Here is a 115,343-nt window from a genome sequence, read left to right as displayed (position 1 = left end):
GTGAACAAGTTCTCTAAATATGAGTTGCTTGCCCTATATCGAACCGTTATTATCGCAGAAGTTAGATAACAGTTGGGTTACAAAGAGTTTCGTTGGCAGGGAGATTGAAGTGACGTTTTTCAATGCTCGTCGCGGAGGCGGAAAGCACCGCAAGGTAGAGGTTTCCGCAACTTCTCGCGCAGCACTGGTCGCGCTGTCCGCATCGACGATTGCTTCTTCCAACGCGGTCGCCCACGCAGCTGAGACCGAGAATAAGGCTCCGGAGAACTCAGCTTCGACTCAGACCCGCGCTGCTCAGCCGAAGAACAATGCTCCGATGGTGCTGGCCTCCAGCTCCTTCAATCCGAGCACTAACCTCAGCGACCACCTCGCTACGGCGTTGCAGTACAACCAGGAGCGCGTTGCTCGCGACCAGGCTGCCCGCGCTCCGAAGCTCTCCATCCCGACCGTGGGGCTGCTGACCTCACCGTTCGGTTCGCGCTGGGGCACTTTCCACTATGGTGTCGACCTGGCTAACGTCACCAACACCCCAATCATGTCCGTCATGGACGGCACTGTTATCGATGCAGGCCCGGCTCAGGGCTACGGTCAGTGGATCCGCGTTCGCCATGACGACGGCTCTGTTTCCGTCTACGGCCACATTGAGTCCATCTACGTTGCTGTCGGCGAAGCTGTCCGAGCTGGCCAGGTCATTGCTGGTATGGGTAACCGTGGCTTCTCCACCGGTACGCATCTCCACTTCGAGATTCACCCGGATGGCACCACCCCGGTCGACCCGGTGACCTGGTTCATCGAGCGTGGTCTGAACCTGAACTAATCAGGTATCGGCACAAATACGAGCAGGCCTGGCCGCTCTGCGAGGGCTCTACTTGTGCACTGTCCCCCTGTTTGACTGCGGCTGCAAGCCTCGTCTGATTAATTTTTCAGAAACCGACATCACCGCCGGTACTGGGGCTTTACTCTTGACACATGGCAGAGACTCAAACATTCCGCATGTGGAAGAAGTTGGCTGCGACTCCGGTCGTCGGCAAGCGTTTGTTTTCCTTAGCCGCCGCATTGACGGCGCCATATTTCCGCACGATCTGCCCCAAGTTAGAGACGATGCAGCCTGGACTGGCGGTAGCGCATATGCCCGCTTGGTGGGGCGTGCGTAATCACATTAAGTCCGTGCATGCGATTGCTGCGTGTAACCTCGCTGAGTTCGCGATGGGCATGCTCTGTGAGGCCAGCGTACCGACAACGCATCGCTGGGTTCCAAAGGGCATGACGACGAACTACAAGCGCATCTCCGTTGGTGGTCTGACGGCTGTGGCCAAGGCTGAGTTGCCGGACTTCTCCACCATCACACCGGAGACTGGCGGGGTAGATTTTCCCGTCCACATCGTGCTGACCGATGCCAACGGCACCGAAGTGCAAGATGCCACCATCAACTGCTGGGTGACGGCGAAGAAGCCTAAGTAGCCTCCACGCGATAGTGGCACGTGCACGGCCGCAGGTAGGGACGGCCAATCGGGCGGTGGTTGTTCTTTTACAACTTCTCCATGGGCACGCCGCCGATAAGCATCATGCGGACCTTACCTGCGGATCCAAAGTCAATCATCACAGTTGCCCGGGGCGCGGCCCCTTGGACCTCAAGCACAGTGCCTAAGCCGTACTTGTCGTGAACAACCTTGTCACCGGGCTCTAGGTGCAAGACCTGATTCTTCTTTCGGGATGACGCACCAGAGTTAGAGGATCCACCAGAGCCGAAGCCCGAGCTGGAACCGAAGCCCGACGAGGCACCATGGCCACGACCAAACGCGCTGCCTGCGCCGTAGCCACCAGAGCCGAAACCACCAGAACCGGAGCCCCAGCTTCGAGCCGGAGCCTCGCGCAGCCAATCGATCAGGTCGCTTGGGACTTCCCCCAGGAAACGTGAAGGCGGATTATTCTGCGGCGACCCCCACGAGGACCGAGTCACAGCGCGCGTGAGATACAGCTGCTTGCGAGCTCGGGTAATACCCACATAGGCCAGACGTCGCTCTTCAGCCAGCTCCTTCGGATCGCCCAGGGCGCGCAGGTGCGGGAACAGTCCGTCTTCCCAGCCAATGAGAAATACCACCGGAAACTCCAGGCCCTTGGCCGTATGTAACGTCATCAGTGTCACTACACCCGTGTCATCATCCGGAATCTGGTCCGCATCGGCGACCAGAGAAACTCGCTCGAGGAATGCCTGCAGACTTCCCGGTACCGCTTCCCCATCGTTGTCGAAGTCGGCCGCGAAATCACGCGCGAGGTCATTCGCGATTCCAGATTCCACCTCGGACTCGCCACTAGTATCAGTACCGCTTTCAGCATCAGCTGCAGCGCCAGAGCCTTCATTTACATCAGCGCTAATATCCACCGATGACATCATCCGCGCCTCTGCAGAGAACTCCCGCGCAACGCTGACGAGCTCATTGAGGTTGTCCAGGCGCGTGGCATCTTGCGGATCATTGGAGCGCTCGAGCTCCGACTTGTACCCACTGCGATCAATAATCGCGTTGACCAGATCACCGATATCGGCCAGTTCACCGGATGCCATATCCGCCGCCAAGCCATCAATCATCTCGACGAACGCCGCCATCGCGTTTCGACTCCGCGCCGCCACCGCCGGAACCTTGCCCTCCGCTACGGCACGTAGCGCCGTGCCGAACGAGCATCTCTCGTCCTCGGCATAGAGAGACACATGCGCCACCGCACGGTCACCGATTCCGCGGCGCGGCGTATTGATAATGCGACGCAGCGAAACATCATCGTCGAAGTTCTCGATAACGCGCAGGTAGGCGACAATATCGCGTACTTCCTTACGCTCATAAAACCTGGTGCCACCAACCACCGTGTACGGCACGCCCATACGAATGAAGACATCCTCTAGCGCACGAGAGGAATTATTGGTGCGGTAGAAAATCGCCACATCCGAATACGAGTACGGCCCGTAGTCGACCAATTGCTCAATCTCGTTAGCGATAAACCGAGCTTCATCGTGCTCATTGTCCGCTACGTAGCCCTTGATCTTGCCGCCCTCACCGAGATCGGTCCACAGCTTCTTCTCCCGGCGATTCTCATTCCGCGCAATCAACGCATTGGCCGCCGACAGAATCGTCTGCGTCGAGCGATAGTTTTGCTCCAGCAGAATCGACGTGGCCTCGGGATAGTCCTTTTCAAACTCTTCAATATTTCGAATAGTCGCACCACGGAAGGCATAAATGGACTGGTCCGAATCGCCCACCACACACAGCTCACTCGGAGGCACATCTCCACCGGGTTTGCCGACGAGCGTCGAGACCAAAACATACTGCGCATGGTTGGTGTCCTGGTACTCATCCACCAACACATGCCGGAAGCGGCGACGGTAATACTCTGCAACCTGCGGGTGATTGGTGAAAATCCGAACGACCTCACCGATTAGATCGTCAAAGTCCACGGCATTAGCCGCCCGCAGCCTGGTCTGGTACTCCAGGTAAACCCGTGCAACAACATCATCAAAAGGATTGCGCGTCGTCGAGGCATCCGCGAGGGCCTTCTCCGGGTCAATCAACTCATTCTTGAGATTGGAGATACGCGACGAGAGCACGCGGCCCGTGAACTTCTTGGCATCCAGGTCCATGTCCTTAGCGATCATGGACAGCAAACGCCGGGAGTCGTCCGAATCATAAATAGAGAAATTGGAATTAAGCCCCGGTACTAGCGCATGCTGCATGCGCAGTATGCGCACACACATGGAGTGGAACGTGGACACCCACATACGCTGCGCCTGGTCACCGACCAGACCGGCCACACGCTCGCGCATCTCGGCAGCGGCCTTATTGGTAAAGGTAATAGCCAAAATTTGGCTTGGCAGCACTCCACGCGCACCGATTAGGTATGCAACCCTGCGCGTCAGCACAGACGTCTTTCCCGAACCAGCTCCAGCCACAATCAACAGTGGTGAACCAATGTGCTCCACTGCTTGGCGCTGCTGCGGATTAAGCCCCTCTAGCAGCGACTCTGAATCAAAACTGGGCTCGAAGCCGCCGCCAAAACCGCCGCCAAAGCTGGCAGCGCCACTCGGCGCGCTATTGCTACCAGCGCCGGCGAAGTGGCCGAAACCACCGCGGCCAGGCGTAGCACCGCCCGACTCACCGTGGTTCGAACCAGCATGGCTATCGCCACTGCGGCCATCGTCAGCATTGAAGGACCCGAACAGCATTCCAGTTTCATTTCCCATGATGGCTACTACAGTAGCCGAGCCCCCGGATTGGACTGTTCGAATCCTTTGGCACAATAAGAACTATGAGCGAAAACCCTGCGGACACTCCCGCCGCACACACCGATAACACCGACGGCGCTGAGCACAGCCAGCAAGCTGCGGCAGTATCCCCTTTTGAAGTCCGCACCCCCACCGGCACCGATGACCCATTGAGCTCCGCGGAGATCGAACAGTACCGCAAGGAAATCAACCGCCTTGACGGGCTGATTATCGATGCCATTCAACGCCGCACCGCAATCAGTAAGGCCGTCGGCAAAACCCGCCTGGGATCTGGCGGCACACGTCTCGTGCACGGCCGAGAGGTGCAGATCATCAACGAGTTCCGCGACGCACTTGGCCCAGAGGGCCCGGCGATCGCGTCGGCGCTGCTGCGCATGGGACGCGGTCGCCTGGGCTAACCCTCGCCAGCTACTCGCCCGTCTAGCCTTCCAGGGAAATCAGCTTTTCCTCTAGGAACTCATCGATACCGGTGAAGCCACCCTCGCGTCCAAGGCCGGACTGCTTGACACCACCGAACGGCGCCGACGGGTCCGACAGCGATCCCTTATTGACCGCAACCATGCCGGACTCCAACGCCTCTGCCGCACTAAGCGCCTTGGTCAGGTTCTCACTGAACACATACGCAGCCAGGCCAAAGATGGTGTCATTTGCCTGCTCAATCGCACGGTCGTTGTCCGTGAAGGTCGTCACCGCAACCACTGGACCGAAAATCTCTTCGCGGACAATATCCGCATCCTCGGGCACATCGGTCAGAACTGTGGGCTCGAAGAAGTAGCCGTCGGAAAGCGCGCCGCCGAGATCTGGGATCTTGCCGCCGCACTCGACCTTCGCACCGCGCTTGATCGCATCATCAACCAGATCACGAACCTTTTCCTGCTGATCGCGCAGCGCGAGTGGCCCAAGGTCCGTCGCAGGGTCGGTACCCTCGCCCAACTTCAGTTCCGCAAAACGCTTGACGACGCCCTCGACGAACGCATCCTTCTTGGCTTCATGAACAATAAAGCGATTCGGGGCGATGCACACCTGGCCGCCATTGCGGAGCTTGGCGTCACTGACTGCCTGCACAGCCTTTTCGACATCGCCATCAGAGAGAATGACAAACGGAGCATTTCCGCCGAGTTCAAGGGAGACTTTCATCGAGGTCTCCGCGGCCTTCGCAGCGAGCATCTGGCCAACTTCGGTGGAACCGGTGAAAGTGAACTTGCGCAGGCGGTCATCGGAAAGCAGGGCCGAAACGTTGGCTGAGTGTCCTGTTGGCAGCACGGAGATCACGCCTGCGGGGACACCGGCCTCGATAAGCAGTTTGCCCAGGTAGAGCATGGTCAGCGGAGTTTTGGACGCGGGCTTAATAATGACCGGGCAGCCGGCGGCGAGTGCCGGGGCGATCTTGCGGGCACCCATAGCCAGCGGGAAATTCCACGGCGTAATAGCCAAAACCGGGCCGACCGGCTGCTTAATCACCGCGACGCGCGAGGTTCCGCTCGGAGCAATCCGGTAATCGCCGGAGATACGCACGGCCTCCTCAGCGAACCAACGGAAAAACTCGCCACCGTAGCCGACCTCGGCCTTGGAATCCGGCAGCGCACGGCCCATCTCCAGGGACTGCAGCTGGGCCAACTTGTCTGCATCCCGACGGATGAGTTCAAATGCGCGGTAAAGAATCTCGCTGCGCTTGCGGGGCGGGGTTGCCTTCCACTCCTTCTGGGCGGCGACGGCGTCGTCAAGCGCCCGCTTCGCGTCCTCTTCAGTGGCAGAAGCGACCTTGACCAGCGGATTATCTGTGGCGGGATTAATTACGTCGAAGGTCTCGCCATTCGACGCAGGACGGAACTCACCGCCGAGGAGAAGACCCGTGGGGACGTCTTTGAGGATGTTGTCGTAATCGGGAGTGAAATCAGTCATATTTTCCAGGGTAGGTGCCTTTGCTGAAGCGGGCTAGGGGCTCGTAGGTGGCGGATGGGGCGACGCATAAGCACAGCGGACTCGAGTTGCTGGCAGATTGTGGTCACGCCTGGTCGAATCCAGCCGCCCGGCGAGAGCGCCAAAACGCAACTAGTCTGGGGATGTATAAAGTGCATTTCGTCAAAAATTACCTGGGAGCAGGAATGACTGTAGATATCACTGGAACCGAGCAGTGGGCTCAGCTGGCTAAGCGCGTGGACAACGTCTGCGGCACCTCGCTGCGTGAGCTCTTCGCAACTGAAGAAGGCCGCGCTGAGAAGCTGACTTTCGATGCTGGCACTCTCCACGTTGACCTCTCCAAGAACTTGATGTGCCTCGACGGTTTTGCCGAGCTGGTTGAGCTCGCTCGTGCAGCTGGAATCGAAGAAGCACGCGAGAAGATGTTCCGCGGTGACAAGATCAACACCACTGAAAACCGCTCCGTGCTGCACACAGCGCTGCGCCTGCCAGCAGAGGAAAATCTGACCGTCGGCGGCCAGGATGTCGCTGCCGACGTGCATGAGGTGCTCGGCCGCATGCGCGATTTCGCTCGCAGCCTCCGCAGTGGAGACTGGCTGGGATACACGGGTCACACTATTAAGACTGTGGTCAACATCGGCATCGGTGGCTCCGACTTGGGCCCGGCAATGGTGACCAAGGCGCTGCGCACCTATGCCACTGCCGGCATTGATGCCCGCTTTGTCTCTAATGTTGACCCATCTGACCTGCAGGCGGTTCTGGATGAGGTCGATCCGGAGTCCACGCTGTTTATTGTCGCTTCCAAGACCTTCACCACGCAGGAGACGCTCTCCAACGCTCACGCAGCTCGCCGCTGGCTTATCCAGCAACTGGGTAGCGAAGAAGCCGTCGCCAAGCACTTCGTTGCCGTTTCCACGAATGCCGAAAAGGTCGCCGAATTCGGCATCGACACTGAGAACATGTTTGGCTTCTGGGACTGGGTCGGCGGCCGCTACTCCGTCGACTCCGCCATCGGCCTGTCCATCATGGCCGTCGTTGGCCCGATGGACTTCATGCGCTTCCTGCAGGGCTTCCGAGCAATGGATGAGCACTTCCTCAACGCTCCGCTGGAGCAGAACGTGCCGGTACTGATGGGCATGCTGAATGTCTGGTACTCAAACTTCCTCGACGCCCAGTCGCATGCCGTACTGCCCTACTCCGAGGATCTCTCTCGCTTCCCGGCGTACCTTCAGCAGCTCACCATGGAATCGAACGGTAAGTCCGTGCGTACCGACGGCAAGAGGGTGGACTACAACACCGGAGAAATCTTCTGGGGTGAGCCGGGAACGAACGGCCAGCACGCTTTCTTCCAGCTTCTTCACCAGGGAACTCGCCTGGTTCCGGCTGACTTCATCGGCTTTGCCCGCCCACGCCAGGATCTGCCGACGGCATCTGGCGAAGGTTCCATGCACGACCTGCTGATGAGTAACTTCTTCGCACAGACCAAGGTGCTGGCCTTCGGTAAGACCGCAGAAGAAATTCGCGCAGAGGGCATTGCAGAGGAGCTCGTGGAGCACAAGGTCATGCCGGGTAACCGTCCGACTACGACCATCATGGCTGAGGAACTGACCCCGGACGCTGTCGGTGCGCTGATTGCACTTTACGAGCACATTACTTTTGTCGAGGGCATTGTCTGGGGCCTGAACTCCTTCGACCAGTGGGGCGTCGAGCTGGGCAAGCAGCAGGCTGGTGACCTGTTGCCTGCAGTTACCGGTGAAGTGGCGCCTGATTCTGGCGACGCTTCTACCGATGCGCTGCTGACGTGGTACCGCGACAAGCGCTAACGTCTTCTGGCCAATTGGCCTAGATAGCTAAGAGTCCGCCTTCGGCTTGAACTGATTCTCGCTGCGGGCGGACTTTTGTTATTTATATGACCATTCGGTTGCGGTGAGGATGGGGCGCGGCATCCCGTCGTAAAGCAGGGTCGGGAAAAAGCGAATAGTATCTAAGTCATGTCTGCCTACATTGAAGATGATGTTCTTGCCTATCGACTTGCCGTGGGCGCCAGTGAAATTCTCAAGGGTGTCCGCAACGTAGGCCTGCTGCGTGGCCGCATTCTGGGAGATGCCGGCGACGCACTGGCACAGGAGTGGATTGCCCGCGTACTAGAGCAGCACCGTCCGGACGACGGACTGCTGTCGGAGGAAGCCGCGGATAACCGTGAGCGCCTGGACTCAAAGCGGGTGTGGATTATTGACCCACTCGATGGCACGCGTGAGTTCGCTTCGGGGCGCCAGGACTGGGCAGTTCATGTCGCTCTAGTAGAGGACGGTCAGCCGACCCACGCTGCTGTTGGTCTGCCGGATCACGGCCAGGTTTTCCACACGGGTGAGGCCAAGGCTGTCCAGGGGCCGCGTGCGGGCAAGATTGTCGTATCGCGTACTCGCCCACCGGCTGTGTCGAAGTACGTCGCTGACAAGCTAGGCATGGAGCTGGTGGAGATGGGCTCCGCTGGTGCGAAGGCAATGCACGTGCTGCTCGGTGACTACGACGCCTACATCCACGACGGTGGTCAGTACGAGTGGGACTCGGCAGCGCCGGTTGGTGTCGCTAAGTCCGCAGGACTTTTTGTCAGCCGCCTAGACGGCTCCGCGCCGACCTACAATAATGTCGATACTTTCCTGCCGGATATGCTGTTCTGCCGACCGGACCTGTCGGAGGAGATTCTGGCACTGGTGAAGGAATTCAAGGATCAAGAGCAGAAGTAGGTAAGCTAGGGCGGCTATGACCGACTCCACTGACATCACGACACAGGCTCATCAGGGCATTAAGACTCCGTACGAGGATTTGCTGCGCGAAATTCTCGCTGACGGAGCAGCTAAATCAGACCGCACTGGCACGGGCACTCGCTCAGTGTTCGGCCGCCAGCTACGCTTTGATCTGAGCGAGGGCTTCCCACTGATCACCACTAAGAAGGTGCACCTGAAGTCCATCGTGTACGAGCTGTTGTGGTTCCTCCGCGGCGATTCGAACGTCCGGTGGCTCCAGGATCATGGGGTGACTATTTGGGATGAGTGGGCAGACGACAACGGCGACCTCGGCCCGGTCTATGGCGTGCAGTGGCGCTCCTGGCCCACTCCAGATGGGCACCACATCGACCAGATTGCACAGGCGCTGGAGACACTGAAGTCCAACCCGGATAGCCGCCGCAACATCGTCAGCGCCTGGAATGTTTCCGAGATTTCCAATATGGCGCTGCCGCCGTGCCATCTGCTGTTCCAGTTCTACGTCGCGGATGGCAAGCTCAGCTGCCAGCTCTACCAGCGCAGCGCGGACATGTTCCTGGGCGTGCCGTTTAACATCGCTTCCTATGCACTGTTGACGCACATGATGGCGCAGCAGGCGGGCTTGGATGTTGGTGAGTTCATCTGGACCGGTGGTGATTGCCACATCTACGACAACCACATTGAACAGTGCGAACTGCAGGTCTCCCGTGAGCCACGCCCCTACCCCACGCTGAAGCTTCGGAAGGCCGACAGCATTTTCGACTACGCTTACGAGGACATTGAGGTCATCGGCTACGACCCGCATCCTCTGATTCGCGGTCAGGTGGCTGTCTAAGTCAGCGAAAGGTGAGTGTCGACATGAACGAGTCCACCGCTTCCACCAGCGCAAGGCCCCCATTTGTAGGGATGATTTGGGCGCAGTCTCGGGCCGGCATTATCGGCGACGGTGCGACTATGCCCTGGCATCTGCCTGAAGATCTTCAGCATTTCAAAACAACAACGATGGGCGCACCGGTCATCATGGGGCGTCGCACGTGGGACTCGCTGAATCCCAAGTTCCGACCACTCCCCGGTCGTCGAAACATCGTCCTTTCACGCTCCGTGTCCGATTTCCCCGGCGCCGAGTCCGCAACCAGCCTCGAAGCCGCGCTCGCAGCCGTCGCCGACGCGCCCGCGGCTTGGATTATCGGAGGCGGGCGTGTCTATCGCGATGCACTTTCGCTTGCCGACGAATGCGTGGTCACCGACATTGATACTGATGTCAGCGTCCCGGTACCAGTCATGGCTCCCGACCTCTACGACTGGGTTCGCGTCGAGGATGGCCCGTGGCAGACGTCAACGACCGGCCTACGCTACCGCTTCTGCACGTGGCGGCGTCTAGAGGATTAGCGCTTGGAAGCCTGTCCAGCAAAGCTCTGAGGCGTGACTACTGCCCGGCGAAAGTATTGCGCAATGGAATATCGGCCTTGGTCCGCGCGTTGACCTAAGTATGACTGATGTGAAGACTCCACAGACCACCGAACACGTGACCATTTACGCTGCAGCCTGGTGTCCTTTCTGCCAGAACCTTATTGCTGGCCTGAAGGAAAACGGCACTCCGTTTGAGGCCTGGGATGTCGAAAAGCACGACGACCTTTCGAAGTGGGTTGAGTCCGTCAATGATGGCAACCGCGTTGTTCCGACCGTGCTGTACTCCGATGGTGTGCACGCCACGAATCCGTCGGTTGAGGAAGTCACCGCTAAGTACGCTGAACTCTCCGGCAAGTAGTTAAAAGCTAAGTAATTAAAAAGCCGAACCCCACTTTCGGGTTCGGCTTTTTACGTTCACGCGCGACCGGTCATGCTGCCAGTCGCGATACCAGCATTAGTCCAGATCGTCGTGTGCCATCAGCTGACGAGCAGCCTCAGTAATCGAGCCAGACAGTGACGGGTAGACAGAGAAGGAGCTTGCCAGGTCATCGACGGTGAGCTGGTTGGAAACACATACCGCAATTGGCAGAATCAGCTCCGAGGCGGTGGGAGCGACCACCACACCACCGATAATCATGCCGGAGTTCTTACGGCAGAACAGCTTGACAAAACCGTGGCGCAGCGAGCGCATCTTCGCACGCGGGTTACCTGCCAGTGGGAAAACCTCAACGCGAGCGGAGACCTCACCGGACTCAATCTGAGCCTGGGAAACACCGACAGTCGCAATCTCCGGGCGGGTGAACACTGCCGATGAAACAGTGCGCAGGCGAATCGGAGATACGCCTTCACCGAGGGCGTGGTACATCGCAATACGGCCCTGCATAGCTGCAACGGAAGCCAGCGGGAACAAGTCAGTGCAGTCACCGGCAGCGTAGATACCCGGCACGTTGGTACGGGAAACACGGTCAACGTGAATATGGCCAGACGGAGTCAGTTTTACGCCGCTGGCTTCCAGTCCCATATCCGCGGTGTTCGGAATCGAACCGACGGTCATCAACGCGTGGGAACCGAAGACCTCACGGCCGTCGGAAGTGACGACGCGAACGCCGCCGTCCTCCGTGCGTTCGACAAGATCACAGCGGGCGTTCTTAACAACGTCCACACCGCGCTCCAGTAGGACTTCCTCTAGGGCATCTGCAGCGTCGGCATCCTCGTGCGGCAGGATGCGATCACGCGAGGCGACCATGGTGACCTTCACACCCAGCTCGGTGAACGAGGATACGAACTCAGCACCAGTCACACCGGAACCGACCACAATGAGGTGCTCCGGCAGCTCCTCCAGTTCGTAGACCTGACGCCAGGTCAGAATACGGTCACCATCAGGAATCGCACCCGGCAGAATGCGCGGGGACGCACCGGTGCTGACCAGCACCAGGTCGGCTTCAAGAGTGACCTCGCCGCCCTCGAGCAAGTCAACGGTGACGTAGTGAGTTACACGGCCCGGGTCGTGGTCATCGAGACGACCACGGCCCTGCAGCATCTTGATGCCCTCACGCTCCATCTGCGCGCGAACATCGTCGGACTGCTGCTGTGCCAGGCGCTTAACGCGCTCGTTGACCGCAGTGAAGTCGATTTTGCGCTGGGAGAAGTCCGGACGCAGACCCATCTCGTCCGCACGGCGCATATCGGTACGAACGCCCGTCGCCGCGATGAAGGCCTTAGAGGGAACGCAATCCCACAGGACGGAAGAACCGCCCATCCCGGCATCCTCAACCACAGTGACTTCAGCACCGTACTTGGCACCAACCAGCGCTGCTTCGTAGCCGGCTGGGCCGCCGCCAATGATTACGATCCTCTGTGCCACAAATCCTCCAAAGTTGCCGTGGATATCACAATGTAATTACCGCGGGAGGCATTTTCCCCGCTTTGCCCCCATAGTCTAACGGACAGTCATGGTTGACTGCGCGCCGTCCTCGTAGCGAGCAACAATGCCAGCGAAGAGTTTCACACCAACGCCCAGGCAACGCTCGTCCACGATTAGGTCATCTCGGTGCAAATCGTGCTTGTCTCCGCGACCGGACCAGCAGCCCAAGCGGGCCATCGCGCCCGGGACGTGCTCGAGATACCAACCGAAATCCTCGCCACCGGACGACTGTGGGGCCTGAATGACAGCATTCTCGTCCACTCGTCGCACTGCTTCCGCAATCAGGGCGGTGCAGTATTCGTCGTTAAGCACAGGCGGCACGCCACGCTCGTAATTGATGGTGCACTCGGCGCCGGTCGGAGCGAGGACTTGTTCAATGAGTTCGCGGACCAGTGGATCGATGTCGCGCCAGGTCTTGATGTCCGCGGTGCGCAGGGTGCCGCTGACGCTGCCTTCCGACGGAATCGCGTTGTGCGCATACCCGGAGTGCACGGAACCGAACGTGAGCACGGTGCCGGTGCGCGGGTCGACGCGTCGCGACAGTAATCCGGGCAAATCGACAATCAATTTGCCCAGTGCATAGACAACATCGGCTGTCATCTGCGGACGGGAGGTATGCCCGCCCGGGCCATGCACCTGAATCTCCAGCGTGTCGGCCGCAGAGGTGATGGCACCTGTTCGAACGCCGACGTGACCTACGCGCAGCTTCGGCTCACAATGGACGGCAAAAATACGCTCAACGCCATTGAGCGCACCGGCAGCGATAACCTCGGGTGCACCGCCAACCATGACCTCCTCGGCGGGTTGGAAAATGAAACGCAGCGGCGTCGGCAACGTGTGCTTTTCGTGGTACTCAGCCATAGCCAGTGCCGTCGCGAGCGTGATCGCGGTGTGGAAATCATGCCCGCAGGCATGCATGACGCCGTCATTGGTGCTGGCAAACTCCAGCCCCGTGCTCTCTGTAATTGGAAGCGCGTCGATATCACCGCGGAAAGCGAGACGTCCCGGGAGTTCACCTCCGGCTTCGCTACCGGCGAGTTCGTCTTCACCAATGTCGACCATCAGGCCGGTGTTGGGAAACAGCACTGGTTTCAGCCCTGCAGCACGCAGCTTCTCCTCCACAAAAGCCGTGGTGGCGTGCTCCATGTGAGATAGCTCTGGGTGCGCATGAAGATGCCGCCGCCACTCGAGAATCTCGTTCGCGTGCTCGGCCCACCAGTGCTTAATAAACTCCTCAATCACAACTCTCCAGTGTAAGCGCTCCATCGACAGGCCGTAACAAGAGGCCTACCGACGACTGCGCCAGCGACAGCAGTGGCCGGCAAGCGCTTGAATGTCAGCGCCAGACGTACGCATGACCAGGAGTCACTTCTTTAACTTTGGCCTCTTCAATTATCAGATGTTTCACATTTTGAGGAAGTCTGCGATGATAATAGGCATGTCCGGCAATGGCACACCTAAGTCTCTCAGCATCCCCATCATCATCGTGGCCACCGCACTCGTGGTCGTCATCGGCATCGCCATCGGCCTGTCGCTGAACAATAGTGATGAGCCCCAGCGTCCGGAGGTCCCCTCCTCCTCGCAGCCGACGTCGCCCAGTTCGACACCGCCGTCCTCGACGAGTTCGACTTCTACGAGCAAGACGACCACCACGACCACAACTACGTCGAAGTCCTCCGAGACGTCGTCAAGCACGCCGAGCACTTCGACATCGTCCTCGTCGTCGACGCCGAGCACCACGTCTTCGCCATCCACGACGACGAGCTCAGAGCCGACATCAGCTCCGGAGGGGCAGGACTTCGGCACTGGCCGCTCCGACCTAGACGGCCTGGGCTTCGTGGGCAGCTCCGCACGCTGCGACAACGGTGACCGCGCCTTTGCTGTTATCGCCGCTGAACAGGGAATTAAGGCTGCTGCTTGTGAGACGCGCTCCGGCGAGAAGTACTACCGCTCGGATACACCACAGGGTTCCGGATCGATGGACATCATCGTCGATGAGGGCGACCGCGTTGTTGCACAAAACGGCTCGTACAAGTACCAGATGTCCCCCGACGGAGTTCTTGTGACCAAGGACAACGAGGTCGTCAAGAAGTACGCGGCAGAAGCCTGGGGAACTGCCTAAGAGATCAATTTAAAGATCAATGTTGCGGGGACCGTAGAGGCGGTCGCCCGCATCTCCCAACCCCGGCACGATGTAGGCATCCTCGTTAAGATCCGGGTCCACCACTGTGATGACAAGACGCACCGGGAAACCGGATTCCTTCAAGGCGTCGACACCCTGCTGTGCGGAAATGATGCACACGGCCGTGATGTTGTCCGCGCCGCGATCCACCAACAGCTTCAGGGCATGCAGCAGTGAACCGCCGGTTGCCAGCATTGGGTCGACCAGGAAGACAGTGCGCCCGGACAGATCCTCCGGTAGCGCCTCGAGGTACGGCACCGGCTCATGGGTTTCCTCATTACGAGCCAAGCCAATAAAGCCCACCTGCGCATCCGGAATCATCGACAGCGACGGATCAATCATGCCAAGACCCGCACGAATGACGGGAACAATAATCGGCGGATCCTGCAGACGGTAACCCGGCGCGGTAGTGATTGGGGTCTGAACATCGAAGTTATCGACGGGCAGCTCCCGGCTTGCCTCGTAAATCAGCATTGCGCCCAGATCGGCGAGTGCCGCACGGAAGCCCGCGTTATCAGTGCGCGCGTCGCGCAGAATGGTCAAACGTGACTGTGCCAAGGGATGGTTGACAACGGTAATCTCCATGCCTTCCAAAATACATTGCTTTGCTTTTGCTGCTCTGGTGCCGGCAAAAGCAAATTTCTGAAAACGCGTTCCCCAAAAAATATGGAACCGAATCGGCCTTTTTCGCGCCTAACAATACGAGGGCTATTTACTGCGCCCTATTTGCACAAGTCCGCCTACTACCAAACCACTTGCCACTCAGTCGCCGTCCGAACCCCGCTAGCCGTTCTGCCACAGCACTGAGTGTTGAACCACACGCGAATTTCCTAGAGAGGCCGTCAACATTGTCCCGTCCATCACCACACAGTTCCCACAGCCAATCGTTTCTCTCTCCGACCACTAGCGGGAATGACTCAGTCTTTACGCTGGTGCCAGAGCTGATTTCTGCCGATGCCACGCGCCTTGACGCGTTGTCGCAGCAGGTCAGCGGCGCTGACTTGGGCATCAGCGCACTGCTCTCGCTTGGCGACGTCCCGTTTGCTGGGCCCTTCTGTCACGCTGCAGCCACTGCTCTACAGCACCAACACGAGCATGTAGCTGAGCTGAATGAGTACGGCACCAGCGCTGCTCGTGCACTGAACGCTCTTGTCTCTGCGGTGTCCACTGCTGAAGATGCCGGCGCATATGCGCTGCAGTCCATCTCACCGAAAATGGGAGCCGTTGCAACTCGCGGAATGGGCGGTGCGTGATGCTTCCCACCAATCTACTTACGGAGGTCCCCACCGCGATTGCACAACAGCTAAGTCCTGCCATCGCACCCGCACTGGCAGGACTTGCTGGGGCCGCAATACCCGCCGCGAGTACCGCCTGGCGCTCAGTGGCAGATTCCGTTGACCGCAACTGGGGCGATGGTGCTGGTTCCGGAGCAGGGGCCGCGGGAACAAGTCTCAAACGGGCTGCAAATGCGGCAGCCGACTTGGAAACTCGCGCCGGAACCATTGACAGTGACATTGCCAAGGGGCTGGCCGCAGTAATGTCAGCGGCCACTGATTTGGCCCGGATTGCCATGGATTTTGTCACTTCCGCCATGGGCTCGTTGACTGCGACGGCTGCGGGGCCCGCTGGTCTCGCCGCGACCGGCGCCAGCCTAGCCTCAGCGGCCAGTTCCGCGATCTCCCAGGCCATTGCGCGGCTCATGAAACTCGAGCAAGAACTGCGACCTCTGGTGCAGTCGCTGATACAGCAAGCGAGTACCGCGGTGGACACCCCTACCCCACCTCACTCGGCACAGTTGGAGGCCCCAGGTATCACTCAAGCCGCCCTCGCTTCTACGTCTACGAACACCCCAGGTTCGGCTAGCGCTACCGACGCTGCAGATGGTTCGGAGGCGTCGTCCGATTCGGGCAGCGCGCCGGTACCTGCGGATGCTGGAGCTGGCGCGCCCACACCAGAGGCCCAAGCTGCGGTGAAGGCTGCACTCAGTGCCGTCGGAACGCCCTATGGTTGGGGCGGAAATACTCCGGGGCAGGCGCTCGATTGTTCAGGCTTAACGCACTGGGCCTACGGGCAAGCTGGTGTTGATATTCCCCGCACGGCAGAAGCACAGGCCGTCGGCAGACAGGTGAGCCAGGATGAACTGCTACCTGGCGATCTTGCAGTGTGGGACGGCCATGTCGCCATGGTTATCGGTGACGGAAAGATGGTCGAAGCGGGCGATCCGGTGCAGGTAAACCCCGTGCGTACGACCAACATCGGCATGCCGTTTAAGGGGTTCTACCGTCCGACCGGATAGTGCGGTGGGTATCTGCGTCGTAAAACTTCTAAGATAGGAATACGCAAACTTGCCACCCGTGGGGGCGCTGCAGGTATGACAATTTTTGAGTTTTAATAATCACCGACAAGCAGAAGGGCTGCGACGAAAACTATGGCCAGGAAAGGCATCGTTCCTATCGAACTCGAGCTGACCTCGGGCACCTTTTACACGTTGTGGGCTCCAAGCTGGCGTGAGGGTGGCTCCGAGTGGCAGGCTCTGCTCGGCCGCGGTGATGACATCTATTTGTTCTCATCGGCGGCAAAGCTCCTGGCTTTCCTACAGTCGGATGCTCCTCACGACTTCACGCAGCACCCCAGCTGGCGCAACTTCAACCAGCAGCTACCGGGAGCTGCCATCGCGGCGCCACGCCACCGCTATGACCTGATTGGGCTGCCAGAGATTCTGGCCGGCCGGGCCGACTACGACCATGTTTCGCGCGCTGATCGCATTCTTGCCATCACTCGCTCGATTGGTGCGATCGCGGATCTCACTCCGATCAACCAGATGTTCGCCTCTCACTCTGTCCTGGCTGCCACGCAAAATGGTGCTGATCACTTCCAGGGCAGTGGCGCCGCTCAGTGGTCGGCTATCGGTAATGTCATCTTGACCAACTGGGACAATTGCATTGACGCTATCGACGCCATCGGCGCAAATACTCCGAGCATCGATGAAGAGTCTGAAACCGCTGCTGCAGCCGCATTAAAGGAGGCGGAGGCCGCGGAGCGTGAGCGTCGTGAAGCGGCGGAGAAGAAGCGCGAAGAGGAAAAGAAGTCCGCAGAGGAGACCGCCGGCGATCCGTACGATCAGACGGTGTGGGCCAACGCTGGCATCGACCCGATCAAGATCTCCATCGCTGGCCGCACGCTCTACACCTTGCGTTGTTACATGGGACGTCGCCCGCTATTCCTGGGCAGCGCCGGTGAGATTCACACGTTCTCACAGCCCCGCACGATGGTGCGTTGGCTGCTGGAGCACAAGCATCACGACATGTCGGCGCTGACGACGTGGGATGAAATCATCACCGCGGCCAACGCAGGTGAACTGGAGGCCGTAGTGCACGAGGACAATGAGTACTCGTTTACCGGTCTGGCCGAGGACATTGAAAAGGGCCCGAACGCCGTGGACACCGCCCAGCTCGCCCGCGCGTACGAGCTACTCGCAGACGCCGCTGACTGGGCTGGAGATGATGCCGTGAACGAGGTACTGGCGGGCAACCAGCAGCTGCAGTGGCTGCTGAACTTCCTGCTGGACACCGGAGAAATGTCCGAGCCAGTTCCGCCTTACGACGATGAGGCCGAGGGCTGGAGGCAGCTGGAGAAGGACTTGGCCGCTCGGTTCACGACCAAGATCTAGCTCCTCCCAGCAAAGCTGGCCGGCGCTGGCTAGTCCAGCGTCAGGTTCAGCTCATCTTCGGCACCGAAACCCGCACCGTTGACATCAGTTTCGATGTCCTCGTCGCTGTTGTCGATAAGCTGCAGGTAAGCGGGGTAAATAATGGTGTCCATGATGTGCTCGCGGGTCGGCAGATCCACGAATGCATTGTTTAGCGCATTCGAGGTCAGTTCGAACAGCTCGCTGTAGCCGTAACCGAAGTTCTCCACCAACTCCATGCACTCCCGGGTCATGGAAGTCGCACCAATCAGACGGTTATCCGTGTTGACCGTGCAGGCGAAACTCATATCGTCGAGAAGCGAGAACGGGTGATCCGCAACGCTGTCACAGACACCAGTCTGAACGTTGGAGGTCGGGCAGATTTCCAGCGGAATCTGGCGGTCACGAATAGCGGAGGCAACCTCCTGGCATTCGATGCCCTCGAGGGAAGCACCGAAGTCCTCGTAGATGCGCACGCCGTGACCCAGGCGGCGAGCACCTTGCACGACAGCGTCCTGCAACGAATCCACACCGGCGTCTTCACCTGCGTGAATGGTGACCGGAATGAGGTTTTCCCGCAGCATGGTGAATGCTTCGGCATGGTTAGCCGGTGGGAAGCCGTTTTCCGGTCCAGCGATGTCAAAACCGACAACGTACCCGTCGGAGTTCTTCCCGTAGTTGTCGATGACCAGCTGTGCGACTTCCTTGGAATTGTCATTCTGGCGCATCGCACAGACCAGCAGACGTGCGGTGATGTGCTTTCCCTCAGCGGCGGCATGGGCTTCACCCTGCGCCAGGCCTTCGACCAGCGCGTCGATGACAGCCTGCATATCCAGGCCCTTTTCCAAATGGTTTTCCGGAGCCAGGCGCAGCTCAGCGTAGACGACGTTGTCGGCGGCCAGATCCTCGACGGCCTCACGCGCCACGCGCGTCAGCGACTCAGCGGTCTGCATGACGGCGCAGGTGTGCGCGAAGGCGGTCAGGTAGCTCGGCAACGAGCCAGAGTTGCCGGTATCAATGAACCACTTCTCCAGTTCATCCACGTCGGTGGTGGGCAACTGATCGGTGTAACCGCAGTCCGCGGCCAGGTCGATAACGGTCTGCGGGCGCAGGCCGCCATCGAGGTGATCGTGAAGCAGTACCTTGGGCAGGCTGGCGACAACCTTGCGCATCTCATCGAGATTCGATGCCGAAGACTGTGTGTCCAGAGACTGAGCATCACTGTGCAAAGAATTAGTCATAATGGCCAGACTATCGGTATTGTGCCCTCCGCTTCTACTTCACTGCCGGTGAATCGTAATTCTGCTTTGTACAAAGGCTTCCGCTCCCCCGTTTTCCCCCATCCACACACGACGAATACGTCATTTCGGGTGACGTTTTACTACCCTTATCTCATCATGTTTCCCTCTCGCCGCTTCTCATCTGCCGTTACGCTGCTAGCTACCAGCGCTCTGCTTCTGCCGAGCACCGCCCCCGCAGCCATGGCGCAGAGCACCTCGCTTACCGACGACGCCCCGATTGTCGGTCCCGCACCTGATATCCGTGACACGGAGGGCTGCCCCTACAAGACCTTTCCACCAGCACCAGTGGATTCCTCTGAGGTTCCGGCTCCCGGCGAAACATCTCCCGCTCCACTTCCGGTTCCTCAAAAGCCGGCTGGAGGTAGCAAGATGTCCGCCTGCGGCATTGTCAGCGGTGAGGGGTTTGACGTTCCGAAGGACCTCTCCGCCTCTGCATGGACGGTGTTCGATTTGAAATCCGGCGATGTCCTTGCGGCGAAGGACCCGCACGGCCGCTACCGTCCGGCATCGATTATTAAGGTGCTGCTGGCGATGGAGGCAATCGAGAATTTGAAGCTCGACACCCCAGTCAAGGCGACCTTCGAGGACGCGAACATGGAGGGCTCTCGTGTCGGCATCGTCGAGGACGTGAACTACTCGGTAGAAACGCTCCTGACTGGTCTGTTGCTTAACTCCGGCAACGACACCGGCCACGCCTTGGCTCGCGAACTTGGTGGCATGGATAAGACCACAGAGAAGGTCAATGCCCTGGCAAAGAAGTTGGGGGCGACGGATACGCGAGTGGTCAACCCGACTGGTCTCGATGCTCCGGGACAGATGACGTCGGCATACGACATGTCACTGTTCTTCCAGCACGCATTCAACAATGAGACCTATCGCAAGCTCTCGGCCACCCGCCTGGCCACCATCCCCGGAGACAAGGCTCTCGAGGTCGATGACTTCGAAATCGCCAACGACAATCAGCTGATTGCCCAGGACTACCCCGGCGCCCTTGGAGGCAAGACTGGTTTTACCGACGATGCCCGTCACACCTTCGCTGGGGTGGCTGAGCGCGATGGCCGTCGTCTCGGCGTCATCGTTCTCGACGTCACTGTGGAGGATTCACCGCGCCCCTGGGAGCAGGCGGCATCGCTTCTCGACGCCGGCTTCGCGGCACCGCAGGACAGCTCTGTCGGTGTCCTCGAAGCGGAAGCGACTGAGGATAAGTTGGTAGAAAAATTGCCCGATATCCTGGACAACGAGTCAACAGGAACCGGGCTAAAAATTACTGTCAGCGCTGCCATCGTAGGTGTCATCGCATTGATTGCGATGGTCACCTACCGCTTCGGCAGACGCGATCGCGGCTAATTATTTCGAACCGAGCAGGCGGTTCAATCCGGACGGGTTGGCCGCTTCCGCACGGACGTTAATGACAGCAGGAGCAGGTGCATCCAGCTCCTCGTCGGCAAGCGCTTCTTCGGTCGTCGCCGTCCAGGCGGTGGCGTACATAGTGATGCGCCAGATGAGGTAGAAAACGACCATCAAACCGATGACCGGACCGAAAACTGCACCGGCCGGGTTCGACAGGGCGTTGGAGAAGAAAACGCTACCGAGCTGCTTGACAACCTCAAGGCCAATCGCACCGATAATCGCACCCTTTGCCGCAGAGCGGAACGGGGCGCCCCCGCGCGGCAGGAAAGCGAGCATCCAGAAGAACAGCAGCCAGTTGGCAACGAGACCAATGGCGATGGCAATCAATCCCGCAATAATTGTGATTCCCGGGACATGAGCCAGACCAATCTTGTCCAGCAGGGACTGGGTCAGTCCGGAAGAGCCGGCTGCGGTGACAGCGAAGGTCAGCAGGATCATAACCAGCATGCCCAGCAGACGCAGCAGGTCGCGAACCTTTCCCACCACGAAGTTGCTAGCGCCCAGCGGGCGCTTCCACAGCTGTGTCACTGCGTTGGAGAGGTTGCCCATCCAACCAAGACCCGACCACAGGGTGGCAATGAAACCGACGGTGAAGACGCCACCTGCCTGATCGATCGCGCCTTCGATAATTGCGTTGATGGTGTCGCCCATCGACCCATCGATGGAGTCGGTGATAGCGGACTGGATTTGCTCAAGCAGCTGCTCATTGCCACGCAGCACAAGCGCGAGGATGGCAAATGCCGTCATGATTAGGGGGAAAATCGACAGCACGGAGAAGTACGTGACAGCGGCGGCAAAAAAGTTACCGCCCTGCTCGGAGTAGCGCTCCTGCATCCGCATAACGTGATCGAACCACGCCCACTTTTCGCGGAGGCGGTCGATTGCGCTCGGTTCATCGGCGTGTACACGCTCGATGCCATAGCGGTCCGTTCTCTTCGGATCTTTTTGAGTAGAGGTTGCCATGTCCCCTACCTTAACGTGCCAGCTTTCGGTACGGAGACTGAAGCGCAGAGTCTACAGCTGAATTAACGGTTGGCGGCCTTCAGGAACCCGACTCGCTCGTACACATCTGCAAGTGTCTTGGCGGCAACTTCACGGGCACGGTCAGCGCCTTCGGCCAGGATCCGTTCCAACTCACCACGATCGGCCATGAGCTCCTCATAGCGTGCACGCAGTGGCGTGGTGAATGCCTCCAGCGCATCTGCGGTATCAGCCTTCAGCTGGCCGTAGCCAGCGCCTTCGTAGCCGGCAACGAGCTCGTCGACAGGCTTGTCGGTCAACGCCGACTGAATGACCAGCAGGTTGGAAACGCCCGGCTTGTTCTCACGGTCGAAGCGGATCTCTCCGTCATTGTCGGTAACGGCCGAGCGAATGCGCTTGGCGGAGACCTTCGGGTCGTCCAAGAGGTTAATAATGCCCTTCGGATTTGCACCCGACTTGCTCATCTTCGAGGTCGGATCCTGCAAGTCGTAAATTTTCGCGGAGCCTTCCATGATGTGTGGATCCGGCACCACGAAGGTCTTCTTGTAGCGGGAGTTGAAGCGCTGCGCCAGGTTACGCGTCAGTTCGAGGTGCTGGCGCTGATCCTCCCCCACCGGCACCAGCTGTGGGCGGTAGAGCAAGATGTCGGCAGCCATCAACATGGGGTACGCGAACAAACCAGCGGAGGTATGTTCCGCGCCCTGACGAGAGGACTTGTCCTTGAACTGCGTCATACGGCTGGCTTCACCAAAGCCAGTCAAGCAGGTCAACACCCATCCGAGCTCCGCGTGCTCGGGCACATGCGACTGCACGAAGAGCACCGACTTCTCCGGATCAATACCGAGTGCAATCAGCTGTGCGGCACCTGCGATAGTGCGCTGACGCAGCTCCTTCGGATTCTGCTCGACAGTGATGGCGTGCAGGTCTGGAATGAAGTAGTAAGCGTCGAAGTCATCCTGCAGATTAATCCAGTTCTTCAATGCACCCAGGTAGTTGCCCAGGTGGTAGGAATCTGCGGTCGGCTGAATGCCGGACAGAACGCGCTGCTTACGAGCACTCGGTGCAGGATTAGTTGCCTCAGGACCCTTGCTTTCACTCATAGCCAATAAGTCTAGCGCGAGGCCCGCAGTTGAGAGTCGACGACGTACCCGTTTCGACAACACCACGGGCTTTTGCAGGAAACCGACTGCCAAAAGCTAGCCCCGACGCCCCTCGTCCCCCTGCTCCACAAGCATTCGATCGGATAGCAATTTGACGGTGCGCGCCGCAGCGGCTGGCGATTCCTCGGGGTACAGTGCGCGCACCAACGTGATCGCTGGGCGAATGCCGTGTTCAGAGAGAACACGGCGAACACGCTCACGCTCCCCCTGGGTCAACTCGAGCGGGGCTACGGGTGGCCTACGGGTGTAGGACACGACCATCACGGCTCCCAGCAGAACAATGAGTCCGAGGGAAATCCACAGTGGCCACGCGTAGGCAAAAGACAGCACGATAAACGCAACAATGACACCGGAAGTCACGACCACTGGGACATTGACAGCAGTGCCAGGGTCGTTCTGCAGACTCCGTGCGATGGCTTCCAAATCGGCCATCTGGTGCCGCTTGTTATCGCTCTCGCCGTTTTTCACTGGGGATGTCCTCTCCTTTCCTGGTCCGCACCGAGCTCGCTTCAAGTCCCGCGCAGATTCGCGCTTGGGTTTTACAGCGGCTGAAGTCCCATCAGTCCTTCTTCAAATCTTAGGCGCTCGCGTCCCAAGTGCCGAACTAACCCACAGGTATTATTGGACTAATTCAATTCTCTTATCCGTCAGGAGTCCCATGCTCGCTGCCATTGCGGTTGCCGTCTTCATCCTGCTGGTCCCAGGCGCAGTTCTCGGTTGGGCCAGTGGGCTACGTCCCACGCTCGCGTTGGCATCTGCCGGCCCATTAATGCTGGGTGTGACCGGTTTTTCCGCATGGTTGTCTCACGCGCTCGGGCTGGATTACACCTGGCTCTTCGTGGCCGGCATGTGGGCATGGTTCTGTGCTATTGGCTATCTGGTGCGCAGATTCGTCCCCCGAGCAACGCCCGAAGACGGCTTCGATTCCGGCGTTGTCACCGCGATGATTGTCGTCGGAGTTACGGTAGTCGGCTCGATGCGCGCCATGCTCGTGCTTAACGACGTCCCTGGCGGCCCCGGCGCTATCCGCGAAGCCTGGGACATGCTCTGGCATACCAACTTCCTCCGGTTCATTGACGAGCATGCAATAGCCTCGCCCACCGCGGCCGGTGACCTGATGAATCAGGAGACCGGGGCCGAAATGTTCTACCCCACCGGCTGGCATGCCATGGCGGGGCTGCTGCCCGGCTCGGTCTTCCTCGATTCCAACGTGTTTGCGTTCTTGGCCCCGGCGCTGCTTGTTCCCGCAGCAACTGCGGTGCTAGCCCGCACCGCAGTTGGTCCTAAGTGGGCGGCCTATGCCGGTCCCGCAGCTGCCGTCGCGACGCTGATGCTTCCGGAGATTTGGGTGGCCCTTTGGCGCACCTCCTCCATGCCGTATCTGCTCGCGGTGGCCGCTTTGCCGATTGCTGCGGCTTTGACCATGCGGGGCTATATTGTCCCCGCTGCGCTTGCCCTGGTCGGCACGTTTATCACCCACCCGGCCGGCGCAATTGCTGCCGTGCTCTTTGTTGGCTTGTGGTTGATTACCCAACCGAGCGTCAGTGGCCTAGTTCGCACGCTAATTATCGGCGCGCTCGCCCTGGTGATGACTCTCCCGGCAGCTTTGTCCGCGAGGGGGCAAGGCGAATCCGTTGCGGGCTTTACCGGCCAAATTGAGATTTCCCGCTCCGAATCACTGTGGCGAACTCTGATTGGGTTTTCCCGCTATGCTGACGAGCCCATCTTTTCCCGGACTGTTCTGGTTCTTGTGCTCATCGGCCTGGTGGTGGCGCTTGTCTCTCGCCTGCCAGACAGCCCATGGGCTCCGTGGCCGGCACTGGTTTTCGGGCTGCTCTTTGTGGTGTCCGATAGTGCGCAGTCCCGTTGGTCTGAGCCGTTCGGCACCTATCTGAAGTTTATTGGCACTTTCTTCTACGACATGCCGTACCGCATGCAGGCGGTTATGGGAATTCTGCGCGCAGTGCTGGTCGGCTACGCAGTCGCGGCTGCCGTTGTCGGGATTGTGGCTGCGGCGCAGTGGATCGTCGCAAAGCGAGATCAGCCGACCAAGTCGTGGAATCCCGCGCTGGCGATGGGGCTCGTAGCGGCACTGGCGATTGTGCCTGCGACCTGGGCGAGTGGGCCTGCTCAGCGCGAGGCAATTCGCCAGAGTTTCGGAAGCACGTTTGTGACCGCTGCGGACATGGAAGCTATTGATTGGCTGTCCGCACAGCCGCATGCGTTTGAGGGGCATATTCTCAATGACCGTCGTGACGGTTCTGCGTGGATGTATGCCATCGCCGGACTGCCGACCCTGTTCCGCCATTTCTCCTTCTCCGACAAAACTGCCGAGGCGAGCAACAAGCTGCCGATAAACGTTGACCTGCTGGGCTCACATCCAGAGTTCGATGCCATGGCGAAGAAATTGGGAGTGCACTACATCATTAGTTCCCCGCCGGGTGTGAACACGGATGGCACGGAGGCGCTGTCGATGCGTTCCTGGGCATGGCACGCGCCGGGGCTCACGCCTGTGTATCACGACAGTTCGGTGATGATTTTCGCGGTCAACAAGATGTTTTCACCTGAAGAGTTGCACGCTGTTGTCAACAGTTCCCCACACCGCCCGGCGCGCCCCAATCCGCTGTGGATGCCTCCGCGCCAGCCAATCGTCCCCTCCCCCGACGAGGCTGTCGATCCGCTCGCCGGCGCGCGCATCACCGTCGACTCTCGCCGCGAGGCCATCGAGGCTATCAACGCCGACCTGCCTCGCGCGCTGCGTTTGAGTGGGGATACTTCCGCTCACATCGACAGCATCGTGCAACGCGCCAGCGACAAGCTCCGTCAGCGCGGCGCAATCGTTGGCGCGCATTCGCTTGCCGACGACACGGCGAGCGCAGCCACCGTAATCGTCGGTCGCTCATCAGAGGGCCAGACTCTTTCTGGGGATAACATCGGCGATCGTGGCTTTTCGGTATCCGCTGTGGTGAAGTCTCTCGAACCTGAGGACGATGCTCCTGCCGATTGGCAGTTGGCGGCGGGTGTGCGCGACGGAATGGTGTACCGAGGTTTCAATCCGCACAGCAGTTACAGCACAAACGGGGTGCCAACCGAGTTTCGCACCGGCCTGGCGCCGGCAGTGGCGGTGAACCAGAGTTCGCGGCCACATGCGCCGACAATTGCGCTATCGCTGGGAGCGGTGGGCGCTGAAAAACTCACCCGCGATTTGGCCGACCCCGCTATGCAGGACAAATGGGCCGACGCCATCGTTGACGGCATCGCCTCGATGTTGCGGCAGAACCGGCATCTCGTAACTGCTCCCGAGCCTGAGATAATCCCAGAGTTCGCTGACGTCGGAGCACACTAGTCCACTCGGGGTTAGGCGTATGCCGGGTTTAGGCGTACTCCACGATCACCGGCGCGTGGTCCGTCCAGCGAAGGTCGTAGGCGGCAGGCTTATCCACTACCGAGCTGACGGCACGCTTGAGCATTGGTTCGGTTACCGCCTGGTAGTCGATGCGCCAGCCGGCATCGGTATCGAACGCCTTACCGCGGTAGGTCCACCAGGACCAGGGGCCGTCGGCCTCTGGGTGCAGACGGCGAGTGACATCAAACCACACCGGATCTGCATTGAGCTTCGGGGCCTCCCACACAGAACCATCGGAGAAGGCACCGGATTCCAGCTCCTTGTCGCTGGCCTGAACCTGCGAATCCTGGGGAACCTCATCGGGCCAGCAGCCGAAGACCGAGTCCATCCAGGCACGCTCCTGCGGTAGGAAACCGCTCTTGCGGCGGTTGGTCTTCCAGTTCTTCAAATCCTGTTCGCGGTGGCAGATGTTCCAATCGCCGCCGATAACTGCGTGGTGACCGTCGCGCCCCTTGGCACCCAGTTCGGCCAGGTAGTCGGAGAAGGCATCGAGGAAGCGGTACTTCTCATCCTGCTTCTCGCTCAGGGCAGCACCAGAGGGCAGGTAGAGGCTGGCAATCTGGACATCCACATCCAGGCCGGTGTCCGCTGCCGGGGCAACACCACTGATAAACCGACCGGATTCTTCGAACTCCTCGGAGCCGATGCCCACCTGGACGTCGTTAAGCGGAAAGCGCGAGAGAATGCCCACGCCGGCGCGCCCCTTTGCACCCAGGTTTTCAGCGCCGACCCAATGCCATCCGGCATCGAAAGCGGGCGCGAGGGCCTTGCGTGCCTGGTCGTCGGTGGCGCGGACTTCCTGCAGCAAAACGACATCGGAACTGGTGTGCTTCAGCCACTCCAGCAATCCCAGATTGGTTTCGCTGCGCTCCTTGACGGCGGCGCGGATGCCGTTGACATTGATTGTCGCGATTGTAAGGCTCATGCCCTCATACGTTACCTATGCGTGCACTACGCCTTGAAGACCCCTAGCGCAGTTCGATGCGCTCGGCCTTCTTCGCCTGTGAGCGGCGGTAAAGAACAATGGTCGGCAGAGCGATGAAGATAGCCAACATCGCCAACGTCGCGCCGCCCAAAGCCGGTGCGCGGTAGCCATAACCGGACGCAATGACCCAACCACCGAGCGCCGCTCCGAATGCGTTGGCCATGTTCAATGCGGCCTGGTTGAGTGCTGCCGCCAGCGTCTGTGCGCGACCGGCGACATCCATCAGACGGGTCTGCAGATTAGGCACCAATACCGATCCCAGCAGACCGATAAGGAGGAAGTTGATCGTGCCCAGCACAGCATTCTGTGAGGTGAAGTAGAAGACGCTGAGCATGATTACCATCAGCACCAGCGCAACCATGATGCCCCACTCCCCGATGCGGTCGGAGAGCCAGCCACCGATGTAAGTACCGACAACCATGCCGATGCCGTAGGCCATCAGCACAATCCAGATGTGGTTTTCGCTCATGCCCGCTTCGCGAGTCATAGTCCAGGTGATGTAGGTGTAAACCGCGAACATGCCGCCGAAACCAACGGTGCCAATCGCGACGGTCAGCAGCACCTGCGGTGTCACCAGAGCCGAGAGCTCATCCATCGGACGTGTCTTCGGCATGCGGTTCATATGCGGCACGGCGAACCACAGCGAAACAAATGCAATCAGCCCGATGACCGCGACAAACGCGAAGGCGCTGCGCCAACCGTAAATCTGTCCCAGCACCTGCGCGGCCGGCACACCAATCACAGTCGCCACCGACAACCCCACGCCCGACAGAGCCACCATCTTGCCGCGCTGTCCCGGCTTAGCCAGGGAGGCCGCCACCAGCGCCGCCACCGAGAAATACGCGCCGTGCGGCAGACCGGCAATGAAGCGCGAGACCATGACCGCTTCGAAAGAGCCCAGTGTGCCTGCCCAAACCGTGGCACCATTGCCGATGGTAAATGCCGCCATCAGCAGCAGGAGCATGCGCCTGCGCGGAATCGAGCCGGTCAGCACGGTAATTAGGGGTGCGCCCACGACAACACCGAGTGCGTACATCGAAATCATGCGCCCTGCGGCATCCTCATCACGTCCGAAGGCATCAGCGATGTAAGGCAGCAGGCCCATGGCCACAAACTCGGTAACGCCGATGCCGAATGCACCGACCGACAGAGCCACAATCACCAAGATTCGGCGTAGATCAGAGATGTCGTCCTGCACCGGAACAGGACGGCGATGCGAGCTAAACGCTCCCGCACGACGCGCACGCGGTTTGTGGTCGTCGTTGTGGGTTGTTACTTCGCTTGACGACGTCATTGCGACCGTCTCCTTTTCTCTTCTTACGCCAGTTGGTGGACTCTCAGTTCCCCTCGACTTTCGACCCAAGACGGGCTCGCAAAACCGTGAGGGGAGCCGCAAGGGAAAAATGAGACTCTACTCCGCAACACAAAAATTTCGCTATTTAATCCGCCTGTTCCCCGGGTATTTGTGCGCGGAATAACATCTGCGGCCATTAGTGGAAGTCGCTCACTCAAGTTCTTCCCAATGCATTTTGTAATCGGCATTGTTTGCCGAGGACTACGAATTCCCTTCGAGCGTGACGGACTTCCTACCATCGAGCGCTCCGGGTCTTCGATGCTGCCGTACTAGCTACCGGGTAAATTGTTTTAAAAGATATTTCGAACTGCAATACCGATAGGATCTTGATCCACTATGGGCGACCGCTATAACCTCTACGAGTCTCTGACGCTGGATAGCGAAGCCAGCACCGAAGAGCTCCATGCAAATCTTTCTAATCAACTCTCCGAACTGCGAGATGCTGGCGTCTCGGAGTACTCCGGCGAGTTCCAGGAGAAGCTCACTGCGCTGCAAGTGCTTGGCGATGAGGGACGTCGTCGCGAATACGACGCTTTGCTGGCCGATGAGAACGCCACCATCACCATTGCGACGCTGCGCGGGCTGGCAAATCGCCCGGCACCCACTGCGCAGGAATCCTCGTTCCAGACGCAAACCCAACAAGCACAGTGGTCCGCCCCAACTCAAACCAGTCCTGCGACAGTAACCACCACGGTGACCACGGATGTACCACCGCTGCCTGCAAACGCCACACTGCAGAACATGTGGCAGCGCATGCCACTCATCCCCCGAATCACTACCGGCTTGGTCGGTTTTTCAACTCTGATTGGCATCATCGCAGTTCTGTACGCAATCACGCTCGGCATCCAGGGCGCCAACGATCTCGGCAGCCTAGAGTCATCGTTGGGTGATTCTTGGGATGACATCGGCTACATTATGGGCGCTGCAGCCGCCCTCGTTCTTGTTCCAGTCCTCTTACTGATGGGAATGATGCTTGTCACCTTGACCGCATACTGGATTCACTCCATCCTCCGCGGTGAAGACTCGACGGCACCAATCTTTTTCTGCGTCACCGTGGCACCACTGGCGTTGGCTATGACCATCATCCCCCTCCTGTTCTTGAGCTCCTGGGTGGATGTAGTCCTCTTCCTCGCAGGTGCCATGCTGATCGCGGCTTGCGTTCTTATGTTCCTCAAGGACATGCGCGCATGGTTCCGCGGCCAGAAACTGGTCAGGACTACCCAGTCGGCCCCGGGGCAGGGCTATGCTCCGCAGTACCCACAGTCTCAGAACACTCAGGGCTACCAGTTCGGCCAGAACAATCCTCCGAACAATACACAGAACTAAATAGGCTGCCCTGAACAACCGCGCCGGCGTGCACGACACCCCAGCGCGGTTTTTCGTATTTGAAGGGTTTGAGCGCGGGGGCCGTCGTAAAGCGAAAAATGGAATGAAAAGCGGCGAATAAGCGACAAATAATTGCGCATTTCGTGACTTACCTCACATAATTGCGTTATTCATATCACTATCACTGTTTTTGCGCTATGCCCCGACACAACCCAAGATTCAAAACTGGGTTATCGTGGAACAAAACAGATAGGAGACATGAATTATGGCGACAATTATTTGGACCCGTACTGACGAAGCCCCTCTGCTGGCGAGCTACTCGCTGAAGCCAATCGTGGAGGCATTTGCAAGCCAGGCTGGTGTCAATGTTGAAACCCGCGACATCTCCCTCGCAGGCCGCATTCTGGCTCAGTTCCCGGAGCGTCTTTCGGACGAACAGAAGGTAGAGGATGCGCTGGCAGCCCTGGGCAAGCTGGTCAAGGAGCCGGACGCCAACATCATCAAGCTGCCGAATATCTCTGCATCCGTCCCGCAGATTAAGCGCGCTGTCGCAGAGCTGCAGGAAAAGGGCTATGACATTCCGAAGTACAAGTCGCAGCCGGAAGGCGAGGAAGAGACCGCCGACCGCGCCAAGTTCGACAAGGTCAAGGGCTCTGCCGTTAACCCGGTACTGCGTGAGGGCAACTCCGACCGCCGCGCTCCGGAGCCGGTGAAGAACTACGCCCGCAAGCACCCGCACCGCATGGGCGCTTGGTCTGCAGACTCCAAGACCAACGTCGCCACCATGGCCTCCAACGACTTCCGCCACAACGAGAAGTCCGTTGTCATGCCGGAAGATGACAAGCTGACCTACCAGCTCGAGGCTAACGACGGCCAGATCATCACCCTGAAGAAGGACATGCCGGTCCTCAAGGGCGAGATTATTGACGGCACGGGCATGAACGTCCACATCCTGGACAACTTCCTCCGTGCTCAGATCCGTCGCGCAAAGCGCGAGAACATCCTGTTCTCCGTCCACCTGAAGGCCACCATGATGAAGGTCTCCGACCCGCTGATTTTCGGCGAGGTTGTCAAGGCCTTCCTGCCATCTGTTTTCCCGAAGTTCGAGTCCAAGCTGGCTGCCGCCAACCTGACTCCGGACAACGGTCTCGCCGCCATCCTCGACGGATTGCACAAGCTCGACGACGCAACCGCTGCAGCCGTCAAGTCCGCGATTGAAAAGGACCTGAAGGAGGGCCCGGCCCTCTACATGGTGAACTCCGACAAGGGCATCACCAACCTCCACGTTCCGTCCGACGTCATCGTTGACGCCTCCATGCCTGCACTAATCCGCAACGGCGGCAAGGGCTGGGGCCCGAACGGCGAAGAGAGCGACACTCTCGCTGTTATCCCGGACTCCTCCTACGCCGGCGTCTACCAGGCCGTTATCGAAGATTGCCGCGCCAATGGCGCTTTCGACCCGGCAACCATGGGCTCTGTCCCGAACGTCGGCCTGATGGCGCAGAAGGCTGAGGAGTACGGCTCCCACGACAAGACTTTCCAGGTTCCGGTTGACGGTGTCCTGCAGGTCATCAACTCCGCTGGCGAGGTTCTGATTGAGCACCACGTCGCCGAGGGTGACATCTGGCGCTCCTGCCAGACCAAGGACGCCCCAATCCGCGACTGGGTGAAGCTAGCCGTTAACCGCGCTCGCATCACTGGTGACCCTGCAGTGTTCTGGCTGGACCCGCAGCGTGCGCACGACAACAACCTGATCAGCAAGGTCAACGAGTACCTGGCAGATCACGACACCGAGGGTCTGGATATCCGCATCATGGATCCGGTGTCCGCCACCAAGTTCTCCCTCGAGCGCATCCGCCGCGGCGAGAACACCATTTCCGTAACCGGTAACGTTCTGCGTGACTACCTCACCGACCTGTTCCCGATTATGGAGCTGGGCACCTCCGCTAAGATGCTGTCGGTCGTGCCGCTGATGGCCGGTGGCGGTCTGTTCGAGACCGGTGCGGGCGGTTCCGCCCCGAAGCACGTCCAGCAGGTTCAGGAAGAAAACCACCTGCGCTGGGACTCCCTGGGCGAGTTCCTGGCACTGGCCGAGTCCCTGCGCTACGCCGCCGAGGATGACGACGACCCACGTCCGCGCGTCCTGGCTGAGGCCCTGGATAAGGCAACCGCTACCCTGCTCGACGAGGGCAAGTCGCCGTCCCGCAAGGCTGGCGAAATCGACAACCGCGGCTCCCACTTCTACCTGGCTCTCTACTGGGCACAGGAGCTCGCCAAGCAGGACGAGAACTCCGAGCTGAAGGGAGTTTTCGCACCGGTTGCTAAGGCCCTGACGGAAAAGGAAGAGTCCATCTCCAAGACTCTGATTGATGCTCAGGGTTCCCCAGCTGACCTGGGTGGCTACTTCCTGCCGGACGACGAGAAGACCTCCGCGGTTATGCGTCCGTCCGCTGAGTTCAACGAGATCATCGACGGTCTGAAGAAGTAGGACTAACCGCTTGCCCCTGGGTGGTCTGGTTGGTCTGGTTGGTCCAGGCTGGCCCTGGCCGACCTAGACTGCCCGCCGATTTCAGGCGATAGCCCCTCGCTCATGTTGCATTTGATGCACATGATGCGAGGGGCTTTTTCTATGCCCTGACTTCCTTAACGGTCTTGACAGTATCCAGTGCTTTTCGGCGCTTTACGGTACCCTTCGCCCATACTCAGTCCCCTGTTTGGCTCGCCCCGACACTCGGCACCGCAGCGCCCGATGCCCCGGCACCGCAGTGCCTCACCCCATGAGTTACTGACTACCTTTATGACACTTTTGTCCAAAAAATTGCCTTCAAACTGTCATAAAGGTAGTCACTAACTCCTTCGGCAAACCGCCACCCGTCGAACACCACTCGCCACGCGCCACCCACCACGCGCCACCCACGCCCCCATACACAGCAGCCTCCACCCCCACAACCGACCACGCCCCAGAGCCAATCAAACCAATCCGTACTAAGCGGACTATAGCACTCTCGACACAGATACACACACCCTCTTACCTTGGGTTTTTCCAAAACTTTGCAATAGACAGCTTGGTTCACTATTGTTTGTAAGCAACGTTTTGAACAACCTCAAAAAAACCGCAAGGAAGTATCTGAAATGACCACCAAGTACGACAACAGCAACGCCGCCAACTGGGGCCTGTCCACTCGCGCTATTCACGCCGGTTTCGCTCCGGACGCACAGACCTCCGCGCGCAACCTGCCGATTTACAACACCTCCTCCTACGTCTTCGATTCCGCTGAGCACGCTGCCAACCGCTTCAACCTTTCGGATGCAGGCCCGATTTACTCCCGCCTGACCAACCCGACTGTGGATGCCGTCGAGCAGCGCATCGCCAGCCTCGAAGGCGGCGTCGCTGCCGTACTGTTCTCCTCCGGCCAGGCAGCTGAGACCGCTGCTGTCCTCACCCTGGCTCGTGCAGGCGACCACTTCGTCGTTTCGCCACGCCTTTACGGCGGTACTGAGACCCTGTTCAAGGTCACCCTGCCGCGCCTTGGCATCGACTGCACTTTCGTCGAGAACCCGGATGACCCGGAGTCCTGGCAGGCAGCAGTTCAGGACAACACCGTCGGTTTCTACGGTGAGTCCATCGCCAACCCGCAGATCGACGTCCTCGATATCCCTGCCATCGCCGAGGTTGCACACCGCAACAACGTTCCGCTGATCGTCGACAACACGGTTCCGACCCCGGCCCTGCTGCGCCCACTCGAGCACGGTGCTGACGTCGTGGTTTCCTCCACCACCAAGTTCCTCACCGGTAACGGCTCCTCCCTCGGCGGTGTCATCGTCGACGGCGGCAAGTTCGACTGGACTCAGACCCGCAACGGCCGCTCCATCTTCCCGAACTTCACCGAGGCCGACGAGGCTTACCACGGCCTGAAGTTCGCTGACCTGGGCGCCCCGGCCTTCGCTCTGCGCGCTCGCGCTGGCATTCTCCGCGACACCGGTGCTGCCCCGACTCCGTTCAATGCGTGGGTTCTGGCTCAGGGCCTCGACACCCTGGCTCTGCGCATCGAGCGCCACAATGAAAATGCCAAGGCAGTCGCTGAGTTCCTCGAGAACCACCCGCTGGTCGCCAAGGTCAACTACGCTGGCCTGCCGAGCTCCCCGTGGTACGAGACCCTGAACAAGCTGGGCCTTTCCGGTGCCAGCGGCGTGCTCTCCTTCGACCTGAAGGACGCCGACACCGCCAAGGCGTGGAAGTTCATTGACGCTCTGAAGCTGCACTCCAACGTCGCCAACATCGGTGATGTCCGCTCGCTGGTTGTCCACCCGGCCACCACCACTCACTCCCAGTCCGATGAGGAGGGTCTGACTCGCGCCGGTATTTCCCAGGCCACCGTTCGCCTCTCTGTCGGTATCGAGAACATCGATGACATCATCGCCGATCTCGAGGGCGGCTTCGCAGCACTCGCGTAGACCGTTTGTACACGGACACAGAACGGACTAAGTAGTCTATAAGGCATGAGCTTTTCCCCATCTACCCCGGCCGCCCTCCCACCCGAGGGCGAGCCGGGGCGTGTCTTTATCGGCGATGTCACAACCGAGGCTGGCGCGGTCATCCCCGACGTCACTGTCGAGTTCGAACGCTGGGGTCGGCTTAACGACGACTGCTCGAATGTCATCCTCCTCGAGCACGCTCTAACCGGCGACGCCCACGCTTCCGGCCCCTCGGATGAGTACCACCCGACTGCGGGTTGGTGGAACGGGATGATTGGCTCTGCCCGCGCACTGGATACCGACGAGTACTGCATTATCTGCACCAACGTCATCGGTGGCTGTCGCGGTACAACCGGCCCTTCCAGTCCACATCCGGACGACGGCAAGCCCTGGGGCTCTCGCTTCCCCGCAATCTCCGTGCGCGACACGGTGACGGTGGAGCACCTGGCGCTGCAAGAACTGGGAATTTCCCGCCTCCAAGCTGTCATTGGTGGCTCCCTGGGTGGGGCTCGCGCACTTGAATGGTCACTGATGCACCCGGATTTCGTCGGCAAGGCATTGGTGATGTGTGTCGGCGCACGTGCGTCTGCTTGGCAGATTGGTATTCAGTCTGCGCAGATTCAATTCATTGAGTCCGATCCCGATTGGCATGGCGGCGACTACTACGACCGCGGTGTGACTCCGGCCCGAGGTCTGGGTTTTGCACGCAGGGTCGCGCATTTGACGTACCGTGGCGAGCTGGAGATGGATGACCGCTTTGGCGCGGCAGCGCAGCCCGGTGAGGATCCGTTGGGCGCGATGCGCACGGAAGATCGATTCCAGGTAGAAAGCTACTTGGATCATCAGGCGAAGAAGCTGGCTCAGCGTTTCGATGCCGGCTCGTATGTCGTGCTCACCGATACCTTGAATCGGCACAATATTGGCCGTGATCGCGGTGGCCTCAACGAGGCGCTGCACTCGTCAACCGTGCCGACCATGGTTGCCGGTGTGGACACGGACATTCTCTACCCCTTCCACCAGCAGGAGCACCTCGCCCGCAATCTGGGCAACTGCTTGGGGCTGGAAAAGATTGAATCCGCCGTGGGTCACGACGGATTCTTGACGGAGTTCGAGCGAGTGGATTCGATTGTGCGTAGTTTCCTCGCTCGCGATGTCAGTTAATGTCAGCTAGCTTCCCAGCGCATCCACGCTGACTGCGAGGAATACGATTCCCATCCCGATTATGGAGCAAAACCATAGGTCAAAGGCCCGGGATCGTACGGAGAACACACCTAAAATGCTGTCAGGCAGGTACTGCCTAGCCACGCCGAGCAGCATCATTGTGCTTCCCAGCATGAATGTGGCGCGTCGCCACCGCTCCAGCCCCAGGAACACAACGAAGGCGGACATGCCGAAAAAGAGCGCGCCGTAAATCGTATACTGCACCCACATTGGCCACGATGCCCCCGGCGGCGGGGTCTTTGGGCTGTGCGGGTTCAGCATTGGATCCGGCAGATCTTCCCGCCGGGCACGCTGCGCAATTTCCCTTTTCGACACGAGTTGTTCCTCCTGGCTGACTAGGCCAGGCCAGCGAGCTTTTCAGCGCGCTCGACGACATTGCGTACGAGGAAAGCGCGAGTCAGTGGGCCGACACCACCTGGGTTCGGGGATACGTAACCGGCAATGTCCCAGACGTCATCAGCAACGTCACCGGCCAGCTTGCCGTCGACACGCGAAACTCCCACGTCGAGCACAGCGGCGCCAGGCTTGACCATGTCTGCAGTAAGCATATGAGCGACACCAGCAGCGGCGATGATGACATCAGCCTGACGGGTTTCAGCGGCCAAGTCCTTGGTGCCGGTGTGACATAGCGTCACGGTGGAGTTCTCGCTGCGGCGAGTGAGCATCAAGCCGATTGGGCGACCAACGGTGACACCGCGGCCGATAACAACAACCTTGGCACCGTTGAGCTCGACGCCGAAGCGTCGCAGCAGGTGGATACAGCCGTTTGGGGTACACGGCAGTGGTGCTGGCTCGTTGAGGACCAGCTTGCCCAGGTTTACCGGGTGGAGGCCATCGGCGTCTTTCTCCGGATCGATGAGCCCCAGAATACGGTTTTCATCCAGGTGCTTCGGCAGTGGCAACTGAACAATGTAGCCTGTGCACTCCGGGCTTTCATTCAGCTCGGTGATTACTGCCTCAAGTTCTTCCTGCGTGGTGTCAGCCGGAAGGTCACGGCGGATAGAGGCGATACCAATCTGCTCACAGTCGCGATGCTTCATCTTGACGTAAGAGTGGCTGCCCGGATCATCACCAACCAACACGGTGGCCAGCCCCGGGGTGTAGCCGGCTTCCTTCAAACGCTCAACGCGCTTTTCCAGGTCTTCAAAGATTTCGTCTCGGTAGAGTTTGCCATCAAGCTTTGTCGCTGCCATGGCATTTATCTTAGGCACAGGAGCGAATAATGCCCAGAAATGCCCCGTAACAGCCCTCGCCTTGACCCTATTTACCGCCCATAAAGCCCTGCTGACGCCAGACTTCATAAGCAGCCACTGCTGCGGCGTTGGAAAGATTCATGCTGCGACGAGCTGGCAGCATCGGAATTCGGATTAATTGTGTAATTCGCGGATCATCGAGCACTGACTGTTCCAACCCGGTTGGCTCCGGGCCAAAGAGCAGTACATCGGTATTCGTGTACTCAATATCGGTGTGCCACGTGTCAGCGTGAGCGGTGAAAGCAAAGATGCGGCACCCTTGGCTGGCAAAGGTCTCCAATGCTTGATCGATGGAGTCATGAATACGCACATCGGCCAGGTCATGGTAATCCAGCCCGGCGCGACGCAGATTTTTGTCATCGAAGTTGAACCCCAGTGGCTTGGCCAGATGCAGCATAGCTCCAGAGCCCGCACACATGCGGATAGCGTTTCCGGTGTTCGGCGGGATGACAGGCCGGTCAAAAAGCACGTGGCAGGTGTGGCTCGTAATCCAGTCTGTGGAGTTCGTTGGCTCGGCGTTCGTTGGCTCGGTCGTGGCGCTATTCATTTCTTCCGTCAGTTCTTTTCCGCTGCTTCTTTTACTGCTCGTTGTTGGTTTCTGCTGCCGCTGTCGTGGCAGGCGCCGCATCGCACACACCGTGCTCGGTGAAAAACGCGATGATGGTCTCACCGATTAGCGCTCGGCTCCTCGGCTTCGAGAACTTATGGCCCTCTCCCTCGACCACTAGAAAATCGGTGGGCACGCCGTATGCGTCCATGGCGTTGCGCATCTGACCGGACTCTCGCGGAGGCACGTTGGTATCCCACTCGCCGTGGATAAAGAGAGTTGGAACCTTCATTTCCTCCGCACGGTGCAGCGGCGAGATATCGCGCAGAAGCTCAGCATCCTGGTACGGGTAGCCGTATCGGGGGAACGCGGCCTGCGCCAACCAGGGCTCGGTGGATTGGTAGTAGGTTTCAAAACTTGTCATTCCGCAGGCATCGACGATGGCCGCAAACTGATCCGGATACCATGCCGAGGCCAACAACGACATGAAGCCACCGTAGGATCGCCCGCCCAGAGCAATGCGTTCTGGGTCCGCCAACCCGGCATCAACGAGGAAGGCACGCGCCGCTGCGATATCCGCAATAGCGGCAAAGCGTCCATAGCGGTCACCTGCGTGCTCGAATGACCTACCGGACCCCGAGGAACCGCGCACGTTAGGAGTGAACACCACGAAGCCCGCCTCCACAATGCTGGCTAGAACATCGTGGTGGATGGGTTTCGCCTGCAGCTCTGGTCCGCCGTGGATGTGGATAAAAGCCGGCGGTAGTGCGTTTCCGGAAACGTCATTAGAACTATTGCGCACCGACTCCGGAAGGTAGAGCCAACCAGACAGTTCCAACCCATCGCGGGAGACAAAGTAGACCAGCTCTGGGGCCGGCATAGTCTCCAGATTCTTCTCTTCCAGAGCCAAAATCCGTTCGGTGCGATCCATGTCCAATGGCTCAATGACACCACCGATATTGCGCAGAATCTCCACCGTTGGCGCAAGGCCTGGCCCTTCTACTGTCAGGGAGATCAGCTCACCGTCACCGGAGATTGACAGCTCACGCGCAACCATGCCCGGCAATTCCACATTGCGGCGCACCATCACCCGCATGTCGTCAGTCTGCGGGTGAAGGCCAAGGGTAAGCACCTCAAGCGTGCTGACCCCACCGCTGTTCCACAGCACAGCCGCAGTGGAGGAATCCTCACTGATGACAAATTCTTCGACGTCTTGATCCGGATTGCCAATGAACTCCTCGACATCAACTTCGATGCCGATCTTCATATCCAAAATCTCCGCTGCGGTCGATTCCGCTGTGCGCGGCTCAGTAGTGCTGATACCGCTATCGGGAGTAATACCCAGGCGCAGGATGCGACGCTGTTCCGCGCCATGATCTGAGAGTACGAATGCGGTCAGCTTCTCCTGCCCCGGATGCGCCAATAAGACACCGGCATCTGTGGTGGAGCCGGGATCGGACGGCAACAGCGGCTGCCACTGCTGCCCCGGCCCGACCAGCAGTAGCTCACGGTGGCCTCGCGGCCCCACCCGCACGAGGCCAAACCCGCCTTCAGCCGCTACCAGCTGGCTGTCAGTGCGTTTATCAATGACCTCATACTTTGAGTCCGTCGGGTTGACCAAACGCGCATAGTTAATGCCCTGGGCATCGACCGCGTTCATCGCTAGGAGATCATTATCCCATTCCACCAGTGTGGCGCGCATATCCGCATCCATACGCAGGGGGCGGGCACCGTCGACCTCCGGATTGGTGGATACCAGCCAGGTCTGCAGTCGCTCCGTACCGTACGGAGAGACCTCGCAGGCGATCCACTTTCCATCCGGGGAGTGCAGCACCCTGGTAACCGGGCCTTCCACCGGCAGTTTCACGGGGCGCTCCACACCTAGCCCCTCCGGAGTAATCTCCTGCTGTACCGCACGCGGGTAGCCGCTATCGCGGACAATAAAGGCGATTGCACTCCCATCCGGTGCTAACGAGGATTCATAGGTCTGGCGCATGACAATCCATTCTAGTAGTCAGCGAAAATCTCTACTTCGACCTGCCACCACTGGCTGACCCAGAGCCTCGGACATATCCACCAGACGATCGGCCACGATTGTCACCGCACCAGAGGCTGTCTGCGCGATACCGCGCACCACCATCGCCCGCGAATTCACCGCTACCGGCCGAAATCGATTCCACAGCCCCGGCGTACATAGCACATTCACCAGCCCAGTTTCGTCCTCCATTCCCAAAAATGTCACTCCGCCAGCGGTCCCCGGACGTTGCCTATGCGTCACGACTCCCGCCACTTCTACTCGTGTTCCGTCGGGCACTGCTTTCAGTTCCGCCGCAGGCACCACTCCACGTTCCTGCAGGTCTGCCCGCAACGCGGCCACCGGGTACTGCCCCGGGGTCACTCCCGTTGCAGTCAAATCGGCAGCTGCCAGCTCAAACTCCGTCATGCCGGGCAACGCAGGTGCGTCGGCAAGCGTGAGCCCCGGCAGCATGCCCTCACTTTCCGTCGCCGCCACGCCCGCCGCCCACAGTGCTTGACGACGGTCAATCCCCAGCGACCCAAGTGCCCCTGCACGCGCCAGTGCTTCCATGTGCCCAACACCCAGCCGAGCTCTGCGGGCGACATCTGCTGCGTTGACAAATGGCCGCGCTGCGACGATACGTTCCGCCACGTCATTGCCCACACCGGCAATGGCGCCGAGCCCCAACCGAATACGCCCATCGATGACGCTGGCTTCCACGCCTGAAACCGAGATATCCGGACCATCGCAGCCGATACCGTGCCGGCGAGCATCGGCAATCAACGACTGCGGAGAGTAAAACCCCATGGGCTGGGCACGGAGCAATGCGACACAGAACTCCGCCGGATAGTGGTACTTAAACCAAGCCGAGAAATACACCAAGGAGGCAAACGACTGCGCGTGTGATTCCGGGAAACCGTAGGCGGCAAAGGCCACTATCTTGTTCCACAGTTGTTCCCCAATATCCGCATCAATGCCACTGGTGCGCTCCAGCCCAGCCAGAAAACGGGCATGAAGCGCTTCCATTTTGGCCACTGAGCGCTTCGACCCCATAGCGCGACGCAGCGAGTCCGCTTCCGCCCCGCTGAAACCCGCCGCATCGACGGCCATTTGCATCAGCTGCTCTTGAAATAGCGGGATGCCCAGTGTCTTCCCGAGGGACTTCTCCAGCACTGGATGCTCATAGGTCACCGGTTCGAGTCCATTTCGGCGGCGAATGTAGGGGTGCACGCTACCGCCTTGAATGGGGCCTGGGCGAATGAGTGCCACCTCCACCACCAGATCAAAGAACTCCCTCGGCTTCAGTCGGGGCAAGGTGGCCAGCTGCGCGCGCGATTCCACCTGAAACACGCCCACCGCGTCCGCGCGTGCCAACATCTCGTAAACCTCCGGTTCAGCGACATCTATTTCCCACAGGTTCACTCGGCGCCCATGCTGTTCATAGACCAAGTCAATGCAATGGTGGATGGCCTCCAGCATTCCGAGGCCAAGCAGGTCGAATTTCACCAGTCCCGCTGCCGCACAGTCATCCTTATCCCACTGCACTACCGAGCGACCTTCCATGCGTGCCCATTCCACTGGCACGACATCCGCAATCGGCCGATCACAAATCACCATTCCGCCAGAGTGAATGCCTAAATGACGAGGCTGCCCACGAAGCTGCTCCGCCAGTTGCTGCACCGGCTCCGGCGGGCACGCCTCCCGGTCTCTGACCCACGCATCGATAACGCCCGGCGAGTACCCCAACACCCGCGCCGCATCGCGCAATGCACCGCGCCGCCGGTAGGTAATGACATTGGCCACCTGCGCGGCATTGTCACGACCATACTTTTCATAGACGTACTGAATGACCTCTTCCCTACGGCCAGACTCGATGTCTACATCGATATCCGGTGGCCCATCCCGTTCTGGCGACAAAAACCTCTCAAACAACAGCCCGGCACTAATGGGGTCAACATTGGTGATCCCCAGCGCAAAACACACCACCGAGTTAGCGGCCGAACCGCGGCCCTGTGCCAGAATTCCCGCCCGGCGACAGAACTCACAGATGTCATGCACGATGAGGAAGTAGCCCGGAAAACCCAGCTCTCGAATCACAGTCAGCTCATTCTCTAACTGCGCCCACGCCCGCGCTTGCACGGAGCTATCCCCAGCTCCATCGACCGGACCATACCGCCGCCGTGCCCCTGCACGAGCAATTTCCCGCAACCATGAGTCCTCATCGTGACCAGCAGGAACCTCCCAGCGAGGCAACTCAGGCGCAATGAGATCAAGCGTAAAAGCACACTCACCTGCAATGTCCTGTGTTGCCTGCAGTACCTGCGCCCCCAGATACCGTGTTGCCGCCGATAGCTCCTCCCACGAACGCAACCAAGCTCCGCCTGCGGGCTCCAGCCGTGACTCGAACCCGTCTAGGTCCTCCCGCACAGCAAGGGCCTGCTTCGCCCCGGCCAACCGGCTTGCCGCAGGCGAGGCCGCCGTCGCAGCAGAGGAAACCACCTCTCGCAGGCCATACTTCACAGCTGCGGCCGAAATCGCCTCCGCGTCATCGGCCACCTGTGCGGTGGGGCTCAGGCGGTGCTCGAGCGCCACGTTCTCCGCACCGAAGGCCGCAATGAGCTCTTCCAAGTCGCCGACCCAGCTGACGTCGGCAAGCACCTGCCAGAAACCACCTGCGGCCTCCCCTAACTCTGGCAGCGAGGGATAGCAGACGACGGATTTCTCCCCTGCCGACATATGCGCATCACACAGCGTGTGGCTCAGGCGCCGATAGCCCTCGGGCCCCCGCCCCAGCACCGTGAGGGGCCGCTGCGGAAGCCCCAGCTCCGCGCCGATGATTGTGGCGATACCAGCCTCCGCTGCAGCCTCGGCAAAACGAGCGATTCCATAGAAACCATCGCGATCTGCCAGCCCCAACACGTTTAACCCCAAACGCGCAGCCTCGGACACCAATTCTTCCGGATCCGATGCGCCATGCAGGAATGAATAGCTCGAACGACAGTGCAATTCCGCCTTAATATCCGCAGGCGAAAATGACACGCCACCTCCGCCACTAACACCGCTTTCCGGAGCTTCAAAAGCCCCAACGATGGAATCTGACAGCTGCCCCCGCCAGCCATTGAAGCTGCCATTAGGCTGTAGTTTTCCTGAAAATTTACCCGATAGAATACGCTCAATCCGCGACCAGCTCAGTGGCCGACCGGACTGCTCCGACTGTCCGTCCGAGATGTTTTCCATGCCATGAACATTAACCCACCCTACGGACTGCATTCAAACGTATTTTCGATTAGTATGTGCATTAAGCGCCACCCCCGGGACGCATCCGTAAGTCACACCTCAGCCACGTTCGACTGTTTAGGCTGAAGTTGAATTTTCAGCACTACCTGGGCAAGTGCTAGCCTTAACCCCAGAATTAAAGACAGCTTGGTCTAGTTCTGCCTTAAAACTTCAGCTAACAAATCCCATTAAATAAGGAGACCCCTCGATGAACCTCAAGCGTTTTTCCGCCGGTGTACTTACTGTCGCGTTCGCCGCAACCGGCCTTACCGCCTGTGGCAGCTCGGATGACGCCATTCGTATCGGCACCACGGATGCCGGCAAGAAGGCCTGGACCGTTTTCGAGCAGAAGGCTTCTGAACAGGGCATCGATCTGGATGTTCAGCCCTTCTCCGACTACCAGACCCCGAACCGTGCACTCGATGAGGGCCAGCTCGACGTCAATCTCTTCCAGCACATCAAGTTCTTGGCTGAGTACAACGTCGGCGCTAAGTCGGACCTGACTCCGATTGGCTCGAGCGAAATTGTCCCGCTGGCTCTGTTCTGGAAGGACCACAAGTCGGTTGATGAGCTGAAGAAGGGCACCGAGGTCGTCATCCCGAACGACCCGTCCAACCAGGGCCGCGCTATTAACGTGCTGGTTCAGGCTGGCCTGCTGAAGCTGAAGCAGGATGACCTGCTGACCCCGTCCCCTGCTGACATCGATAAGGAAGCTTCCAAGGTCACGGTTCTGCCGGTGGATGCCGCTCAGACTCCGGCCGCCTACGGTGAGGGCAAGCCTGCCATTATCAATAACTCCTTCCTGGACCGCGCTGGCATCGACCCGAACACCGCCATCTTCCAGGATGACCCGAACTCCACGGAGGCAGAGCCGTACATCAACGTCTTTGTCACCAAGGCTGAAAATGCTGACAACCCGAAGTACGCGGAGCTCTCCAAGATCTGGCACTCCAAGGAGGTCCAGGACGCAGTCGCTGAGGACTCCAAGGGCACCTCGGTTCCGGTTGACCGTTCGGCTAAGGAGCTGCAGGACATTCTGGATCGCGTCGAAGAGCAGCAGCGCGAGCAGAACTAACGCCACTGCCACCTAAGCACCGCCCAACACCAGGGAACACAGACCAAGGGGCACTGATTCACTCGTGACCAACAAGGGAACGAAGCTCGAATTCCGCGAGCTGAACAAGCAATTCGGCGACGTCACCGCGCTCGCCGACATCAACCTAACCGTTGAACCCGGCGAAATCCTCGGCGTCATCGGTTATTCCGGCGCTGGTAAATCAACGCTCATCCGTATGATTAACGGCCTGGAAAAGCCAACCTCCGGGCAGGTTTTGCTAGATGACACCGACATCGTCGGCATCTCCGAGCGCCAGCTACGGGGTCTGCGCCGCAATATCGGCATGATTTTCCAGCACTTCAACCTCTTCCATTCGCGCAACGCGATTCGCAACGTTGAATATCCGCTGGAACTGGCCGGTATGCCGAAGGCCAAGCGCCGCGCTCGCGCCCAGGAACTGCTGGAGTTCGTCGGTCTCGGCGACAAGGCGGAGTCCTTCCCCGAGCAGCTCTCGGGTGGGCAGAAGCAGCGTGTCGGCATCGCCCGTGCGCTCGCCACCGAACCGACGCTCTTGCTTGCCGACGAAGCCACCTCGGCACTCGACCCGGAAACTACTTCCGGCGTCCTGGATCTGCTGCGTCGCATCAATCGCGAAATGGGTGTCACTATCGTGCTGATTACTCATGACATGTCGGTTGTACGCGGTATCGCTGACCGCATGGCCATCATGGAAAATGGTCACATCGTCGAAACCGGTACGGTCCACGAGGTCTTTGCCAACCCCAAGACTGAGGTTGGCCGCCGCTTCGCCACCACCGCACTGCGCGATGTTCCAATTGGCCGTGAACGCGATTCGGTGAATCAGTCTGCCGAGAGCGCAGCGGCTCGCCTGGTCACCATCACTATCAATGACGGTGTTGACCTCGGTGCCCTAGCACAGGCCACTAGTGCCCACGGTGTCGCCGCCTCGGTGGCACACGGCGCAGTCGCCAATGTGCAGGCGAAGTCCTATGGTCGCCTTACTTTGCGGTTGACTCCGCTGACAGGTAATTCCGCCTCGGATTCCTCTGATTTCGATGCCGCCATTGCTGCTATTTCCGAACTGACACAGGTAGAGGAGCTTGCATCATGATCGGTCTCTTAAACTCTCTGCCATCGGTGAGTGGCAAGGACACCAACTGGGATAGCCTCGGCCCAATGCTGGGCGAGGCATTCGGCCAGACGCTCTACATGGTCTGTGTCGCCATGCTGATTGGTGGTGTTGCAGGTCTGGCAATCGGCGTGCTGCTCTACACCACCCGCGACGGTGGCGTGTTGCGCAACAAGTTTGTCTACCAGGTCCTCAATGTCCTGATTAACTTTGTTCGCCCAATCCCGTTCATCATCTTGGTTACGGCCATCGGCCCACTGACAAAGAACGTGGTCGGCACCACGATCGGCACCGAAGCCGCGGTGTTCGTCATGTCGATTGCCGCCACATTCGCCATCGCGCGACTGGTGGAGCAGAACTTGATGTCCATCGACCCCGGCGTGATTGAGGCCGCCCGTGCGATGGGCGCAAGTCCGTGGCGCATCATCCGCACGGTCGTCGTGCCGGAGGCACTGGGCCCGCTGGTACTGGGCTACACCTTCGCCTTCATCGCCGTGGTCGACATGTCAGCTATGGCCGGCTACATCGGCGGTGGCGGACTGGGCAACTTCGCAATCACCTACGGTTACCAGGCATTCGACTGGAACGTCACCCTGGTGACAACCCTGGTCATCATCTTCATCGTCCAGTTGGCGCAGATCTTCGGCAACTGGCTCTCCAAGAAGATTATGCGCAGGTAGCCGCGCACATTAGCTAGCCACTAGCTAGCGGCGGGTTACTTCGACCGCAGCCCAGCCCTTCTTTGGCCCTGGAGCATCACCGCAGGAAGACACAACGCCTTCCGTGGTGATTTTCTCCAGGGCCACTTCATATTCCACGACCTTGTCGCGGTCGCTGGGGCCGTCGTAAAGCGCGACGACTGCAGTCGTGCCGTCGACGTCAACGCGTGCGACATCGTCTACGCCCCACGTATCGGCTTGACGACGCACAGCCAACTCGGCCGCCTGCCCCTGCGGGGTGTAGATACCACGGCCGCGGCAGCCCTCTGCATGCACGATGCCCTGCTGAGCGTCTTCGATGACCCCCTTGGCATCCACCGCACTCAGACGTCCAAAGCTGTAATTCCATGGCAACAGCACACTCGCCGGCGCAAAGCGGTGCCCCTTAGAGTGCGAGGTTTCCCACACGACCTCTGGGTAGAGATTGTGCATCGCAGCAGCGAGCGGGCGACCTTTAATCGCACAGCAACGATCGCGCTTACCGTGCGTACAGATGAGAAACAGTGGATGGTCCAGACGAGTGGCCCCCTCGGTGGGCTGGCCAGGGCGGATATCCAGAGTCATCAGGTCTTCAACATCGGCAACCATGCGATGTTCGAGAAAAACCTCAGAGCCATCCACTGATTCACAATGCGCGATATAGACGTTAACGCCATCACACGGCTGCTGGCCGATTCGGCCTGGCTTTCGAATCAGCTGCAACGCGCCGCCGCGTTCAGACAACCAGGCCTCTACCTGACCGGTGATCTCTGCTCCCCATACCCCGCCGTCAAAAATATCGTGCGACCAACCGAGTTGGTGCTCCAACGCAATAAAGAGCTTTCCGGTCTTCGCAGTACCGGGAAGCGGCTCAGTCATCTGAGCGGAACAGGTGGTATCAAATTTGGCCTGGCTCATACGCCTAAGCGTAATTGAGTGCCCCCTGCGATTGGGTCTTAGGTCGCAGCGTTCACCCCTGTTTTGTTACTGTTGTGCAACACTTTGACAACAAATACTTCTGACCTCGACTTTTGTAGTTCAGCTTGTTGAAATTCCGTAACTGCGCACATACCGTCAGACGTATGAATACGAAATCGCTGGATGTTTCGCGCACCCGTACCCGTATCGCGGCATCCCTGTGCCTCGCATTGGGCCTGGCTCTCGGCGCTTGCTCCTCTGACTCATCCCCAGACTCGGCTGCTGCAGTGTCTATGAAGACTGACTCAACCGCTGGCACCTCCGATTTGTCAAGCAGCTCTAGCAGCTCCACTAGCTCACCTGCGGCGGCGCAAACCACCATGGATGACGATGCTGCTCCGGAGGGCGATTTCAATAGTTCCTCCTCAGAAGCTGCCCCTTCCGATGGCGCTTACTTGGGTATTGAAGATGTCCGTGTCGGTTCCCACGACGGTTACGACCGCATTGTCTTTGAACTCACGGGCGAGGGCACTCCGGGATATTTCGTCCGTTACGAGGATGTGCCGACCCAACAGGGCTCCGGCAAACCGATTTCGGTCGACGGCACAGCCAAGCTGGTAATCGACTTGCGGGGCATGGGTTACCCCTTTGATTTCCAGATGGAGGACTTCCCCTCTGACCCGGTCAAGCCGACATCGACGTCCGTTATTAAGGAAGTCGTTGGCGCCGGCACCTTCGAGGGACAGACTCAATATGTCGTCGGGCTCAAGGGAGATAAGACCCCATTCAAGGTTTTCTCGTTGAGCAATCCGAACCGCCTGGTTATTGACTTCCAATCGAAGTAATCGGGTTGCCCACCCCGGCGCCGGCCCCTCGCTAAGCCTCTACGCGTAAGCACCCTCGATTCTCCATACGCCGGCATGCCCTATGAGCAACCAGGCGGCGATGGTACCGTCATACGCTACCGCACGGATTTGTAGTCTTGCCGCTCGACGAGCCTCATCGGGCGCCCACCAGCGCTCATCAATCGGCCAGGGCCCAGCCCACGATGACACGCGGTACGTTGTCACTCCATGCCGCACCAGAGATGGTTCCGCCGTCATGGTCGCTCGCCCAGTTACGCCCACGGTCTGCCCATTGGCATCGAGCACTTCCACCTCAGCATTAGCAGTCGCGGGAATAGTTGCCGGATTGGGGGCAAGAACAGCTCCCGGCCACGGCTGATTATTTTCCGCGGTTTTTGTGTTTTTGGGGTTTTCTCCGAACGCGACAAATCCCACTCTTTCCCCTGGGCCACGCCCGCCCTGCATGATTGGTTGCTGTACTGCCTCTGACCCCAGTAACCCCTGCACACGCTCGGCAGCCCGGCGCGCTTTGGCTCGCGCATCATCACTACCGTGCCACAGATCCTGTTTTACAGTACCGGCGGCGACCACATCCAGTGGCTCTAACTGCAGCTCTACAATTCCGCGGCTGTCATCTCCATCATTTTCCTCAGCGCCGTCAACAGTTCCAGCAACAGTGCCGCTGTCCCCTCGTGGCTGCTGCCGATTCCTGTTATTCAGCCAGCCATCGAGCTGCCACCGAACCCTGTCAGCCGTAGTCTGTTCTGCCAGTGGCTCAGTGCAGCGCCATACTCTGCGCACCTCTGAGCCGTCACTAAATTGCGCCACTACCGCTAAGCGGTAACACGAATACCCATGGTTAAAAAGTTTTTCATGCAGTTGCCCAGCTAGAAAGCGCGCGACGAATGAGGCCTCATCCACTCTCCGGAGTGGACTCTCCCAAGACTGGTAACTCACAGCCAGTCCGGGCGGCAAAGATCGCGGCGCCACCAACCGCACTTCCCCACGGCAGGCCAAATCGTGCCATCTAGCCCCCTGCGCCCCAAACCTGTTGGCTATATCCCGCTTCGGTAACGCAGCGACATCCCCCAATGTGCGCAGGCCGAGTTCCTGCCACGACTTCGCAAGCTCTGCGGGCATCTCCAGTGCACTTTCCGCCCTCAGCTCCACCAGAGAGATTCCCTGCCGAAATCTTTTGCCTTCATCTTCCCCGGGAGCTACCAGCACTCCCCTGCGCGCTGCCAAAATAGCTGTCACAATATCGTCCGCGAGCCCCAAGCTGCAGTCCACGCCCGGTACCGCAGCGGCATCAAGCAGCTTTTCCAAGGCCACATCCTGGCCGCCGTAATAACGCATTACCCCTCGCGCTGCCACAACCGCCAAGCCTGGCCGTAGAGCTTCGACCCCAGCTGCCACCGCCTCCAACCGTTGCAGCACGGACTCGAATTCCGCAGCGTCGCGCACCGCACTTTCCTCGACAATCTCCAGCTCCGGGCACAACGCTTCCGCATGGCGACGGCTTTGCCCGCGCCGTACCCCTGCACGGCGCGCACTCGGAGAACAAGCAGCTACTCCGCTATCACCCACGATCGCAACTGGACTGAGCGGATTAGCCTGCGACGTCACAGATGCTAGATGCGCTGCCTGCACTGGCCAATCAGGAAGCCAGAGCGCCACCACACGATTCGATTCCGCCGCTGCCATTAGGACCTCCTCTGTGCGGGAAACGCGACCACATTGTTCTGTTCCACCTGTTCCCCCACCCGCCAACGGCACTGCCTCCGCGGAAACCGCGTCCCCGACACACTGACTTGGTAATCCACTGCCCGAATCCGGCCATAACCAGTACCAAGCCCGGAAACACCAGAAACAGAGCTGGAAATTTCCGCAGCAGCGCCCGGCCACTGCTGCCCGACAAAAACCAGAGCACAACCACTCGTGCGCAGTCGTGCCTGCAGCGGACGTGCCTGCGACGGTGGCGGAGTGCGCGCCAACGAAGCCACCACCAAGTCAACGCCGTCCGCCAACAGCCCAATTACTTCAAGTGGCTGCATCCCAGGATCTGGCACACAGACGATATTCGATAGCTTCCCGCCCAACTCCACCACGGAGAGCAACCCCTGTTCAGCGAGTCCAACTAGCGCAACATGCCCTGTCTTCGTGACTTCCGCGATTAGGCCTGCCAATACTGCACCGGGCTGTTCAATGACACTGACAGCCCCTTTTCGCACTGCTCCCGCCAACGTATTTTCCAACGCCTCCGGCACCGGCAGAGCCTCACCGAGCCCAAAGGTTGCACCAGTTGCAGTCCCACCAGACTGGGCTGCCATCGCCTGCCGCAATGCCGCAATAGTCTGTTCCTTAGACTGCCCCGCAGCAATATTGACCGCCGTTGTCACTTCTTGTTCCACCTCATCCCGCTGCTATCCCACTGCCATCTCACTGCCCTGCCCACCACGAACACTGCTCGAATATTCTTTCCCAGCAAGCGGATTAAACACTACCCTAAATAGAACGTACGTTCGATATTAATGTGCGAAGAAAAGCGCCGCACACCACCGCGCGACGCTCTAACCTCAGCCGAGTACTACATTTCGTACTACTTAGGCCTTCACATCCAGAACTACATCGAATTCGAGCAAATCAGCCGACGCCGACACCGGCTTGCGCTTTTCGCCCTCATGCGAAGCCTTGAAGGCACGGCCCTCACGCCACCCCTGGTAGGCCTCCTCGCTCTCCCACTCGGTAAAGACGAAGTAGCGGCTCTCTCCTGCAGTCGGACGCAGCAGTTGGAAACCAATGAAACCCGGCACATCGGTCATCTTTGAAGAGTTAGCGGAAAAGCGACGTTCGAGCTCTTCTCCCGCGCCCTCAGGAACAGTAATAGCGTTAATTTTTACAATGCTCATGGCCTTAACACTAGCCACACAACTCTCAACAATCTATAGCGCCACCGTTACTAAACTTAAGAAGTATGACTGAACGCAGCCAGCACCAACACTCTTCAGGCTCTTACCAAGACGCAGCCGAACGCACGACGAAATTTATCAATAGCCCCGTGCGACTGGGGACGGCAATTGGTGCCACCACCGCAGTGATCGCACTGCTCGCGCTGCTTAAAGCCCACATCATCGGCTCCATTGGCTGGTGGATCCTGATCGCGCTTCTACTCGCACTCATTGGCACCACACTTTTCGTGCGCCAGGCAAAAACATCCACCAAAGAAACTCGGCCCTCCTACTTCGCCGAGCCAATGCGCGAGTCACCAAACGACATCTCGTGGAATAGCAGTATAAGCGTGCTGCTCATCTTCCCCGGAGCATGGATCATTGCCGCCGTCGCCGAACGAATCTCCTCTACACCGGTCGCTTGCATCGTGACCCTAGTTCTGGCCGTCATCACCGCTACCTGCGCAATCCTGCCGCGGCAATTCGGCTTCCTCCCCCCTCGCCGCGCATCTTCCTGACAATTTCGCCCAGCGCTGCCCCTACCCCGCCGACTCACCAGAGGCCCGCATCCTCGCGGTCCTCTTCACCGCGCGTCTACGCGACGGCTACGTCTTCTTCACCGACCAGCTCCCCTATTTCGCCGTGCTTGACGACGATGCCGTGAGCGCAGCTCTCCACACCCTAGCCGCCGATAAGCGCATCACCATCGCCAAGAACAATTCGGCCCTGACGGAAGAGGGCCGTGCCCGCGAGTTTGCACAACTCACAGACACGGCCCTTGCCAACTAGTGGCTTACTCCCACTCAATGGTTCCCGGTGGCTTGGAAGTCACATCCAGGACCACGCGGTTGACCTCAGGCACCTCGTTGGTGATACGGGTGGAGATTTTCTCCAAAGTGTCGTACGGAACGCGGGTCCAGTCAGCGGTCATCGCATCCTCAGAGGAAACCGGGCGCAGCACGATTGGGTGGCCATAAGTACGACCATCACCCTGGACACCAACCGAGCGGACGTCGGCAAGCAGGACGACCGGGCACTGCCAGACAACCTCGTCCATACCTGCGGCCGTCATTTCCTCGCGTGCAATGGCGTCGGCGCGACGGAGGGTATCCAGACGCTCCTCATCGACAGCGCCGATGATGCGGATACCAAGACCCGGACCCGGGAACGGCTGGCGAGCGACGATTTCTTCCGGCAGCCCCAGTTCGCGGCCGACCGCACGGACCTCGTCCTTGAACAGCAGGCGCAGCGGCTCAACGAGGGTGAACTCAACGTCATCCGGCAGACCGCCGACGTTGTGGTGGCTCTTAATGTTGGCGGTACCAGAACCGCCACCGGACTCAACCACATCCGGGTACAGGGTGCCCTGGACCAGGAAGTCCACGGTCTCGCCCTCCGGAGCGCCCTCCAGCGCCTGTGCGACAGCGCGCTCGAAGGAGCGGATGAACTCACGGCCGATGGTCTTACGTTTGGTCTCCGGATCGGTGATATCAGCCAGAGCATCCAGGAAGACCTTGGAATCGTCGACGGTAATCAGCTTCGCACCAGTTGCGGCAACGAAATCCTTCTCAACCTGCTCGCGCTCACCCTGGCGCAGCAGCCCATGGTCGACGAAGACACAGGTCAGACGGTCACCAATAGCGCGTTGCACAAGCGCGGCGGCAACTGCGGAGTCAACGCCGCCAGACAGACCGCAAATTGCGCGACCGGTCTCACCGACCTGATTACGGACCTGCTCAATCAGCTCTTCCGCGATGTTAGCGGCAGTCCAGTCCGGCTCCAGGCCAGCAATCTCATACAGGAACTTCTCCAGAACCTGCTGACCATACGGCGAGTGGTTGACCTCCGGGTGGTACTGCACACCGGCCATGCGCTTTTCCAAGCACTCGAAAGCCGCTACCGGAGCACCCTTGGTGGACGCCGTAACGGTGAAGCCCTCCGGCGCCTTAGACACCGCGTCACCGTGGCTCATCCACACCTCGTGTGTCTCCGGCACACCAGTGTGAGCGACACCGCCACCGTCGACGACGTTCAGCTGCGTGCGGCCGTACTCACGGTCACCGGTAGCAGCAATCGTGCCGCCGAGCACCTCAGTCATCGCCTGGAAGCCGTAGCAAATACCAAACACCGGAATGCCCAGCTCAAGCCACTCTGGGTTGAGCTTCGGGGCACCTTCGGCGTAGGCACTGGACGGGCCGCCGGACAGCACCAGCGCAGCCGGGTTCTTGGCCTTAATTTCTTCGGTCGTCGCATCATGCGAGACCACTTCGGAATAAATTTTTGCCTCGCGCACACGTCGCGCGATGAGCTGCGCATACTGCGCACCGAAGTCCACGACGAGGACGGGCTTAGTCACCTGTTCAGACACGCCCTAAAGCTTATCAAGACTTACGGACTGCAGGCATACCCAGGTTCAGTGCAGCCGGAGCATCTTCCGGCACAGCCGGGTTCACCGGAGCAATCGGATCCAGGCGCACGTAGGACTCACCCTGCGCCGGACGCTGATCTTCCTCACCCTTATTCGGCCACAGCGACGTTGCACGCTCCGCATTCGCGGAAATCGACAGTGACGGGTTCACTCCCGGGTTGGCTGCCATCGCCGAACCGTCGTGAATCGAGAGCGTCGGGTAACCCCACACACGCAAGTACGGATCAACAACGCCGTTTTCGGGTGAATCCGAAATCGTTGCGCCGCCAATGAAGTGAGCTGTCAAAGGAATGTTTGCCAACTCACCGATAGTGCCCCCAGCCAGCACACGACCATTCCGACCACGTGCACTGAGCTTGTCCGCCGCACGTTGCGTAGCTTCGTTACCCGACGGAATCCACGTCGGATTCGGCTCCCCCTCGCCCTGCTTACTCATCAGGAAACGCACCGGCCCGATCTTTTGCAGGTACGTCGTAATCGAGTTGTCGCGATTCTGCATCACCAGAGAAATCACGGTGCGCTGCGACCACTTACGCAGATTCACGAGCTGCGTCAGGTAGTTAGGATGCTTTACGACGGTTCCCACAGCCTGCAACCATCGCGGAGTCCGACGACCTCCTTCGGTCATAATCATCTGCAGCATTGCGATGGCATTAGAGCCCTTACCGTAGCGCACTGGCTCGATATGGGTGTCCTCGTCCGGGAAGAATGACGAAGTGATGGCTACACCGTTAGAGAAGTCATTTTCCGGGTCCACCTTCGTACCCATCGCGCCCAAAATAGCCTCGGAGTTGGTGCGGGTCAGCTTGCCCAAAGATTTCGGCAGCAGCGGCAAGTGCCCATCGGCCTGCTGGCGATGCAACAAATTCTGTGTGCCCCAGGCACCGGCGGCGAGAATGACGCGCTTAGCGCTAAACTGCTGCTTGTCCTTAGCTACCCAACGGCCAGTGCGCTCAGTGTCAATAACCCAGGAGCCATCAGCCTGAGGATGCAGGCCAGTAACGGTAGTGCGGTCAAAGACCTGCGCACCAAACTTCTCCGCCAAGTAGAGGTAGTTCTTAACCAGGGTGTTCTTGGCATTGTGACGGCAACCAGTCATGCACTCACCACATTCCGTACAAGCAGTACGGTCCGGGCCGATCCCCCCGAAGTAAGGATCGGAAACTGTTTGCCCTGGCGCACCCTGTCCACCTGTCTTGGCTCCGAAGAACACACCCACCGGAGTCGAGCGGAAAGTATGACCCACCCCCATATCTTCGGCTACTTCACGCATGACGACGTCGGCAGGCGTGTCGGATGGGTTGGTGACCACCCCGAGCATGCGAGATGCATTGTCATAGTGCGGAGTGAGTTCTGACTCCCAGTCGGTAATGTGCCCCCACTGACGGTGCTGGAAGTATTCAGTACCCGGCTTATACAGAGTGTTTGCGTAGTTAAGAGAACCACCGCCGACGCCGGCACCAGCGAGAATCATGACATCTTTCAACATGTGCACACGCTGGACACCAAAGAGTCCCAGCTTAGGAGCCCACAGGTACTTGTGAAGCCGCCAGCTGGTCTTGGCAAAGTCTTTATCTTCGAACCGTCGACCAGCTTCGAGAACTGCCACTCGGTAGCCCTTTTCGGTCAACCGCAAAGCAGAAACAGAACCACCAAAACCGGAACCGACGATTACAACATCGAAATCACGTTGTTTACTCATGGGAAAAGCCACCTTCTCTAAGGGCGTAACGCTAATGCGCGGAACTCATGTTCCTAACCCTAAGCGGAGGTGGCTTTTCAGTAAGGTAGTTTTGCGAAAAAACCATCCGATTACTTTAATTAAAAACCTTTTGGACGTACCGACAGCTCAACGCGGTGGAAGGACTTCAGGTTGGTAAAGCCGCACTTGGCCATTGCGCGACGCAGGCCACCGGCGAGATTGCGGTCACCGAACGGCGAAGCGGAAGGGCCAAACAGAGCCTCTTCCAGGCTGACCAATTCCTTCTCATCGTCGACGACCGGCCACACCGCACCGCGCGGGTACTTCGGGTGTGCCGCAACAGACGGCCAGGCGTAGCCCTGCCCCGGAGCTTCGTGGACGGTTGCCAGCACACTGGACAGTGCCACAGCATCCGCACCGCAGGCGATTGCCTTGGCAATGTCACCGACGGTATCAATGCCGCCATCGGCAATGATGTGGACGTAGCGCCCCTCGGTCTCATCGAGGTAGTCCTTACGGGCAGCTGCAGCATCCGCAATAGCGGTAGCCATTGGCACATCGATACCGAGCGCATCCGGGGACGTCGTAAAGCCCGTACCGACAATCACACCAGCGGCACCTGAACGCATCAGATGCAGCGCAGTCTGGTAGTCGACAACGCCACCGGCGATAACTGGAACGTCCAGGCTGCCGATGAAGTCCTTGAGGTTTAGTGGTTCACCCTGAGCCGTGACATGCTCTGCGGAAATCAGCGTGCCCTGGATAACCAACAAGTCGATGCCGGCCTTGATAGCCAGCGGAGCCAGCTCACGGGCATGCTGCGGGGAGACACGAACTGCAGTGATCGCGCCGGTTGCGCGAATCTCCTTGATGCGCTCAACCAACAGGTCAGTATCAATTGGAGCAGAGTGCAGTTCCTGCAGCTTGCGGTTCACTGCCTCGGATTCACGCTTGGTGGCGGCATTCTTTGCCAACTCCACCAGCTCGGCGATCTTGTCCTGCGCATCGGCGTGACGGGCCCAGATACCCTCGGCGTTGAGAACCGCCAAACCGCCCAGGCGAGCAAACTCAGCGACGGATTCCGGGCTGGCGATGGCATCTGTCGGATGCATCATCATCGGGAGTTCGAAATCGTAGGCATCAATTCGCCAGGAGGTATCGACGTCCTTGGACGACCGGGTACGCCGAGTGGGAACGAGTGCAATATCGTCCAACTCGTAGGTCCGGCGTGCCTCGCGGCCAATACCGATTTCAACGATGTCGCGCATGAGCTTTCCTCACATGCCCTTTCCGTGGAATTTAACTCGACTAAGCCAGTTTAGCGCTGGTAGTAGTTCGGCGCTTCGACAGTCATCTGGATATCGTGCGGGTGCGACTCGCGCAGGCCTGCAGCGGTGATCTGGACGAACTGTGCGTCGTGCAGCTGCTCGACGGTAGCGGAACCGGTGTAGCCCATAGCTGCGCGCAGACCACCGACCAGCTGGTGAACGATGGAGTCGATACTGCCGCGGAACGGAACACGACCCTCAATGCCTTCCGGAACCAGCTTCTCTTCGCTCTTGACATCAGCCTGGAAGTAGCGGTCCTTGGAGTAGGAGCGCTTCTCACCGGTCAGGCCGCGGCCCTGCATAGCACCCAGCGAGCCCATGCCACGGTACATCTTGTACTGCTTGCCGTTGACGAAGGTGACCTCACCCGGAGCCTCAGCGGTACCTGCCAGCATCGAACCGAGCATGACGGAGGATGCACCGGCTGCCAGAGCCTTGGCGATGTCGCCGGAGAACTGCATACCGCCATCGGCGATAATCGGAACGCCAGCCTTCTTAGCTGCGACAGAGGCTTCCATAATGGCGGTGATCTGCGGGGCGCCCACACCTGCGACAACGCGAGTGGTGCAAATCGAGCCCGGGCCGATACCGACCTTGATGGCATCTGCACCCGCGTCAATCATGGCCTGTGCAGCGCCACGGGTAGCCAGGTTGCCACCGATAATCTGGATGTTCTCGCCGAATTCCTTCTTAACGCGGGAGACCATCTCAAGTACACCTGAGTTGTGGGCGTGAGCGGTATCAACAACGAGCACGTCTACGCCTGCGTCAGCCAAGGCGTGCGCGCGCTTCCAGGAGTCCTCGCCGGTACCGATGCCAGCACCGACCAGCAGACGGCCGGAACTATCCTTGGAAGCATTCGGGTACTGATCCTTCTTGACGAAGTCCTTGACGGTAATCAGACCAGTCAGGCGACCTTCGCCATCGACGATCGGCAGCTTCTCCACCTTGTGAGCGCGCAGCAGGTTCAGCGCCGCATCGCCAGACACACCCTGCTCAGCCACGACCAGCGGCATCGGGGTCATGATTTCGGAAACCTTGCGGTTCAGGTCTGCCTCAAAACGCATGTCGCGGTTGGTGCAGATACCGACCAGCTTGCCGTCCTTGTCGACGACCGGCAGGCCCGAGATGCGGTAACGAGCACACTTGGCATCTACTTCGGCGATGGTGTCATCCGGGGAACAGGTCACCGGGTCGGACACCATGCCAGCCTCAGAGCGCTTCACAATCTCGACCTGCTGAGCCTGCTCCTCGATAGACAGGTTGCGGTGCAGGATACCCATACCGCCCTGGCGGGCCATGGCAACAGCCATGCGGGCCTCGGTGACGGTGTCCATAGCAGCGGACACAACCGGAATGTTCAGACGCAGCTCACGAGTGAGCTGCGTCGAAGTATCAACGCCGGAGGGGATAACGTCCGAAGCATCCGGCAGCAGCAGGACGTCATCGAATGTAAGGCCGACTAGTGGAATCTTGTTGGGATTGTCTCCGCCGAGGCTAATTCCCGTGGGGTTGGTCATGGACTCCTCCTGCTCCACCCTTGCCGACATCCGGCCAGGGGCGCTATCGCTTCGTGGTTGCCAAACGTTATATACAGGGTAGTCCTTCAGTGATGAAACGCGACAATTAGGCGGAGCGACAGGTGCCCGACAAGGGTTAGCCGAAAGCTAGCTGAGGGTTATTCCAAGGTGAACTAAACCCCAACTAAGTGCATCGCCAATCGACAGGATTGCCGTACAGAGCTGTTACGGTAGTGGTTGTGAACCACAACTTTTTCTCATCCATGCCGCGGGATCCGTTCGAAGGAGATCCCAATGACCCGGCAAGCTTTCTCGAGCCGGATGAGCCGTTTGCTCCACTGACAGACCAGGAACGTCGAGAGGTTCTTGAAGATCTGGCCGCAGTTCGCCTATTCCGTACCGCTTTGAGCCCAGAGGGATTACTGGGCGTCTGTATGTTGTGTGAGGACTGCGGTGACGAGCACTTTTACAACTGGGAGGTTTTGGAAAACCACTACCTGATGCTCCTGTCTGGACAGGCATCTCCGGTTCACGAGCCACAATTCGATCCAGACCCCTCCCGTTACGCCCCATGGGACTACTGCGCAGGCTTTGTCGACGGTTTGCGTTCTCGACGACCTGGCCGTTTCTAAAAATTTGGTAAGAGTTTGACGGAATTGTTTGCGTAGTATCCCGGCTGGCCTCCTTAGGTTTACCAACCGTTCATTGTTGACCTCCACACTTGAGCTCACTGCTTCAAGAAAGCTCAATGAAGGAGACATCAATTCCGATGACGTACATCGACCACTTGCCCGGGCCCAATGCGGATTTGTGGGATTGGCAGCTGCACGGCTCGTGCCGCGGGCAGGACTCCGCGACCTTCTTCCACCCGGAAGGCGAGCGCGGACGCGCACGCAGCCTGCGTGAAGCCCGTGCGAAGGCTATCTGCCGTTCTTGCCCTGTTCTTATGCAGTGCCGTAGTCACGCACTCAAGGTTGGTGAGCCATACGGTGTCTGGGGCGGTCTCAGCGAATCTGAACGAAATGAAATCCTTCGAGCTAAGCCGGCCGCACGTGAACGCGAACTTGAACGCGTTCTAGTCACTGCCATGTAGTCCCTCTCCTCTCTCGGACTCCATCCAGTTCACATAAAAACCAAAATGCTCCCCACCCTCAGATTGAAAGGTGGGGAGCATTTTACGTGCCAAAGGCCCGGGCACTAGCTCACTGACAATTAGTGAGCGTGATCGTGCTGCGGCTCTTCCTCCGGCTTGTCCACAACAGAAGCCTCGGTGGTCAGCAGCATACGCGCCACGGAGGTTGCGTTGACGACTGCGGAGTGAGTGACCTTGACCGGGTCAATGACGCCGGACTCAATCAGGTTCTCGTAAGTGTCAGCAGCAGCGTTGTAGCCGTTGCCGTTCTCCAGCTCACCAATGTGGTAGACAACGACAGCGCCGTCCTTACCAGCATTCTCAGCAATCCAGAAAGCCGGACGGGTCAGAGCCTTGGCAACTGCACGGACACCGACTGCCTCGTCGCCCTCGAACTCGTCAGCGAATGCCTCGAGTTCACGGGAGATCTGCACCAGTACGGAACCGCCACCGGCGATGACGCCTTCCTGAGCTGCCGCACGAGCAGCGTTAATGGCGTCCTCGACGCGCAGCTTGCGCTCGTTGACCTCGGTCTCGGTAGCAGCGCCGACCTTAATGACAGCCACGCCGCCAGAGAGCTTCGCCAGACGCTCTTCCAGCTTCTCGCGATCCCAGTCAGAGTCAGTGCGCTCAATCTCGGCACGAATCTGGTTACGACGCTCTTCCACAGCCTCAGCGGTGCCGGCACCGTCAACCAGAACGGTCTCGTCCTTGGTAATGGTGATACGGCGTGCGTTACCCAGCACCTCAAGTCCAACGTCCTTCAGCTGCATGCCAGTGTCAGCCGTAACGACGGTTGCACCGGTGACAACTGCCAGGTCATCCATGAACGCCTTACGACGGTCACCGAAGTACGGTGCCTTCACTGCGGCAACCTTCAAGGTCTTGCGCATAGCGTTGATGACCAGTGCGGACAGAGCCTCGCCCTCGATATCCTCAGCCATAATCAGAGTCGGCTTGCCGGACTCGGCAATCTTCTCCAGAATCGGCAGGAACTCCGGCAGGGAGGAAATCTTCTCGCGAACGAGCAGCACCTGTGCACCGTCAAGAATTGCCTGCTGAGCCTCGACGTCGGTAATGAAGTACGGCGAGAGGAAGCCCTTGTTGAAAGACACGCCCTCGGTCACGGACAGCTCGGTGGCAATCGACTGCGACTCCTCCACAGAGACGACGCCGTCCTTGCCAACCTTGTCCATGGCACCTGCAACCAGGTCACCGATTTCAGTGTCGCGCGAGGAAACGGTTGCCACCTGTGCGATGGCAGCAGAGCTGCTGACCGGGGTGGCGCGCTGCTTCAGCAACTCAACCGCCTTGTCGGATGCAGCGTGAATACCGCGGTTCAGCGAAATCGGGTTTGCGCCGGCTGCAACGTTGCGCAGACCCTCGTGGACCAGCGCCTGTGCCAGCAGCGTTGCGGTAGTAGTGCCGTCACCGGCAACGTCATTGGTCTTGACCGCTACGGACTTAACCAACTGCGCGCCGAGGTTCTCAAACGGATCCTCAACGTCGATGTCGCGGGCGATGGTCACACCGTCATTGGTGACCAGCGGACCGCCGAAGGCCTTGTCCAGGACAACGTTGCGACCCTTCGGGCCAAGCGTGACCTTGACTGCGTCGGCAAGCGTGTCCACACCGCGCTTGAGGCCTTCGCGAGCCTCTTCGTTAAAAGCAATAAGCTTCGCCATGTGTGGGTACGTCCTCCCTTTAGTTCTCGATAACAGCCAGGATGTCGCGCTGAGACAGCAGCAGGTACTCTTCGCCCTGGTACTTCAGCTCAGTGCCGCCGTACTTGGAGAAGATGACGATGTCACCCTCCTTGACATCCATAGGAATGCGGTCATCGTCATCGGCCCAACGACCCGGACCAACTGCGATAACGGTAGCCTCCTGCGGCTTCTCCTTAGCGGAGTCCGGGATAACCAGGCCAGAAGCCGTGGTGGTCTCTGCTTCGTTGATCTGGACGAGGACGCGGTCCTCCAGCGGCTTGATGTTGACGTTCGCCACGATGAATTCCTCCATACATGCGGTGATGTGATGTTCTTGTGCCGGTTGGTCTGCCGTGCACAGCCGTCGTCGCGGGTGAACAACTGTGTGTCAAACAACCTTCGTTAGCACTCTACCCCTGCAAGTGCTAACACTCAACAATAGTGAGCGCTAATGCTAATTGGTCAGCTTGTCGGGGTTACACGCCATACGACCGAACGCAGTAACCGTCATTCCGTGTTCCTTGATGTACTCATCGCTAAAGCACGGACCACCAGAACCGGTTGTGTAACGACTGTCTGGCTCCCTCCTTTGCCAGGCACCTTCATCCCATTGGTAGACCGCCAGTCCACCACTGTTTGCGCGCCCACCCAGCGCCCACCATCCGTCACAGGCGACAATCGTAAAGTTTTCCTCCGTAGTCGGGAACGCCGATGCCTCGCAATCCCCACTGATCGGATAATCGGGCGTAGCCGTACTCGTAGTTTCCCTCGTCTTGGTTTTCTCCGGCGACTCCACCTTCACGGTCTCTGTCGCAGTCGCAGTAACAGTGAGCTTCGGTGTTACTTCATCCTTTGCACCTGCACCAGACCATTGCTCACCTCGACCACTCGCAACTAGGTAAAGCACCGCTGCCAGAGCGACGATCACCACAAGCAACAGCGCGACGACTGCCCATAACACTCCCCGACCACGACCGCGCTGCTCTTTAGCTTGCGGTGTTTGCGGTACTTGCGGTTCGCCCTGCGGTGCAAACAGCTCAGTCTGATTATGCGAATTATCGGATGGCTGAAGTTCCCACTCGCTGTAGTCTTTACTCATTTTTGGGCAAGCGCTTTCCTGTAATTGTCCTGCGATCCATGGCAGAGAAACAAGTCAAAGTCAGTTAACGAAATTTAACATGGATCCGAGGGGCAATCACTGCTTATTGCATTACAGGATTTTCCACTGGCATCGATGGGTCGGTCGGGCAGGCGTAGCCAGAGGGCTTGACCCCCGCGGCAATAAGGTAGGCGGCAGCTGCGCCAATCATGACACCGTTGTCGGTGCACAACTTAATCGGTGGCACGTGCAGCGTAATTCCCGCCGAGGTAGCTCGCGCCGCTGCGAGTTCACGCAACCTCGAGTTCGCAGCCACACCACCACCGAGCAGCAGCGTAGTGGCCCCCACATCCTGAGCTGCGCGAACGGCCTTCTTGGTCAATACATCGCAGACCGCCTCCTGGAAGGAAGCACAGACGTCCTCTACGGAGTATTCACGACCTTCCTTCTCCGCCGCCTCGACATAGCGGGCCACGGCGGTTTTCAAGCCGGAGAAGGAGAAATCATGGCGCGCATCCTGCTGGCGCATCATGGCGCGAGGAAACGCGATGGCCTTGCGATTTCCCTGCTTAGCCAACTTATCGATAATCGGGCCGCCCGGGTAACCCAACCCAAGCAACCTCGAAACCTTGTCGTATGCCTCTCCGGCCGCGTCGTCAAGCGTCGATCCGAGCTCCTCCATCGGACGACCAACCCCCTGTACGCGCAGCAGCTGCGTGTGCCCGCCGGAAACTAGCAGCGCCACTGCGTTGGATAGATCCGCGCCGTCGAGAGCTCCGACAGCAACGTGGCCACCAAGGTGATTAATGCCGTAGAAAGGCACACCCCAGGCGGCGGCATAAGCCTTCGCGCCTGCCGAACCGACCAGCAGCGCACCGGCGAGACCGGGTCCCACGGTAGCGGCGACGGCATCTGGGATAAAAGTATCGATACCGAGCTTGGCAGCTGCTTGCGCGCGCGCCTCGGAGACTACTGGCTGCAGGGCTTCCAAATGAGCGCGGGAAGCAATCTCCGGGACCACACCACCGAAGCGGGCGTGCTGTTCCATGGAGGATGCGACGACGTCGGCAAGCACTTCCACCTCGGGAATGGCGGGGGCGCTGGTGTCGGTGTCGTCGTAGCGCACACGCATCACTGCAGCGCCAGTCTCATCGCAGGAACTCTCGATTGCCAGCAGGGTCAACTCGGTCATAGCAGTCATGGTACTAGCGCACCACCGGGTCGCTTACCAGCGACCGAGTTTAAATTTCGAGGCGACCGAGGTTCCGCACAGCGGCACGCCAGAGAGCGTATTCCTCTGGGTAGTCATCGCGGTAGTGGCGCACGGCGCGCATACCGTGCTTAATACGCTCGATTTCCTCGTCGCCGATATCCTTGCCCTCGGCGTCGACAAATACGACCGTTCCGCAAATTGCGGTGGTGGGGTCGGTAAAGAAAGCCGAGTTGCCCGTAGCAGCCTCATTGCGGCCGAGGGACGCGACCGGATTCGGTTCAGCGCCCTCAGCCTTGGCCGTCGGGTTGTAGAGAGCGGCGTAATCGGCGCCGTCTTCCTGAAACGCCACCGAAACACGGTCGGAGGAAACTCCGCCGAGGAATGTAGCAGCGGCCTCCAACTCAAATTCGACGATGCGATGCGTCAGGTCAGGGTTCACCAGAAAACCTTTAATCATGGAAACAGAGGTACCGCACCGCACCCGCTCCCGCATCTCGAGAGCGCTACCCCCACTATGGCCGCGGGATGTTGCGGAGGTTCGACCGTGCCATGTTGATCATCTGACCAACGCCGCCGCCGAAGACGGTGCGAGTAGCGGCCTTGGAGAATCCCATCAGCATGTCCCAGGTGATGTTTGCCGGGATGGACAGGGCATTCGGGTCGGTGATCATGTCCACCAGCACCGGGCCGTCGTATGCCAGCGCCTCCTGAATCAGGCGAGGCGCATCGGCCGGATCTTCAATTCGGATGGCCTTGATACCCAACGACTCTGCGACTCCGGCGTAGTCCACTGCGTCGTGATCGGTCTCGTGCTCCGGCAGCCCCTGAACCAGCATTTCCAGCTTGACCATGCCGAGCGAGGAGTTGTTGAACACAAACATCTTGATGGGTAGCTGCTCCTGCTTCACGGTGATGAGCTCACCGAGCAGCATTGACAGGCCACCGTCACCGTTGAAGGTAATGACCTGACGGTCCCGGTCAGCAGCCTGCACACCAATGGCCTGCGACAGTGCATTGGCCATAGTGCCGTGACGGAAAGAACCAATCTGCTCTCGCTTGCCATTCGGCGTGACGTAGCGTGCAGCCCAGACATTGCCCATACCGGTATCGACGGTGAAGACGGCATCGTCATCGGCGTACTTATCAATCAGGTCGGCTACATACTCCGGGTGAATCGGGCGCATGTTCTCAACGTCGTGGGTGTATGCCTCGATGACGTGGCTGAGCAGGCGCTCGTGGTTCCGCAGCTGCTTGTCCAGGAAGGAGCGATCGGTCTTTTCATCCAGGTGCGGCAGGATGGTTTCAATTGTGGCAGCCACATCGCCGACGACTGGGTACTTCACCGTGGTACGACGACCGATGGCACGACCATCGATATCGACCTGTGCGACGTTCTTAGTCGGCAGGAAGTCGTTGTAGGGGAAGTCAGTACCGAGCAGAATCAACAGATCAGCATCGTTGGAGGCATCGTGGCAGGCACCGTAGCCCAGCAGACCGGACATGCCGACGTCATAGGGGTTGTCGTACTGGATGTACATCTTGCCACCCAGCGCATGTCCCACCGGCGACTTAATTTTCTCCGCAAGCTTGAGCACCTGTTCGCGGGCGTCCTTCACGCCTGCGCCACAGAAAAGCGTGACCGTTTTAGCCTCGTTGATTGCGTCGGCAAGCGCGGCGGCCTGACCGGCGTCAGGGAATACGACTGGGCGGCCGCTGCTGATAGTGGAGGTGACGAACTCATCATTCTCCACCTCATGCGTTGTAATGTCGCCCGGCAGAACCAGCACGGAAACACCGTGGCCAGTCATGGTCGACTGGATAGCGTGATGCAAAACGACGCCACCCTGCTCAGCGGAGTTGACCATCTCGCAGTAACCGGAGCACTCGTTGAAGATGAACTCCGGATGGGTCTCCTGGAAGAAGTTCGAGCCAATCTGGCGGGAAGGAATGTGCGATGCCAGCGCCAGCACCTTTGCGCCGTTGCGGTGGGAGTCATACAGGCCCTGAATGAGGTGGGTATTACCCGGGCCACAGGAGGCCGCACACACTGCTAATTCGCCGGTGACCAGGGACTCCGCGCCGGCGGCGAAGGCGGCAGCCTCTTCGTTGCGAACGTGCACCCACTCAATGGAGGACTCGCGCACAGCGTCGACAATGGGGTTCAAACTATCTCCAACGAGTCCGAAGATTCGCTTGACACCCTGCTTCTCTAGGGTTTCTACGAGCTGTTTTGCAAAGGTTTTAGCCATGTGCCTGGTTTAACGCAGATTAGTCAATACGTCAACATCTAGCTGGCTGACTCAGGCCGACACATCGTGTATGCATCCGCCCCAGAGCCCGGATAATAGTTCTTTCGCAGCCCCATATTCTCGAAGCCATAGCGCCGATACATGGCAATCGCGGGTTCGTTATCTGTGCGAACTTCTAAGAAAACCGGGCCCGGATCCTCCGCCACAGCCGCCATTAGCGCATCCATGAGCTGTGCGCCGAACCCCCGGCGCTGCCACTTCTGTCCCACACCGATAGTGTGAATCTCGTACTCGGCGGCCCCCGCAGGCCCCAGCTTGGTAATCCCCGCATAGCCGCACAGCTCTTCGCCCCCGTCCGCCTCTGCGATCAGCCCGATGTAGAAATTGTTCGGCGCGGCCAGCTCTGCCATAAAGGCCGATTCCGGCCAGGGATCATCGCCGGCAAACAGCTCCGCCTCAATCGCCGCACACGCCTTGGCCGCAGGAGGTCCGAGACGCACTAGCTTGACGACGCTCATCTCATAGCCTTCGGGACAACGGCATCCGGACGGCGCAAGTACAGCGGCACCGGTGGGCCCGGCGCGGAGTCAAAGTCGACCGCTTCAACCATGGTTTTCGGAGTGGGAAAGACTTGTTCGGCAGGAACCTCAAGCCCGGCAATTTGCTCGATGTGGCTGAGGCTGCCGCAGGCGTGGCTTGGCGCGAAGTCGGCGACTTCTGCTGCAAGTTCTTCCTTGAGCAGCTCCATGACGTCGGCTGGCTTGGCCACTGCCGGACCAAAAACCCGCTGGCCATCGCGGTAGGCGGCGAAGTACACTTCGCGGCGGCGGGCATCGGTGACGACCAGTTCATCGCCAACACCACCCGCGAGCGCATCCAGGCTGCAGATGCCGTAGCAGGGAATTCCCAGAGCGTCGGCGAAGGAGGCTGCGGTAGCCATACCAACGCGCAAGCCCGTAAACGGCCCCGGCCCACAGCCGACAACCACGGCATCTAGCTCGGTTGCCGCCACCCCACTGTCAGTGAGGCACTGCTGAATCAGCGGCACCAGCACCTCGTTGTGCGCACGGGCATCCAGGTGCAGCTTTTCGGCCACGGTTTCACCATCGCGGACAATTCCCGCGGTGACCTGTGGAGTCGATGTGTCAACGGCCAAAATGTTCATACTCAGTAACCTACTTGAACCGACTTGAAGCTACTTGCTCCACGTCCAGGTGACGACGCGGGCATCGTCGTCACGCGAACGATCGATACTCACCTGTAGATAGCGCTCGGAGAGCACCTCGGCGAGCCCCATTCCCCACTCGGCGACCACGACGCTGTCCTCAAGGTCGGTGTCCAAATCGAGCGAGTCCAGCGCATCGAAGGCCTCGCCATCGGAGCCGGGTCCCTCTTCGCCGAAGAGTCGATAGGCGTCGACGTGGATGAGGGTGACGCCGTCGGTTGCCAGCGGACGGTGCTCGCGGGCGATTGTGAACGTCGGCGACGTCACGCGACCGCGCACATTCATGCCGCGGGCGATGCCCTGCGTGAGGGTCGTTTTGCCCGCGCCGAGTGGGCCATCGAGAATCACCAGATCCCCAGCTGCCAACTCCCGGCCAATTTCCTCGCCGAGGTCACGCATGTCCTCTGCGGTTGGCGCGATGCGGCTGCGCACCCACTTTCGCTCGCTGCGTCCCTTCGGCGCGGTGAGGATTTCATAGTTAATGGTGCCGGATGCCTCCGCGAGGTCATCGAGACCGGGCTCCCCCAGTGCGGGATCACCAACGATAACCGCAGTGTCGCCGGCCTCGACATCGGTGTCGGGTCCCAGGTCGACGACGAATTGATCCATACACACGCGCCCTACCTGCGGATAGCGTGTGCCATTGATGCTGACCTCGAAATGCCCGGAGGCCGAGCGCATCATGCCGTCGGCATAGCCACAGGGCACGATGCCGACGGTGGTATCGCGGTCAGCTGTCCACGTCTGCCCGTAGGACACCGACTGCCCCGCCGGCAGCTTCTTGACCAAAATGACCGACGCCTCCCACCGCATCGCCGGACGCAATCCATGGGTGGCACCCACAATTGGCTCGCCACCATAAATCGCCAGCCCTGGGCGCACCATGTCGAAGGCCAGGTCCGGACGCGACAACGATGCCGGCGAATTCGCCGCATGGTTAATCAGCTCGTCCAGCCCCGCCTCACGCAGTGCCGCAATCGCAGCACGGAAATTCTGTGCCTGCTTATCGACGCTCTCGTTGCCCGGCTCATCCGCGCACGCAAAGTGCGTGAAAGCACCGGTGATATTCAGAGCACCGGTCTTGTGCAGCTCAACCAGCTGAGCGACCGCATGCTCAAAGTCCCCATTGGCCATAGAGAATCCCGAGCGGCCCAAACCCGTATCGACCATCACCGTCACACGTGGTGTCACCGACAGCGCCCGCCCGGCATTGGCCACGGCCAGCGCATGAGCCATCGACGGCAGACCGAGGTCAATATCTGCAGCCACAGCGCGCTGCACCAACGAGGTGGCTGCTGCGTCCCAGATCCAGGCGAGGATGGGGATGGTGTGGCCGTCGTCAAGCGTGGCGCGGAGTTCCTCGCGGAGGGAGAGCGCCTCGTCGATTGTTGCGACACCGAGTTGTGTTGCCCCGCCGGCCAGCGCGGCCTGCGCGGTCTGCAGCGCACCCTGCGAGTAGCCGTCCGCCTTGACGACGGCCATGAATTCCGACACCCCTGCGATGGCCTTGACGGTCTTCACATTGTGGGTGATTGCGTCGAGATTAACGGTATGGGTCAGGATGGCTGGTGCCGAGGAAGTCATAGCCGTATTTTGCCACTGCTGCCTTCGTTGGTGAACCATGCGGTGGCATCTCGGATGGATTCGGCGATGTCCTGGGCGCTGCAGGGTGCTGGTCCGAACTCTGTCTGCGCGGCCAAAAATGCGGCGCGCGCATGAATAATTGCTGGTACATAGAGGGCTTCGCCACGCGCTACCCAGGCGCCGAGGAGCCCGGACAGTACATCGCCAGAGCCCGGCGTGGCTGCCCAGGAGCTACCCGCGTCAACCACGACTGTGCGCTGCGTTGCCGGATTGGCAATCACGGTACGGCGCCCCTTGAGCAACACTTCGCAGGAGAACTGCTCGGCAAGTTCACGGGCGTCTGCGATGGGGTTAGTGACCTCGTGCCCGGTCAGGCGCTCGAATTCACCGGCGTGCGGCGTGAGAACAGTGCGCAGGTTGCGCTCCTGGCCGCGCTCACGAACGAGCTGTCGGATGTCCTCATGCTTCGACAGCAGTGTCAGTGCGTCAGCGTCGATGACCACTGGTTTGTCAGTGGCCAGAATGTCTCGCAGTTCCTCGGCGGCTTTCTCATCAGTGCCCCGACCGGGACCGACGACCCAGGCATCGACGCGTACCTCTTTGCGATCCACCGAGTCCTGCTGCGTAATGACCGTCGGCAAGGCTGCGGTGATGCGGTTGCGTGCGGCCGCGTCGCCGACATAGATGACCGCAGGACTGGTCGCATGCACGGCAGCGGTGGCGCACAGCTGACCTGCACCGGGATACGCCTCGCTACCGGCGGCGATTCCTGTAACTCCAGTGGAGTACTTGTGGTCTGCAGCACCGGGTTCGAGCGGGGTCATCGCGCCAAGTGGTGCCGGAAAGCTCCCGCCTAGGGCTTCGTAGAACTCCACGGTCGGAGTCTGGTGGTGGACGGCATTGTAGGTACCGTTTTCATAGAGCGTCTGCCCCAGTCCTGGAAGTTCGAGGGAGAAGGAGTCGAGGGAAATTTCATGTAATTCGACGGTGCCACAGGATTCGGACAGCGAGTGCGCGTAGCGCAGACCGCCGAAAGTCACCGTTGTCGTGGCCTCGACGTGGGATGGCAGGTACGGGTTCTGTCCTTCCTCCAGATCAGGGTCTGGATTGATGGTCTGGGCAGGCGGGTCAAAAGTTCGCCCGGTATCGGCTTCTACGCCGCTCGGCACATCAACCGCGAGAATGGGAACTTTGCCCAACCGCGCTTCGCGCACCAACCACGCGGCCTCTTCACGCAGCGCGCCGTGACCTCCGAGCCCCACGATGCCGTCGATGATCAGTGCGTAGTCTTCACTAATCGACCACAGAATCTTCGATAAATCCGTCTCCCGGTCACACCCCAACGGCAGCACCCGCCCACCTGCGAGTTCAAAAGCTTTCAGCGCCCGTTCATGCGGCTTCGAGCCCAGCAAAACCGCATCCACGCCATGCCCATCCGAGGACAAGTTTCGGCCAGCATAGAGTGCATCGCCACCATTGCCTCCCGATCCAACCAACAGCAGCACGCGACCGCGACCAGGCTCCGGAGATGCCTCTGAGAGCATCCGCTCCGCCACCTCCGACACAGCGGCGGCTGCGTGGCGCATGAGTTCGTCGTCACGCGTTTGTGCGTCCAGATAGGGCTGTTCCGCGGCGCGAATTTCGGCAGCTGTGTAGCAGTACGTCATAACCCCAGCCTACGATTAGCCCCTATGGATGACTACTCCCCGAGCACGCGAGTTTTCGGCCCTCTACTGCGCGCCTTTCCGCAGGCATATCTGCGCTCGTTGCGTCATCCCGAATGGATCCCCCACGGCGTGCAGGACGTTCGCGAAATCCTCGACGGCAAAGTCACTCCTGACCTAGACAGATACAACGGTCGCACACCAATTGTCCTGGTTCACGGCACCTGGATGAACTCGTTCAACTCCTTCGCCATGTTGGGGCCGTTTCTCGCCCGGAATCGCCCCGTATTCTCACTCGATTACGGCTCCGACCCCGCCGCGCTGGTCAGCCGTCTCCGTAGCGTCAAAGCCACCACCGATTTGAGCGATGCGCTCGCTGAAGTCACCGACCTTCTCGACCGCTTCCGAGCCCAACTCTCCCTTCCCCGCATCGACCTCATCGGTCATTCCCAGGGCGGTCTACACTGCCGCAGCTACGCTAACGCGAGCATCGATTCGCTTTACGACGACGCACTCAACCATGGCCTCAACGAAGAAGAGGCCGAGCAGTACGCCTCCGACAACAGCCCCGTGCGTGCAGTCATCTCGCTAGCGGGAAACCACCGAGGCACTACTGCGTGGGGCATGCGCCGAAGGCTCAGTGCCCTTGAGCGATGCGGCCTACCGATGCACAAACTCGTCGACCGCCTTGTCGGCCGTGCCTGCATTCAACAGCTGCTGGACTCTGACTACATTGCGACTCTGAACCGCGCAGCGCGTGGCATTACCCGACGTGGTCCGCACTACCTGAATATCGGCACCCCTTTTGACACCGTGGTTCGCCCGTGGACCGGCGCCTTTTTGCCCGAACAAGAGGGTCACCACATTACGAACGTCAACAATGCCACTGGCGGTGGCGACTGGTCTGATCACCTCGCACTGCTCTACTCCCCCAATACGCTCGAACGCATTCACGAGTTCTTGGAGGAACTGGATGGCGCTGAAGCTGGTGATGTTCCGCATCATCCGCGACAGCGAGTCCTGCCTTTGTACGGCGCCCTGCCGAGGGGGCTCGGACGGAGGGGGTCCGGGCGGAGGGGGTCCGGGCAGAGGGGCCGGATCTAATTCAGCACAGAATTTTAGAACGTATTTCCAGAATTCTATTGACAGTTTTTCAAACAGGTGTACGATTTGGGTTGTAGGGAAAATTTGTAAGCGAAAGTTCTTTGTCTGGTGCACAGAAGTCGGCGGGACTGGTTGAAACAGCCTCCACCACGCTTCTCTCCACCACAGAACTCAATCTTCAATTCTCCGGCGGACACGTAGTAATCAGGGGGATAACCAATGTCATCGCCGCCCACAGAACTTCCAGCACCAGGTCAAAAGCCCTCATGGGCCAACCAGCAATCCGACGATCCCATTAGCATCGCGGCCCGTGCCATCAACGCCGCAGACCTTCAACTCATCGATATCTGCGCTCCCGGTGACGAGGTCGATGTCAATCACCATCTTGCCCGTATAAGCATTCGAACCGGCCTTAGCCGAGGCAAGTGCTCTACGCTGTGCGAAATTGCGCTGATGTTCGAACGCCTACCAAAGGTCCGGGCTCTCATCGAATCCACCTTCTGTTTCTCGTTAGCCCATCTCCGCGCCATCGCCAATGGCGTTGCCGGGCTGTCACCAGATCAGTTCGACACGGTAGAGCCCCATCTTTTGGAAATGCTCACTCCGACGCGACCTCGACAAGCAATGGTTGGTGTCTACACGCTGTCTCGTCTAATCGGCGACTTGGTTTCTGAGTACAACGACTGCGCCCGCAACGACGGCACCCAACGGGTGCCAGAAGGCGAAGCGGTCGCACTCGCCGACACGGGCGATGGCAAGCACAAAAAGGTCACAGCAATCCTTGAAAACGACCGCGCGACCGAGCTCATGGCAAGAATCCAGGGGATTCGCAACACCGCAATCAATCGCGGTGAACAGTGCACGCAGGCGGAAGCGCTACTACAGCTGGCACAGAAATCGACCAATGCCGAGATTGTCATCAATGTCTACCGCGAGGTCGGCGGTGGGCCAGCATGGATTGATGGCATCGGCTGGTTGAGCGAGGTAGCCACCGAAGAATGGATTGCTCGCGCAACTCACATCCGTATCTCCGCCGATAGCAAGGTGGATGGTTACCGCCCCACCGAGAGCCAGGTGGCTCGCGTCCGTGGGCGTGACGGTACCTGCCGCTTCCCCGGCTGCGACGTCCCGGCAGCCAAGTGCGACCTGGACCATATTCAGCCGTACAACCACGACAATCCCAAGCAGGGCGGGCCTACTGACACGGAGAATCTGCACTGTCTCTGCCGCCGACACCACAACCTAAAAACGCACGGGGGCTGGGACATCGATCGGTTCCCTGATGGAACAGAAGTGTGGACTTCCCGTGATGGAGACACCGCGACTAGCGTTCCGGTTGGGCCGCTAAAGAACGTCGGCAAGCAAACTTTTCATCAGCGTGTGACACGGAAGATGAAGACGATTCAGAAACGCAACCTCGATTGGATGTTGTCATTTTGCCATGTATCCGATGAGGTCTGGGACCTATCCGAGGAAGAAGCAAAACGCATCGAGTCCCTCACGGATGAAGAACTCGATGCGGAGATTGAGCAGTACCGACGAAAGCAGGACGAACTACTCGACGGTGACTGACTTAGCCAGGTTGCGCGGCTTATCGATGTCCTCGTTACCGCACTGGCGAGCAATCTCAGCTGCCAGGAACTGCATTGGAATCGTAGACAACAGCGGCTGGAGCAGCGTGGAGGTCTCCGGGATCTCAATCAGGTAGTTCGCAAAAGGAACCACCGACTGATCCCCTTCTTCGGCAATCACGATGGTCTTGGCACCTCGGGCTCGAATTTCCTGGATGTTGGAGACAATCTTGGAGTGCAGCACGGCGCGCCCCTTCGGCGATGGCACTACGACGACGACCGGAAGATCATCCTCGATGAGTGCAATTGGGCCATGCTTGAGCTCGCCTGCCGGGAACCCCTCTGCGTGAATGTAGGCAAGCTCCTTGAGCTTCAGCGCACCCTCAAGTGCGACTGGGAAACCAACGTGTCGGCCGAGGAAGAGCATCGTCGGAATAGCACCGATTTCCTTGGCCATGTCGATGAACTCATCGCCCTTAGCGACGACCTTGTCAATCAGTGCCGGGATGGTCTCCAGCTCTTCAAACTCGCGAGTGACCTCATCCGGGTACTTAGTGCCGCGTGCCTGGGCCAGAGCCAATCCGACCAAGTAGTTTGCGGCAACCTGCGCCAGGAACGACTTGGTTGCAGCAACACCGATCTCCGGGCCGGCGTGCGTGTAGAGCACGGCGTCAGACTCACGCGGAATCTGTGCACCGTTGGTGTTACAGACAGCCAGCACGCGGGCGCCCTGGCTCTTTGCGTGTCGCACGGCCTCAAGGGTGTCCGCAGTCTCACCCGACTGCGAAATAGCGACCACCAGCGTCTGGCGGTCCAGCACCGGATCGCGGTAGCGGAACTCGGAAGCGACCTCAATCTCGACCGGGATACGAACCCAGTGCTCAATGGCGTACTTGGCCAACAAACCGGAGTGGTATGCGGTACCACAGGCGACGACGAAGACCTTCTCGATGTCACGCAGATCTTGGTCACTCAGGCGGGACTCGTCGAGAACGATGCGGCCGTCAACGAGGTGACCGGCCAACGTATCGCGGACGGCGGCAGCCTGCTCGTGGATTTCCTTCATCATGAAGGAGTCATAGCCACCCTTTTCGGCTGCGGCGAGATCCCAGTCGATGGTGAATGGCCGACCCTGCTGCTCGTTGCCGGCGAAATCCAGGATGCGGTAATCATCTGCGGTGATGATGACGACGTTGTCCTGACCCAGCTCCACGGCCTCGCGGGTGTGCGCGATGAAAGCCGCAACATCGGAGCCGAGGAACATTTCGTTTTCGCCCACACCGACAATCAGCGGAGTGGAGCGACGAGCAGCGATGATGCGGTCCGGGTGGTCTGCATGAGTAAACAGCAGCGTAAAAGCACCCTCGAGGCGGTTGAGCACGGACAGCGCAGAGGCCTCGAAATCACCAGCGGTAGATCCGCCGTCGGAACCGTCCAGGGCACGGGCGAGCATGTGCGCGGCGACCTCGGAGTCGGTTTCGGACTTCAGCTCAATGCCGGCATCCTCCAGCTCCTGACGTAGCGGAGCAAAGTTCTCGATAATGCCGTTGTGGACGATAGCCACCTTGCCGTCATAGGACTGGTGTGGGTGGGCATTCTCATCAATTGGGCGACCGTGGGTAGCCCAGCGGGTGTGCCCAATTCCGGTGGTTCCAGTGATTTTGTCGCGCCCATCCGCGTCAAGGGCAGCCTCGAGGTTGGCGAGTTTACCGGCCTTCTTCTCTACAGTGATATGCCCCTGATTGTCGACAATGGCAACACCCGCGGAGTCATAGCCACGGTATTCCATGCGTCGTAGCGCATCGACAGCAATATCCAGGGCGGGCTGATGGCCCACATATCCAACGATTCCACACATGCCCTACAGAATAACCCGCGAAGCGGAAAATCGTCATAACGAAATAGACATTCTCGCTCATCCTGGCACTTTTTCAGCAAAGGTATGCACCTTATAGTTAAGCTATTCACTGTGGCTGACAACTTGAAGACTCTGACATCTAATCTTTCCAAGCGTGGACCGCACCGCGTCATGGTCGGTGATCTCGCTTTTACTGGCCTGCCGGGAAAGGTCTACACGCCTGCCGAGGGCAATGGCATCCCCGGTATCGCCTTCGCACACGATTGGCGCACACCGATTGAGGAGTACCACGCCACGCTGCGTCACCTAGCTTCGTGGGGCATCGCGGTCGCTGCTCCGGACACCGAAAATGGCATTGTGGCAGACCACCGTGGTCTCGCCAACGATTTGGAGACAGCGCTCCAGATTCTCGCTGGTGTCCGCCTCGGAGAGGGCAAGGTCGTCGTCCACCCGAAGAAACTCGGCGTTGCCGGCCACGGCATGGGCGCTGGCGTAGCCGTCCTCGCCGCCGCTGGTCACGACCTCATCTCCGGCGTTGGCTGCGTCTTCCCCGCAACTACCGCGCCTTCCTCCAGCGCCGCTGCAACTAATGTCTCGGCTCCGGGCCTCGTCCTGGCCCCTGGCGAGGATCAGTGGCTCGATCGCGGTAACCCGGCTCGCCTGGCTGTTCAGTGGAAGGGCGATGTCGTTTACCGCGAAGTAGACAAGGCTGACCAGGGCAGCTTCTCGGAGACAACTCTTCTCCGTCGTCTAGCGGGCTTCTCTTCCTCCAAGGTGAAGTACCAGGAGGTCGCGCGCGCCGCACTCACAGGCTTCCTGCTGGCCACGGTCGGTGACGACAAGAAGTACTCGGATTTCGCAGACCCGACCGCCACTATCAAGGGCACAACTAACCGCGACATGGAGTGGCTCATCAAGGAGCTGCCGGAAAACCCGGAGCACTCGCTGATTCCCGGCAAGTAGTCACTAGGCCACGCTTCAGGACACGCCCCGAATCGACTTCACCGTCGGCGTCCCTTTCCCCGCCCGCCCGAACAACCGCGTAACGGTTCCCTTCGGTCGGGCGGTTTTTTGTTGCTTTTCGACGCCCGCCGCCACCTCCCTCTCCTTAGTTTCGCGTGCTTTACGACGCTCCTCCAAACCCTGCAATTCTTTCTGTGCCCTCTGTATCGCCGTATCGAACTCCTGCCTGGTCATTGCAGCAGCGTCGTAATAGTCCTGCCCAATCCGGTCATATTTCGCGGCATGCTTACTCCCCATTACCACTCACCTGCCGTTGGCGAATTGACCGCGCCCACAAGCTCCTGGGCGTTGGGCTGCTCAGGGGGCTCGGGCACAGCTGAAGCAGATTCCTGCACTGATGCTGCCGAATCCTGGGCTGGTGCTGGCTGCGGCTCTGCTTGTGGTTCTGGCTGCGGTTCCGCTCGCTGTTCTGCTTGCGGTTCCTGTGGCAGCTCGATTCCCAAGTGCTTTAGTTTCTCAGCTGGAGGAGGCGGTTCAGGAACATTTTCAGGTTCGGGCTCGGGTTCAGGTTCGGGCTTGGGCTCGGGTTCCGGTTCTGGCTTGCAGTTCTCCGGCGCAGGAGCTGGTGCTGGTGCTGGTGCCTGTTCGCACACTGGCTCTTCCGTCTCCGTGCACATGTCTAAGTTGAGCAGTGAGGACGCGACACTGCCTGCAACCCCGACAGCTCCCGCAATTCCAGCGATACTGGCCGCCCCGGCAGCGCCAATGGCACCTCCAACGGATATCCCAGCAGCAACGCCTGCCTCTATCCCAATATCAACGTTGGCAACGACCCCAATTCCACCAGCGATAGCACCGTTGCCACCGGTTACAGTAGCTCCTTCGCCACTCACAGACTCAGCCACCTCTGCACAGGCCGCCGAGGTAGCACCCGAACTGGCAGGGACAGTAGGAGGCTGCGGCGGGGTGGCGACCACCACGGCCTCAGTGTCACACGCTGCCTGCTCAAGACACTGTTCGATGCAGACATTGCGAGCATCGTAGAGCTGACCAGTGGAGTCGACGAGACTGTTGCACACCTGCTGGGCGACTTGTGCGGCTTCGGCGCCGACCTCCGGATCGTCGACAAGCGCTTCGCACTGAGAGAGGATGCCGTCGGTTTGCTCAGCCATATCTTCGGCCTGCTTTTCGCAATCCTCCAGGACCTCGTCGACTTTCTTGCCGCACTCGCCGACGCTCTGCGCGCCATTGGCGGACTGCTCATCCTGATTCGCACAGTCCTGCGCGGCTTTATCACAGCGTTCCTTGGCGGCGTCGGCGGCATCGCCTTTCAAACCGCCCCAATCGAAAGCCATAGCAATAGTTATCGCGGAGGCTATCAACCCCACGGAGTTAGAGAACTTGGATAGGGCGCTGCCCTTCCAGCCGTCAGCGCGTCGCACCTTATCCAAGACTTTGGGCAGATTCTTGCCGATGCCGCCAACCCCGCGCTTGGCTCCAATACGGCTTCCACGGCCAATAACACGCACCAATATCGGAAGAATTCGAGCAACCCATGGCATCAGTCCACTACCTCAATTCCACCGAGGTCGGCGCTCCCGTCGCTGTCACAGCCTGCAAAGACACGCCACTGTTCCCGCACTGCCGGAGCATGATTGCCAAGTCCCGCGTACATCGATTGCCCGTGCTCACGCAGCCGCGCTGCCGCCTGCTGCAGACGACGCCCCTGGGCGGCAAAACCCTGGCCACAGTCTGCCGCGGAAATATCGGGAGCGCTTCCCCACCGCTCATGGCCTTCACGGCCGCGCTGCTCGATCTCTCGGGCAGCCGCTGTCACTGCATCTTCCGAAAAGTGCAGCAAGCCTCCGCCACTGCCTCCAGTAAAACGTGCGGACACGAAAAATCCCCTTCCCCGCGAAAAACAGTTCTTATTACTGTTAGGCGCGAAAAAAGGGGATTCGGTTCCGTTGAGGTACTAGCGCGGGTGCCCCCGGGGCTAACGAGCGCGGTAGATGCGCTTACACCCCTCAACACCGGTGAAGCTGAATGGGCCGGTGCCAATCAGGGCGTCGTCTCCCAGGTTGGAGTACTCACCCGGATCTTCATGCGTCACCTGAGCGTGGCGGTAGTAGGTCGGATCATCGAGCTTTACGCGTTCATCCAGTTCACGAGCATTATCTTCGGCGCGCAGCTGGGACTCGTAGCCCTCGACCACATTGCCGGTGAGGAACTCAGCAACCGAGCCGGAACCATAGGAGACAACAGCGACCTTCTTACCAGCCAGGTCCTTCTCGGTGTCCAGCAGCGAGAGCAGGCCGAAGTAGGCCGATGCTGTGTAGGAGTTACCGATGATGCGGTTGTACTCAGTAGTTGGGCCGAGCTGGCGGGCCTCGTCCTCTGCGGTGAGCTCCACACCGTTATTGGCCGAAAGCTGCCGGTGCGCCTTGTAGGCCATTTTGGTAAACGGCTGGTGGTAGCTGAAGTAGTCAATCTCGCTGAAGTCCACACCGCCGCGGGCACGGTAGTCCTCGTAAGCACCCTGAACAGCGTCGATGTAAGCACTAATAGAGAGCTTGCCCTCCACCAACGCCTGGCTGCGGTGGTTCGGACGCCAGAAGTCCATAACTTCGCGGGTAAAGACGCCCGAAGCCGCATCGATAGCCAGGATGCGCGGATTAGCGGTCACCAGCATGGCTACAGCACCTGCACCCTGGGTCGGCTCCGCAGCGGAGTCCAGGTCATAGCGGGCAATGTCGGAGGCGACAACGATGACCTTCTCCTCCGGATTGCGGGCCACCAGAGCGCACGCGAACTGCAGCGCCGCGGTACCGGAGTAGCAGGCCTGCTTCAGCTCGACAGAGCGCGCATGCGGGTCAAGACCGACCAACTCATGCACATAGACAGCAGCGGCCTTCGACTGGTCAATACCGGTCTCAGTGGCGAACATGATGGTGCGCACGCCGTCGATACCGTGGCGGTCGACGATCTTCTTCACCGCGGTCGCGGCCATCGTCACCGGATCTTCATCAGAGGCAACCACGCTGGAGCGTTCCTGCCCCAGGCCCTTGTGGTACTTTGCCGGTTCCGCTCCGAGTCGGGGCGCAATATCGGCGAGGTCAATGCAGTACGAACCCGTCGCAAAGGCGATGTCATCAATACCGATCGGGGTCACATTGCTTGTTGTCATCAAAACCGTGCCTTCACTACCTCTACAGATTTTTAAGAAATAACGGGCAACGAAACATCCCTATGTCATCAGAACGGCCATCAGAGCAGTCATCAGACCACGGGATATTTTGCCCACAAAATGTTAATTGCCTACTACAGAAATCTAGCGCGTTTACCTGAGATTTGTCTTAGGTTTTGCGAATTGTCGCAAACGACTATTCACAAACCACTACTTCGCACGCTCGATAGAAACGTGTGCCTCCATCAGCTCACCCGGGTTCGTCTGTGCCGCGAGCAGGGAAAGCTCACCACACCAGACGATTGCCGCGCAGCACGCTGCTAGACGACGGGCATTCTCGCCCGGCTCACGGTCCTCCTTGCAGCCCAGCGCCGTGAGATTCTTCTCCACGAAGTCCAAGCCCTTGCCGTTGCCCACGGAACCGACGATCAAATGTGGCAGGGTGCAGCTAAAGCGCACGGAGCCGTCGTCAAGCGCCTCTACCTGCGTCAGCCCCTGCGAGCCTTCGACGATATTCGCAGCGTCCTGACCGGTAGCGAGGTAAAAGCCCAGCAGCATATTGGCGTAGTGCGCATTACCGCTGCGCAGTGAGCCCGCCATGATGGAGCCGACGAGGTTCTTGCGTTCGTTGAGCTCAGCCAGGCGCTTGGCGGTAGTGCGCAGACGCTCGCGGACAACCGGCTCCGGAATGACGGCCTCGGCGATCACGTACTTACCGCGGCCCAGAATGCCATTGACGGCGGAGGTCTTCTTATCGGTGCAGTAGTTGCCCGAGATGGAGCCATAGCCCAACTCTGGCATCTGCTCCATCAGGTAGGACATCAAACGCTCAGACGCCAGCGTGGCCATGTTGTGGCCCGAGGCGTCACCGGAGAAGAAGTCAAAGCGGACAAAGAGAAGACGTGATGCGATCTGGAAGTGAATATCTACCAGCTTGGCAAAACGCGAAGAGGACTCCACGACCTTCTTCAGCTCGTCATAACGAGACAGGATGTTGTCGCGCGCAACGACGGCATCAGCTGCCGAATCGAGAGTGAAAATCACCGAGCGGGTCATCTTCTCACCGACGAAAGTGCAGGTAATGCCACCTTCGATCATGCGGGAGACCTTCGCACCGCGACCACAAGACGGCCACAGCGGGGTCTCGTAAGTCGCCAGCGGAATCTTCACCTCGTCATTCATGACGTTGCCACTAATGCGCACCGGACCAATCCAGCTCAGTGGTACGTGTGCATATTCCAGGTCGTGCGAGCTCTTTTCAGCCATTGTCCTAAGCGACCCTTTCTAGCTGCATGCAGCTTCGGTTCCCAGCTTCTGTAAATTTCAGCTGTCTTAAATTCTACGGTCAAAAAACTGTGGTCAAAGTTGAGCGGCCAGCTTCAGCGGCAACGGCCGGATGCCAGCTGCTTGCCAGCGCGCGGTGATGTCCGCGGCAGTCTCCTCGGCATCGACACCATCTGAGACTCCCACCAGCGCGATTCCGCAGTCACCACCACCGGAGCCACTGCTCTTGCCCGCGGCCCCCGCGCCATCGGCGATGTCGGCAAGCGCTTTCAGTTTCTCCGTCTCGATGCACACAGCACGCTCACGCTCATAGTCCTGCAGCAGCGTCCGATTCTCACGCAGGCAGGCAAACGCCGCGGTGTGGTCGCCGTCGGCAAGCGCCTGCCAGAGTCTTTCGCTTATCGACGAGACCCCGCGCACAAAATCACGGTCTGCGCCACCGGCCTTCTTCAACTGCGAGTCCGTCTTCACCGGACTGCCCGTCCAGCCGACCAACAGTTGTAGCCCACCGAGGTCGGTGCGGGCGTCAATGCGAAGATTCGGCCACGGTGCCGCCACGGCAGCGACAGGATCAGCCGCCACGAGCTCTGCGAGCGCCGTCGGATTCGGCCGGCGATAGAGCACCACCCCGCCGTGCGCGGAGCACGCGATATCGCCGCCGGAACCAGCTGCACCAGCCAGAAGCGTGGCCACCATCGCAATCTTGTACACGTCCAGTGAATCCAGCTCCAGACCCAGGTGCGTCCCCAGCGCACGAGTTACAGCCACAGCGACAGCCCCGGAGGATCCCAGGCCATACTTCGCACCACTGTCGGCGTCATCGAGGTCTGATTCAATGACGATATTTATGGGGCGCTCTGGGGTGTTTTCCAACTCGCCCGCAGCAATGCGATAGACCAGGGAAATCGTATGGGTAGCGATGTCATCTGGTGCATCGATATCAATGACGCGCCCCTGCGGGCCGTAATAGCTGGAGTACACGCGAGAGACCGGCTGCGATGGTTCGGCATCGCGGCACCGAACTGTCACATAGCGGTCGACACCTGCGATGACGGCCAGTCCCTCGACATCCATCACCGCATATTCGCCGGTGAGATACAGTTTGCCACAGCCGCGGCCAATCGATTCACCTTCGATAGGTCCGCCTTTAGCGTTGCTCAACTACTCCCCCAGCTACACCAGGTAAGCGCCAGGGCCGGAACCGGAAACCAGCACGTCAATATCCTCGAACTCTGCGCGGAAACGATCCGCGATGTTCTCGGCATCGCCGCTGCGGCACAGCACCTTCACGTTCGGGCCGGCATCCATGGTGGCGTAGCACTCGGTGCCCTCGTCACGCAGCGTAGCGACGAGATCGAGAGCCGCCACCGAATCCGGATTCCAGTACCGCACCGGAGGAAGAGCCCCCAGCATAGTGGCGTGCATGCGCATGGCATTGGCCTCGGCGAGCTCACCGACCGCAGTGAAGTCCGCAGCGGCAATGGCGGCCTTCATGTCCTCGATATCGCGGGGCACCTGCTCCACCCAGGCCGGGAAGAACGGTGATGTCTCGACCGTGCGACGCATGGCGGCACGGCTGTCAATCTTCTTGCGCCCCGGGGCCAAAACCGCCACGACCAGGGAGAGATCCAGGCCGGAATCCGGCAGAGCCACTGCGTGGCTGGAAGCATCGTCATCGCCGGGCAGCCACTCGACGAGGCCGCCGAAAATAGAGCGACAGGCCGAGCCCGAACCGCGACGGGCCAGAGCCGAGAGCTGTTCCGGGGTGTAGTCCAGGCCGTAGGCCTTCGCCGCGGCCAGCGCGAGAGCGCCAAAACCCGACGCGGACGAAGCCAGACCCGCACCCGTCGGAATCTCGTTGGTGCTGGTCACCTCTGCGAAGCTAGTGCTGCCCGCACGCTCGCGGACCAAATCCAAAAACTTCTGGACACGGGAGAGGTCCTTGCCCACCATCTCCTGGCCGTTCAGAGTGCCCGAGTCGGCGGTGACGCTGGGATCGTCGATAAGCGACACCGTGGTCGTCGTCGGAGCGATGCCCAGAGTAAGGGACAGCGAACCTGTGGCCGGTAGCTGCACGGCCTCATCGCGCTTGCCCCAGTATTTAATCAGGGCGATGTTGGGATGAGCGACGGCGGTAGCGGTCGTGGTCACGAGGGATTTACCTCCACAGTCCAAGTAGCAACGGCATTGGCGCCCATCATGGCATGGCTAATCAGTTCCGCGTGATCGGCGGACTCTGCCAGCGCCATCACACAGCCACCGCAACCGGCACCAGTGAGCTTTGCCCCGTGGGCACCTGCCAGTCGGGCGGCAGTGACGAGATCGGTGATGGACTCATGTCCAACACCTAGTTCTTCTAGCGCTTCCTGCGCCGAGTCCATTCGATGCCCCAGACGGGCAAAATCGCCCTTGGCCAGGTTGTGCACCGCACCATCGGCCAGCTGCCCCAAGTGGTCCAGCAACTCTTGGCCGTGGACTCGGTGGGAATCGACGAAACCACGCACGCGGGCAACGGCCAGCGACGTCGAACCACGCACACCGGTATCCCCCAGCACTAGCCACATCTTCTTGGCCACCTTCAGCGGATGGAACTCACCCTGCTTGAAGTAAACCGGACGCGATGCGCGGGCAACCGTGGCATCCAGGCCAGAGGGGTTACCGTGCGCCAGACGCTCAGCTTCCTGCACCAGGTCAAAGCGCTGACGCTCGGTCAAAGTGCCATCGGCGAGGTCACGCACTGCGTCGATAAGCGCATGTGCCACTGCGGCAGAACCACCCAGCCCTGCGGCGGGCGGGATACCGGAGCGGAGACGAACCAGCAGGTCGCGTTCGGGAATACCGAAGGTGCGCAGGCCAGCGCGGAGTGCAGCGGCGATGGAGGCAAAGCGCTCCGGCAGCTCGTCGATGTCAATGACCTCGCCGTCCATGGAAAACAGGACTGGAGAATCCTCCACGCGGTCAATCCACGCCATCGTGCGCAGCGACGTCACCGGCAGCGCAATAGCCGGCTTGCCGTAGACGACAGAGTGCTCGCCCAACAAAATCGACTTGGCATGGCCTTCACCGAATGCGGCACCCTGTTCATTGGCCAGGGCATAGAACTCCCCGGTCTCCAATTCCTCGGACTTGTCGAGGCCGAAGTCGTCGACGCTGGCGTTTTCTACGCTGGTCACGAAGCTACACATCCTTTTCCGAAACCGACTGTGCGGCAGCCTGCGCCTCCGCGGGGCCATGGATACCCGGCACACCCGCAATGTCGAAACCGTACTTGGAGAACTTCTCCGCACCAACACCCCAGACGTGGTTAAACCACTCCGTCATCGGTTCGTTCGCACGACGTTCTGCTAGCTCCAGCGGGGTCACGTACACCACTTCATCGACCTCATCGGGGTTGATATCCACCGACTTCGGATCGACGATGCCGGCGTACACGTGGTTGTACTCGTGCTCTGCCAATCCCGAACGATCATCGATGACCTGGTAGATAACAATGCCGATTTCCTCCAACTGGGAGACATCCGCACCGAGCTCTTCCTTCGCACGACGCTCAACGGCATCGGCCACCGGCTCCCCCGGCAGTGGGTGCGAGCAGGTCGCATTCGTCAGTAGCAGTGGTGAGTGATACTTCGACTCCGCACGGCGCTGCAGCAGCATGCGTCCCTGCTCATCGAAGAGGAAAAGAGAAAAAGCACGGTGCAAAATTCCCGGCGGAACGTGTGCTTCAAGCTTGCCGACGGTACCGAGAACCCGACCGTCACGATCGACCACCTCTACCTGGATGTCGGCTTCACCCGGGGCAAAGCGGGCTTTAATGTCCTCTGGCGCGTCATTCATTTCCACACTCCTGACTCTAGACTGCGGCCACAACCGCAGCTAACTCCCCGGCAATCTTGCGGGCCGATTCCGCATCGGCGGCCTCCACCATGACGCGGAAGAGCTCCTCGGTGCCGGACGGGCGCAACAGCACGCGACCGGTGGAACCCAGCTTCTCCTCGGCTGCATCGATGGCGGCCTTGACCTCATCAGACTCCAGAATTGCGGCCTTGTTGGACACCGGCACGTTGATAAGAGTCTGCGGCAGCACCTTCATTACGGAGGCCAGCTCAGCCAGAGACTTACCGGTGCGTGCCATCCGCGCCATGAGGTACAGACCGGTGAGGGTGCCGTCACCAGTGGTGGCGTGATCCGGAATGACCACATGCCCCGACTGCTCACCGCCGAGCGAGTAACCGCCGGCGTTCAAATCTGCCAGCACGTAGCGGTCGCCGACCTTGGTGGTACGCAGGGCGATATCGTTTTCCTCCATCGCCAGCTTGAGGCCGAGGTTACTCATCACAGTGGCCACCAGCGTGTTGTGGTGCAGTAGCCCCTCTTCCTTCATGGCGACGGCCAGGATGGCCATGATTTGGTCACCATCGACGATGTTGCCCTGCGAGTCCACAGCCAGGCAGCGGTCGGCATCGCCATCGTGAGCCAGACCCAGATCCGCGCCGTGCTCCAGCACTGCCGCGCGCAAAACCTCAATGTGGGTGGAACCGCAGTTGTCGTTGATGTTGTAGGAGTTCGGCTTGTCATGAATAGCGACGACGTCGGCACCGGCGGCCGCGTACGCCATGGGGGCGGCCTGCGAAGCAGCACCATTTGCACAATCCACTACGACGCGAATGCCGTCGAGCTTGGTGCTGACCGCACGGGAGAGGTGGAACAGGTAGCGGTCGAGCCCGTCTGGGGCCTCCTCGATGACACGCCCCACTCCGGTGCCCGTGGGGCCGGTCTCCGGCAGGTTGTGGAGAGCGTGTTCGATTTCCTTCTCCACCGCGTCGTCAAGCTTGGTGCCGCCCGCGGCGAAGAACTTGATGCCGTTGTCCGGCATGGGGTTGTGAGAAGCCGAAATCATCACACCCATGTCGGCACCGTAGTCGTCGGTGAGGAAAGCGACAGCCGGAGTGGGCAGCACGCCGACACGCAAAACGTCGACGCCCTGGGAAGCCATGCCGGCAGACAGCGCTGCGGCGAGCATCTCACCGGAGACACGCGGATCGCGGCCAACAATGGCCAGGGGACGACGCCCCGACGGATTCGTGCCGCTAGTCAGCACAGTGGCCGCAGCAGCACCCAGCCGCATTGCCAGCGGTGCGGTCAGAGTCTTATTCGCCAAACCGCGGACGCCATCAGTTCCGAAAAGACGTGCCATTGTTGCTAGACCACTCCTTGGGGGTTTTATGAGTTTTGGTATCGCGGACTATTGCATTGTCAATGCTGTATTACTTTAGCCGGTCGCGCAGGCGAATCCAGACTAGCCACAGGACACAATTGGCTGCGGGTCATAAACCGTAGTCTGAGTTTCACGCGAGATTTCCGCGCCCGAGAGGTCCCGAATAACGCGTGTATCAGAAGTGGTGAAGCCCTGCGCACCCGACGACGGCTGGCAAGAGCTGCCACTGACCTGCATACGCTGTGGTTGCGTGTATGCCCAACGGCCACCATTGATGGACTCGACGTTGACCTTCTTCACACCCTTGATGCGCACAGTGACGTCGGAACCAGTAGTAACGGCCTCGATGAGAATCGGAGTGTCGGAACTGTTCTTAAACGCTAGGTCGATTGCGCCCTCGTACACCGTCGCCTCACGGCCGGCCGGGTAACGCGAAATGTAGTAACTGTGCGGAGTGTGCGCGACATCCTCCATGCCCGCAAAGTACGAAGCATTGTACAAAGTGGTAGCGAACTGGCTAATACCACCACCGACAGCCTTATCCGCATGGCCGTTGAGGATGATGCCCGACTCGACAAAACCCTGCGCAGTACCGCGCGGACCCGTGTAGCCGTTCAGGCTGAATGTATCGCCCGGCGCCACGAATGCGCCGTTGACCATCTGCGACACCAGGGCAATGTTTGTTCCCGATGCCGAGCTGAAGCCACCGGTGGTGAACTCACCAATGACATCATCGAAGGTGGCACTTTCCGCTTGTTCGGTGGTGTAGGTGGCGGGCTTGTCCTCGTAGACCGCATCGAACTCGCGCTCATCCGTCGAAGTCACACGCTCGGCGAAGTCCTTCATAGTTTCATCCCACTTCACGGCTACGCCATCAACCGAGGGGACCACTTCACGCGAACCACCGCTGAAGCGTATCGACGCATTGCGCTTATCAACCTCGGAAGCAGCCAGCCCCTCCTCGAGGATCTCGCGTGCGCGGTCGACATTAATATCGGCGGCCAATCCACCGTCGCGCGGCACAAAGCTGATGATTTCAGCCATGCGCTCCGGAGGAATTACACCATCTTTGCCATCACGGCCCTTGGCAACAATGGGGCCCGACACCGCATCGGCGGCCTCTCCCTCAGCTGCCTCACGGACCTGCTCCTCACCGATAGCCGGGTCGTGCGCGGTGGTCTCTACATCGATACCCTCCGGCGACAACCACTTGGCGGCCAAATCCCCGCTGACCGCATTGCGGTCGACATCTTGGCCGATGACCGGTGGAGTTGTTTCCACGCGGCCGTCGACAAGCTTGACCTCACCATCGACGGGAGCAATAGTCAGTTCGCCGACGAGACGGTCGACCTGCGGCTCGAACTTAGAGCTATCGATATCGCTGACCAAATCCAGCTCACGGGTAGTAAAGAAACTGCGCACCCAGGTAACTGGGTTCGCCGTCTGCTTACCCGCCTGCGCGACCGTCTTCTCCCAGTCGATGCTCAGCCCCGCCTCCTCGGGCAGAACCTCCGCCGTGCGTTCGCCGGCACGAAACGCCACTGGATGAGTGGAAAGATCACCGAGCTGCTCTTCGAGCTTCGCCTCAGCGTGATTCGCGCTCAGCGTGCTGATGTCAATACCCGCAACGGTAGACCCGCGCGGGACATGGTCCTTGTTCAGCACGTAATCGACAGCGTAAAACACACCGAAGAGCGCGAAGATACCGAGGACGATGCCGAGGAAAATCTTTAATCCACGGTGACTGGAGGAAGACTTTTGTTTGGCCACAGCCACTTACTTTACCGTGGAAACACTACTAACTAGATTTTTATTAGATTCCGCAGGTGTCCGGAATGCGTTTCTTGTTCTTCGCATACTGCTGGAAAGCATCGACCACGGCATTGGCATAGACCTCGGCGCCATCGGGGGTCGGGTGGATAAGGTCCGCGCGCAGCTTGGACAAATCATCACGCACACCATGGCACCAGTCAGCCACATAGACATTGTCGCGCTTCTTTGCCGCGTCGAGGACTTCCCTCTCCGACTGCGGCATCCACACACGATCACCGTACGGGTTGATTAGGACAATGATGCGGTCTTCACCCAGCGAATCGAGGATCTCATCCAACAGGTGTTCGTCCGATGCCGCAGCCGACTGATTGATACCAAGACCCAGCACGACGAATGGATCGAGCGTACCCGCCGCCTTCATACTCGCGATGATCTCCGGGGCGGCCGGATAACCACGGGAAACAGCCGCATCGATATAGATACCGGGCAGCTTCTCTTCCAACGCGGACGCCGAGGCGAGCATCACAGAGTCGCCGATAGCGGTGATCTGGTCACCACGCGGCATAACGCGCTTGGCCAACTCGGCTTCCTCCGCCTTCTGAGCCTGCGCACGGCGCTCAGCTGCCTCCTGTAGCTGCGCCTCCAGACGTGTCATCTTCGGCGCCGTAGCCATTCCCACAACTGCACCAACCACGACGACCAGCGCCAGCCCTGCTGCAACGCGCGGCTTCCAGGAACCGGCAAACTGCGTGCCCGAAAACTGCGCCATCCAACGGCGGTAACCCATCCGGCGAATTGGCGATTCCACATTCTTGTATGACCAGTTCGCCAAAAGCAGCGATAGCGCAATACCTGCGCAGGCAGCGAGGTTCTCATACTGCATGGCCTCACTGCGCTCCAGCAGTTCACGGATGAGCACGATGACCGGCCAGTGCCACAGGTACAGCGAGAAAGAAATCTTTCCCAGCCAGCACAGTGGCTTGAACTCGAAAATCTGACGCACGGGTGAGACACCGCGAACGACAAGATAGAGAATCGCCGCCGACAGCAACGAGGCGAACACCAACCCACCGCGGTAAGTCGCCGACGCGGTATCCGACATCATCAGCAGAACCAACGAAAGGAAGATCAGAGGCAGCGAGGCCACTACGAAAGCTTGGGCGGAACTGCCAAAGAAGTCCCGCAGAAGGGGTTCTGTGCGTGGCCAGGAGTCCGCCTCTGCGCGTGACGACGTCGATGTCAACCACAATGCGAGGGCCGCGCCAAACAGGAGTCCAAAGGCGTGAGTATCGGTACCGTAGTAGACCCTCGTGGGGTCGACCTTCGGATCGTAGAGCGAGACCATCCACACGAAAGAAGCAACCGCCCCAATGCCCGCCACTGCTGCCAGCTTGCGAGATGCCAGCTTCAGGGCGAGAAGAGCCACAAAGATCAATGGCCAGAGCAAGTAGAACTGCTCCTCCACCGACAGTGACCAGTAGTGCGCTAACAGCTGCACTCCGGAATCCGCGAAATAGGACTGAGAACCCGCAATCTGCGTCCAGTTATTGACGAAAAAGACCGTGCCGAGAAACTGCGTCGACAAGCCAACAGCGGGATCCCCGCCGACCAGACCTGCGACGGCGATGGAAATAAACAACACAAACATCGCAGCCGGAGCGATGCGGCGCAGTCGACGGAGCCAGAAGTCCTTTAGATCGATGCGCCCAGTGACCGCGCGTTCGCGCACCAGAAGCGAGGTGATGAGAAATCCGGAGAGCACGAAGAAGATATCCACACCGATGTAGCCACCGGGCAGCACATTATCGAAGTAGTGGTAGATCACCACTGTGGCAACGGCCAGACCGCGCAGCCCATCAATGCCTGGTACGCGTCGAATGCGGAAGGGATGCTTCGCCACCGACGACGAGCTAGAGGAGCTCTTCGTGTCGGAGGTCTTGGTGGCTGTGGTGCTCACCGCCATACGATTTCCTTCTTCCCATCGCACTGCAATCGCACTTTCATCGCACTGCAATCGCACCGCGATAAACGATTCTCGTGGCAGTTTTTAACGGATAAAAGTCTAACGTACGGGGCTTGTCCCAAAAATGCAGCCATGCCTGGTCACTGCGGACTTTAACCAAAAAAGCACCTCGGCTTGCGTGTAATACGCAAACTGAGGTGCTTTTCGAAGCAGTAAAGCTTAACGCTTGGAGTACTGCGGTGCGCGACGGGCCTTGTGCAGACCAGCCTTCTTGCGCTCGACAGCACGAGCGTCGCGGGTGAGGAAGCCAGCCTTCTTGAGAACGCTGCGCTCCTCCGGGTTGAACTCGTTCAAGGCACGAGCGATAGCCAGGCGCAGAGCACCGGCCTGACCGGACGGGCCACCACCGTTGATGTTGGCCTTGATGTCGAACTGGCTCTCGCGCTCGACCAGGACCAACGGATCCTTGATCTCCTGCTGGTGCAGCTTGTTCGGGAAGTAATCCTCGAGCTCGCGGCCGTTGCAGACAATCTTGCCGGAACCAGCGGTCAGAACGACGCGGGCGACAGCGCGCTTACGACGACCGACAGTCTGAATCGGACGATCCAGGGTCAGCGGTGCAGCCGGAGCAGCCTCAGCCTCGGTCTCGGTAGCAACTGCGTCGCCGATGGAAGAGGTGAACTCTTCCGTGGCAGCAGCAGCGGCAGCCTGAACATCATCGTAGGAAGCCTCGGTGGCCTCTACGTTCTGGTTCTCATTGACGTCCTGTGGGTTGGTCACTGTGCCACCGCCTTGATCTCGTAGTTTTCAGGCTTCTGACCGGCGAACGGGTGCTCGGAACCGGCGAAGACGTGCAGCTTCTTGATGGACGCACGCGATAGCTTGTTGTGCGGCATCATGCCCTCAATAGCCTCAGCGATAACACGCTCCGGGTGAACCTCGAGGGAACGACCCAGGGTCATCGACTTCAGGCCGCCCGGGAAGCCCGAGTGGCGGTAGCGCATCTCACGTTCCCGCTTGTTCGAGGAGACGTGCACCTTATCGGCGTTGATGATGATGACGTGGTCACCGCAGTCGACGTTAGGGGCGAAGTAAGCCTTGCCCTTACCGCGCAGCAAGTCTGCGGCGTGAGTAGCCAGACGGCCGAGAACAACGTCGGTAGCGTCGATGACGTACCACTTGCGCTCGATGTCACCGTCCTTCGGATGGAAAGTAGACAACATGACTCCTTTTAGGGTCCGTGTAGATTTGCCAGCCACCGTGCACACTGTTGTTATTCCCCGGCGGCCGGTGGAGACCCGAGGCAACATTCACGTGTGCGCACACAGTTTGACTACTTTACCTTGAGATGGCGCTAGAACAAAAATGCCAAAGCCAGTCTCAGCCACAAACTGCTGAGACTGGCCTCCCCCCCCCTGGAGTGCTGCTAGCAAGAATACTTCAAAGGCAGATACCTAACTGAAGATCTCAATTGAGCAATGTCCTCCCCTCCCCCGGTTACATAGCTCAATCAAAAGTGCCTCAAGCAGGAACCAAGCTATCCCCAGCTAGCTGCCGCGCGGCGGTTAATATCCGCCATTCGCTGGCTACCTGCGCTGACCGTATCCGCGATAGTCGTGAGAATCATATTGAGCTCCTCCGCTGCTGTGTCCCATTCACGCTGAGCCTCCTGGTAAGAATCCGACGATTCACCCTCCCACGTAGAGACCATCGGCGCGATGCGCTTCTTCAAATCTCCGAGCAGCCCGTTGATGGTGCCAGAAGTGGACCGAATGTCATCGGCAGCACCGTCGATGCCGCCAAAACTGTACCTAATTGGTTGCATTAAGAACCCTTTCCCCAAAAGGTGATGTGTGTTGTGTGATTCAGTGTTGTGGTTGTGCGATTCGACAAAACGTTTAGAGGTTCAGCAACGACGCACCCGCTGCTGCCACCTGCTTGAACGACGACGCCCCCTCGTCCTCGCCCGCATCGAAGCTGCTGGAATTTGCGCGGATGTTATCCGCGATATCCGTCAGCGCATTGGATAGACGCATAGCTGCGTCATCCCAACGAAGCATCAGATCATCGAAGCTGTCTTTAGCCTGGCCCTTCCATTCCCCCGCCAGACCGTCCACGACGCCTCGAATGCGACCCAGCTCGCCCTGTACTTCCGAGTTGACGCCATCGACGTCCCCCGCGGTAGTGGTCATTTGATCTGATTCGGCTGCAAATAGGTTTGCCACTGTTTCCCCCTTATTCGTGTTGAGTGACTGATTAACGACGGCATTTTTACCTCCCCGCGCGAGCCAGCCAGCTTCCCGCGTTAAAAACCCGTCATATTGTTTGGCGCGAAAAACCCCGATTCGGTTCCATTTTGGTTTTCCAACCTTTACCCCTGCCTACCCCCGCCCATCCCCCAGTCACTTTCTCTACGCCCCTCGCGTATTACGGCACCGGCCGAGCGCTTACTACTGCCTGGTCGCATACGGGCCGTACCGGCGCAATAGTCCTTCCTCTGAACTGGCACCCCACACTGACTTGAGTTCCGTACATCACTTTGTGATGCCAGAGCACTATCGAATTACCTGACGGCAGCCGCTCCTCTACGACTACGACATCGGTGCCCAGTACTTGTCTGCGTTCCGGCGCGGACTTTGTCTCATCCCCGGCAACGGAGCTGCTCAAAGCGGCGGCTAGATGTTCAAGCGCCATGTCCTGCGAAAGCGGGCTAGCGAGCACCAAGACGCGCATATCTCCGCCATCCACCGCAATCAGACGGTCTAACGGACTTGCCGAGTCAAGCTCCCACCCGCCGGGAAACCGAGCTTCCACGCCCGCATTGGTCAGTTTGACTATTGGAGCAGAATCGGGAACTGGTTTCGATGTGGATGGAGGCGTAGTTACAGGAGGCGTAGTTACAGGAGGAGCCTGTGCGTGCGATGTCTCACGCTGCTTCTGTCTCCCTTCGTTCTCCCTAACTATGCCGCCACTAATGAGCCATGCAGCAATCCCAACAATCAGAACCACCACCGTCAACAAACCAACGGCAGCTACTGACACAACTGTGCTTTGATTCGACGCTGAGCTGACTTCTGCCCTGGCTGCAGGACGCCGCCCCGCGAAATCCTCCGACGGCTCCACTTCACCGGCTTCAGCGTCGCCGATGTTTTTCAACCAGGCCGGATTTACGCACTCCCCGAGCCGCGATGCTGGGCAGTCGAAGACTAAAAATCCACGGTCGCGCAGACGATCGACTAGTAGAGCTCGCCGCGGGTTCGCTAGCCCGGGTGGAACTTCGCCGACGATGAACTCAATATCCTCCTGCCAGCGGGGCGGATACTCAGTGATACCGCGCCCACCACTAACTTCCACATCATCGGGTATCCCCTGGGGCGCATCCGGATACATGGTCAGCTGATAAGCCAGCGCAATGACTGTTTCCACCAATGGTGCGCTGTCGTTCGCTCCGACCAAATGTGTCATCCGACTGGCAATGTGGCCCCCGCTCAGACGAGTGACACAGACACGCGTTTCCTCTACTTCCACCAACACGCTATGAGACACAGTTGCCTCATCGAGTTCCACAACGGCGTCGGCAAGCGTCAGGATGTACGGATTGAGTTCGGTAGCCAATAGCGCGGAGGCCAGCCGGCACTGTCGCACAGCACCCCAATAGCTGGGCACAATGACTGTTTGCATGCTCTCGAGAAGCGGTCTAGGGCCATGCACCGCCAGTTCTGCGGTGTCTGCAGGTGCCGCGAGTCCCCACAGGTGCCAGGTGCCGTGGCGCAGCGTCGGGGTCTGGGTGGTGGAAGAAGATTCGACCCGAATCATCAACTGTCCTCCTGGTCACCAGCGGTATCCAACCAACCCAACTGCACAATCTGCGGACTCTGGCCGTGCGCCACCCAATAGCCACGGCCCGGCGGCTGCTCGCAAGGCTTTACGCCGAGGATGGGGCCGTCGTCGCGTGTGCCGTCCATAACAAAGACGCTGGCACCCTGGTCCTTAACCGCACCCATGACCGGGTCGTGGAGGGACCGCAACGCCCCGCTGATTCGACGGGCAAAAAAGATATTGAGCCCAATGTCGGCGGCGTGAGCGATGACTTCCGCCAGCGGCTGCAAGGGGTTACCCCGCGAGCCAGCCACGAGGTCATAGTCGTCCACGATGACATTGATGCTTGGACCACTCCACCAATTTCGGGCCTTCAACTGCGCTGGGGTGATATCCGGTTGCGGGAGACGAGCCTTCAGTACCTCTGCCAGCTCTGCCAGCATGGGTGTCGCCACCGCAGCCGAGCCCGCATAGCCGGCCAGCCGCTCTTGGGGCACGGCCTCCATTAGCCCACGGCGGTAGTCAATCACGACGAATTTCGAGTCCGACTGGGAGTACCGCAGCTGGTGAACGATGCCCCTCAGCGCGGCGGTTCTGCCGCTGCCCGCCGAACCGAATATCAGTAGGTGGCGATCCTTTTCTGGATGGAATATCACCGCGCCCAGACCGGCTTCTTCAAGCCCCACTGCAATCGCACCTCTCGCAGCGGCCGCTGGTCGCGGCAAACGCGCAATATCAATCCGCCGTGGCAACAACTGGAGCTTTGGTGCCTGCTCACCGTGCGGCGCTGTCTCTGCAATCCGCTTAGTGTCTGCAGCGCCGGTGAGAGCTACCAGCATCGCAAACCCGCCCGGCGCGACTCCGCGTCCTGGGCTCTCCGGCACCAGCTCCGCTGCCTTGCGGTCAATCATTGAATCCATCGACTCCGCCTGCCGCAGCTCAATCCGAGTACCAATCAGGTCGCGAACGGCAGGTCTCATGTCCGTCCAGCGATAGGCCGTGAGCAGGACATGAATTCCCACCGCCAATCCATCTGCAACCAGCGCCTGCACATCGTCACTCAGCGCCGGAAACTCCGTTTTGAACGCACCCCAGCCGTCAATGACCAACACCGAATCCGGCTGACCCGCCGCCCGTGCTGCTTCCGGAGAGAGCCATCCATTAGTGCGAAAGAGCTGTTCCCGACGACTTACCTCACGACGCAAGAAACCAATCGTACGGCGAATAAGCTCCTCGTCTCCGCGGTGTGCAACCGACGCGACATGCGGCAACTCAGCCAGGTCGCTCAGGCCGCCCGCACCACAATCGACGATATAAAAATGCAGGTCACGAGCGCTGATACCGTCGGCTAGCGCGAGGATCGCTGTGCGTGCGGCAGTGGTCTTTCCTGACCGCGGCGCTCCGACGATTGCCACGTGCCCACCGGTCGTACGCAGGTCAATACGCAGTGGGTCCTGACGCTGAAACAGCGGCTTGTCCACCAGCCCAATCACACCGGTCAATCGCTGTCGCGGCAGCTGCTCGTCGGGCTGAAGCTCGATGGCCTCCGGCAATGGTGGCAGCCACACCCGATGCGCACGTGTCGATACGTGCGACACCGCTGCCACCACGGCACCGAGCACCGTCTGCTCCGATGTCTGCGCAGGCGGATCGGCCATTCCACCATCGCTTGACGACGCACCGAAAGCCTCCCGCGTCCAATTTTCAGCGGTAAATTCAGCGACAGCTACGGCCTGGCCCTGCAGCCCCTGCTCTGCCCCAGCCGTCGCACCGTCAATAGGCTGCGGACGGACCACCGGGCCGGAAACATACGCCGACCGAAACCGCACCGGCTCGGCGGCAGCAGATTTGATATATCCAATGCCCGGGATGGCCGGCAGATGATAGGCGTCCGGAACGCCCAGCACGCTGCGGGACTCCGCGACGGAAAAGGTCTTCAACCCAATACGATAGGAAAGATGGCTTTCCAACCCGCGCAAGCGGCCTTCCTCCAGACGCTGACTGGCCAGCAGCAAATGCATGTGCAGACTGCGCCCCAACCGACCAATCGCAACGAAGAGCTCAGCAAACTCCGGGCGTGCGGAGAGCAGCTCTGAAAACTCATCCACCACAATCAGCAACGCGGGCATGGGTGGCGCATCTATCTGCCCAGCGCGCCGGGCTTGCTCATAATCGCTGACACCGGCGAAATTCCCTGCAGCGCGCAGCTGCTCTTGGCGCCGCGTCATCTCACCGCGCAGTGCGTCTTCCATGCGGTTGACCAGGATAAGCTCCTGCTCCAAGTTGGTAATCACCGCCGAGACATGAGGCAATTGATCCAGTCCCAGAAACGTCGCCCCGCCTTTGAAGTCCACCAGCACAAAGTTCAACTGATCCGGGCTGTGCGTAGCTGCGAGCCCTACCACGGTCGTTCGGAGGAATTCCGACTTACCCGACCCTGTGGCACCAACGCACAGACCGTGTGGCCCCATGCCGCCCTCAGCACTCTCCTTAAAATCCAGATAGACCGGAGCACCACCGTCATCAGCTCCAACAGGAATGCGCAGGCGAGCACTGCCGTAGCGCGGTCGGTAGCGCAGAGTTGTCGGAGGCGGGTACAGCCCGAGCTCCTCCATGACCGGGTCTTCCGAGGTCTTAACAGAATCATCTGCGCTTGTTGGCACTTCAAAACGCGCCAAGCTCCGTCCAAGCACCTCCGCTTCTGCTGGACTCAGCTGATCAGGTACGCCAATCTCCTCCCGTCCGGACGCAGTTTCCGCATGCACAGCAGTAGCGGAAACAACCAGCGCGATGCCATGGTGAACCGCTGCCTCCCACAACGTTGACTGCGCTTCCACGACGGTCAGCAAAACTACCGAGGTCTCCGACCCCGCCGCGTCAAAAATCGGTGTCAGTTCAGTGACATCGTGCTGTCCGTTCGAATCCGCCAGCACAATCAGCACTGCAGCTGGCAGTGTGTCGATAGCCGTGAGCAGCTCAGTCAGCTGCGCACACGTCGCCGCCCGCAACCGCGCTGGGCCACAGGCATCAGTAACTGCGGGGTGTCCGTGGTGTGGCGTCCACTTCAGCCATTCCCACTCATCTCCCACAACTGCAATCAGGCAATCCTCCGGATGATGCAGCGCAGCAGCTTGGGCGACCATTGCTCGAGCCAGCCCCTGCGCCGCGGTATCTCCAGTGAGCGCGATGATCTCAAAGGCTGACACATCTATGGCAAAGGGCACGCCCTCAACCTGACGAGCCGATCGAATAACTTCCCGCAGTGCTACGGCGGAAACCGGATCCAGTTTCTCCGGCGCCGGAATTGCCGGTGGTGTTACGGGCGTTGCGGGCTGCTGCGTTGCCACCCCGATGCGCAGCTGCAAGAAATCCGGGTCCCCCTTTCGGCGTTCGCACGCCCGCCCCATCGCCCCCAGCTGCCACAGAGTTCCAGGCCGAGGGTGGATAAACTGCGCCGATTCACGCTGCATCCTCGCTGCTTTCGCCACCGCGCGGCGAATACTGGACAAATGCCTCTGATAGTCCTTCCGCACCGGTGCCATGTCCTTATTTCCCGCCCCTCCCGACACCATCATGCCCACAGTGGAAAACACCATCATCAGCGGAAACATAAACGACATCGGGTTACGTCCCATCCCAGAGACAAACATCAACACCACCATGCCAACCACCGCCACGACCATGATCAACGGCATGAGTGCACGCATCAGCGGCACCGGCTGTGGCTCCGGCGCTTCCGGTGGCGCATCCGGCGCGATTGTGCCCGTCATAGGCTGCGGCCCCGCTTTTCGGGTAGCCGAAATCCCCGCCCGTGCACTAGTCACAAAAATCCCCCCGCTATGTGTCGCCCCTTGTGTTCACTCGACGGCCAATCCCCCGACCAATCGGTGTGCACATAGCTTAAAACACACTCCGGATTCTCGCAGCGCATGGCCGAGACTGTTAGCGGGGGCACGCGCAGTTACTACCCCGAGTAGCGCTCTAACGAGTTGTACGCCACTCTAGAGGGACTAAAGCATGCAGAATTCATGGGGGAAATACATGCTGGGGGAACTCATTCGCGTGCGCATTGATGCCGCACACATGCCCGAAGACGCCAACCGAGCACACGCAGACCTTGCATTACCGACCAACGTCGCAATCGCCGCACTCGTACCGGATATCCTGCAAATTTTCGATATCGACATTGCGGACTTCCCGCTGGCACAGTGGCAGCTACGGACCGCCGCCGGCACGATATTGCTTGCCGACGACACCCTGAACGATGCCGGTATTGCGCCAGGCGAACGCCTGGTTGTTATCAACGACCCAGGGCCCGTGCCCAAACCTCGGCTCTTCGATGCCGCCGATGCTATTACCGACACCACCTATACCGACGGTATCGGTACGGCTGATTTAGTTGTTGGCTGTACCGCCGCCCTCGTAGCCACAGCTTCAATTGCAGCTGCCTCACTGAGCTTGAGCAGTACCGATTCCACACTGGCCGCGGCAATCAGCTTCATCGCACTGCTGGCAGTAGCCGGTGGACTGCGCCTGGCTCTGTTGTGTAGCGCAAAACCGGCGATTGTCATGTCCCTGGAGCTGCAAGTGCTCATTCTGGGCACCGCTTCGGGGCTCTGCTTCGTTGGCCTCGACCTACACCGCATACTCACCGACTGGCCGCCGACTGCTGCGATTAGCGTCGCGCTTGCCGTCACCGGTTTGGTTTTTCTCATTTCCAACACCGACGACGGCGACAACCGCATCACTGTTACCCTGGGCGCCGCGAGTCTCAGCGCTGCAGTTACCTTCGGTATTTACGCTGCGGCTGTCGCACTTTTCCAGAACTCGGTTCAATCAGGAGCACTCACCGCTGCTAGTGCAGTCATCCTGATACTGCTGGCACCTTCCCTGGCTATCAAGGCTGCCGGTATTCGCGTACCCAAAGTCCCTGCCGCCGGAGAGAGCTTCGATGACAGCGACACTCCCGAAATATCCCACAACGCACCTAAGCGAGCGGGTTGGATTCTCGACGGCATCGTCTGCAGTGGCACCGGAAGTCTCAGCATTTTCACCCTGGTGGTACTTTTCTCCGGAGCCTATGCGAACAGGTGGTGGCCTCTGGGCATGGCTGCTGCTGTCATAGTCTTTTGTGCAATTCACTCCCGTGGCCAAGCCCGGAAAGTAGCTTCCACCTGCACTGCTTTAGCTGGTCTTGCCGTCATTGTGGCTGTCGCCTTTCAACAGTGGTTCGAAGGCAATTGGCCAGTTTCCGCTGGCCTTGTCGTCCCAATGCTTGCAGCCACCGTCTTAGCCGCATTTCCAGCGTCACGCATCTCACCTACAACGCGCCGCATAGCTGAGCTAACCGAGGCCTGCAGCATCGCCGTCATTCTGCCCATTGCGGCCATCATTGCCGAATTCCCTGAGTTCGTAAGTGGGTTCTTCCAGTGAAAAACCCACTTTTCATGAATGCCATAAAAACCCGTCTCACCGCCACGACCGCACTTTCCACGGTGCTTATCTCCACGTTGACGGCGGCCACCGCAGTAGCACCGTCGGGCATCGCACCAATAGCGGCTGCCCAGAACAGCCAGGACTGCGTGGCCACGATGCTGTCGTCGGAAAGCGCACTGCGTGAACCGACAGTGATCGAAAAAACTCTTCGGTTTCGCCAAGCATGGCAACTGACGACGGGTGCGGGGATTACGGTGGCGGTGATCGATACCGGGGTCTCACCCAATGAGCGCCTAGGCGAGGTTCTCGACGGTGGCGATTTTGTCGACGGCGACAGCGGGTTCGTAGACTGCGACGGTCACGGAACTCTAGTAGCCGGCATTATTGCAGGCCGGCCCGGTGCCGATGGTTTTGCGGGACTGGCGCCCGACGCGCACGTGTTGTCGATAAGACAAACGGCCGATGGCGAAGGCAATTTGGAGTCGCTGGCACAAGCTATCGACAGGGCCGTCGCGGAGGGCGCGAGGGTTATCAATATTTCGCTCACATCGTGTGCCCCGGCAGGTGTAATGCCCCAAGGTGCAACGGATGTTGCCGAGAGCGTCGCACGTGCGGAAGTCTCAGGCGCAGTAGTGGTCGCAGCGGCAGGAAATAAGGGCGATAGTTGTCAGGCCGGATCCGTAGCGTGGCCCGCAGTCCTGCCGGAGGTAATCGCAGTATCAGCAGTACAGTTCGACGATGCTGGCCAAGCACAACCCGCGGAGTATGCAATCACGGGACAATGGGTCAATGTCTCCGCTCCCGGCGGTCCCGTACTCGGTCCCGATCCGCGCACCCCTACCGGCCTCATAGACCGCCACGTGTTCGGGTCCGGGGATAACACCCGAGCTCAGCAAATCGCCGGCACCAGTTTTGCCACGCCAGCCGTGTCGGGAACGGCTGCCCTGCTGCTGGCACGAAACCCAGAGCTTTCCCCAGCACAGGTTCGCGACATCATCCTTAATTCCGCGAGCCCAATTAGTTCCGGGCTTGGCCTTGGCCGCGGCATCATTGCACCGTATGACGCTCTGATTTGGACCACTGCGGACACCGCCGCGCAGCACGCCGCCAATCCCGCTGCCGCGCCGGCTCCACCAGATCTGCTTTCTTCGCAGGAGCGCAATGCACCGCTCCGGGCGACTGGGCTGCTCCTGATATGCGCACTGGGCCTAGGTGCCTGGCTGCTCTCGCGCCCCAGACAGCGGCCCTAGCGCCGCCTGCTTACTCAGCTCAGGGCCTCCACGCAACGCGGCCAGAACTTCCCAGTCCACTGGCCGCGTACCACCGCTGTCGGCGTTGGATGATGCATTAAACCCGAGAGCAGCCAACGTCGTGCGATCGTGCACAGCAAAGCGCATTCCCTCTGGCGAAATGACGTGTACAGCCCCATTTACGCTTACTGCAATCGAGCTGCGCTCACGACTGCGGCCATCCACGAAACCGTCGACGGCCACACCCGCCCCGTCAGCATGCGGGTAATCCACGTGCCGCCCCTCCGGAGCATGCTGCGACCACTGCACGAGAGCTTGCAGCCGTCCTGCTATCCGGCCGGCACACAACCAGCCATCAGCATCGGCAAACGTCAACGACTTTTCAGGTAGTCCCGGGACTGCTGGTGCATTCGCAACGGGTACTGCCGCCAGCTGCCCTTCACTGGCCTGCAGAACTGGGCTATGTGCAGCTAATAGCTCTCCTAGCACCGGGGAGAGAATCGCGGCACCGTCGTCAAGCACGATAACGCGCCGCTGCCCGACCTCGACCACATTGCCGACTGTGTCGAATGGTGCGGCGAAGTGTGTGGGTGCGCCGCGGTTTGGAATTGCTGGCGCGGCCAGAATCGGAACCTCCGGAATCGCTCTGAGCAACGCAGGGCTAACAGGCCGGACTGCGGCGCGCTCCAAACCCAGCGCTCGAGAAACAGCGGCGTGCTCCGGGTGGTTGACATCCAACCGTGAGCGGTAGCCCTGCGTAATCAGCCAGTGGTTTTGGCCATCGGCAACAACGGCACTGTCCGAGTGGGTCCGGGTAAGCTGCTGCGGTTCCCCACGTACTTCCTCAAGACGCGCAAGTGACTCTGCAACAATCCACGGTTGCCCGAGGTCTTGCACCGTCCGCTCGCATAAAGACAGTGCCAGCTCCGGCGCACCTACGCTGCCCGTCTTGGCAGCTCCCGAGGCCCCAGAGCCTGCCGGCGTGGCCGGAACTGCTGGTGCGCCCTCAATCCCGACAGCAAAACTGATGTCCTCTTTGTCCAACTCGCTACTGCGCACCCGTTTCGGCTCAGCAGGATTGCCCAAAATTAACCGCGCCGATGCGAGATTCGCGACTGGATGCAATCGACCATTGACACGTACATGTAGGCCCTCCGACCCTGACACGACAATCAGCTTCTCATTGGAGCTAGAACCGCCCTGCGGTCGCACCAACGACAGCACCGCAGTACCGGCGGCCAGTAAAACCACCAGCGCACAGCCGATAAACAGTGCTCGGGTTCGCGTGCGCAGAGGGTCGTGCAGCATTCGCGAATCCGCACGCACAAGCGCATGCTCAATCCGACGAATCAAGAATCGATGACCGCTGACCTGGCTAGGCGTGGTCGGTGTACGTGGCATGAGTTTCCCCCAAAACTATTCCCCCAAATAATCTCTACCCTGCAGAGTAAGCCAGGCCGCGCTACTGTGCGACCAGGGGAATTTTAGTGGGGAACATATTGGGGGGATTTTCACATGCCATTGTCATTGTGGCTGCTCATTACAGCAATAATCATCACTGCAGGCGCGCATGTCCCTGTGCGCGGACGCAGCCTTCGCGACCGGCTGCGACGCACCGAACCAGGACAGTTCATCGGACTACGTCTCTCACCAGGTCTGCGTAGCCAGCTAAGCGCTGCGGATATCGTCTCGCTTGCCGACGACAGCCCAGTGACCCTGGATGCGCTGTGTTTTTATCACATTGCGCCGGAAATCCGCGGAGAGCATGCGCACCGCTACTTCCGAGCGGCCGAACGCTCCGGCACAACCCCTGAGCCCTGGACACATCTGGTGGCAACTCTTCCGGTGGAAGCCTCCACTGACAAAGCCCTACGCTTCCTCATCCACAGGCTGGGGACCCTTGGCATTCGCGCACGGCGATTAACGGCACAGGAGTGTGCTCTGACTGAGAGCTCTGCGGAGGTAGTACAGCTGCGCCGCACTGGACGCTCTCATCATGTGGCGGCGTTGGGGCGCAAACCGCACCTGTGGTTAAGCCGACAACGTGACGTCGCTATCACTAATGGTCCAGCGCAGGTCATAGGGGTCGGGAGCAGCGGACAAACCATCACAATGTGTCCCGCGAACCTTCCCCGATTGGAGGTCGACTGCGGAAATCAGGACATTTGTGAGTTGCTCATCGGAATGCTCTCGCTCGGCTATCGAGTAGGAATTCGCACGTCCCGTCCACATTTCTTTACTGTGGCTCTTGATCTGGGCGCAGTACTTCTCGCGCGAGCTGGAGACGACACCGTCGATGTGGTTGTCGTCGAAGAGTATGAGCCCGACCTGCGTACGGGAATCGCGAGAATCATCGAGGTCAGTCGTGCAGGTTCGCCCACGGCAGCAGCATCGGAAATGCCAGCTTCATGCCCTCGACTGGTGATGGGCGAATTCACCTGGACGCTATCTACCTCCCGCACTACCGATGAACTGCAGCCACTGGCTATGCGGGCAACTAGCGGTTCAGTCCCGGAATCAACGCGCCCAAATCTGGCAGACCGCCCGGCGCCGGGGAGCCGTCAGGCTCACCCTGCTGCGCTGGGTCATTCGGAGCACCATTTTCTTGGCCACCCGGCTGACCGCCTGCTGCAGGAGGCACATCCTCCTTCGGCATCTGTGCACCGGTGACATTGCCATTGTCGATAGTGGCAGCGCCCGCTGGTCCCGAGCACTCCAGAGTCGACGGGCCATAGGCCGCGCAGCTGTATCCGAATGCGCTCAACTGAGAATTCGCTGGCAGCGTCTTCATCTCACCCGCCGGCGGGAAAGTAAGGACCTCGTAAGTAACTCCTCCCGGATTCCAGGACACAGCATTGGCGGGAACCTCGTTCCCCGTGCCGTCATCGACCATCGGAGGATTGGCAAGATTCACCTGACAGGCCAAGTAGGCGTCACCGCTCAAATCGTTGAGGAAACAACGTGTCGTGCCATCCTCCAACTGAAAGAGTCGAGTATTTGGGCCGTCCGCCGGAGTGTAATCCGCATCATTGACCTGGGTGATTGCAGGAGTCTCCGTCGGCGTCTCTGATTCTGTCGATTTCGTCGACTCCTCAGTCGGTTTCGGCGGAGTCGAGGATTTAGTCTTTGCGGAAGAACTGACGGAGCGATTCGAGACTTCCGGCTTAGCCGGCTCGTCGTCTCCACATCCGGCCAGCGCGAAAGTCATCATCACACCGGCTGCGATCGTTGCCATAAATTTATTCATCCGCATGATGTCCTAACCTACCCGACCATCGCTCCATCCCCTAGTAGCCGAGGGAGGAATTACTTCCGGAGAACTAGCTCGCATCTCGTCGATGCGTTCTGGCGTGATCACATCATTGAAAGCGAAGATGGTTACTTCCCTATCTCGATAAACAGGGGTTACCCCTGGAGCTACCCAGAGCCCTTCACCAGGAAACTCTAAATCCTCCTTGGAATCCCAAATACCCGGGGGTGACAAATAGATGAATCCCACGTTCAGCTTTCGGGCTGAGCGGTCGACATCGTTCGCCCCATCCGGCCGATCGGGGTCTGGAAAACCGAGGTAATCAGCGTGCCAATACAGCATTGAGGTGGCAGTCCACTTATTCGCAACTGGCCAGTCATAGTGCGGGAACACTACCGGCAGATCATTGCGAGCGTACATCCAGCTGGACCCCTCCGGCGGATTCGTAAACGTGCGGTACTTATGTGCCTCCGGCTGCTCGGCCAACCAATCAAATGCCTTCAGGTCAGCATTGGAAATGATTTGCCATTCTCGAGGGCTCTTGTAGGCGAAATCTGCAGCGCTAGCATTAGACGCCACTCCATAGACGACGAGTACAGCAGAGCTCACCGTCGCTAAGCTCAACCCCAGAACCCGCCCCGTCGATGGCACCTTTGACTCACTAATTCGAGCCGCCCACGCGCAGCTCCACGCCACGGCGATACCCGCAAACGCGGAATACAGATACGCGGTGACCATCACCAACCGGTGAGGCGTGGAATAGTGAAGCTCCGTGTACAACGCGAGAATATCGCCCGGCATGCCACCAAAATGATTGAGCGCGTGGGTCGTCATCAACACCGAAACAAACCAGGCCGGTACTACCCACACCCGTCGGCGCGAAGTACCTGCGAAAACCAAAACCGCCATTCCGATGAAACCGAGGATAATAATTGGCCAGAACGGCCGGAATTCCTCAGTGTGGCGAGTCAGCATTGTGGCGCCTCGATACCACGCATCGAAACGATCGAGGTCGTCTACTTCAGCGCTAACCGCGCGCACATCCTCGGTCTGAGAAGTTCCCGTAAGCCACTGCGGCAGTAGAACTGCCACTGCTGGCACAAAGGCGGCTGCAATCACCGCGACGTCGTAAAGCTTGGCGCGAACCGCACCCAGTTCAGGATGCGCGGGACGCGGCAGGCGGTAGCACAACCACCAGATTGCACCGAGCATAACAACTGTAGGCACCGATGCCGGATGGAGCTCTCCGATACCGATTATTGCAAGAGCGGCGCTCAAGATGCGCTGAGGTGCGTGTGGGAGCGACGTAGCAAAGGCAAAAACGGTAATCGCTAGCGCAATCGAGACCTGGTACGGCCAAGCCCCCACGAAGACCCCGACGGGCATCAATACCGGAAGCGCTGCGGAAACAAGCGCCGCAACCCCCGCGGCAACGGCGGTGGACAGCTTTTGGCGATCAATAATTCGCCAGGTCAGCGCCGCAGCAGCCGTGGGTATGGTCACGGCCGGAATGATAATGCCGAGGTAATTGACCGCCTCGGTGATTGGTAGACGGACAATCAGTACCCAAAGCGCACCGAACGCATGCCATGCGGCGGGATAGTAGGACACCGCCTGAGTTTCCACATTCTGGATCTCGCCCATCCTAGTGGCCGAGGCCATGCCATCTTCCGTAATCGAACGGAGCACACTTGCATGCCAGAGTGTGTCCCAGCCTTGCTGGATGGTCGCCATCCCCTCGGACATTGAAGCGATGCGGCCGATAGCGGTCCACGTGAGAACCGCCGCTGCGATGATGACCCCGATACTTGCGATTAGCCCATAACCCAACTCGCGCCATCGACTTGCGGCGAGCGGCTGCGCCTCGGCCGACACCGAGCGATTGACACCACCGCGCCGTCGCCGAATCAAAGCGCTGCCGCCACGCCAGCACAGCGCGAGAAGTAATGTCACGGCGCAGCAGATAGACGCACTGACCAAGGTGAAGCGCACATCGATAGCGCCGAGCACCCACCCTGCGGTGCCTGCGATACCAAACGTCACCGCAGGACCGAGGGCCAGCGCCCACGGTGTACGAACGCCGCTGGCTCGCACTACAACAGCGCCGGGGATTACGAGCAGCGCAACCAAGCTAACAATTGCCCACACCACTACCGAACACTCCTCCTACGGTCACTTTCTTCAGGGAATTTTACCGAGAGCTTGTACATTTAAGCCTCGTCCACATCTGTCCGGGCATCACGACGCTCACGGGTCTGCTCCGCCCTGGCCGCCAGATCAGCATCGGCGGGGTAATCAACACCTACCAGGCTGAGCCCACGCGCCTCTGCCACCGGGACCAACGGGGAACGCTTCTCTTCACTCAACAACTGTTCAGTGAATCCAACCTCACGCCGCCCTTCACCGACGCTAAGGCAGGCCCCTACCAGTGAGCGCACCATAGACCAGCAGAACGCGTCGGCAGTCACATGGGCCTCGTACAGCTCCGGTTCTTCCCGCGTAGATACGTCGAACCACTGGAACCGCTGTAAATCTCTAGTGGTTGTGGCATGTGGCTTGTGTCGACAAAAAGCGGCGAAGTCATTGAGCCCCAGTAGAGCATCAGCTGCCACCTGCATACGGTCGATATCCACTGACCGTCGCCAGTGGGCCGTATCGCGAGCACGGGTAGGAAGCGGGCCACTGACGCAACTAGTGACACGATAGACATAATGCCGACGTAACGCGGAAAAGCGGGCATCGAAACCCGGGGGCGCAAACGAGGCGCCCCGAAGCGTCACGTCCGCGGGCAATAGTCGCGCTACACGACGAACCAAATTACCCGGGTCCCCTGCGATAGAACGTGTGTCTAAACAAGAGACAGGAACATCTGCGTGAGCCACCTGACCGGAGGCATGAACGCCGGCATCTGTACGACCGGCCACAGTCAGTTGCACTGGAGTGCGCAACACCTTCTCCAGAGTGGATTCCAACGTCGCCTGCACAGTCCGCACCGGTTCTCCCGTAGGCTTATCGCGCTGAGCAGCCCAACCGTGGAAATCTGTCCCATCATAGGCAATGTCAAAACGCAACCGAACCAGGTCGGAGGCGGTACTCCCCGTAGCGGCACGATCGGGAGAATCGCACGGGGTATCCGGAGTCGTTGGCGTAAGTGATGTCACGGTTAACAGATTGTAGCCGCGACCCCGGATTAGAAAATCACCAGTTTCCACCGAAGGGCCTCCGTACAGCTCCCAATGTTGGTACGTAATCTTCGGTGTAACCGGAGACAGAACTGGGGTCGGGCGCTGTGCGCCGTCGTCAAGCACAAAGAACCCCCGGTAGAGAGTTCAGATATGAACTACTCGACGGGGGTTCAAAGCTGTGACGGCCAAAAGCCGTCGGCGAGGGGATTTACTCCTCCTCTGCAGCCTCAGCTTCAGCAGCCTCAGCCTCGGCCTCTTCGGCCTTTGCCTCTTCAGCCTGCTTGGAAGCAGCGGCGCGAGTTGCGCGAGTTGCCTCAGCAGTTGCGGTCTCTTCCTCAACCAGAGCGATCAGAGAAATCGGGGCGTTGTCGCCCTTGCGGTTACCCAGCTTAATGATGCGGGTGTAGCCGCCGTCGCGATCAGCGAACTGCGGACCGATCTCGTCGAACAGCTTCTTAACTGCGTAGTTGTCGTTGAGCAGCTTTGCAACGTTGCGGCGATCTGCGAGAGTGCCGCGCTTTGCCTTGGTAATCAGCTTCTCAACGTACGGACGCAGCAGCTTGGCCTTGGTGTCGGTGGTCTTAATCTTGCCGTGCTCGATGAGCTGCTTCGCGAGATTGGCCAGAATCTTCTTCTGGTGCGAAGCGGAGCCGCCGAGACGGGAACCCTGCTTAGGGGTAGGCATAGGTATCTCCTCGTTTTAATGAAGTCGCGTCGGTGAACTACTCGTCGTAGCCAGCGCTTGCGCCATCAGTCCAGTCAGCGTCATCGCCCGAGGCAGCGTCCAAATCAGCGACAGCAGCCGGGTCGAAGTTGTTCGGGGAATCCTTCAGAGCCAGGCCAAGCTCAGCGAGCTTTTCCTTGACCTCATTGATGGACTTGTCACCGAAGTTGCGGATATCCAGCAGATCCGACTCGGTACGAGCAGCGAGCTCACCGACAGTGTGGATCTCCTCACGCTTTAGGCAGTTGTAGGAGCGCATAGAGAAGTCCAGATCCTCAATCGGAGTCTGGTACGCAGCGACATCCTCAGCCTCGCGCGGGCTCGGGCCAATCTCGATGCCCTCAGCAGCCTCGTTCAGCTCGCGTGCCAGACCGAACAGCTCAACCAGAGTCTTGCCTGCCGACGCCATTGCGTCGCGGGCGGTGATCGAGTTCTTGGTCTCGACATCGATGATCAGCTTGTCAAAGTCGGTGCGCTGCTCAACACGAGTAGCCTCCACCTTGTAGCTGACCTTCAGAACTGGCGAGTAAATCTGGTCCATCGGAATGCGGCCAATTTCGCCACCGGAGTTCGGGGTCGCCGGCACGTAGCCACGACCACGTTCAACGATCATCTCAATATCCAAGCGACCGGATTCGTTGAGAGTAGCGATGTGGTGATCCGGGTTATGAATCTCCACACCTGCTGGGCACTCAATGTCTGCAGCGGTCACCGCGCCTGCACCTTCGCGACGCAGGTAAACGGTAGCCGGCTCGTCGAACTCGCTCGAGAGCACCAGACCCTTGATGTTCAGGATGATGTCGGAGACATCTTCCTTCACGCCCGGGATAGTGGTGAACTCGTGCAGCACACCGTCGATGCGGATGCTGGTGACTGCAGCGCCCGGAATGGACGACAGCAACGTACGACGAAGAGAGTTACCGAGGGTGTAACCGAAACCCGGCTCCAGCGGTTCGATAACGAACCGGGAGCGAGAGGAATCAATGTAGTCCTCAGTCAGCGTTGGGCGCTGGGAAATGAGCATTTTCGAAAATCCTCCAGGTGGCGACCGCTATATGACGCCATAGGGAATGAATGGATGCAAGCGAAGTTAGTTATTACTTCGAGTAGAACTCGACGATCAGCTGTTCCTGAAGCGGAATGTCGATCTGTGCGCGTTCCGGGGTCTGGTGCACGAGGATGCGCAGGGACTCAGGAACAACCTGAAGCCATGCCGGGACGACAGCGTCGACCAGGTTCTCCTGTGCCTCTTCGAACCACATCATCTTCTGCGACTTCGGGCGCACGTCGATGATGTCGTACTGGCTTACCTGGAAGGACGGCACGTTGATCTTCTTACCGTTAACGGTGAAGTGGCCGTGGGAAACCAGCTGACGAGCCTGGCGACGAGTACGAGCCAGACCAGCGCGGTAGACAACGTTGTCGAGACGCGACTCCAGCAGGACGACGAGGTTATCGCCAGTCTTGCCCGGACGACGGTGAGCCTCGGCGTAGTAGCGACGGAACTGCTTCTCCATCACGCCGTAGGTGAAACGTGCCTTCTGCTTCTCCTGGAGCTGGAGCAGGTACTCCGACTCCTTGATACGAGCGCGACCAGCCTGCCCCGGAGGGTAGGGACGACGCTCGAAGTTCATGTCGCCACCGACGAGGTCGACGCGGAGACGACGGGACTTACGGGTTGCGGGACCGGTATAACGGGCCATTTCTGTTCTCTCCTTACCCTATTCCTAGACGCGACGACGCTTCGGCGGACGGCAGCCGTTGTGCGGCTGAGGGGTCACATCCGAGATCGAGGACACCTCAAGGCCAGCAGCCTGGAGGGAACGGATGGCGGTTTCGCGGCCCGAACCCGGACCCTTAACGAAAACGTCAACCTTCTTCATACCGTGCTCCATGGCCTTACGAGCAGCGTTCTCGGCAGCCATCTGGGCAGCGAACGGAGTGGACTTACGGGAGCCCTTGAAACCGACGTGACCCGAGGAGGCCCACGAGATAACAGCGCCCTTCGGGTCCGTGATGGACACGATGGTGTTGTTGAAGGTGGACTTGATGTATGCGTGGCCCTGAGCCACGTTCTTCTTTACAACGCGACGGCCGGTACGACGGCCGCGTGCGGACTTCGGAGCTGCCATGTTTTACTTCTTCTTTCCGGCGATCGTCTTCTTCGGACCCTTACGCGTACGAGCGTTGGTCTTGGTGCGCTGACCACGGACCGGCAGGCCACGACGGTGGCGCAGACCCTGGTAGGAACCAATCTCAATCTTGCGGCGGATATCAGCCTGAACCTGACGGCGGAGGTCACCCTCGACCTTCCAGGTGGCCTCAATCACGTCACGCAGCGCGGCGACCTGCTCATCAGTGAGAGCATCGGTACGCAGGTCCGGAGAGATGCCAGTCTTCTCCAGCAGCTCATTGGCACGGGCAGGGCCGATGCCATAAATGTAGGTAAGAGCGACCTCCATACGCTTGTTGCGTGGCAGGTCAACTCCAGCAAGGCGTGCCATACGGCAATTTCCTTCCGGTTGATGCGGTGGTTTACTCCACTGCCACCCTTCCCAGGCCCGGCTCACTCGGTCGGACGCCGAGTCGCGCAGGTGTTATAGAAAGGCTCCAGCCACCGTTGCCGGAGGTAGTCTCGCTTACTTCTGTGGAAAAGCTTTCATAAAGAACCGCCGCGCCAATCTGCTGAGACGCCAGGCCTCAACATCACGCGGCCGTCACCAGAAGCAGCTAGGACGGTGGAGTTTCTGTCTAGTTAGTAAATAAGCCCATAACCACTACCAACAGTGGTCAGGTCGATTTACTTGTAGCGGTAGACGATTCGCCCACGCTCGAGATCGTAGGGAGAGAGCTCCACTACGACTCGGTCTTCCGGGAGAATACGGATGTAGTGCTGGCGCATCTTGCCACTGATATGGGCGAGCACCTTGTGCCCGTTGTCCAGCTCCACTCGGAACATCGCGTTCGGCAAGGGCTCGACGACGCGACCCTCAACCTCAATTGCGCCTTCCTTTTTAGCCATGTCCTCCACGTCTCTCTGGCGGATACCCGGGACAATCCCGGCACCAGTTGGGAAATCTCTACTCTGCCTGGTGTTTTAGCAGTTCCGTGCAGGGATAATCATCACTGCAGCGACACTGCGCCCACACCATCGCCCAACTCTACACGCGACCTGCGTTTTTACCAAATACGACCATTATGGGACCGGTTGCAAGCGACGGCAGGCTGGTTCGCTCCACCCGTTCAGAATTCATCGCAGCCTTTATGGCAACATTCTGACCTTTCGCTTGGCCCTCACGCACTAGTTATTCGTATCGAGGAGTCAAAATACGGGGGCCGTCCGCCGTGGCGGCAACTGTATGCTCCCAATGGGAGGCCGGCATTCTATCCGCGCTGACGACCGTCCAGCCGTCGTCAAGCTCATCACTACCCCACTCGCCGCCGAGAATGAGCATCGGCTCAATGGCCAATACGGAGCCTTCGACGATGCGGGGGCCCTTTCCAGCTTTGCCCTCGTTGGGCAGGAAGGGGTCCATGTGCATCTCCCGCCCAATGCCGTGCCCGCCATATCCATCTACGATGCCGAGCTCAATATCGTGGCGCAGTTCAGCCTCACGGGTGGCCATTTCAAGCGCATACGAAATATCGGTGAGGCGAGCGCCCGGAACCATGGCCTTAATACCTTCGGTGAGGACCTCTGATGTCGCAATGTTCAGTTTTTCGACATCTTCACTCAGCTTTCCGACGCCGAACGTAAGTGCCGAATCACCGTGCCAGCCATCCAGGATTGCGCCACAGTCAATTGAGACTAAATCACCATCGGCGAGAACCGTAGAGCTTGACGGAATGCCGTGGACAACAACTTCATTCACAGATGCGCAGACAGACGCCGGAAAACCTTCATAGCCAAGGAAGGACGGCGTTGCGCCAGCATCGATAATGACCTGGTGCGCGATCTCATTGAGATCTGCCGTGGTCACCCCCGGCTTAGCAGCGTTTCTGCAAGCCAGCAATGCACGACCGACAATCTCGCCGGCCGCTTGCATCGCATCCAATTCTCCCTCGGTGCGGGCAGGAACTACTTTGCGGCGGCGTCGAAAACTCATCACGCTGGTTGAGTCTACTCTGACTTAGAAGGGAACCACCGGCTAGCCGAATCCCGCCACCTACGAGGGCATCGCTCCCCCAGCCAGCGCTCTGCTTCATGTATTTCTACGAGGCGTTGCATGGGAATCTTTATGGATGTTCATTCGTGACGCTTAATCTGCAATCGGCTTGCTTCGTTTTTCGGGCGGTTTACACCCAAAGTTGAGCTGCCCTACGATAACTGGCATGCATTCACTGTTGAAGTCCGCGCAGACTGCGGGCGCTGTTATTGTCACCAGCTCACTTTTCCTGGTTGGCGCTTGCTCAAGCAATCCCGAACCGTCGCCAGCGCCGACTATCCCCTCCACTTCCCCTGCCGCGGAATCGCCGGAGACCCCTGGAAGCACCTCGGGTTTCATGGGCACCTCTGCACTGCCTGAGTCAATCCAAAACTTCACACCTGATGCAATTAAGGAGGCGATTGGCAGCTGCGTCGAGTCGGATGACTCTAAACCCGTCATTTTTGGCAGCGAGAGCGTACATGGCTTCACCTGCGTAATGGCAGTTGGAGACGGTGGCACCGCAATGCTCAGTACGGCCGAGGACCCGGCCACTGTCGAGCGCATTAACGAAAAGGCTGAGTCCGTCGAAAACTACGTACCATACGAGCTACCCGGCAAGCACGCATTTAGCGGCATCAACAAGGGGTCCCCTTTCGTTATGGTCATTGACGAGGCCAACCGCATCTACCAAGAGTTCGTTTTCGCGAATATTGGTGCCGAGGCCGCACAGCCACTCATCGACCAGATTATTCAGGACTTCCAGTAGCCCTCACTATCGGCTGCCCCCACCCCCGCCCCAGACCCCAACAGCCACACACAAAAGCCGCCCTTCCAAACCTCAACGGTTCGAAAGGGCGGCTTCAACAACCATCTACAACCGGCAAACCCATCGGCCCCAGCCAGCAAAAAAGCTAGAGCGTCTAGTTATCCGGCGCGCCAGGAGCTTAGTTCAGCTTCTCCAGCTCAGCCATCGTGCGCTCGTTAATCTCCTCAACGGATCCCTCAGCGGCAATCTTGATGATCTTCTCCGAGTAGTAATCCAGCAAAGGAGCGGTCTCATTGGTGTACACATGCATGCGGTTGCGGATGACCTCTTCAGTGTCGTCTGCGCGACCACGGGCCAGCATGCGCTCGACTACGACATCCTCGGAAACGTCGAACTGTACGACCGCATCCAGCTCAGTGCCGAGGTTGGACAGCAGACGCTTCAACTCTTCTGCTTGACCAACAGTGCGCGGGAAGCCATCCAACAGGAACCCCTTGGCAGCGTCGTCCTCGTTCAGACGGGACTCGACCATACGCACAGTCACGTCGTCCGGAACAAGGTTGCCGGCGTCGATGTAGGACTTCGCCTCAATGCCGAGCGGAGTACCTTCACCGATGTTTGCGCGAAACAGGTCACCGGTGGAGATGTGTGGGACACCGAGCTTCTCCGAGAGGATAGCTGCCTGAGTGCCCTTGCCTGCACCGGGAGGACCTACAAGTACGAGTCGCATTACTTCAAGAACCCTTCGTAGTTACGTTGCATCATTTGGCTTTCAACCTGCTTGACCGTCGTCAGCGCAACACTGACCAGAATCAGCAGGGCTGTACCTCCAAACATACCGCCTCGACCAGCGTTCGCGTCGCCAAGCCCCATATCAAGAGCGACATTTGGCAGAACAGCGATCAGTGCCAGGTACAGCGAGCCGACAGTCAGCAGGCGAATCAGGACGTAGGACAGGTATTCAGCAGTCGGACGCCCCGGGCGGAAGCCCGGAATGAATCCGCCGTACTTCTTCATGTTCTCCGCCTGCTCGTGCGGGTCGTACTGCACGGAGGTGTAGAAGAAGGAGAAGAAGATGATCATCAGGAAGAACAGCAGAATGTACTGCCAACTGGACGGCGCCAGCAGGTACTGAATGACATTGCGCTGCCACCAGTTGTCCATGTTCGGATTCGACTGACCGGACTGAACAATCTGGGTGATCAGAACCGGCACGTAAATCAGAGAGGACGCGAAGATGACCGGGATAACACCGGCCTGGTTCACCTTCAGCGGCAGGTAGGTGGAAGATCCGCCGTACTGACGACGACCAACCATGCGCTTTGCGTACTGCACCGGAATACGGCGCTGTCCCTGCTCAATGAAAATAACGCCGATGATGAGAATCAGCACGGCAACAATCACGGTGGCGAACACGACACCGGTAGTGGAGCGCAGAATGTTCGCTCCCTGCGCCGGCATACCAGCGGCGATACCGGAGAAAATCAGCAGTGACATACCGTTGCCGACACCCCGGTCAGTGATGAGCTCACCCATCCACATGACCAGCACGGCACCGGAGGTCATCACAACGACCATCACCACGAGGTCAAAGACACCCGCATCCTTAACCAGCAGCGACTGCGAGCCGCCCAGCAGGGCACCACGGTCTGCCATGGCCACAATGCCCGCAGACTGCAGCAACGCCAACGCCACTGTGAGGTAGCGGGTGTACTGGGTCATCTTTGTCTGACCCGACTGCCCTTCCTTCTTCAACTGCTCGAAGTGTGGAATCACCACCGTGAGCAGCTGGACGATAATCGAGGCCGTAATGTACGGCATAATGCCGATGCCGAAAATCGCCATCTGCAGCAGAGCGCCACCTGAGAACAGGTTAATCAGCGAGTAAACGCTGGACTGATCTTTCGAAATCTGCTCGAGCTGCGCGTTGACCAACTGGTAGTCGATACCAGGGGTTGGAATCTGCGAGCCGATTCGGTACAGAATGATCATCGTCAGAGTGAAGAAGATCTTCTTACGCAAATCGGGATCGCGCAACGCCGCAATGAGACCGGAAGCCACGTGCATCCTCCCGAGGTCAAGAAATCCGCTTCTCCCACGCTTTTCCCGAAAGACTTACCCGCTTAGCCGCCAGTAGTCTCCCGCTTTAGTTAAGCAACGCGGATGACGTATTCCTCAAACCTTTAATTGACAGTATTTGACGTAGTGAGTCTACCAGCGTTTCTCCACATCGTCGCAATACGCCTCCATATCACCGTTAGTACAGCGCTCCGCCCATCACCTCTTTTCGCTTGACGACGATCCCAGCGCCTCTCCCCTCTGGGCCCATGCCGCCCTCACCGTGCACCACCCAACTTTCTCAAACAAAACTTGAACAGTGTTAAAGTTTTGCTCTGTGAGTACCTACAGCATCCGCATGCGCTCCAGCGCCGATGGCTGCCATATCTCTGGCGCTGAGCGTCTTGCACCGGCCACCGAACTACCTCAGTTGGCTTCTGCTATGACTAGCCGTGCACTTCACCACGACAAGGGGCGAGCCGACACAATTCACATCACTGCGGACAAGATTGATGAGTCGACCATCAGCACCGTGCCCGCGTTAACTCCTCTTCTAGAGTCGAACCCCACCCCTGGCGACGCACGCAACCTCATTGCTCAACGCCTACGCACTGCAGGTATACAGGCAGCCGATATCGCCGTCGAGATGGCCTATTCACTCACAGGTCTCCGCGGCGCCGCCCTCATCGACGCCTCCTCCGGTGAGCGGCTGGACCCAAACCCCGCCCGCGGTGTACGGGTTTCCACTTTTGATGCCATCTCGCACCCCAGCAAGGACTGCACCAAGGATCATTTTCACGAGGCACTCATCCTCGCATCTAAAGTTCACAGCGCCCCGGGTATCGTCGCAGAAATCTGCCTCTCCGATGACCCCTTTTACACACGCGGATATCTCGCACTGGACGGAGGCTTCCACCGTATCCCAAATATCAAGGACCACGGCAGCACTCTTGGTACTCGCATCTTCATCGTTGAACCCGGGACCGATATCCCCGAGCTAATCGATTACCTGGAGAACGCACCGGTCTACGTCGAGCTCCCAGCTGACGCCAGCTCCTCGTCGGACGCTACCGCCCCCAACAGCGACCTCTCAGCAATCGCCGCTCAAAGGAACACTGCCTGGGCCTCTGAAGGACTTGCCCGCACACTGCGCACTTTCGAAACCGCACAACTGCCACACAGCCGAATTGACGGAGCCGACTATCTACTGTTTTCTTCTTCGGACTACCTCGGCCTGTCCACGCATCCCGAACTCATCTCAGCTGCCACCGAGGCAATTGGATATTTCGGTACCGGGTCCGGCGGCTCTCGCCTAACCACCGGCACTAACATCCACAGCGCACTTGAGAATGAACTCGCGCGGTTCTTCGGTTTCGACGATGCCGTTCTCTTTGCTACTGGCTACCAGGCGAACCACTCAACCATCGCTGCCATCGCCACCGCCGACGTTGAAGTCTTCTCCGACGCCGCCAACCATGCTTCCATCATTGACGGATGCCGCAATGCCCGAGCTAAAGTCACGGTCTTTCCACACACTGACTATCAGGCACTCGATGATCTCCTCGCAGCATCGAGCGCCCGCCACAAGCTTGTCATCTCCGACTCCGTGTTCTCTATGTCAGGCGAGGTTATTGACGGCCCCGCACTCGAGCGCACCTGTCGCCGTCGCAACGCATGGCTGATGCTTGACGACGCTCACGGCGTCGGCGTTATCGGAGAACAAGGTCGTGGCACTGCAGCGCACCTGGGCATTCGCCCCGACATTGTGGTCGGCACCGCGAGCAAAGCTCTCGGTGCCGAAGGAGGATACGTTCTCTGCTCGGCACCAGTTGGCGAACTGCTACGCAATCAAGCCCGTAGCTTCGTGTACTCAACGTCCATGAACCCCGGTTCCGTCGCAGCTATCCGCGCCGCGTTGAAGCAGTTGGAGGCTGGGGACGTCGTCAAGCGATTGCAGCGTAATATTGCGCGCGTCCGCTCCCTGGTTGGCGCACAGTCAGACCCCGCATCTGCGATTATCCCGCTGCCCATTGGCGACGAGGCCGAAGCGATGGAGGCCTCAGCGAAGTTGGCGGAGCGTGGCGTGTTCATACCCGCAATTCGCTATCCGACGGTGCCCCGTGGTGAGGCAATGTTGCGTTTGACCATCACCGCGCTGCACACGGACGCTGACATCGACCAACTGGAGCGAGCTCTGCGAACCACCGGCCTGCTGTAAGCCAGCGGTTTGCGCTGCCCTCCCCCCCCTAATACAAAAAAGCTCCTAACCTGAACTGGCCCCCGAAAGTTGGACTGGTTTAACTCTAGGCGGTTAGGGCTTCAAGGGTCTGATTCCGATATTGCATCGGGGTCAGACCCTTGAGTCGTTGTTGGACGCGTTCGGTGTTGTACCACCCGATGTACTCATCGAGTGCCTGGTTGAACTCTGCGACAGTGTCGAAGACTTCTCCG

100 protein-coding genes and 1 pseudogene are annotated in these 115,343 nt (G+C 59.4%); 35 read left to right on the top strand and 66 right to left on the bottom strand.

The genetic code is table 11. From position 1 onward, the window contains the following. Positions 1-109: 109 nt before the first annotated feature. Positions 110-817, top strand: a complete 708-nt coding sequence (locus HMPREF2787_RS01065) for a M23 family metallopeptidase (protein WP_083300229.1) — start codon at positions 110-112, stop codon at positions 815-817. Positions 818-969: 152 nt separating this feature from the next. Next, on the top strand, positions 970-1,461 hold the full coding sequence (locus HMPREF2787_RS01060; RefSeq protein ID WP_049190290.1) for a hotdog fold domain-containing protein: 492 nt from the start codon (positions 970-972) through the stop codon (positions 1,459-1,461). Positions 1,462-1,528: 67 nt separating this feature from the next. On the opposite strand, the gene HMPREF2787_RS01055 is transcribed toward HMPREF2787_RS01060, so the two are convergent. After that, on the bottom strand, positions 1,529-4,228 hold the full coding sequence (locus HMPREF2787_RS01055) for a UvrD-helicase domain-containing protein (protein WP_070858143.1): 2,700 nt from the start codon (positions 4,226-4,228) through the stop codon (positions 1,529-1,531). A 65-nt stretch (positions 4,229-4,293) separates the two neighbouring features. Between HMPREF2787_RS01055 and HMPREF2787_RS01050 the strand changes: the two genes are divergently transcribed. Next, on the top strand, positions 4,294-4,668 hold the full coding sequence (locus HMPREF2787_RS01050; protein WP_005509925.1) for a chorismate mutase: 375 nt from the start codon (positions 4,294-4,296) through the stop codon (positions 4,666-4,668). 22 nt (positions 4,669-4,690) lie between these two features. On the opposite strand, the gene HMPREF2787_RS01045 is transcribed toward HMPREF2787_RS01050, so the two are convergent. Beyond that, positions 4,691-6,172 carry an NAD-dependent succinate-semialdehyde dehydrogenase gene (locus tag HMPREF2787_RS01045; protein ID WP_070858142.1) on the bottom strand — a complete coding sequence of 494 codons (1,482 nt, stop codon included), beginning with the start codon at positions 6,170-6,172 and terminating at the stop codon, positions 4,691-4,693. A 203-nt stretch (positions 6,173-6,375) separates the two neighbouring features. Here HMPREF2787_RS01045 and pgi point away from each other — a divergent pair, with 203 nt between their 5' ends. From pgi to HMPREF2787_RS01020, 5 genes are all read left to right on the top strand, one after another. Further along, positions 6,376-8,013 carry a glucose-6-phosphate isomerase gene (gene pgi / locus HMPREF2787_RS01040; protein WP_070858141.1) on the top strand — a complete coding sequence of 546 codons (1,638 nt, stop codon included), beginning with the start codon at positions 6,376-6,378 and terminating at the stop codon, positions 8,011-8,013. Between the two features lie 168 nt (positions 8,014-8,181). Then, positions 8,182-8,937 (top strand): 3'(2'),5'-bisphosphate nucleotidase CysQ, encoded by a 756-nt coding sequence (locus tag HMPREF2787_RS01035; RefSeq protein WP_070858140.1) that lies wholly within the window; start codon positions 8,182-8,184, stop codon positions 8,935-8,937. Between the two features lie 16 nt (positions 8,938-8,953). Beyond that, a complete protein-coding gene (locus HMPREF2787_RS01030) occupies positions 8,954-9,790 on the top strand; it encodes a thymidylate synthase (RefSeq protein ID WP_049190301.1) in 837 nt (278 codons plus the stop codon). A 23-nt stretch (positions 9,791-9,813) separates the two neighbouring features. Then, positions 9,814-10,344: a dihydrofolate reductase gene (locus HMPREF2787_RS01025; RefSeq protein WP_070603496.1), complete on the top strand. Its 531-nt coding sequence runs from the start codon at positions 9,814-9,816 to the stop codon at positions 10,342-10,344. 100 nt (positions 10,345-10,444) lie between these two features. Next, on the top strand, positions 10,445-10,723 hold the full coding sequence (locus tag HMPREF2787_RS01020; RefSeq protein ID WP_070603498.1) for a mycoredoxin: 279 nt from the start codon (positions 10,445-10,447) through the stop codon (positions 10,721-10,723). Positions 10,724-10,819: 96 nt separating this feature from the next. Here HMPREF2787_RS01020 and HMPREF2787_RS01015 read toward each other — a convergent pair whose 3' ends face one another. Then, a complete protein-coding gene (locus HMPREF2787_RS01015; RefSeq protein WP_016422155.1) occupies positions 10,820-12,229 on the bottom strand; it encodes an NAD(P)H-quinone dehydrogenase in 1,410 nt (469 codons plus the stop codon). Between the two features lie 75 nt (positions 12,230-12,304). Further along, positions 12,305-13,555: a M20 family metallopeptidase gene (locus HMPREF2787_RS01010; RefSeq protein WP_172620230.1), complete on the bottom strand. Its 1,251-nt coding sequence runs from the start codon at positions 13,553-13,555 to the stop codon at positions 12,305-12,307. A gap of 172 nt (positions 13,556-13,727) precedes the next feature. Here HMPREF2787_RS01010 and HMPREF2787_RS10975 point away from each other — a divergent pair, with 172 nt between their 5' ends. Beyond that, entirely contained in the window at positions 13,728-14,411 is a 684-nt protein-coding gene (locus HMPREF2787_RS10975) for a hypothetical protein (protein WP_141744775.1), read from the top strand. Positions 14,412-14,420: 9 nt separating this feature from the next. Here the strand turns inward: HMPREF2787_RS10975 and upp are convergent, their stop codons facing one another. Further along, positions 14,421-15,056, bottom strand: a complete 636-nt coding sequence (gene upp / locus HMPREF2787_RS00995) for a uracil phosphoribosyltransferase (RefSeq protein WP_070858139.1) — start codon at positions 15,054-15,056, stop codon at positions 14,421-14,423. Positions 15,057-15,403: 347 nt separating this feature from the next. Between upp and HMPREF2787_RS00990 the strand changes: the two genes are divergently transcribed. The 3 genes from HMPREF2787_RS00990 (at position 15,404) to HMPREF2787_RS00980 (ending at position 18,141) form a co-directional block, all read left to right on the top strand. Further along, positions 15,404-15,724: a hypothetical protein gene (locus HMPREF2787_RS00990; RefSeq protein WP_016422151.1), complete on the top strand. Its 321-nt coding sequence runs from the start codon at positions 15,404-15,406 to the stop codon at positions 15,722-15,724. Further along, positions 15,724-16,767 (top strand): C40 family peptidase, encoded by a 1,044-nt coding sequence (locus HMPREF2787_RS00985; RefSeq protein WP_070429887.1) that lies wholly within the window; start codon positions 15,724-15,726, stop codon positions 16,765-16,767. Before HMPREF2787_RS00990 ends, HMPREF2787_RS00985 begins: the two co-directional genes overlap by 1 nt. Before the next feature lie 132 nt (positions 16,768-16,899). Next, positions 16,900-18,141: a hypothetical protein gene (locus tag HMPREF2787_RS00980; RefSeq protein WP_016422149.1), complete on the top strand. Its 1,242-nt coding sequence runs from the start codon at positions 16,900-16,902 to the stop codon at positions 18,139-18,141. A gap of 29 nt (positions 18,142-18,170) precedes the next feature. Here HMPREF2787_RS00980 and HMPREF2787_RS00975 read toward each other — a convergent pair whose 3' ends face one another. Further along, positions 18,171-19,400, bottom strand: a complete 1,230-nt coding sequence (locus HMPREF2787_RS00975; RefSeq protein ID WP_016422148.1) for an adenosine deaminase — start codon at positions 19,398-19,400, stop codon at positions 18,171-18,173. Positions 19,401-19,556: 156 nt separating this feature from the next. Here HMPREF2787_RS00975 and HMPREF2787_RS00970 point away from each other — a divergent pair, with 156 nt between their 5' ends. Further along, the gene (locus tag HMPREF2787_RS00970) at positions 19,557-20,807 is read left to right on the top strand and encodes a D-alanyl-D-alanine carboxypeptidase family protein (RefSeq protein ID WP_193394157.1); all 1,251 of its coding nucleotides are present in this window, start codon (positions 19,557-19,559) and stop codon (positions 20,805-20,807) included. Here HMPREF2787_RS00970 and HMPREF2787_RS00965 read toward each other — a convergent pair whose 3' ends face one another. From HMPREF2787_RS00965 to HMPREF2787_RS00955, 3 genes are all read right to left on the bottom strand, one after another. Beyond that, entirely contained in the window at positions 20,808-21,833 is a 1,026-nt protein-coding gene (locus tag HMPREF2787_RS00965; protein ID WP_016422146.1) for a YhjD/YihY/BrkB family envelope integrity protein, read from the bottom strand. A gap of 62 nt (positions 21,834-21,895) precedes the next feature. Further along, entirely contained in the window at positions 21,896-22,951 is a 1,056-nt protein-coding gene (gene trpS / locus HMPREF2787_RS00960) for a tryptophan--tRNA ligase (RefSeq protein WP_049171954.1), read from the bottom strand. Positions 22,952-23,047: 96 nt separating this feature from the next. Beyond that, on the bottom strand, positions 23,048-23,479 hold the full coding sequence (locus tag HMPREF2787_RS00955) for a hypothetical protein (protein WP_016422144.1): 432 nt from the start codon (positions 23,477-23,479) through the stop codon (positions 23,048-23,050). Between the two features lie 190 nt (positions 23,480-23,669). Here HMPREF2787_RS00955 and HMPREF2787_RS00950 point away from each other — a divergent pair, with 190 nt between their 5' ends. Beyond that, positions 23,670-26,357, top strand: a complete 2,688-nt coding sequence (locus HMPREF2787_RS00950) for a DUF6541 family protein (protein ID WP_070439067.1) — start codon at positions 23,670-23,672, stop codon at positions 26,355-26,357. 28 nt (positions 26,358-26,385) lie between these two features. Here the strand turns inward: HMPREF2787_RS00950 and HMPREF2787_RS00945 are convergent, their stop codons facing one another. After that, positions 26,386-27,342: an exodeoxyribonuclease III gene (locus tag HMPREF2787_RS00945; protein ID WP_016422142.1), complete on the bottom strand. Its 957-nt coding sequence runs from the start codon at positions 27,340-27,342 to the stop codon at positions 26,386-26,388. Positions 27,343-27,385: 43 nt separating this feature from the next. Then, on the bottom strand, positions 27,386-28,696 hold the full coding sequence (locus tag HMPREF2787_RS00940) for an MFS transporter (protein ID WP_016422141.1): 1,311 nt from the start codon (positions 28,694-28,696) through the stop codon (positions 27,386-27,388). A 396-nt stretch (positions 28,697-29,092) separates the two neighbouring features. On the opposite strand from HMPREF2787_RS00940, the gene HMPREF2787_RS00935 reads away from it, so the two are divergent. The 4 genes from HMPREF2787_RS00935 (at position 29,093) to HMPREF2787_RS00920 (ending at position 35,719) form a co-directional block, all read left to right on the top strand. Beyond that, positions 29,093-30,082 carry a hypothetical protein gene (locus tag HMPREF2787_RS00935; protein ID WP_049171948.1) on the top strand — a complete coding sequence of 330 codons (990 nt, stop codon included), beginning with the start codon at positions 29,093-29,095 and terminating at the stop codon, positions 30,080-30,082. A gap of 265 nt (positions 30,083-30,347) precedes the next feature. Further along, positions 30,348-32,570: an NADP-dependent isocitrate dehydrogenase gene (locus HMPREF2787_RS00930; RefSeq protein ID WP_070858138.1), complete on the top strand. Its 2,223-nt coding sequence runs from the start codon at positions 30,348-30,350 to the stop codon at positions 32,568-32,570. Positions 32,571-33,214: 644 nt separating this feature from the next. Next, positions 33,215-34,537, top strand: a complete 1,323-nt coding sequence (locus HMPREF2787_RS00925; RefSeq protein WP_070858137.1) for an O-acetylhomoserine/O-acetylserine sulfhydrylase — start codon at positions 33,215-33,217, stop codon at positions 34,535-34,537. Between the two features lie 45 nt (positions 34,538-34,582). Continuing rightward, positions 34,583-35,719: a homoserine O-acetyltransferase MetX gene (locus HMPREF2787_RS00920; RefSeq protein ID WP_048731552.1), complete on the top strand. Its 1,137-nt coding sequence runs from the start codon at positions 34,583-34,585 to the stop codon at positions 35,717-35,719. 6 nt (positions 35,720-35,725) lie between these two features. Here HMPREF2787_RS00920 and HMPREF2787_RS00915 read toward each other — a convergent pair whose 3' ends face one another. The 5 genes from HMPREF2787_RS00915 to HMPREF2787_RS00895 form a co-directional block, all read right to left on the bottom strand. Further along, entirely contained in the window at positions 35,726-36,094 is a 369-nt protein-coding gene (locus tag HMPREF2787_RS00915) for a DUF3017 domain-containing protein (RefSeq protein WP_005510063.1), read from the bottom strand. A gap of 20 nt (positions 36,095-36,114) precedes the next feature. Continuing rightward, complete coding sequence (locus HMPREF2787_RS00910) at positions 36,115-36,972, bottom strand: bifunctional methylenetetrahydrofolate dehydrogenase/methenyltetrahydrofolate cyclohydrolase (protein WP_005510041.1); 858 nt, start codon at positions 36,970-36,972, stop codon at positions 36,115-36,117. Between the two features lie 67 nt (positions 36,973-37,039). Continuing rightward, complete coding sequence (locus HMPREF2787_RS00905; RefSeq protein WP_049190330.1) at positions 37,040-37,579, bottom strand: tRNA (cytidine(34)-2'-O)-methyltransferase; 540 nt, start codon at positions 37,577-37,579, stop codon at positions 37,040-37,042. A gap of 31 nt (positions 37,580-37,610) precedes the next feature. Next, positions 37,611-39,575, bottom strand: coding sequence for an alpha/beta hydrolase family protein (locus HMPREF2787_RS00900; protein ID WP_070858136.1), 1,965 nt, complete (start codon positions 39,573-39,575; stop codon positions 37,611-37,613). Between the two features lie 18 nt (positions 39,576-39,593). Then, on the bottom strand, positions 39,594-42,833 hold the full coding sequence (locus HMPREF2787_RS00895; protein WP_070858177.1) for an error-prone DNA polymerase: 3,240 nt from the start codon (positions 42,831-42,833) through the stop codon (positions 39,594-39,596). Positions 42,834-43,080: 247 nt separating this feature from the next. On the opposite strand from HMPREF2787_RS00895, the gene HMPREF2787_RS00890 reads away from it, so the two are divergent. From HMPREF2787_RS00890 to HMPREF2787_RS00880, 3 genes are all read left to right on the top strand, one after another. After that, positions 43,081-43,947 carry a MetQ/NlpA family ABC transporter substrate-binding protein gene (locus tag HMPREF2787_RS00890; protein ID WP_070858135.1) on the top strand — a complete coding sequence of 289 codons (867 nt, stop codon included), beginning with the start codon at positions 43,081-43,083 and terminating at the stop codon, positions 43,945-43,947. A gap of 64 nt (positions 43,948-44,011) precedes the next feature. Then, a complete protein-coding gene (locus tag HMPREF2787_RS00885; protein WP_049190340.1) occupies positions 44,012-45,061 on the top strand; it encodes a methionine ABC transporter ATP-binding protein in 1,050 nt (349 codons plus the stop codon). Between the two features lie 65 nt (positions 45,062-45,126). Next, positions 45,127-45,759, top strand: a complete 633-nt coding sequence (locus HMPREF2787_RS00880) for a methionine ABC transporter permease (RefSeq protein WP_224433327.1) — start codon at positions 45,127-45,129, stop codon at positions 45,757-45,759. A gap of 24 nt (positions 45,760-45,783) precedes the next feature. Here HMPREF2787_RS00880 and HMPREF2787_RS00875 read toward each other — a convergent pair whose 3' ends face one another. Further along, entirely contained in the window at positions 45,784-46,695 is a 912-nt protein-coding gene (locus HMPREF2787_RS00875) for a sucrase ferredoxin (RefSeq protein WP_070549721.1), read from the bottom strand. A gap of 164 nt (positions 46,696-46,859) precedes the next feature. On the opposite strand from HMPREF2787_RS00875, the gene HMPREF2787_RS00870 reads away from it, so the two are divergent. Then, positions 46,860-47,540, top strand: a complete 681-nt coding sequence (locus tag HMPREF2787_RS00870) for an AMIN-like domain-containing (lipo)protein (protein ID WP_070858134.1) — start codon at positions 46,860-46,862, stop codon at positions 47,538-47,540. A 39-nt stretch (positions 47,541-47,579) separates the two neighbouring features. Here the strand turns inward: HMPREF2787_RS00870 and HMPREF2787_RS00865 are convergent, their stop codons facing one another. The 3 genes from HMPREF2787_RS00865 to HMPREF2787_RS00855 form a co-directional block, all read right to left on the bottom strand. Next, positions 47,580-49,244, bottom strand: coding sequence for a Y-family DNA polymerase (locus HMPREF2787_RS00865; protein WP_070603511.1), 1,665 nt, complete (start codon positions 49,242-49,244; stop codon positions 47,580-47,582). After that, the gene (locus HMPREF2787_RS00860; RefSeq protein ID WP_070603657.1) at positions 49,244-49,939 is read right to left on the bottom strand and encodes a hypothetical protein; all 696 of its coding nucleotides are present in this window, start codon (positions 49,937-49,939) and stop codon (positions 49,244-49,246) included. The genes HMPREF2787_RS00865 and HMPREF2787_RS00860 overlap by 1 nt, the downstream gene beginning before the upstream one ends. Positions 49,940-50,143: 204 nt before the next feature. Continuing rightward, complete coding sequence (locus tag HMPREF2787_RS00855; RefSeq protein ID WP_070858133.1) at positions 50,144-50,449, bottom strand: antibiotic biosynthesis monooxygenase family protein; 306 nt, start codon at positions 50,447-50,449, stop codon at positions 50,144-50,146. Between the two features lie 65 nt (positions 50,450-50,514). On the opposite strand from HMPREF2787_RS00855, the gene HMPREF2787_RS11210 reads away from it, so the two are divergent. Together HMPREF2787_RS11210 and HMPREF2787_RS11205 are read left to right on the top strand one after the other, a co-directional pair. Next, positions 50,515-51,006 carry a hypothetical protein gene (locus HMPREF2787_RS11210; RefSeq protein WP_246824121.1) on the top strand — a complete coding sequence of 164 codons (492 nt, stop codon included), beginning with the start codon at positions 50,515-50,517 and terminating at the stop codon, positions 51,004-51,006. A gap of 124 nt (positions 51,007-51,130) precedes the next feature. Continuing rightward, positions 51,131-51,277 carry a hypothetical protein gene (locus tag HMPREF2787_RS11205; RefSeq protein ID WP_246824119.1) on the top strand — a complete coding sequence of 49 codons (147 nt, stop codon included), beginning with the start codon at positions 51,131-51,133 and terminating at the stop codon, positions 51,275-51,277. Positions 51,278-51,281: 4 nt separating this feature from the next. On the opposite strand, the gene guaA is transcribed toward HMPREF2787_RS11205, so the two are convergent. From guaA to guaB, 4 genes are all read right to left on the bottom strand, one after another. Then, positions 51,282-52,856: a glutamine-hydrolyzing GMP synthase gene (gene guaA / locus HMPREF2787_RS00845; RefSeq protein ID WP_070858132.1), complete on the bottom strand. Its 1,575-nt coding sequence runs from the start codon at positions 52,854-52,856 to the stop codon at positions 51,282-51,284. 13 nt (positions 52,857-52,869) lie between these two features. Beyond that, positions 52,870-54,618, bottom strand: a complete 1,749-nt coding sequence (locus tag HMPREF2787_RS00840; protein ID WP_070549717.1) for an FAD-dependent oxidoreductase — start codon at positions 54,616-54,618, stop codon at positions 52,870-52,872. 119 nt (positions 54,619-54,737) lie between these two features. Then, positions 54,738-55,886, bottom strand: coding sequence for a GuaB3 family IMP dehydrogenase-related protein (locus HMPREF2787_RS00835; protein ID WP_016422120.1), 1,149 nt, complete (start codon positions 55,884-55,886; stop codon positions 54,738-54,740). A gap of 50 nt (positions 55,887-55,936) precedes the next feature. Further along, positions 55,937-57,466 (bottom strand): IMP dehydrogenase, encoded by a 1,530-nt coding sequence (guaB, locus tag HMPREF2787_RS00830; RefSeq protein WP_070858176.1) that lies wholly within the window; start codon positions 57,464-57,466, stop codon positions 55,937-55,939. Between the two features lie 263 nt (positions 57,467-57,729). Between guaB and HMPREF2787_RS00825 the strand changes: the two genes are divergently transcribed. Then, positions 57,730-58,098, top strand: a complete 369-nt coding sequence (locus tag HMPREF2787_RS00825) for a DUF5319 domain-containing protein (protein WP_038629374.1) — start codon at positions 57,730-57,732, stop codon at positions 58,096-58,098. A 137-nt stretch (positions 58,099-58,235) separates the two neighbouring features. Further along, positions 58,236-58,559 (top strand): WhiB family transcriptional regulator, encoded by a 324-nt coding sequence (locus HMPREF2787_RS00820; RefSeq protein ID WP_016422117.1) that lies wholly within the window; start codon positions 58,236-58,238, stop codon positions 58,557-58,559. 119 nt (positions 58,560-58,678) lie between these two features. Here the strand turns inward: HMPREF2787_RS00820 and groL are convergent, their stop codons facing one another. The 10 genes from groL to HMPREF2787_RS00770 form a co-directional block, all read right to left on the bottom strand. Beyond that, positions 58,679-60,283: a chaperonin GroEL gene (gene groL, locus HMPREF2787_RS00815; protein WP_070858131.1), complete on the bottom strand. Its 1,605-nt coding sequence runs from the start codon at positions 60,281-60,283 to the stop codon at positions 58,679-58,681. A 19-nt stretch (positions 60,284-60,302) separates the two neighbouring features. Next, entirely contained in the window at positions 60,303-60,602 is a 300-nt protein-coding gene (gene groES / locus HMPREF2787_RS00810; RefSeq protein WP_005510054.1) for a co-chaperone GroES, read from the bottom strand. A 156-nt stretch (positions 60,603-60,758) separates the two neighbouring features. Next, the gene (locus HMPREF2787_RS00805; protein ID WP_070858130.1) at positions 60,759-61,403 is read right to left on the bottom strand and encodes a hypothetical protein; all 645 of its coding nucleotides are present in this window, start codon (positions 61,401-61,403) and stop codon (positions 60,759-60,761) included. 103 nt (positions 61,404-61,506) lie between these two features. Further along, on the bottom strand, positions 61,507-62,586 hold the full coding sequence (tsaD, locus tag HMPREF2787_RS00800; RefSeq protein WP_070858175.1) for a tRNA (adenosine(37)-N6)-threonylcarbamoyltransferase complex transferase subunit TsaD: 1,080 nt from the start codon (positions 62,584-62,586) through the stop codon (positions 61,507-61,509). Between the two features lie 58 nt (positions 62,587-62,644). Beyond that, the gene (locus HMPREF2787_RS00795) at positions 62,645-63,073 is read right to left on the bottom strand and encodes a hypothetical protein (protein ID WP_042388422.1); all 429 of its coding nucleotides are present in this window, start codon (positions 63,071-63,073) and stop codon (positions 62,645-62,647) included. 55 nt (positions 63,074-63,128) lie between these two features. Then, positions 63,129-64,865: a pyruvate dehydrogenase gene (locus HMPREF2787_RS00790; RefSeq protein WP_016422112.1), complete on the bottom strand. Its 1,737-nt coding sequence runs from the start codon at positions 64,863-64,865 to the stop codon at positions 63,129-63,131. Positions 64,866-64,903: 38 nt separating this feature from the next. Then, positions 64,904-65,383, bottom strand: coding sequence for a ribosomal protein S18-alanine N-acetyltransferase (rimI, locus tag HMPREF2787_RS00785; protein ID WP_070858129.1), 480 nt, complete (start codon positions 65,381-65,383; stop codon positions 64,904-64,906). After that, the gene (gene tsaB, locus HMPREF2787_RS00780) at positions 65,380-66,030 is read right to left on the bottom strand and encodes a tRNA (adenosine(37)-N6)-threonylcarbamoyltransferase complex dimerization subunit type 1 TsaB (protein WP_070858128.1); all 651 of its coding nucleotides are present in this window, start codon (positions 66,028-66,030) and stop codon (positions 65,380-65,382) included. The genes rimI and tsaB overlap by 4 nt, the downstream gene beginning before the upstream one ends. 30 nt (positions 66,031-66,060) lie before the next feature. Next, positions 66,061-67,674, bottom strand: coding sequence for an alanine racemase (gene alr / locus HMPREF2787_RS00775; protein ID WP_070858127.1), 1,614 nt, complete (start codon positions 67,672-67,674; stop codon positions 66,061-66,063). Then, positions 67,671-69,341, bottom strand: a complete 1,671-nt coding sequence (locus tag HMPREF2787_RS00770; RefSeq protein WP_070858126.1) for an NAD(P)H-hydrate dehydratase — start codon at positions 69,339-69,341, stop codon at positions 67,671-67,673. The genes alr and HMPREF2787_RS00770 overlap by 4 nt, the downstream gene beginning before the upstream one ends. Positions 69,342-69,365: 24 nt before the next feature. Between HMPREF2787_RS00770 and HMPREF2787_RS00765 the strand changes: the two genes are divergently transcribed. Together HMPREF2787_RS00765 and HMPREF2787_RS00760 are read left to right on the top strand one after the other, a co-directional pair. Further along, positions 69,366-70,442, top strand: coding sequence for an esterase/lipase family protein (locus HMPREF2787_RS00765; RefSeq protein WP_070858125.1), 1,077 nt, complete (start codon positions 69,366-69,368; stop codon positions 70,440-70,442). Positions 70,443-70,661: 219 nt separating this feature from the next. Then, complete coding sequence (locus HMPREF2787_RS00760) at positions 70,662-72,014, top strand: HNH endonuclease signature motif containing protein (RefSeq protein WP_070858124.1); 1,353 nt, start codon at positions 70,662-70,664, stop codon at positions 72,012-72,014. Here the strand turns inward: HMPREF2787_RS00760 and glmS are convergent. After that, positions 71,997-73,871 carry a glutamine--fructose-6-phosphate transaminase (isomerizing) gene (gene glmS, locus HMPREF2787_RS00755; protein ID WP_005509815.1) on the bottom strand — a complete coding sequence of 625 codons (1,875 nt, stop codon included), beginning with the start codon at positions 73,869-73,871 and terminating at the stop codon, positions 71,997-71,999. The genes HMPREF2787_RS00760 and glmS overlap by 18 nt on opposite strands. Positions 73,872-73,982: 111 nt before the next feature. On the opposite strand from glmS, the gene HMPREF2787_RS00750 reads away from it, so the two are divergent. Next, the gene (locus HMPREF2787_RS00750; RefSeq protein ID WP_049169967.1) at positions 73,983-74,834 is read left to right on the top strand and encodes a dienelactone hydrolase family protein; all 852 of its coding nucleotides are present in this window, start codon (positions 73,983-73,985) and stop codon (positions 74,832-74,834) included. A gap of 15 nt (positions 74,835-74,849) precedes the next feature. Here HMPREF2787_RS00750 and HMPREF2787_RS00745 read toward each other — a convergent pair whose 3' ends face one another. From HMPREF2787_RS00745 to eccCa, 18 genes are all read right to left on the bottom strand, one after another. Then, a complete protein-coding gene (locus HMPREF2787_RS00745) occupies positions 74,850-75,131 on the bottom strand; it encodes a hypothetical protein (protein ID WP_070858123.1) in 282 nt (93 codons plus the stop codon). Next, the gene (locus HMPREF2787_RS00740) at positions 75,131-76,363 is read right to left on the bottom strand and encodes a hypothetical protein (RefSeq protein ID WP_246824134.1); all 1,233 of its coding nucleotides are present in this window, start codon (positions 76,361-76,363) and stop codon (positions 75,131-75,133) included. The genes HMPREF2787_RS00745 and HMPREF2787_RS00740 overlap by 1 nt, the downstream gene beginning before the upstream one ends. Before the next feature lie 32 nt (positions 76,364-76,395). Next, complete coding sequence (locus tag HMPREF2787_RS00735; protein ID WP_016422101.1) at positions 76,396-76,731, bottom strand: hypothetical protein; 336 nt, start codon at positions 76,729-76,731, stop codon at positions 76,396-76,398. Between the two features lie 99 nt (positions 76,732-76,830). Then, a complete protein-coding gene (locus tag HMPREF2787_RS00730; RefSeq protein WP_016422100.1) occupies positions 76,831-78,021 on the bottom strand; it encodes a hydroxymethylglutaryl-CoA synthase in 1,191 nt (396 codons plus the stop codon). A 210-nt stretch (positions 78,022-78,231) separates the two neighbouring features. Then, positions 78,232-79,287 (bottom strand): hydroxymethylglutaryl-CoA reductase, encoded by a 1,056-nt coding sequence (locus HMPREF2787_RS00725; RefSeq protein WP_070831092.1) that lies wholly within the window; start codon positions 79,285-79,287, stop codon positions 78,232-78,234. 93 nt (positions 79,288-79,380) lie between these two features. Continuing rightward, the gene (locus tag HMPREF2787_RS00720) at positions 79,381-80,466 is read right to left on the bottom strand and encodes a phosphomevalonate kinase (protein WP_048731504.1); all 1,086 of its coding nucleotides are present in this window, start codon (positions 80,464-80,466) and stop codon (positions 79,381-79,383) included. 12 nt (positions 80,467-80,478) lie between these two features. Beyond that, entirely contained in the window at positions 80,479-81,456 is a 978-nt protein-coding gene (mvaD, locus tag HMPREF2787_RS00715; protein ID WP_016422097.1) for a diphosphomevalonate decarboxylase, read from the bottom strand. After that, entirely contained in the window at positions 81,453-82,478 is a 1,026-nt protein-coding gene (gene mvk / locus HMPREF2787_RS00710) for a mevalonate kinase (RefSeq protein ID WP_101687816.1), read from the bottom strand. Before mvk ends, mvaD begins: the two co-directional genes overlap by 4 nt. A gap of 4 nt (positions 82,479-82,482) precedes the next feature. Continuing rightward, the gene (gene idi / locus HMPREF2787_RS00705) at positions 82,483-83,139 is read right to left on the bottom strand and encodes an isopentenyl-diphosphate Delta-isomerase (RefSeq protein ID WP_070858121.1); all 657 of its coding nucleotides are present in this window, start codon (positions 83,137-83,139) and stop codon (positions 82,483-82,485) included. Positions 83,140-83,155: 16 nt separating this feature from the next. Further along, positions 83,156-84,499: a phosphoglucosamine mutase gene (gene glmM, locus HMPREF2787_RS00700; protein WP_016422094.1), complete on the bottom strand. Its 1,344-nt coding sequence runs from the start codon at positions 84,497-84,499 to the stop codon at positions 83,156-83,158. A 102-nt stretch (positions 84,500-84,601) separates the two neighbouring features. Beyond that, entirely contained in the window at positions 84,602-86,290 is a 1,689-nt protein-coding gene (locus HMPREF2787_RS00695; protein WP_070858174.1) for a VanW family protein, read from the bottom strand. 43 nt (positions 86,291-86,333) lie between these two features. Continuing rightward, complete coding sequence (locus HMPREF2787_RS00690; RefSeq protein ID WP_070858120.1) at positions 86,334-88,256, bottom strand: acyltransferase family protein; 1,923 nt, start codon at positions 88,254-88,256, stop codon at positions 86,334-86,336. A 219-nt stretch (positions 88,257-88,475) separates the two neighbouring features. Beyond that, positions 88,476-89,036 (bottom strand): 30S ribosomal protein S9, encoded by a 561-nt coding sequence (rpsI, locus tag HMPREF2787_RS00685; protein WP_016422091.1) that lies wholly within the window; start codon positions 89,034-89,036, stop codon positions 88,476-88,478. Beyond that, positions 89,033-89,476, bottom strand: coding sequence for a 50S ribosomal protein L13 (gene rplM, locus HMPREF2787_RS00680; protein WP_005509852.1), 444 nt, complete (start codon positions 89,474-89,476; stop codon positions 89,033-89,035). The genes rpsI and rplM overlap by 4 nt, the downstream gene beginning before the upstream one ends. A gap of 317 nt (positions 89,477-89,793) precedes the next feature. After that, the gene (locus HMPREF2787_RS00675) at positions 89,794-90,081 is read right to left on the bottom strand and encodes a WXG100 family type VII secretion target (RefSeq protein ID WP_005509924.1); all 288 of its coding nucleotides are present in this window, start codon (positions 90,079-90,081) and stop codon (positions 89,794-89,796) included. A 73-nt stretch (positions 90,082-90,154) separates the two neighbouring features. Beyond that, entirely contained in the window at positions 90,155-90,481 is a 327-nt protein-coding gene (locus tag HMPREF2787_RS00670; protein ID WP_005510029.1) for a WXG100 family type VII secretion target, read from the bottom strand. A 202-nt stretch (positions 90,482-90,683) separates the two neighbouring features. Further along, the gene (locus tag HMPREF2787_RS00665) at positions 90,684-92,072 is read right to left on the bottom strand and encodes a type VII secretion-associated protein (protein ID WP_070858119.1); all 1,389 of its coding nucleotides are present in this window, start codon (positions 92,070-92,072) and stop codon (positions 90,684-90,686) included. Further along, a complete protein-coding gene (eccCa, locus tag HMPREF2787_RS00660) occupies positions 92,072-95,845 on the bottom strand; it encodes a type VII secretion protein EccCa (RefSeq protein ID WP_070858118.1) in 3,774 nt (1,257 codons plus the stop codon). Before eccCa ends, HMPREF2787_RS00665 begins: the two co-directional genes overlap by 1 nt. Positions 95,846-96,092: 247 nt before the next feature. Between eccCa and eccD the strand changes: the two genes are divergently transcribed. Both eccD and mycP read left to right on the top strand, forming a co-directional pair. Further along, on the top strand, positions 96,093-97,508 hold the full coding sequence (eccD, locus tag HMPREF2787_RS00655; RefSeq protein WP_236658472.1) for a type VII secretion integral membrane protein EccD: 1,416 nt from the start codon (positions 96,093-96,095) through the stop codon (positions 97,506-97,508). Positions 97,509-97,522: 14 nt separating this feature from the next. Next, positions 97,523-98,761, top strand: coding sequence for a type VII secretion-associated serine protease mycosin (gene mycP / locus HMPREF2787_RS00650; RefSeq protein ID WP_222867342.1), 1,239 nt, complete (start codon positions 97,523-97,525; stop codon positions 98,759-98,761). On the opposite strand, the gene eccB is transcribed toward mycP, so the two are convergent. Further along, complete coding sequence (eccB, locus tag HMPREF2787_RS00645) at positions 98,720-100,162, bottom strand: type VII secretion protein EccB (RefSeq protein ID WP_070858117.1); 1,443 nt, start codon at positions 100,160-100,162, stop codon at positions 98,720-98,722. The genes mycP and eccB overlap by 42 nt on opposite strands. A 114-nt stretch (positions 100,163-100,276) precedes the next feature. Here eccB and HMPREF2787_RS10805 point away from each other — a divergent pair, with 114 nt between their 5' ends. Next, a complete protein-coding gene (locus tag HMPREF2787_RS10805; protein WP_083326611.1) occupies positions 100,277-101,431 on the top strand; it encodes a hypothetical protein in 1,155 nt (384 codons plus the stop codon). Positions 101,432-102,020: 589 nt separating this feature from the next. On the opposite strand, the gene HMPREF2787_RS00635 is transcribed toward HMPREF2787_RS10805, so the two are convergent. The 9 genes from HMPREF2787_RS00635 to map all read right to left on the bottom strand — a co-directional run bounded on the left by HMPREF2787_RS00635 (position 102,021) and on the right by map (position 110,026). Beyond that, a complete protein-coding gene (locus HMPREF2787_RS00635) occupies positions 102,021-104,162 on the bottom strand; it encodes a DUF6541 family protein (RefSeq protein ID WP_049180782.1) in 2,142 nt (713 codons plus the stop codon). A gap of 59 nt (positions 104,163-104,221) precedes the next feature. Further along, positions 104,222-105,091: a tRNA pseudouridine synthase A gene (locus HMPREF2787_RS00630; RefSeq protein ID WP_049180801.1), complete on the bottom strand. Its 870-nt coding sequence runs from the start codon at positions 105,089-105,091 to the stop codon at positions 104,222-104,224. A gap of 313 nt (positions 105,092-105,404) precedes the next feature. Further along, a complete protein-coding gene (rplQ, locus tag HMPREF2787_RS00625) occupies positions 105,405-105,881 on the bottom strand; it encodes a 50S ribosomal protein L17 (protein WP_038627680.1) in 477 nt (158 codons plus the stop codon). Positions 105,882-105,918: 37 nt separating this feature from the next. Then, entirely contained in the window at positions 105,919-106,944 is a 1,026-nt protein-coding gene (locus HMPREF2787_RS00620) for a DNA-directed RNA polymerase subunit alpha (RefSeq protein WP_038627678.1), read from the bottom strand. A 73-nt stretch (positions 106,945-107,017) separates the two neighbouring features. Further along, positions 107,018-107,623, bottom strand: a complete 606-nt coding sequence (rpsD, locus tag HMPREF2787_RS00615) for a 30S ribosomal protein S4 (protein ID WP_038627676.1) — start codon at positions 107,621-107,623, stop codon at positions 107,018-107,020. Positions 107,624-107,647: 24 nt separating this feature from the next. Beyond that, a complete protein-coding gene (gene rpsK, locus HMPREF2787_RS00610; RefSeq protein ID WP_016422078.1) occupies positions 107,648-108,052 on the bottom strand; it encodes a 30S ribosomal protein S11 in 405 nt (134 codons plus the stop codon). A 3-nt stretch (positions 108,053-108,055) separates the two neighbouring features. Next, the gene (gene rpsM / locus HMPREF2787_RS00605; protein ID WP_005509836.1) at positions 108,056-108,424 is read right to left on the bottom strand and encodes a 30S ribosomal protein S13; all 369 of its coding nucleotides are present in this window, start codon (positions 108,422-108,424) and stop codon (positions 108,056-108,058) included. A gap of 296 nt (positions 108,425-108,720) precedes the next feature. Further along, on the bottom strand, positions 108,721-108,942 hold the full coding sequence (gene infA, locus HMPREF2787_RS00600) for a translation initiation factor IF-1 (protein ID WP_016422077.1): 222 nt from the start codon (positions 108,940-108,942) through the stop codon (positions 108,721-108,723). Between the two features lie 283 nt (positions 108,943-109,225). Then, positions 109,226-110,026 (bottom strand): type I methionyl aminopeptidase, encoded by an 801-nt coding sequence (map, locus tag HMPREF2787_RS00595; protein ID WP_038627674.1) that lies wholly within the window; start codon positions 110,024-110,026, stop codon positions 109,226-109,228. A 226-nt stretch (positions 110,027-110,252) separates the two neighbouring features. Between map and HMPREF2787_RS00590 the strand changes: the two genes are divergently transcribed. Next, on the top strand, positions 110,253-110,834 hold the full coding sequence (locus tag HMPREF2787_RS00590; RefSeq protein ID WP_070858116.1) for a hypothetical protein: 582 nt from the start codon (positions 110,253-110,255) through the stop codon (positions 110,832-110,834). Between the two features lie 178 nt (positions 110,835-111,012). On the opposite strand, the gene HMPREF2787_RS00585 is transcribed toward HMPREF2787_RS00590, so the two are convergent. Further along, entirely contained in the window at positions 111,013-111,564 is a 552-nt protein-coding gene (locus HMPREF2787_RS00585; RefSeq protein ID WP_005509947.1) for an adenylate kinase, read from the bottom strand. Beyond that, positions 111,564-112,901 (bottom strand): preprotein translocase subunit SecY, encoded by a 1,338-nt coding sequence (secY, locus tag HMPREF2787_RS00580; protein ID WP_038627670.1) that lies wholly within the window; start codon positions 112,899-112,901, stop codon positions 111,564-111,566. Before secY ends, HMPREF2787_RS00585 begins: the two co-directional genes overlap by 1 nt. A gap of 349 nt (positions 112,902-113,250) precedes the next feature. On the opposite strand from secY, the pseudogene HMPREF2787_RS11390 reads away from it, so the two are divergent. Next, a pseudogene (locus tag HMPREF2787_RS11390) lies at positions 113,251-113,910 on the top strand (6-carboxyhexanoate--CoA ligase); the annotation flags it as partial. Positions 113,911-113,988: 78 nt separating this feature from the next. After that, positions 113,989-115,110, top strand: coding sequence for an aminotransferase class I/II-fold pyridoxal phosphate-dependent enzyme (locus tag HMPREF2787_RS11385; protein WP_371441137.1), 1,122 nt, complete (start codon positions 113,989-113,991; stop codon positions 115,108-115,110). A gap of 85 nt (positions 115,111-115,195) precedes the next feature. Here the strand turns inward: HMPREF2787_RS11385 and HMPREF2787_RS00570 are convergent. Further along, positions 115,196-115,343, bottom strand: a 148-nt coding sequence (locus HMPREF2787_RS00570; protein ID WP_141763253.1) for an integrase core domain-containing protein, incomplete at its 5' end; no start/stop codon positions are given.

The organism is Corynebacterium sp. HMSC061H03, from assembly GCF_001838215.1.
In the GTDB taxonomy this organism is placed as follows: Bacteria; Actinomycetota; Actinomycetes; order Mycobacteriales; family Mycobacteriaceae; genus Corynebacterium; species Corynebacterium jeikeium_D.
The sequence above is the reverse complement of the archived record's forward strand: the minus strand, read 5'-3'. Positions and strand labels throughout refer to the sequence as shown.

Excerpts from the sequence above, each read along its gene's own strand:
- HMPREF2787_RS00950 (WP_070439067.1), top strand. The coding sequence starts at position 23,670 with ATGCTCGCTGCCATTGCGGTTGCCGTCTTCATCCTGCTGGTCCCAGGC.
- HMPREF2787_RS00980 (WP_016422149.1), top strand. The coding sequence starts at position 16,900 with ATGGCCAGGAAAGGCATCGTTCCTATCGAACTCGAGCTGACCTCGGGC.
- HMPREF2787_RS00855 (WP_070858133.1), bottom strand. The coding sequence starts at position 50,449 with ATGAGCATTGTAAAAATTAACGCTATTACTGTTCCTGAGGGCGCGGGA.
- rimI (WP_070858129.1), bottom strand. The coding sequence starts at position 65,383 with ATGAGCGTCGTCAAGCTAGTGCGTCTCGGACCTCCTGCGGCCAAGGCG.
- idi (WP_070858121.1), bottom strand. The coding sequence starts at position 83,139 with ATGAATGACGCGCCAGAGGACATTAAAGCCCGCTTTGCCCCGGGTGAA.
- HMPREF2787_RS00840 (WP_070549717.1), bottom strand. The coding sequence starts at position 54,618 with ATGAGTAAACAACGTGATTTCGATGTTGTAATCGTCGGTTCCGGTTTT.
- rpsD (WP_038627676.1), bottom strand. The coding sequence starts at position 107,623 with ATGGCCCGTTATACCGGTCCCGCAACCCGTAAGTCCCGTCGTCTCCGC.
- rplQ (WP_038627680.1), bottom strand. The coding sequence starts at position 105,881 with ATGCCTACCCCTAAGCAGGGTTCCCGTCTCGGCGGCTCCGCTTCGCAC.
- groL (WP_070858131.1), bottom strand. The coding sequence starts at position 60,283 with ATGGCGAAGCTTATTGCTTTTAACGAAGAGGCTCGCGAAGGCCTCAAG.
- HMPREF2787_RS00725 (WP_070831092.1), bottom strand. The coding sequence starts at position 79,287 with ATGGCTGAAAAGAGCTCGCACGACCTGGAATATGCACACGTACCACTG.
- HMPREF2787_RS01030 (WP_049190301.1), top strand. The coding sequence starts at position 8,954 with ATGACCGACTCCACTGACATCACGACACAGGCTCATCAGGGCATTAAG.
- HMPREF2787_RS00985 (WP_070429887.1), top strand. The coding sequence starts at position 15,724 with ATGCTTCCCACCAATCTACTTACGGAGGTCCCCACCGCGATTGCACAA.
- HMPREF2787_RS00760 (WP_070858124.1), top strand. The coding sequence starts at position 70,662 with ATGTCATCGCCGCCCACAGAACTTCCAGCACCAGGTCAAAAGCCCTCA.
- HMPREF2787_RS00665 (WP_070858119.1), bottom strand. The coding sequence starts at position 92,072 with ATGATTCGGGTCGAATCTTCTTCCACCACCCAGACCCCGACGCTGCGC.
- glmM (WP_016422094.1), bottom strand. The coding sequence starts at position 84,499 with ATGGCACGTCTTTTCGGAACTGATGGCGTCCGCGGTTTGGCGAATAAG.
- HMPREF2787_RS10975 (WP_141744775.1), top strand. The coding sequence starts at position 13,728 with ATGTCCGGCAATGGCACACCTAAGTCTCTCAGCATCCCCATCATCATC.
- HMPREF2787_RS00930 (WP_070858138.1), top strand. The coding sequence starts at position 30,348 with ATGGCGACAATTATTTGGACCCGTACTGACGAAGCCCCTCTGCTGGCG.
- HMPREF2787_RS01025 (WP_070603496.1), top strand. The coding sequence starts at position 9,814 with ATGAACGAGTCCACCGCTTCCACCAGCGCAAGGCCCCCATTTGTAGGG.
- eccD (WP_236658472.1), top strand. The coding sequence starts at position 96,093 with ATGCAGAATTCATGGGGGAAATACATGCTGGGGGAACTCATTCGCGTG.
- HMPREF2787_RS11210 (WP_246824121.1), top strand. The coding sequence starts at position 50,515 with ATGACTGAACGCAGCCAGCACCAACACTCTTCAGGCTCTTACCAAGAC.
- HMPREF2787_RS00935 (WP_049171948.1), top strand. The coding sequence starts at position 29,093 with ATGGGCGACCGCTATAACCTCTACGAGTCTCTGACGCTGGATAGCGAA.
- HMPREF2787_RS00875 (WP_070549721.1), bottom strand. The coding sequence starts at position 46,695 with ATGAGCCAGGCCAAATTTGATACCACCTGTTCCGCTCAGATGACTGAG.
- HMPREF2787_RS00770 (WP_070858126.1), bottom strand. The coding sequence starts at position 69,341 with ATGACGTACTGCTACACAGCTGCCGAAATTCGCGCCGCGGAACAGCCC.
- map (WP_038627674.1), bottom strand. The coding sequence starts at position 110,026 with ATGAGTTTTCGACGCCGCCGCAAAGTAGTTCCTGCCCGCACCGAGGGA.
- rpsM (WP_005509836.1), bottom strand. The coding sequence starts at position 108,424 with ATGGCACGCCTTGCTGGAGTTGACCTGCCACGCAACAAGCGTATGGAG.
- mycP (WP_222867342.1), top strand. The coding sequence starts at position 97,523 with ATGAATGCCATAAAAACCCGTCTCACCGCCACGACCGCACTTTCCACG.
- HMPREF2787_RS01045 (WP_070858142.1), bottom strand. The coding sequence starts at position 6,172 with ATGACTGATTTCACTCCCGATTACGACAACATCCTCAAAGACGTCCCC.
- HMPREF2787_RS00795 (WP_042388422.1), bottom strand. The coding sequence starts at position 63,073 with ATGATTAAAGGTTTTCTGGTGAACCCTGACCTGACGCATCGCATCGTC.
- HMPREF2787_RS00835 (WP_016422120.1), bottom strand. The coding sequence starts at position 55,886 with ATGCGCGACATCGTTGAAATCGGTATTGGCCGCGAGGCACGCCGGACC.
- HMPREF2787_RS00945 (WP_016422142.1), bottom strand. The coding sequence starts at position 27,342 with ATGAGCCTTACAATCGCGACAATCAATGTCAACGGCATCCGCGCCGCC.
- HMPREF2787_RS00965 (WP_016422146.1), bottom strand. The coding sequence starts at position 21,833 with ATGGCAACCTCTACTCAAAAAGATCCGAAGAGAACGGACCGCTATGGC.
- HMPREF2787_RS00890 (WP_070858135.1), top strand. The coding sequence starts at position 43,081 with ATGAACCTCAAGCGTTTTTCCGCCGGTGTACTTACTGTCGCGTTCGCC.
- HMPREF2787_RS01020 (WP_070603498.1), top strand. The coding sequence starts at position 10,445 with ATGACTGATGTGAAGACTCCACAGACCACCGAACACGTGACCATTTAC.
- tsaB (WP_070858128.1), bottom strand. The coding sequence starts at position 66,030 with ATGAACATTTTGGCCGTTGACACATCGACTCCACAGGTCACCGCGGGA.
- HMPREF2787_RS01050 (WP_005509925.1), top strand. The coding sequence starts at position 4,294 with ATGAGCGAAAACCCTGCGGACACTCCCGCCGCACACACCGATAACACC.
- HMPREF2787_RS00900 (WP_070858136.1), bottom strand. The coding sequence starts at position 39,575 with ATGCGCCAGACCTATGAATCCTCGTTAGCACCGGATGGGAGTGCAATC.
- HMPREF2787_RS00870 (WP_070858134.1), top strand. The coding sequence starts at position 46,860 with ATGAATACGAAATCGCTGGATGTTTCGCGCACCCGTACCCGTATCGCG.
- HMPREF2787_RS01035 (WP_070858140.1), top strand. The coding sequence starts at position 8,182 with ATGTCTGCCTACATTGAAGATGATGTTCTTGCCTATCGACTTGCCGTG.
- eccB (WP_070858117.1), bottom strand. The coding sequence starts at position 100,162 with ATGCCACGTACACCGACCACGCCTAGCCAGGTCAGCGGTCATCGATTC.
- HMPREF2787_RS01055 (WP_070858143.1), bottom strand. The coding sequence starts at position 4,228 with ATGGGAAATGAAACTGGAATGCTGTTCGGGTCCTTCAATGCTGACGAT.
- HMPREF2787_RS00730 (WP_016422100.1), bottom strand. The coding sequence starts at position 78,021 with ATGACAACAAGCAATGTGACCCCGATCGGTATTGATGACATCGCCTTT.
- HMPREF2787_RS01060 (WP_049190290.1), top strand. The coding sequence starts at position 970 with ATGGCAGAGACTCAAACATTCCGCATGTGGAAGAAGTTGGCTGCGACT.
- pgi (WP_070858141.1), top strand. The coding sequence starts at position 6,376 with ATGACTGTAGATATCACTGGAACCGAGCAGTGGGCTCAGCTGGCTAAG.
- upp (WP_070858139.1), bottom strand. The coding sequence starts at position 15,056 with ATGGAGATTACCGTTGTCAACCATCCCTTGGCACAGTCACGTTTGACC.
- HMPREF2787_RS00825 (WP_038629374.1), top strand. The coding sequence starts at position 57,730 with ATGCCGCGGGATCCGTTCGAAGGAGATCCCAATGACCCGGCAAGCTTT.
- HMPREF2787_RS10805 (WP_083326611.1), top strand. The coding sequence starts at position 100,277 with ATGCCATTGTCATTGTGGCTGCTCATTACAGCAATAATCATCACTGCA.
- HMPREF2787_RS00865 (WP_070603511.1), bottom strand. The coding sequence starts at position 49,244 with ATGGCAGCGGCGGAATCGAATCGTGTGGTGGCGCTCTGGCTTCCTGAT.
- HMPREF2787_RS00745 (WP_070858123.1), bottom strand. The coding sequence starts at position 75,131 with ATGGGGAGTAAGCATGCCGCGAAATATGACCGGATTGGGCAGGACTAT.
- HMPREF2787_RS00805 (WP_070858130.1), bottom strand. The coding sequence starts at position 61,403 with ATGAGTAAAGACTACAGCGAGTGGGAACTTCAGCCATCCGATAATTCG.
- HMPREF2787_RS00925 (WP_070858137.1), top strand. The coding sequence starts at position 33,215 with ATGACCACCAAGTACGACAACAGCAACGCCGCCAACTGGGGCCTGTCC.
- HMPREF2787_RS00975 (WP_016422148.1), bottom strand. The coding sequence starts at position 19,400 with ATGACTAATTCTTTGCACAGTGATGCTCAGTCTCTGGACACACAGTCT.
- HMPREF2787_RS00820 (WP_016422117.1), top strand. The coding sequence starts at position 58,236 with ATGACGTACATCGACCACTTGCCCGGGCCCAATGCGGATTTGTGGGAT.
- HMPREF2787_RS00895 (WP_070858177.1), bottom strand. The coding sequence starts at position 42,833 with ATGGAAAACATCTCGGACGGACAGTCGGAGCAGTCCGGTCGGCCACTG.
- HMPREF2787_RS00970 (WP_193394157.1), top strand. The coding sequence starts at position 19,557 with ATGTTTCCCTCTCGCCGCTTCTCATCTGCCGTTACGCTGCTAGCTACC.
- eccCa (WP_070858118.1), bottom strand. The coding sequence starts at position 95,845 with ATGACGGGCACAATCGCGCCGGATGCGCCACCGGAAGCGCCGGAGCCA.
- HMPREF2787_RS00790 (WP_016422112.1), bottom strand. The coding sequence starts at position 64,865 with ATGGCTAAAACCTTTGCAAAACAGCTCGTAGAAACCCTAGAGAAGCAG.
- rpsK (WP_016422078.1), bottom strand. The coding sequence starts at position 108,052 with ATGGCAGCTCCGAAGTCCGCACGCGGCCGTCGTACCGGCCGTCGCGTT.
- trpS (WP_049171954.1), bottom strand. The coding sequence starts at position 22,951 with ATGAGTGAAAGCAAGGGTCCTGAGGCAACTAATCCTGCACCGAGTGCT.
- HMPREF2787_RS01010 (WP_172620230.1), bottom strand. The coding sequence starts at position 13,555 with ATGGAGCGCTTACACTGGAGAGTTGTGATTGAGGAGTTTATTAAGCAC.
- HMPREF2787_RS00690 (WP_070858120.1), bottom strand. The coding sequence starts at position 88,256 with ATGGCGGTGAGCACCACAGCCACCAAGACCTCCGACACGAAGAGCTCC.
- secY (WP_038627670.1), bottom strand. The coding sequence starts at position 112,901 with ATGCACGTGGCTTCCGGTCTCATTGCGGCGTTGCGCGATCCCGATTTG.
- HMPREF2787_RS00880 (WP_224433327.1), top strand. The coding sequence starts at position 45,127 with ATGCTGGGCGAGGCATTCGGCCAGACGCTCTACATGGTCTGTGTCGCC.
- glmS (WP_005509815.1), bottom strand. The coding sequence starts at position 73,871 with ATGTGTGGAATCGTTGGATATGTGGGCCATCAGCCCGCCCTGGATATT.
- HMPREF2787_RS00920 (WP_048731552.1), top strand. The coding sequence starts at position 34,583 with ATGAGCTTTTCCCCATCTACCCCGGCCGCCCTCCCACCCGAGGGCGAG.
- infA (WP_016422077.1), bottom strand. The coding sequence starts at position 108,942 with ATGGCTAAAAAGGAAGGCGCAATTGAGGTTGAGGGTCGCGTCGTCGAG.
- HMPREF2787_RS00590 (WP_070858116.1), top strand. The coding sequence starts at position 110,253 with ATGCATTCACTGTTGAAGTCCGCGCAGACTGCGGGCGCTGTTATTGTC.
- alr (WP_070858127.1), bottom strand. The coding sequence starts at position 67,674 with ATGACTTCCTCGGCACCAGCCATCCTGACCCATACCGTTAATCTCGAC.
- HMPREF2787_RS00910 (WP_005510041.1), bottom strand. The coding sequence starts at position 36,972 with ATGGCAGCGACAAAGCTTGATGGCAAACTCTACCGAGACGAAATCTTT.
- HMPREF2787_RS00620 (WP_038627678.1), bottom strand. The coding sequence starts at position 106,944 with ATGCTCATTTCCCAGCGCCCAACGCTGACTGAGGACTACATTGATTCC.
- HMPREF2787_RS00765 (WP_070858125.1), top strand. The coding sequence starts at position 69,366 with ATGGATGACTACTCCCCGAGCACGCGAGTTTTCGGCCCTCTACTGCGC.
- HMPREF2787_RS00940 (WP_016422141.1), bottom strand. The coding sequence starts at position 28,696 with ATGACGTCGTCAAGCGAAGTAACAACCCACAACGACGACCACAAACCG.
- HMPREF2787_RS00585 (WP_005509947.1), bottom strand. The coding sequence starts at position 111,564 with ATGCGACTCGTACTTGTAGGTCCTCCCGGTGCAGGCAAGGGCACTCAG.
- HMPREF2787_RS00675 (WP_005509924.1), bottom strand. The coding sequence starts at position 90,081 with ATGCAACCAATTAGGTACAGTTTTGGCGGCATCGACGGTGCTGCCGAT.
- HMPREF2787_RS00905 (WP_049190330.1), bottom strand. The coding sequence starts at position 37,579 with ATGAATAGCGCCACGACCGAGCCAACGAACGCCGAGCCAACGAACTCC.
- guaB (WP_070858176.1), bottom strand. The coding sequence starts at position 57,466 with ATGACCAACCCCACGGGAATTAGCCTCGGCGGAGACAATCCCAACAAG.